Genomic DNA, 111152 nt, shown 5'->3' on the forward strand with positions numbered 1-111152 from the left:
AGGGGGAGAGGAGCGGACAGGAGGGGGGAGCGGGAAGGGGAGGAGGGTCAGTCGTCGGTGGGTGCCCGCCGCGGTCGGCGGGCGGTGGCGGCCACCAGCACCACCCCGATCAGGAACGCGACCAGCCCGATCAGGAACCACAGCTTCTGCCCGGTCATGAAGCTGCCGGTCAGCACGCCGGCGCCCTGGAGCACCCAGACGCCGCCGACCAGCAGGAAGACCAACCCGACCGTGAGCGTGACCCAGCGTTTCATCCACAGCTCCCCGCCTCGACGTGCCCTGCGGCGATTCTGGCACCGGGCGCCTCGTCCGGCGAACCGATCACCGTCCGCCGACGAGACCGTTCCGGTAGGCGTAGACGACGGCGTGCACTCTGTCCCGCAGCCCGAGCTTCGCCAGGATCCGGGAGACGTGGGTCTTCACCGTCTCTTCGCCCACGTGCAGATGCGCGGCGATCTCCGCGTTGCTGGAGGCGTCGGCGACGAGCAGGAGGACTTCGCGTTCGCGTGACGTGAGCCGTTCGAGTTCCGCCGGTTCGGCGGCCGCGGGTTCGATGCTGGTGGCGAAGGTCGACACCAGCCGCCGGGTCACCGTCGGGTCGATCAGCGCGTCGCCGCGCGCGGCCACCCGCATGGCGGACACGAGCTCTTCGGGGGCGAGGCTCTTCAGCAGGAACCCGCTCGCGCCCGCCCGAAGCGCGCGGTAGACGTACTCGTCCGAGTCGTAGGTCGTCAGCACGAGGACGCGGGTATCGTTCCCCGGCGCGGACATGATCGCCTCGGTCGCGGCCAGACCGTCCAATTTGGGCATCCGGACGTCGAGCACGGCGACGTCCGGCCGCAGCGACGCCGCCTGTGCGACGGCATCGCGTCCGTCCGCCGCCTCGCCGACGCATTCGAAGTCCGCCTGGGTGTCCAGTACCGCGCGCATCCCGGATCGGAACATCGCGTGGTCGTCGGCGAGCAGAACCCGGATCACTGTGCCTCCAAAGGAAAACCGACGCGGACCCGCCAGTTCCGGCCGTCGTCGAGCGGTCCGCATTCCGCGTGCCCGCCGAACAGCGCGACCCGTTGCCGGATGCCGGCGAGGCCGCGTTTCGTCGACTCGGCCGCGGTGTTCGCGCGGCCGATCTCGTTCGTGATCGTGAGGACCACCTCCGTCTGCCGGTAGGCGAGATCGATCTCGACGATCCCGCCGGAGCCGTGCCGGAGCGCGTTCGTCAGCGCCTCCTGCGCGATGCGGTACAACGCGATGTCCACCGAACCGGGGAGTTCCCGCGGCCCGCCGTGGCTCGTCAGCCGCGCGGGCAGCCCGGCGGTGCGGAGGTTGTCGAGCAGCTCGTCGAGGTTGTCCAGCCCCGGTTGCCGCTGCGCGTCGCCGTTCTCCTTGCCGTGCAACAGATCCAGCAGACGCCGCAGATCGGCCATCGCCGCCCGGCTCGACGATTCGACCGCCGTGAGCGATCGCCGCACGGCCGGTTCGCCTTCCGGCAGCCCGAGCCGCGCGGCGCCCGCGTGCACGCCGATCGCGCTGACATGGTGGGAGATCACGTCGTGCAGGTCGCGGGCGATCGTCGTGCGTTCTTCGGCGACGGCCCGGCGGACCGCTTCGGCTTCGTGCTGCCGCCGTTGTTCCTCCGCTCGCTGGAGGTCGGCGATGTACGCGCGCCGCGCGGTCGTGTACCGGCCGACCATCCACGGGAGCAGACCGCTCACGCCGACGTCGATCAGCAGCAGCCGCCAGTCCCGGTCGGCCCGGTCGACCGGGATGATGTTGCAGGCGAAGAGCCCGGCGAGCATCGCCGCCAGTGCCGCCAGCGCGGGTTTGGCCGAAAGCCAGGCACCCGCGCGGTAACCGGCGATCAGCACACCCGCGTTGGTGGCCTGCAGGTAATGGTCGTACGGGTACAGCAGGAGCGGCGCGGCGGTGAGCAGCGCGCCGTGCGCGGCCGAAACCCAGCCGGAATACCGCGAAGGCCCGGCGAGCGCGACGTTCGCGAGGATTCCGCCCAGCAGCACCACCCACGCCGTCCAGCCGAGCGAGAGCGGCGGGCCCGCGATGAGGAACAGCCCGGCGTCGGCGACCAGGCAGACGGCCGCGACCGCCCAGGCCTGTCTCGCCAGCGAACCACTGATGTCCCGCACGCGCTCAACTCTGCCCTATTTCGCTGGACAGGGGTTCCTAAGATCGAAAGCCATGGGGACCGCGAAGACGCCCGTGCTCTGGACGACCGGAGCGCCAGGCGCCGGGAAATCCACCACGGCCTGGGGTTTGTACCGACGGATCGTGGAGGCGGGCGGCAACGTCGCGTACGTCGACATCGACCAGCTCGGGCTGATCGGGCCGCCGCCCGGTGGCGGGGACGCCGCGCACGCGATCAAGGCGGCCAATCTGCTGCGAGTGCTGGAAATCCTGCGTGCGCGGGGCGCCGCGCAGCTCGTCGTGTCCGGGGTGGTGGACCCGGCGAAGCCGTACATCGAGGGCCACGGCTTCGATCTCACACTCGTCCGCCTGACGTGTGATCGCGACGAACTCCGGAGCCGGTTCCTCGGCCGTGGCTCACCCGCCGCGGCCTTGCCGGACCTCTTCGCGGTGGCGGACGCCTACGACCGCGCCGGTTTCGGCGAGGAGTTGGACACGACCGGCCAGCACCCCGACGAGACCGTGGAGGCGCTGTTCCACCGCTGCGTCGTGGACACCGGAAGCGTCCGGCCGCCGGCGCCCGGGCAGCCGCTGCCCGGACCGGTGACCGTGGTGACCGGTCCGACGGCGGTCGGCAAGTCGACGGCCGCGTTCGCCGCGCTCCGGGACCTGTGGGAGCGCGACCTGCCCGTCGCGTACGTCGATCTCGCGCAACTCGGGTTCGCGCACCCCGGCCCGGATCCGGCGTTGGAGGCGGCGCTCCTGTCGGCCGTGTGGCGCGGCTATCGCGACGCGGGTGCGAAGCATCTGATCGTCGTGGCCCGGGAATTCCGCCCGGAGCACCGGCGGGTCTTCGACGCGGTCACCGTCGTCCATCTCGACGCGGACGAACCGTCGCTCACCGACCGGGTCCGGCGCCGGGCCGAGGGCGAGTCCGCGTTGCTGGCGGGCGACGAACTCCGCGGCGTGCCACCCGGCGTACGGGACCGGGTGGCCGCGCGTGCGATCGCCGAGGCGGCCCGAATGCGCCGTTCCGGCGATCGCGTCGTCCTCGACACCTCCGGACAGGAACCCGCCGAAACGGCCGCCGCGTTGCTCGCCGTCTTGGCTCAGTAGCGCCGCTGGCCCTGTCCGGGCGGCCCTCCGCGCTGGTTCTGCCCTGGCTTGCCGATACTCGTCGCCGTCGCGGTGTTCCCGGTGACCTTGGCGTTCACCGTCACCGTCTCGCCGGTCTTGGGCTCGCCGGTCTTCTTCGTCGACGCGTCGATCGTGTAGACCTGCTTGTAGCCGTCCTTGCTGGTCAGGCTGACGGACGTCGCGCTGATCTCGGTTATCTCCCCGGTCTGCGTCCGCTCGGTGCGGTAGCCGCCGTTGCCGTCGGACACGACGAAGTCACCGTGCAGCGTGTCGCGCGGCATCCCCCCGTCGGGGCCCATGAGCACCCGGCCGCCGCCGGGGCCGCCCATCATCCCGCCCTGTTCGGCGCCGTTGGCGGCGGTCCCGGCCCAGATCGCGGCCCCGCCACCGGCGGCGATCACCACCGCCGCCCCGGCCGCGATCGCGGTCTTGCGGCCCGACCAGGTCTTCTTGGGCTCGCCTTCCGGGGCGGGCGCGCCCCATTCGGCGGGTTGGGTCGGTTCGGTCATCAGGTCGCCTCCGTGTACTCGGTTGCGGCCATGCTCGGCGCCGTCGCTGTGCGGGAGCTGTGCCATCGGTGGGGACGCGCTGTGATTCCTCCCCGGCAGGGTGATCGTTCACAGGAAACGCACAGGCGGCACACAGAGAAGCCTCATCGGCGCCGCCCACGATGGCACCATGACCAGTGTGAACGTCCCTTCGTCCGGTTCCGCGAAGGCTGGCCTGCGCCGTGCCGACGGCAGCCCCGTGCGGGTGCTGGTCGTCGACGACGAGGCGACGTTGTCCGAACTCGTGTCGATGGCGCTGCGCATGGAGGGCTGGGACATCCGCACCGCCGCCGACGGCAGCGAGGCCGTCCGCGTCGCGCGGGAATTCCGGCCGGACGCGGTGGTGCTGGACGTCATGCTGCCGGATATGAGCGGGCTGGAGGTCCTGCGCCGCCTGCGGTCCGAGGTGCCGAACCTGCCGGTGCTGTTCCTGACCGCGAAGGACGCGGTGGAGGACCGGATCGCCGGGCTCACCGCGGGCGGCGACGACTACGTCACCAAACCGTTCAGCCTGGAGGAGGTCGCGTTGCGGCTGCGCGCGCTGCTGCGGCGCGCGGGCGGTGTCGCCGGGCCGAGCGGCTCGATGCTGGTGGTCGGTGACCTGACCCTGGACGAGGACAGCCGCGAAGTGCACCGCGGCGGCGACCTGGTGCCGCTGACCGCGACCGAGTTCGAACTGCTGCGTTATCTCATGCGCAATCCCAAACGCGTGCTGTCCAAGGCACAGATCCTCGACCGCGTGTGGAGCTACGACTTCGGCGGCCAGGCCAACATCGTCGAACTGTACATTTCCTATCTCCGCAAGAAGATCGACGCCGACAGGGAACCGATGATCCACACGATGCGCGGCGCCGGGTATGTCCTCAAACCCGCGGGGTAGGCGGCCGTGGTCCCTGCGACGGCGGCTGATCGCGCAGGTCGCGGGGCTGCTCGCGCTCGTCTGCCTGGTGGTGGGCGTGGTGACCGAACTGGCGCTGCGGGACTTCCTGATCGACCAGCTCGACGCGCGGGTCGCCGAAACCAGCGAACGCGCCAGCCGTCCGCCGCCGCCGGGCCGCCCCGGCGGGGAGCGGGTGCCCGAAGGCCTGCGCGCGTACGGCCAGAGCACCGGATCGCTGTTCGTGAACATCCTCCCGGACGGGCGGGTGGTCGCGGCGGTGCTGCGGTCCAGCTACGACGCGAAGGTCGCGGACCCGTTCCCCCACGACCCGCTCGGCCCCGCCCAGCTCGCCGCCCTGCTGCGGTCGACGCCGAGCGACCGGCCCACCGACGTGGACCTCGGGTCGCTCGGTGAGTACCGCGTGCTCGCCAAACATGCGGCCAACGGCGGTATCGCGATCACCGGGCTGCCCACAAAGGACGTCACGGACACCTTGTGGAACCTGGGTTTCATCTTCGGCGGGGTCGCCATCGTCGGCATCCTGCTGGCAGGCGCGCTCGGCGCGGTCACCGTGCGGCGCACCATGAAACCCCTCGACCGGCTGGCCGCCACCGCGACCAGGGTCGCCGAACTACCGCTCGACCGAGGCGAGGTCGCCCTGTCCGAGCGAGTGTCCGAAGTGGACACCGATCCGCGGACCGAGGTCGGGAAGGTCGGGTTCGCGCTCAACCGCATGCTCGGCCACATCTCGAACGCGCTTTCCGCCCGCCAGGCCAGCGAAAGCCGGGTGCGCCGGTTCGTCGCGGACGCCAGCCACGAACTCCGGACGCCGCTCGCGGCCATCCGCGGTTACGCGGAACTCACCCGGCGTTCCGGCTCCGAGGTGCCGCCGGACATCGCGTTCGCGATGGGGCGGGTCGAGTCGGAATCGACCAGGATGACCGGCCTGGTCGAGGATCTGCTGCTCCTCGCCAGGCTCGACTCGGGACGTCCGGTGGTGCACCAGCCGGTCGATCTCTCCCGGCTGGTCGCGGACGCCGTCGCCGACGCGCATGTCGCCGGGTCGGAGCACAAATGGCTCCTGGAGGTCCCACCGGAGCCGATCACCGTCCTCGGCGACGCGGATCAGCTGCACCAGGTGGTGATCAACCTGCTCGGCAACGCGCGCACGCACACCCCGGCGGGGACCGAGGTCACCACCTCTTTGTCCATAGTGGACTCGACAGTGACACTGTCCATTGTCGACGGTGGGCCGGGGATCCCGCCGGAGATCCTCCCGGAGGTCTTCGAACGTTTCGCCCGCGGCGACGATTCACGGTCGCGGGCCGCCGGCAGCACCGGACTGGGTCTGGCCATCGTCGCGGCGGTCGTCGCCGCGCACGGCGGGCAGGTCGGGGTCACGAGCCGTCCCGGGCGGACGGAATTCCGGGTCGTGCTCAGGGCGTCCAGTCACTGTTAGCGCCGCACAGCACGACGCAGGGCAGCTCACCCTCGGTCCGCCCCGCCAGCCACGCGGCGAACGGGACCGCGGCCGCCGGTTCGACGGCGAGGCGGAACTCGTCCCAGAGCCGGTCCCGCGCGGCGAGCAGTTCCGCGTCGCTGACCAGCACGGACGTCACGCGATCGCGGAGCACGGCGAACGGGACGCTCCCGACCCTGGTCGCGCCCAGCGCGGACGCGGCCACCGAGTCGATCTCCACGTCCACCGGCTCGCCCGCCTCCAACGCCGCACGGAGCGCGCGGCACCGCTCCGGCTCGACGGCGAACGTGGGCACCCCGGACAGTGACGTCCCGGCGACCAGGCCACCACCGCCGACCGCGACCAGGAACGCGTCGACGTCCGGGGCGTCCTGGACCACTTCGGCCGCCACAGTGCCCTGACCGGCGACGACGGCGGGGTCGTCGTACGCGTGCAGATACCGCGTACCCGGCTCAGAAGCGGCTTCGAGCGCCTTCGCGGCCGCCTCCGCGTACGTCGCTCCGTGGCGGATGAGCTTCGCGCCGGCCGCCTCGATCCGTGCCGTCTTCGCCAGCGGAGCCGACTCCGGCACGTACACCGTCGCAGGCAGGCCAAGCAGCGAAGCCGCCGTCGCCACGCCCAGCCCGTGGTTGCCGCCGGACGCCGTCAGCACCCGCTCCGGCGACGGACCACTCACCAGCGCGTTCACCGCGCCCCGCAGTTTGAACGATCCGCTCCGCTGCAGATGCTCCAGTTTGAGGACCAGCGGCCGCCCGTCGACCTCGGTGCGCAGCAGCGGCGTGTGTCGCACGAACGGGTGGACGGCCTCGGCGGCCTTGCGGACATCTGCCCAGGTCGGAGTGTTCATACCCCCCACTGTCCTCCATACATGGACGGGAGTGACTACACTGGTCCCCGGATCCCGCGCGGCGTCCATCTTGTGAACCTCCCCAGGGCCGGAAGGCAGCAAGGATAAGCAAGCTCTGACGGGTGCGCGGGATCCCCTTTTTTTTGAGGGGCTAGAAGATCCCGAAGACATCCTTCGGCGGCACAGGCGACGGCAGGGCTTCCGCGTCGGCGATGGGGCGCGCCTTGCCCTGGAGCTGCCGCAGGTCTTCACCCGCGACGCAGCGAGCCGGGTAGGCGGACGACGCGGCCCGCCGGGTCAGGGCCTCGACCGGCAGTCCGGCGCGGGAAGCGGCGACCACGATGTTCCCGAAGCGGCGGCCCCGCAGGACGCCCGGCTCCGCGAGCAGGGCGAGGTGCGGGAACGAAGTCGCCAGTGTCGCCAGGAACCGGCGGAGGAACGGCAGGTTCGGCCCGTCGGAGACGTTGGCGACGTAGGTCCCGGCCGGGCGGAGGACCCGCGCGACCTCGCTCGTGAATTCGACGGTCGCGAGCCCGCCGGCGAGTACTCCACGTTCGAAAGCGTCCACGATGACCAGGTCGGCCGAAGCGTCGTACCTGCCGGAGACGCCTTCGCGGCCGTCGCCGACGCGGACCTTCAACCCCCTCAGGCCCAGTTGCTCCCGGACGAGCGCCACGAGTTCGCCGTCGGCGTCGAAGACCAGCTGCCGTGAGCGCGGCCGTGCCGCGGCGATATAGCGCGGGAGCGTGCAGGCCGCCCCGCCGACGTGAAGCGCGTCGAGCGGGCCTTCGACGAGACAGTCGACGACGTCGGCGATCCGGCGGATGTAGTCGAATTCGAGATCCTCGGGATCGTCGAGGTTGACATGCGACTGGGCGACGCCGTCGACCGAGATCAGCCAGGCGTTGGGGCGGTCGGTGTCCTGGAGCAGCTCGGCGGTGCCGAAGCGGACCGGATACCTGCCGGGGGTCGGTGCCGGTCTCACCTGTCGGGCCCTCCCGGTAGTCTCGCCGCGTGGCTCTAGCTCTATACCGAAAGTACCGTCCGGCTACCTTCGCCGAGGTCGTCGGGCAGGAGCATGTGACCGATCCGCTGCGCACCGCGCTGGCCGCCGGTCGCATCAACCACGCCTACCTCTTCTCCGGCCCGCGCGGCTGCGGCAAGACGTCCAGCGCCCGCATCATGGCGCGGTCGCTGAACTGCGCGAAGGGCCCGACGCCGGATCCGTGCGGCGAGTGCAACTCGTGCCGCAACCTCGCGCCCGAAGGCCCGGGCAGCGTCGACGTCACCGAGCTCGACGCGGCCAGCCACGGTGGTGTCGACGACGCCCGCGAGCTGCGGGACAGGGCCTTCTACGCCCCGGCCGACTCGCGCTATCGCGTCTTCATCATCGACGAGGCGCACATGGTCACCACGCAGGGCTTCAACGCCCTGCTGAAGATCGTGGAAGAGCCGCCGGAGCACCTGATCTTCATCTTCGCGACCACCGAACCGGACAAGGTGCTCCCCACCATCCGGTCGCGGACGCACCACTACCCCTTCCGGCTGATCCCGCCCAGTTCCATGCGCGAGCTGCTGGAACGCAACGTCGCCGCCGAGGGCGCGAAGGTCGAGCCCGCGGTGTATCCGCTGGTCATCCGGGCGGGCGGGGGTTCCGCGCGGGACACGCAGTCGGTGCTGGACCAGCTGCTGGCGGGAGCCGGGCCGGACGGCGTCGACTACTCGCGCGCCGTGTCGCTGCTGGGCGTCACCGACGTCGCGCTCATCGACGGGATGGTCGACGCGCTGGCCGCGGACGACGCCGCCGCGGTGTTCGGCACCGTCGAGCGGCTCGCCGAAGCCGGGCACGACCCGCGCCGCTTCGCCACCGACCTGCTCGACCGCCTGCGCGATCTGGTGATGCTGCGTTCGGTGCCGGACGCGGGTGAGCGCGGCCTGGTCTCCGCGCCGGACGACGAACTCAAGAAGATGAAGGAGCAGGCGGGCAAACTGGAGCCCGCCACGCTCTCGCGCTACGCCGACATCGTCCACAATGGACTCCTGGAGATGCGGGGCGCGACCTCGCCGCGGCTGGTGCTGGAACTGCTGACGGCCCGGATGCTGCTGCCGTCGGTCGCCGAGGGCACCGACGCGCTGCTCGCCCGGCTCGAACGGCTCGAACGCCGTGCCGCTTCGGGTCCGGCGCCCGTCGCCGCCGCTCCGGCGCCGTCCGCTCAAGCTGCTCCGGTGGCGCAGTCGGCTCCTGCCGCTCCAGTGGGTGAGCCTGTCCGGGAGTTCCAGCGGCCGTCGCAACGAGCCGCCGCGCCCGCGCAGCAGGCCACACCGGCTCCGCAAGCCGCACCACAGCCCACCGCGCGGCCCGAGCCGGTCGCCGAACGGCCCGCCCCGCAACGCCCGTCCACGCCCGCCCCGGCTCCGGCCGCGCCCGCTCCCGCCGCGGCTTCCGGTGGCGCGGCGCCCGCAGCGCCCGCATCGGACGTGGACGCGATCCGTGGCCGCTGGCCGCAGGTGCTCGCCGCGATCCGCAAGGTCCCGGGCGGCCGCAGCACCGAAGCGATGCTCACGCAGGCGAGCGTGGTGAGCGTCGAGGGCAGCGCCGTCACGCTCACGCACAGCGCCGAGCCGCTGGCCCGACGGCTTTCCGAGCCGCACAACGCGGAACGTGTCGCGACCGCGTTCAAGGAGGTCTTCGGCGGCGACTGGCAGGTGCGGTGCGTCCACGGCGCCGCGCAGGCCCGGCAGGCGGCCGCTCCGAAGGCCGCGCCGCCGCCACCCGCGCCCGAGCGATCCTTCACCCGCCGGTCCGCCGAAGCGCCCAGCGCCCCTCCGGCGCCTCCCGCGCCGAAGCCGGAGCCCCAGCGGCCGAAGGTGACGACCTCCGAGCCGGACATCCCGCTCCCGCCCGAGCCGGTCGAGGAGGACGAGGACCTCTACAACGAGGACGCGAGCCCCGCGCCGCCGCCTCCGCCGCTCCCGCCCGAGGAGGATCCGGAAGAGATCGCCCGGAAGCTGCTCGCGGACCATCTCAACGCGCGTCCCCTCGACGAACGCAAGTAGTCCTCTGGATGCGGTACTTGCACGCGCAACTACCGCATCCAGAGGACGAAACGCGGCGTCAGGGAACGAAGTCCCCGGTGAGCAGTGCCGTGCCGAGCCGGGTGAGGTGGTGCTGGACGGCGCTGCCCTGCCGGGCGCTGGTGACGAGGCCCGCCTCGCGCAGCACGGCGGCCTGTTTGCTCGCCGTGCCGATCGAGGTGCCGAGGCAGGAGGCCAGCTTGCTGGTCGTACGCGGGACACGCAGCGCGCCGAGGCTTTCGGCGCGGGTCCGGCCGAGAAGCGCCACCAGTTCGGGTGACACGGCCGCCGGGTGGGCGCCGACCGCCCTCGCCGGGTAGAGCAGCACCGGCGGCAGCGCCGGATCGATGAACGTGACCGGGGTGTTCGCGCAGAACCGGCTCGGGATCAAGGTCAGCCCCCGGCCGCCGAGATGGACGGTCCGCTCCCGCGGGTACGCGATCTCCAGCACTTCGCCGTCCCAGCCGCGGACGCCGGGGATACCGCGCATCATCGCGCCCGCACCCTCGATGGCCAGCGTGCGGACCCGGCGGGCCCGGTCGGCGGCGACGGTCTCGCGCATGCTGTGCCAGAACGGTTCGATGACCAGCCCGTACGCGTCCCGCAGCGCGCCGACGACCCCGCCGACCTCCTCGCGATCACCGTCGGCGAGCCGTTTCACCCACGGCGGCGCGGCGCCGGTGAACACGGTCCGGAGGTCGGTGCGCAACCGCCCGCGAGGCGTGCAAGCCACCGCCTCCAGCCCGCTTTCGAAGGAACCCGCCGTGGTGGGCGGGGTCAGGAAGTCGGGAAAGTTCCCCTTCGGCGGAACCAGGGTGAACAGCGTCTTCAGCGCCCGCGCCGCTCCTTCGTGCCGGCGCACATTCAGCCGGACCTGCTGCCGCCAGGCCGACGGACGGTCCTCTCTCAGCTGATGCGAACCGAGGACCAGCTCCCAAAGCGGGTCTGGTGCTTCGGCTATCCGGATCCCCTGGAGGTCCTTTCGATCGAAGATCATTCGCAGAGACATGCCTCGTCCCCCTCAAGACGGCATTTCCTTCTCCGCCGGTAACTCAAACGTGCCGGACGGGCCGGGGCAAGCCATTCGGCCCAATCCGGGAGGGTGGGACGGAAACCCACCTCCGACCTGCGGAGACACCGGCGCGTGAGACGGCGTGTTTTCGCTGGGACGAAAAGGTGTGTCCCCGCGCGGGTCCGTCGGTGACGCTTGGTAGGCAACACGCGGGGAGGGGAACGCGCGGACGCGGCAAGGGGAGATGTCGCGTCCGCGCCTCACGGCCTCGCGAGATAGTCCTCGATGGCCTTCGCGATGACGGCGGCGTACTGCTGGCGTCCTTCTTCGCTCGCCATCGCCGCGGCTTCGGCGGCGTTGCGCATGTTCCCGCATTCCACGAGCGCCGCGGGCCGCGTCGAGAGGTTGAGCCCGCCGAGGTCGGCGCGCGGGGCGAGCCCATCCGACCCGAGGTACGTCGACGTCGGGAAGCCGCCCGCGCGGAGACCGTCCCGCAACGCCGTCGCGAGTTTCACCGAAGGCTCACCCTGCTGGGCGTTCAGCGGCGGGGCCGAGTAGGCGACGTGGAAACCGTGCGCCCCGGCGGAATTCGAACCGTCCGCGTGGATCGACACGACCGCGTCCGCCTGGGCGTCGTTCCCGATCGCGGCGCGCTCGTTGACGCAAGGCCCGACCCCGGTGTCGTTCTGCCGGGTGAGGATGACGCGGATTCCCTTGGCCGCCAACGCCTGCGAGATCCGCTGCGAGACGTCCCAGGTGAACGCGTGCTCGGAATAACCGGAGTTCGTCGACGTTCCGGTGGTGTTGCACGGTTTCGTCTTGCCGCGGCCCGCCGGGACCTGCCTGTTGATCTCGCCCGGCCTGCCCGCGTTCCCGCCGTTGTGGCCGGGGTCGAGCACGACGACCTTGCCCGTCTTCGGCGGCGGCGTGCTCGGAGACGACGGCGCGCTCGACGGCGGCGTGCTCGTGGTTGGGCTCGGCGGCGGAAGGGTGGTGAAGACCGTCGTGGTGCCAGGGGGAGCCGGACTCGACGGCGACGACGCGGGGGTGTCCACCCCGCACGCCGTGAACAGCGTCAATCCGATCGCCACCACCAGGCCAAGCCGTCGTCGCACGGCGCCCACGGTGCCACACACCTGACGGCTAGGCTGGGAGGCGGCACGGGATTTTCCAGGAGAGGACCGATCGGATCATGGTGCAACCCGGTGGCGGCTTCGACCTGTCGCAGATCATGCAACAGGCCCAGCAGATGCAGCAGAAGCTGGTCGAGGCCCAGGAGGAGCTGGCCAACACGGAGGTGACCGGTACTTCCGGCGGCGGCCTGGTCACCGCGACCGTGTCCGGCGACAGCCAGCTCAAATCGCTGTCCATCGACCCGAAGGTGGTCGACCCCGACGACGTCGAGACCCTGTCCGACCTGGTCGTCGCGGCCGTGCGGGACGCTTCGGCCAACGCGCAGAAGCTGACCGAGCAGAAGCTCGGCCCGCTCGCCGGCGGCCTCGGCGGCGGGATGCCGGACCTCGGCGGCTTCCCCGGGCTCGGCGGCTAGCTTGTACGAGGGTGTCGTCCAGGACCTGATCGACGAACTCGGGCGGCTGCCCGGCGTCGGTCCCAAGAGCGCGCAGCGGATCGCCTTCCACCTGCTGGCCGCGGATCCCGCGGATATCGCGCGCCTGCAGGAAGTGCTCGGCAAGGTCAAGGAAGGCGTGCAGTTCTGCGAGGTCTGCGGCAACGTCTCGGAGCAGGAGACCTGCCGGATCTGCCGCGACACCCGCCGCGACCTCACGGTCATCTGCGTGGTCGAGGAGCCGAAGGACGTGCTCGCCGTCGAGCGGACGCGCGAGTTCAAGGGCCGCTACCACGTGCTCGGCGGCGCGCTGGACCCGTTGTCCGGCATCGGCCCGGAGCAGCTGCGCATGCGGGAGCTGCTCGCGCGGATCGGCGGCGCGGAGATCAGCGAGATCATCATCGCGACCGACCCGAACACCGAAGGCGAGGCGACCGCGACGTATCTCGTGCGGATGCTTCGCGACTTCCCGGGCCTGACCGTGACGCGGCTCGCGTCGGGGCTGCCGATGGGCGGTGACCTGGAGTTCGCGGATGAGCTGACGCTGGGTCGCGCTCTCTCGGGCCGGCGGGCTCTCTAGACGTACATGAAGGCCCCCTTCCCCGCGCCTGGCGCGAGGAAGGGGGCCTTCGTGTATTCGGGCTGCGGGGATGGCATGTCGCGAAAGCCACTTTCGGGACGCTAGACGTCCCGAAAGTGGCTTTCGCGACACGGTCGTTCAGATGCGAGCGAGAAGCGTCAGCAGTAACCCAGCCGGGCGAGCGTGTCGACGATGATCTCCGACGGGTGGAACTTGTCGACCCAGGACTCGCCGCGGCGGTTCTGGTAGGTGTCGAGGAAGTTCTGCAGCTTGTCCCCGCGCATCTCGGTCAGCACGACGGTCTCGCCGAGGTGCTGCGGCGTCTCGGTGCGCTCGCGGTGCACGGCGCACGGCAGGCCGAGGTAGTAGCACTCGGCCGACAGGCCACCCGAGTCGGTGACGACGTACTCGGCGCGCGCGACCAGCGGCAGGAACTTCAGGTACCGCATCTTCGGCTGGATGATGAAGTTCTTCTCGTCGAACAGGTTCGCCAGGCCGAGCGAGCGGATCTTCTCGCGCTCGGGCGCGCCGGCCATGTAGAGGATCGGCATCTGCTTGCTCTGCTCGCGCAGGATCTCCAGCGCCTCGCGGTACTTCTCCGCGCGCGAGACCAGTTCGAAGCGGTGCAGGGTGGCGAGACCGAACTTCTCCGGCAGGCCCTCGACGTCGAGCGGGCCGTTGATGGCCATCCGCATCGCGTCGATCGCGGTGTTCGCCTCGGTGTCGACGACGACGCCGCGCGCGTTGCGGAGGTTGTTCACCTCACGCGCGCTCGGCGCGAAGTGCATGTCGACGATCTTCGCGGCGATCTTCCGGTTCAGCTCCTCCGGCAGCGGCGACATGATGCTGCCCGACCGCGCGCCCGCCTCGACGTGCCCGACCCGCGACTTGAGGATCCGCTTGCCGATGAGCGAACCGTACGGCGTGGTGAAGGTGTCACCGTGCACCAGGACCAGCGGCGGGCGGCCGTCCTCGACCAGCGCGGCCTTCAGTTCGGCGCGGCGGCTCCACGCGGTGCGCAGCACCTGCGCGGCCCAGCCCGGCACCTGCGCGGGCGACTCCAGGTTGTGCGCCTTCTCCTTCGGCACGAGCCAGACGTCGGGCTCCGGGAGGTTCAGGTCGGCGAGAACGTCCGAGACCTCGTCGACGTGCTGCGCGGTGAACCAGATCTTCGGCCGGACCCCGCGTTCGAGGATGCCGTGGTAGACCGGCGCGATTTTGATCAGTTCCGCCGTGGTGCCGAGAATGAAGGAAATCACCGGAAGAGCCATTCTGTCGGGGTCTGCGGTGCCCGAAGGATACTGGTGGGCCGCGCAAGGTAGCCTCGCCGGGGTGAGTGCGAATTCGCTCCTTCCGGCCCTGTCCGTCGTGATCCCGGTCTACAACGAGCAGGACTGGATCGATCGCAGCGTCGGCGCGCTGATCGCGTCGGCACAGGCGGCGAACTGGCCGGTCGAGATCGTCGTGGTCGACGACGGCAGCACCGACGGCACCGGCGACAAGCTCGCCAGGCTGCAGGAGCTGTACGGCATCACCGTCCTCACCCAGCCGAACAGCGGCCGGTTCGAGGCACGCCGGGCCGGGATCGCGAAGGCCTCCGGGACCCAGATCCTGCTGCTCGACAGCCGCGTGATCGTGGACACCGGCTCGCTCACCTTCCTCCGCGACCAGCTCGTCGACCACCCCGAGCGCACGGTGTGGAACGGTCACATCAACGTCGCGTCCGAACACAATCCGTACGCGGGATTCATGGCGGGACTGGTCAAGATCCCGTGGCGCCGTTATTGCGCGAACCCGCGGCTGATGTCGTTCGGTATCGAGGAGTTCGACGTCTTCCCCAAAGGCACCGGATTCTTTTCCGCGCCGAAGGACGTTCTCGAGGATTCGTCCAACGCGTTCGAGTCGCTCTTCGAAGACGTCCGTTTCGCCAGTGACGACACGGGTGTTCTGCGCTGGATCGCCGAACGTCACCGCATCTTCCTCGCGCCGGAGTTCTCCGCGACCTACCACGGCCGCGATTCGTTCAAGAAGTTCGTCGGGCAGTCGTATTTCCGCGGCACCACGTTCGTCGATTCGTACCTCGCGTCGCCCGGCCCCGCGCGCAACGGCCTGTTCGCCGCGATGGCCGTCGGCGTCCTCGGCCTCGGTGTCGCCGCGAAGCGCCCGAAGACCGCCGTCGCGCTGGCCGCCGCCGGGTCGACGGCCGCCGGGTTCGCGGTGACGAAGTTCGGCGCGACCAAGGCCGAGGCCAAGGCCGTCGCCCAGCTCACGCCCGTGTTCGCCGCCGGCTTCGGCGCCGGAGCGCTCCGGGGGCTCTTCATGGCGCTGCGGGCCCGGCTGCGTAAATGAGCAACGCGGTGAGCAGTGAAGAGCTGGCCAAGGACACCGGGAAATCCGCCGGCCGTATCGGCGTCTACCTGCTGATCGCCATCGCGCTCGGCTACGTCCTCACCGTCGTGTGGGGACGGACGCTGTCGCCTGCCGACAACGCGGTCCTGCTCTCCTTCTGGGGCATGTTGATGGGACTGGGCGCCGCCCTGTCCCCGCTCGAACAGGAGATCTCCCGCCAGTCCGCGCACGCCGCGCTCGCCGGCCGCAAGGCGGGCCGCCCGGCGGTGATCGCCTTCGTCACCAGCCTGGTCGCGGTCGGTGTCGCGGCCCTGTTCACGCTGATCCCGCCGGTGACCGGCAAGGTCTACGGGGGCCAGTTCGCGCTCGCCGTGATCGTGCTCGCGGGCGGGCTGTCGTTCGCCTTCCAGTTCGCCGCGCGCGGCCTGCTGATCGGCCAGGACCACGTCCGGTCCTACTCGTGGCTGATCCTGGTCGAGGCCGCCGTGCGGATCCTCGTGGTCGCCGCGCTGGTGGTCGCCGGGCTCACCCAGCTGTACTGGTTCGCCATCGCCGCCGCCACCGGCTCCTTCGCCTGGCTGCTGTTCGCCCGTGGCGCCGCCAAGCTGGTCGACCCCAAGCTGGACGCCGACGAGCCCGCGAAGCCGGTCGTCACGAACATGCTGATGCTGCTCGCGGGCGCCGGGCTGACCGCGAGCGTCATCACCGGTTACCCGGCGCTGGTCAGCCTGCTCGCGCCCGGCGGTGACAAGGACGCGCTCGGCGTGCTCTTCCTCGCCCTGTTCGTGGCCAGGACGCCGCTCACGCTGATGGCTCCGGTCCAGGCGCTGGCGGTCCCGACCGTGGTGCGCCTGTCCAGTACCGAGGAGGGCAAGCACCGGCTGCGGAAGCTGCTCGCGCTCGGCTCGGCCGGCGCGCTGGCGCTCGCGGCGCTCGGCGCGGTGATCGGCTGGCTGATCGGCCCGTGGGTGGTGCGCCTGGTCTACGGCGCCAAGAACGACCCCGAGGCCTGGTGGATGGCCGGACTGGTCTGGTCCTCGGTACTGCTGGCCGCGATGCAGCTGCTCGCCGCCGTCCTCGTCGCGCAGGCCAAGGCCACGAAGGTGCTGATCACGTGGGCCGCGGTCGTCGTCGCGACCGCGCTGGTGCTGCTGTTCTTCCCCGGCGACACGGTCGTGCGCGCCGTCGTCGGCCTCGCCGCCGGGCCGACCGTCGGCCTCCTGGTCGTCATGGCGTTCGTGGTCCGCGGTGGCCCCGGACCGGGCACCGCGGCCACGAAGCCCTAGCTCTGCGGCGGCAGGTCGAGCCGGTAGACGCTGACGCTGCCCGAGGTGAAGGTCTTCGTCAGCCCCGGCAGCCCGGCCAGGTTGCTCAGCCCCGGCGCCAGCGCGAAGGACAGGTCACCGCTCCAGTGGCGACCGTCGGTCCCGACCGTCGGGGCGACGGTGTCGACGTAGATCCAGCGCACGTTCTTACGGCGCAGGATGTCCTGCACCTGGGGGTCTTCCGGGTAGGTGTTGAAACGCGCGAGCAGCAGCTCGTTCTCCTTGATCGGGCTGTGCCCGTCGGGAACGATGTTGACGATCGGCAGGTCGTAGTCGACATAGAGCAGGGTCGAGCCGTCGTTCGCGTTGTTGAGGATCGCTTCGCCCGGCGCCGCGTGCTCCTTCAGCCACTTCGCGGCGGCGTCGTCCTGATCGGAGTACCGCGTGAACTGCGGGGCGGAGTAGCGCTGGCTGAGGGAGTAGGCGGCGGTGTTCATGTAGCCGCGGAACGTGGTCACGGTGAGCGCGCCGAGCAGCACCACGGTCAGCCCGAAGGCGATCGCGGGCCGGGCCTTCGCCGGGATCGGGTTGCGCACCTTGCCCGAGACCAGCACCAGCCCGATCACCACGAAGATGACGCCGACCAGCGTCGGGATCAGCAGGTAGATGTGACTGTCGATCCTGCTGGCCACCCGGTAGTAGTACCGGCCGACCATCGCGCCGAAGCCGGAGTTGGGCGAGTTGTGGTAGGTCACCACGACGGCGGCCCAGAAGACCCAGGAGGTCACCAGCGTCCACGCGCGACGCGAGAGCACCGCGAAGACCAGGCCGACCAGGCCGAGGACGCCGAGCGTCAGCTGGCCCAACGTGTTGCCGGGGTCGAAGTAGCCGCCGTAGGGCAGCTTGGCGAGCACGCCGAAGGCGTCGCCGAGAGCGACCCCGCGGATGTTCGCGGGAGCGTCCGAAACCGTGCCGCCACCGAGCCGCAGCAGCGCCAGCACACTCGGGATCAGCAGCACCACGGTGACGACGGCGGCCAGCACCAGCGGCAGCAGCGAGCGGACGAACGCGAGCCTGCCGGACCGCGTGACCAGCAGGCCGAGCATGGCCGCGACGGTGGTGAACGCGATCGACGTCAGCGCGCTCGGGTGCAGGTTGAACGCCCCGGCCATGGCGACACCGATCAGCACGGCGCGTCCCCAGTGGCGCTTGCCGATCACCAGCATGACGGCGACGAGACCCGGGGTGATCGCCAGCGCGGCCGCGTTCGGCAGGACCCCGCCGTCGTGCGCGAAGGCGATGGCCGGGCGGTAGAGCTGCACGGAGACGAGCGCGGCGACACCGGCGGCGAGCTCGACCCAGCCGCGGCCGACGCGGCCGTGCCGGAGGACCGCGGCGGTGAACGCGGCCACCGAAAGCGGCATCACGATCACCGTGAACACGACGGTCACCAGGTTGATGGACAGCATCGTGTCGCCGAAGATGTCCGTCAGCAACGCGCTGACGTCGGTGAAGCCCGGTGGGTAGTACTGGATGTTGGTGTCGTTGACGACGTCGATCGGCAGTACCTGCCACGGCGCCGCGCGCCCGGTGAAGTGCGTGTACGCGGTCAGCACGGCGTGCGTGACGGTGTCGTGCTCCTGCGTGGGGGTCGCCCAGGAACCGAGGCCCTTGTGCCACATGCGGACGCCGAGCACGACTCCGCCCAGCGCGATCACGGCGCCGAGGATCTGCGCGATCCGGGCGGGCCTGCCGGCCAGGGCGCGCAGCCGGTCGTCCTCGGCGGGCTCGACAGACACGGAGGCCTCGGCGGGCGGACGGCGGCGGACGATCAGCAGCCTGCCCGCGCCCGTCAGCAGCAGCACCACGACCAGCGCGATCACGACGGTGAGCAACCCGAAACGCAGCCCGGTGACACCGGTGAAGAGCGACACCAGCAGGACGAATCCCATGGTGAGCGGCGCCGAGAGCCCGGCGAGCCACAACCGCTCGCGAAGGCCGGCGGTGAGGAGGATCGCGAGCCCAGGGAGCAGTACGACGAGAGCGCCGACTGCGAGCTGGGCGGCTTCGGACAGCATGTCTTCTCCGATCGAAAAATGCCGCTGACGCGGCGAGTCTATGAGGGGGTATCGCGACGTCCCGGACGCGGGGGAGTGGCCGCTGACTTGCCCGGTTGGCGTCTTCGAGACCACTACCGGCGGGCACACCGCGGTTTCCACTCTCATGGCTGACGGCGTCGCGCTCCTGGGGGAAGCAGCGAGTGATGGAGCGGGTAGCGGCCGCTCACGGCCAGTGAGAAGATAGAGTGATCCAGTGTCCAGTACGTCCGTGACCACCCGCCGCGTACTCATCGTGATGCCCGCTCTCAACGAGCAGGCCAGCGTCGGCGCCGTCATTTCCCAGGTCAAGCAGTCCCTGCCCGGCATGGACGTGCTGGTGGTGGACGACGGCTCGTCCGACGACACGGCCAAGCTCGCCCGCGCGGCGGGCGCGGAGGTGGCCCGCCTGGCGGTGAACCTCGGCGTCGGCGGGGCGATGCGCACCGGCTTCCGGTACGCGGCCGCCCGCGGCTACGACGTCGTCGTCCAGGTGGACGCGGACGGTCAGCACGATCCGGACGAGGTCGCCGCCCTGCTGGACGCGCTCGACGACGCCGACATCGCGATCGGCTCGCGGTTCGCCGGCAAGGGTTCGTACAAGGCGAGCGGCCCGCGGAAATACGCGATGGTCGCGCTCTCGGTCGTTTTCTCCCGGCTCGGGAAGACCAAGCTCACCGACGTGACCTCCGGGTTCAAGGCGATGGGCCCGCGCGCGATCAAACTGTTCGCCGCGTACTACCCGGCCGAATACCTCGGCGACACGGTCGAATCGCTGGTGATGGCGATCCGCGCCGAACTGAAGATCAAGGAAATCCCGGTGATCATGCGCGAACGGGCGGCCGGAACGCCGAGCCATTCGCCGGTGAAATCGGCCATCTACCTCGGCCGTGCCGGACTCGCCCTGCTGTTGGCGCTGGTGCGCCGCCGTCCCGCCGTCGACTCGTCGGATTCGGCGTAAAAGGAGCTGATTATGGCTGGCTGGCGCATTCTCAGCATCGTCGTCGCCTGTCTCGTGCTGTTCGTCGTCCTCGAGATGATGCGGCGGCGGAAACTGCGGGAAAAGTACGCGGGTGTCTGGCTCGTCCTCGCCGTCGGCGTGGTCGTGCTCGCCCTCGTTCCGCAGGCCGCCGACTTCATGGCGCGGATAACCGGCGTGCAAACGCCGTCGAACTTCGTATTCCTCATGGCCGGTGTGGTGCTGGCGCTGGTCGCGTTGCATCTGTCGACCGAGGTCGGGCATCTCGAAGAAGAGGTCCGGACCTCTGTCGAGGAGATCGCGCTGCTCCGCTGCGAACTCGCCGACGCCCAGCGCGACCTGGAAGAACGGGTCGCCGCGCTCGAAGCCAGGACGGCCGCGCCCGACAACGTCAAAGGGCTCCCCGAAGTGAGCCCCGCACGCGCACGCTGATCGACGCGCTTCTCGCGGCCCCGCCGAGGCTGGGCGCCGTCCGGGTGCTGGCCGTCGACGGCCCGTCCGGCTCCGGGAAGTCCACGCTGGCCGGGAAGATCGTGGCCGAACTGGCCGGTCGCGGCGTCCGGGTGGCACTGGTGAGCACCGACGAGTTCGCCACCTGGGACGAACCCGTCTCGTGGTGGCCGCGGCTGGAAACCGGCGTCCTGGAACCGCTGCGCGCGGGCCGGGCAGGCCGGTATCGGCGGGTGGACTGGTCCAGTGGCGTCCCGCTATCGGGTGAAGAGGTCGAGATCCCGGTCCCCGAGGTTCTGGTACTGGAGGGCGTCTCCAGTGGCCGCGCGCGGATGCGGCCTTCGTTGTCCCTGCTGACCTGGCTGGACGGCGGGAGCGAGGCCGAACGTCTCGACCGTGGTGCCGGGCGTGACGGTGAGGAATCCCGGGCTGATCTGCGGCGCTGGCAGTTGTTCGAGCGCGGGTGGTTCGCCGTCGACGGGACCAGGGCGGCGGCGGATCGTGTGGTCACCTCTCGTGAGTGGTAAGGACGGTTCTAACCGGCCTGCCGGTGTCTTGTTTTGTCCGGCACCCATTGGTCGTAGTGGTGGACACCCATTTGAGTCAGTGACCCGGCACTCTGCGCGTTAGTGGTCCGGAATTGATTACACTCCGTCCGGAATTGCGGACACTTTGCGGTCGTATTGGCCGTCGTGTAGCGCGATCGTAACCTCGCGTGCTTAAGTGCGGGCCGAGTTCCCGCTAGTGTCGGCGGGCACACCGATCGTCCGTGGAGCTCGACTTTCCGACCGACCGGACGGTGCCTAAACACCGAAAATCTCCTCAAGGGGTGCCAGATGCAGCAACTGCGGGTGACCCGAGCACGCCGTGTGGCCCTGATCGGGCTTGCCGGCGCACTCGCGGTCTCCATTTCCGCCTGTGCCGAATCGAAGCGTGAAGAAGGCGCAGGGGGTGGCTCGGGAGGCACCATGGTCTTCGGTGCCGCCGGTAACCCGAAGACTTTCGACCCGCTCTTCAACGACGACGGTGAGACCTTCCGCATCATCCGCCAGATGATGGACACGCTGATCATGAACAAGCCGGGGACCGCGGACCTCGAGCCCGGTCTGGCGGAGAAGTGGGAAGGCAGCAACGAAGGCAAGACCTGGACCTTCACCCTGAAGAAGGGCGTGAAGTTCCACGACGGCACCCCGTTCAACGCCGAAGCGGTCTGCTTCAACTTCAACCGCATGTTCAACATGAAGGGCGCCGCCGCCCAGAGCCAGATGATCTACTACGGCGACGTCTTCGAGGGCTTCGCCAAGAACGAGGGTGACGCCTCCGGCGCCCCGGTGTTCAAGGACTGCCAGGCCAAGGACGAGTCCACCGCCGTCCTGAACCTGAACAAGGCCAAGGGTGCCTTCCCGGCCGCCTTCACGCTGCCGTCGTTCTCGATCCAGAGCCCGGACGCGCTGAAGAAGTACAACGCCGACGCCGTCACCCAGAGCGGTGACTCGTTCTCCTACCCGGAGTACGCGCTGAAGCACCCGACCGGCACCGGCCCGTTCAAGTTCGAGAGCTGGGACCAGGCCAAGGGTGAGATCACGCTGGTCAAGGCCACCGACTCGCCGACCCAGACGGCCAAGCTCGACAAGCTGGTCTTCAAGGTCATCCCGGACGAGAACGCCCGCAAGCAGGCGCTCAAGGCCGGCGACATCCAGGGCTACGACTACCCGTCGCCCGCGGACTACGGCCTGCTGCGCAACGACGGCGAGCAGGTGCTCATCCGCCCGTCGTTCAACATCCTGTACCTGGGCATCAACCAGAAGAACAACCCGAAGCTGAAGGACCAGAAGGTCCGCCAGGCGCTGGCCTACGGTCTCAACCGTGAGCAGTTCGTGAAGTCGAAGCTCCCCGAGGGCGCCGAGACCGCGACGCAGTTCGTGCCGAAGGCGATCGACGGCTACAACGAGAACGTCACCAAGTACGAATACAACCTTCAGAAGGCGAAAGACCTGCTGAAGGAAGCCGGCGCCGAGGGCATGACGCTGAAGTTCTACTACCCGACCGAGGTCACCCGGCCGTACATGCCGAACCCGGCCGACATCTTCACCTCGCTGTCCGAGGACATGAAGGCCATGGGCATCAAGGTCGAGCCGATCGCCAAGCCGTGGAACGGTGGCTACAAGGACGACGTCCAGAAGGCGGGCAAGCACGACGTGCACCTGCTCGGCTGGACCGGTGACTACAACGACGCCGGTAACTTCGTCGGTACCTTCTTCGGCCGCGAGAAGCCGGAGTTCGGCTTCGAAAACGCCGAGCTGTTCTCGGCCATCTCGGCCGCGGACGCCGCGCCCGCCGGTGAGGCGCACACCAAGGCGTACCAGGAAGTGAACCAGAAGATCATGGAATACCTGCCCGCCATCCCGATCTCCTACGGCCCCCCGGCGATCGTCGTGGGCCCGAAGGTGAAGGGCCTGGTGGCCAGCCCGCTGACCGACGAGCGCTTCTACACCGTCACGGTCAACTGATCCACCACCACTGAGCCACCAGGGGGTGGGCGCTACCGCGCCCGCCCCCTGTGGCCCATTCCCGGGCTGGCAACAAAGGAACGCACGTGCTCCGTTTTCTCGTGCGTCGGCTGCTACAAGCGATACCGACGCTCTTGATCCTGTCCATTTTGATCTTCGCCTGGCTCCGGTCCCTGCCCGGTGGCCCCGCCGGCGCCCTCCTTGGTGACAAGGCGACCCCGGAGAAGATCGCCGACCTGAACAAGCTTCTCGGCCTCGACGATCCGATTTTCGTCCAGTACTTCAAGTTCCTCGGCCGGGCGATCACCGGCGACTTCGGCAACTCGCTGGTCTCCGCCCAGCCGGTCATGTCGGAGATCGGGAACTTCCTTCCCGCCACGATCGAGCTCGGCTTCTGCGCGATGCTCATCGCGGTGGGCCTCGGCATCCCGTTCGGCTATCTGTCCGCCCGCTTCCGCGGCGGGGCCGTCGACAACGTCATCATCGTGCTCAGCCTGGTCGGCGTCGCGGTGCCGGTGTTCTTCCTCGGCTACATGATGCAGGACCTGCTGGCCGCCCCGCTGGGACTTCCCTCGCAGGGCCGTCAGATGGCGGGTCTCGACGCCACCACGGTCACCGGGTTCGCGGTCTTCGACGGCATCATCACCCAGGAATGGGACGCCGCCTGGGACGCGATCACCCACCTGATCCTCCCGGCGTTCGCGCTGGCCACGATCCCGCTCGCGGTCATCGTCCGGATCACCCGGGCTTCGGTGCTGGACGTGCTGAACGAGGACTTCATCCGCACGGCCAACTCGAAGGGCCTGACCCAGCCGATCGTGCGGCGCCGTCACGTGCTCCGCAACGGTCTGCTTCCGGTGGTCACCGTCATCGGTCTCCAGACCGGCGCGCTGCTCGGTGGCGCCGTGCTGACCGAGCGGGTGTTCAACTTCCGCGGCCTCGGCTTCCTGCTCGCCGAAGGCATCGAACGGCGTGACTACCCGCGTCTGCAGGCGCTGCTGCTGTTCGGCGCGCTGGTCTACGTGCTGGTGAACATGCTGGTCGATATCTCGTACGGGCTCATCGACCCGAGGGTGCGTGTCCGATGAACACCTTGCTGAACAAGAAGAAGGAGCCGATCGACCGGCTCGCGGCTTCCTCGGCGAAGGGGCACAGCCTCGGTGGCGAGGCGCTGCGCCGGATGATGCGGAGCCCGGTGGCGATCACCGGCGCCGTGATCACCGGCCTGTTCCTGCTGGTCGCGATCTTCGCGCCGCTACTGGCGCCGAAGGATCCCTACGAGCGGTATCTGCAGAGCCAGGTCATCCTCGGCCAGGGCATCATCCCGGGCGCCCAGCCCGGATTCCCGCTCGGTGTCGACGACTTCGGCCGCGACTACCTTTCGCGGCTGCTGGTCGGCGCGCAGAACACGCTGCTGGTCGGTGTGCTCGCGACGATCATCGGCGTCGTGGTCGGCATGATCATCGGCGGCCTCGCCGGTGCCTTCGGCGGCTGGGTCGACACCGTGCTGATGCGGCTCGTCGACGTCATGCTGTCCGTGCCGTCGCTGCTGCTGGCGATCTCGGTCGCCGCGCTGTTCCAGAAGCCGAGCCAGTGGACGGTGATCGTCGCGGTGTCGATGGTCAGCGTGCCGATCTTCGCGCGATTGCTGCGCGGTTCGATGCTCGCGCAGAGAAACAGCGACCACGTGCTCGCGGCGACGTCGCTCGGCGTCAAACGCGGGGCGATCGTGTTGCGGCACATGCTGCCCAACTCGCTCGGCCCGGTCATCGTGCAGGCCACGCTGACCCTGGCGACCGCGATCCTCGAGGCGGCGGCGCTGTCGTTCCTCGGTCTCGGCGACCCGGACCCGAACCGGGCGGAATGGGGCATCATGCTGAGCCGCAGCGCTCGGCAGTTCCTCGACATCCGCCCCGAGCTGGCGTACTACCCGGCCATCGCGATCATCATCGTCGCGCTCGGGTTCACGCTGCTCGGCGAGTCCCTGCGGGAAGCCCTCGATCCGAAGAACAGGCGGTGATCTTTCATGGCTCTCCTTGAAGTACGCGACCTCAAGGTCGTTTTCTCCCGGCGCGGCGAGAAGCCGTTCACCGCGGTGGACGAGGTCAGTTTCGACGTCGAACCCGGCCAGACGGTCGGTCTCGTCGGTGAGTCCGGTTGCGGCAAGTCCGTGACCTCGCTGGCGATCATGCGGCTGCTCGCGAAACGCGGCAACCAGGTCAGCGGTTCGGTGTCGTTCGAAGGCACGGATCTGCTTCGCCTGTCGGACAAGGAAATGCGGGACCGCCGCGGCCGTGACCTCGGCATGGTGTTCCAGGATCCGCTGTCCTCGCTGAACCCGGTCATCCCGATCGGGCTGCAGATCACCGAGGTCCTGGAGCGGCATCGCGGGATGTCGCGCAAGGCGGCGTCGGTGGAGGCGGCGGAACTGCTGGACAAGGTCGGCATTCCCGACCCGGCACGGCGGCTTTCCGAGTACCCGCACCAGCTTTCCGGCGGGATGCGGCAGCGCGCGCTGATCGCGATCGCGCTGGCGTGCCGTCCCCGGCTGCTCATCGCCGACGAGCCGACCACCGCGCTCGACGTGACGATCCAGGCGCAGATCCTCGCGCTGCTGCGGGAACTGGTGCAGGACACCGGGACCGCGCTGATCATGATCACGCACGACCTCGGTGTCGTCGCCGGTCTCTGCGACCAGGTGAACGTGCTCTACGGCGGCAAGATCGTCGAGCGGGCGGAGCGGCACGCGCTGTTCGCCGAGCCGCGGCATCCGTACACGCACGGCCTGCTCGCCTCGATCCCGCGACTCGACGCGGGCCGCGGCGAGAAGCTGATCCCCATCAAGGGATCCGTCTCCGACAACATCCCGTGGGACGGCGGCTGCGCCTTCGCGCCCCGCTGCCCGAACGCTCTCGGCGTGTGCCGGGAGGTTTCACCGCAGCTGACCCCCGACCGCAATGGGCTGCTGCGCTGCCACAACCCGGTGATCCCGGCCGTGGCCGCACAAGGAGGGGTCCGATGACGCACACGGTTCCGCCGCAGGAAGTGCTGCTGGAGGTCGACGACCTCAAGGTGCACTTCCCGATCAAACGCGGCATCGTGGTCGACCGGACGGTCGGCTACGTGTACGCCGTGGACGGCGTCGATCTCGCCATCCGCAAGGGTGAGACCTACGGTCTGGTCGGGGAATCCGGCTGCGGGAAGTCCACATTGGGCAGGGCGATCCTCCGGCTGACCGAGCTGACCGACGGCAAGGTCGTCTTCGACGGCACCGACGTCGCCGGGCTCAAGGGCGAGGAGCTGCGCAAGGCCCGCCGCCGGATGCAGATGGTCTTCCAGGACCCGATGTCCTCTTTGGACCCTCGGCAGTCGGTGGAATCCATTCTGACCGAAGGGATGAAGGCGCACGGTCTCGCCAAGGACAAGGAGGCGACGGCCAAGCGGCTGCGCGAACTCCTCGCCGCCGTCGGTCTTCCGGAGTCCTCGCTGCGGAAGTACCCGCACGAGTTCTCGGGCGGTCAGCGTCAGCGCATCGGCATCGCGCGGGCGCTCGCGGTGGAGCCGGACCTGATCGTCGCCGACGAACCGGTGTCCGCGCTGGACGTCTCGGTGCAGGCGCAGGTGGTCAACCTCCTGGAGGATCTGCAGGAGAAGCTCGGGCTCACGTACCTGGTGATCGCGCACGACCTCGCGGTGGTGCGGCACATCTCCGACCGCATCGGTGTGATGTACCTCGGCTCGCTGGTCGAAGAGGCCGACGCCGACACGCTGTACGAGAACCCGCTGCACCCGTACACGCGGGCGCTGCTTTCGGCGATCCCCGTGCCGGACCCGACGGTGGAGGACAGCCGGGAGCAGATCCTGCTCGCCGGTGACCTGCCGTCGCCGGCGCGGCCGCCGTCCGGGTGCCGGTTCCACACGCGGTGCCCGTGGAAGCAGCAGAGCCTGTGCGACACCGACCGCCCGCAGCTGCGGGAGATCGGCACCGGTCACCGGGTCGCGTGCCACTACGCGGAGGACATCCGCGACGGGCGGATCAAACCGCACGAGGTCAAGGCGGAACTCGTCGGTGCCGGGGAGCTGAATCCCGACGTCGGCGGGCTGCCGGACGTCGGCTCGGCGGCGGAGATCCTCTAGCCGCTTGGGTCGCATTTAGTCCTCTAAATGCGTGCAGTCGGCGTGCTCGGCCATGTCGCGAAGGCCACTTTCAGGACATCTGACGTCCCGAAAGTGGCTTTCGCGACACCCGGCCCAATGGTGAGGCCTTCAACCCAGCCCGCATCCAGAGGACTAAAGGCATGGGCGAGGCACCATGTCTGGCCGCATTTAGTGGGCTAAGTGCGGGCAGGCGCGGAAGGCCGTCTTCGGGCAGACTCGGTGTCATGCGGGTCACAGTGCTGGGTGCGTCGGGGCGGACGGGGATCCACGTGGTCCGGCTTCTGCGGGGGCGGGGGCATCAGGTGCGGGCGGGGCTGCGCAGCCGCCGCCGCGCGGACGAGGTCGCCGGCCTCGGCGCCGAAACCGTGGTCGCGGACGTCACCGCCGACGCGGAAGACCTCGTNCGGGTCACAGTGCTGGGTGCGTCGGGGCGGACGGGGATCCACGTGGTCCGGCTTCTGCGGGGGCGGGGGCATCAGGTGCGGGCGGGGCTGCGCAGCCGCCGCCGCGCGGACGAGGTCGCCGGCCTCGGCGCCGAAACCGTGGTCGCGGACGTCACCGCCGACGCGGAAGACCTCGTCGAGGCGCTCGCCGGTTCCGAGGTGGTGATCAACGCGATCGGCGCACCCGATCCCGATCAGGCCTCGGTCGACCTCGTCGACCGCGACGGCGTGATCACCGCGATCCGCGCCGCCGAGAAGGCCGGTGTCTCCCGGTTCGTGCAGCTTTCCGCGCAGTTCGCGGATTCGCCGGACCAGGGCGATCGCCTGGTGCGGTCGATCCTGATGGCGAAGCAGATCTCCGACAGCGTTCTCCAGCGGTCCAGCCTGAACTGGACGATCGTCCGGCCCGGCACGCTCACCGACGACCAGCCCACCGGTCACGTCAAGATCGCCGGCCATCTCGAACCGGGCCGCGTCTCCCGCGCGGACGTCGCCGCCGTCCTGGTCGCCACGCTCGAAGAGCCGCTCGCCGAGAACCAGGGTTTCGACGTCATCGGCGGCGAGATCCCGATCCCCACGGCGCTGGCTTCATTCAGCTGAGCGCCTTCTTCCGCTCCCGCGCGGCCCGCAGGTTCGCGACGTTCCCGCAGGTACGCACGTCGTGCCAGACACCGCTGTTGTTACGCGAGACGTCGTAGAAGGCCGAACGACAGCCGTCGAGACGGCACAGTTTCAGCCGCGGCCAGATCCCGGCCTGCTGCGCGAGCAGGGTCTCCGTCCACAGCGCCGATGCGAGCCACTGCCGTCCGGTGCCGGACGGGAACAGCCGGACGACGCCGTCCCGCAGCGTCAGATCCGCCTTGACCGCCTTGCCGAAGTCCGCGTCCCCGCCGTCCACGAGCGAAACGAACGTCTCTCGCAGGTCGCGAAGCGCGCGAAGGTCACCCGGCCCCAGCGTGATCTCGGGTACGTCGGCGTCCCGGGCCCGCGACCATTCCGCCAGCGCCTCGGTAGCCCAAGGCCGCGTCAGGTCGGGGTCGCTCAGCAGGTCGAGGCCGTACGTCTTGATCGCCTTCGTGTTGAGGAAGTCCTGAACGAGCGCCAGCCCCGAGGGGGCGGTGCGTAACCGGTACCGGTCCGTCGCGGTCCATGACATAGGTCAAGCGTACTTGACTCTGTCGGCTGGCGTCGCCATGCTGACGACAGAGGCAAAAGCCGAACACTTCTGTCAAGGGAGCAAGTCATGACCTCCATCGAAGGCGCCGTCGCACTGGTCACCGGCGGGCAGCGCGGACTCGGCAAGGCGTTCGTCACCGAACTGCTCGACCGCGGTGCCGCCAAGGTCTACGCGACCGCCAGGTCGCCGCGCGAGGAGACCGACCCGCGGATCGTCCCGGTCCCGCTCGACGTCACCGATCCGGAATCCGTCCGCGCGCTGGCGGAGAAGGCGGGCGACGCCACGATCGTCTTCAACAACGCCGGCGTCCTCGGTCTCGGCTCGCTGCTCAGCGAAGACGTCGAGGCGCACCGCCCGGTCTTCGAGACCAACGTCTTCGGCGCGCTGCGCATCGCGCAAGCGTTTGCGCCGCAGCTCAAGGACGGTGGCGCGCTGGTCAACGTGCACTCGGTCCTGTCGTGGGCGGCGGGCTCGGGTTCCTACGGCGCGTCGAAGGCGGCCTTCTGGTCCCTCACCAATTCGCTTCGCATCGAGTTCGCCGAACAGGGCACGCAGGTCGTCGGCGTCCACCTCGGCTACACCGATACCGACATGACCCAGGGCCTCGACATCCCCAAGAACGACCCGCGCGACGTCGCCCGCCAGGTCGTCGACGGGCTGGCGAAGGGCGAGACCGAGGTGCTCACCGACGACCTCACCCGCCACGTCAAGGCCGCGCTGTCCGGCCCGGTCGAGCACCTCGGCACGAGCCGGATCGGCGCGTAGAAAAAGGTTGGCGCGAGGCAGGCGGCCCGAGGTAGTTTCGCCGCCATGTGTGCTTCCGCGTTCACCAGGACCCGCCGCGCCTAGCGGCGGATCCCCAGCGTCCAGCAAGGAACCGCCGCCCGAGCGAGCCATCGCCGGGCAGGCCTCGTGCTGCCCGGCTCACCTCGAAGCCGCGGAGATCCCTTGCGCACACAGCGTCCTGGCCGTCACGAACTCGGCCAGAACTTCCTCATCGACCGGAACACCATCGAAACCGTCGTGAAACTCGTCGGCGGCACGGACGGGCCGATCATCGAATTCGGCACGGGCGACGGTGCGTTGACCCTGCCTCTGGAACGGCTCGGCAGGCCACTGACCGGCATCGAGATCGACGACCGCCGCGCCACCCGGCTGGCGGGCCGCGTCCGGCCGTCCACGGAGATCGTCACCGCCGACTACCTGCGGTTCCCCCTGCCGCGGACGCCACACGTACTGGTCGGCAATCTGCCGTTCCACCTCACCACCGCGACGCTGCGCCACGTCCTCGCCGCTCCCGGCTGGACGGACGCCGTCCTCCTCATGCAGTGGGAGGTGGCGCGCCGCCGGGCCGGGGTCGGCGGCGCGACCATGATGACCGCGCAGTGGTGGCCCTGGTTCGACTTCCGGCTGGCGGGCCGGGTGCCCGCCACGGCGTTCCGCCCGAGGCCCGGCGTCGACGGCGGTCTGCTCACCATGACCCGCCGCGAGCGGCCACTCGTCGACGACACGGATCGTGAGCGCTACCAGGACTTCGTGCGGCGGGTGTTCACCCGTCCCGGCAAGGGAGTCGTGCCCAAACGCCTCACCGCACACCAGTGGGCTGAGGCGTTTCGGCTTCGGCGAGGAAGTCCGGCTCGCGCACGCGGCGTTTCGTCGAACCGAACAGGACGCCGCCGATGACCACGGCCGCCGCGATGATCTCCACGAGCGAGGGGCGTTCGTCGAGGACCAGGAACGCCATCGACAGCCCGACCACCGGCACCAGCAGCGAGAACGGCGCGACCACGCCCGCCGGGTTGCGGCGCATCAGCGACGTCCAGATCCCGGAGCCGGCGATCGTGCCGAACAGCACGACGTAGGCGAGGCCGCCGAGGCCGATCAGCCCGGTGGTGGTGCCGAGCGTGCTCAGCGAGTGCCCGATCTCGGCGGGGCCCTCCATGACCAGGGACAGCGCGAACATCGGCAGCGGTGGCACCACGGACATCCAGAGGACGAAATTCAGCGGGTTGTCCGGGGCCGCCTGCCGGGTGCTCAGGTTGCCGAACGCCCAGCTCAGCGCGCCGAGCAGGGTCAGGATCACCGGCAGCAGGGCGGCGTTCCCGGCCTGCTGCCAAGCGATCGTCGCCATCCCGGCGACGGCGAGCAGGATGCCGGTGAGCTGCCGTCCGGACACGCGTTCGCGCAGGAAGACGGCGCCGAGCAGAACGGTGAACGGCGCGGACGCCTGCAGCACCAGCGACGCGAGCCCGGTCGGCATGCCGGTGTCCATCGCGATGAAGAGGAACACGAACTGCCCGGTGCCGAAGCCCAGCCCGTAGCCGAGCAGGTGGCGGATCTTCACCTTCGGCCACGGCACGAACAGGATCGTCGGGATGGCGATGACCGCGAAACGCAGCCCGCCGGCGAAGACGGGCGGGAACTGGCCGAGGGTGGCGTGGATGGCGAGGAAATTGCAGCCCCAGAGGACGGCGACGAACAGGGCGAGCAGGCGATCGCGGGCGGGCATGCCTTCACTCTTACGTGGCGCGACCCTTTAGGACCAGCGAGAATATTTGCAGCGATCGTTCAGTTCGGCTTCACATATGCTGGCGGTATGGACATCGGCCGGTTGCGGACCCTGCGGGAATTCGCCGATCGCGGCAGCGTGACGGCGGCCGCTAAGGCGTTGCACTGCACGCCGTCCGCGGTTTCCCAGCAGTTGCGCGCCTTGCAGAGTGACGTCGGTCTCGCGCTGACCGAACCGGCGGGCCGAGGCCTGCGGCTGACCGACGCGGGCCGCGCGCTGGTCGCCCGCGCGGACGACGTCCTCGCCGCGCTCGAACGCGCGGAGTCCGAATTGGACACTTACCGCAGCGCCCCGCGTGGCAGCGTCCGGGTGGCGATCTTCCAGTCGGCCGGGCTGATGCTGCTGCCCGGGCTGCTGCACCGGACGGCGGAGTTCGACGGGCTGGACGTCATCGTGCGCGACGTCGACATGACCCCGCCGGAGGTCCCCGGGCTCGTCGCGGACTACGACATCGTGGTGGCGCACCGGGACGAGCACGCGCCGTCGCTCGGCTCGGACCGGCTCCAGACGCGGCATCTGCTGCGTGAACCGCTCGACGTCGCGCTCCCCGCCGGGCACCGGCTGGCCAAGCGGCGCCGCATCGAGCTGGCCGAACTGGCCGACGAACGCTGGATCAGCGTCAACGCCGGCTTCCCGGTCGACGACATCCTCCAGTCGCTGATCATCCGCACCGGCGTACGCCCGCAGGTCGTCCAGCGCATCAACGATTTCCGCATCACCGAACGGCTCGTCGCCGCCGGGCACGGGATCGCGCTGCTGCCCCGGTACACAATGGACACTCGGCGCGGCAGTGGCCTCGTCTGCCGCCCGCTCGCCGGGATCAAGGCGGCGCGGCACGTCGAGGCGGTCTACCGGCTCGGGGCGGCTTCCCGGCCGGCGGTGGCGAAGGTGCTCGACGCGCTCGCCGAGGAGGTCGGCGCGCTCACGGGCGAGCGTGACTCTTCAGGTGGTCCAGCGCGATCTCGAGCGCGTCGGCGATCGGCGTGACGTCGTGGCGCAGATGGGCCATCAGCAGGCCGCCCTGGACGCAGGTCATCGCGGCTTGCGCGAGCCTGGCCGGGTCGGCGTCTTCGGCGAGCTTTCCCTTTTCCCGCAACGATTCCAGCCCGAGCTGGAGATGTGACTCCCATTCGCGGTAAGCCTTGTCCAGCAGCGGCGCCATCTTCGGGTCGTCGCCGAGTTCGCCGGTGAGGTTGCCCAGCGGACAGGCGATCGGTCCCTTTGGCGTGGTCTGGATGGCCAGGATCTCGCTCGCCCACTGGTCGAAATCGGCCCAGTCGTGCAGCTCGAAGATGGTCGGCTGGTTGCCGAGGATGTTTTCGAGGAAGCGGGCGATGACCGCCTCGACGAGCTGATCCTTGTTCTTGAAGTAGTGGTACATCTGCGATTTCCCGGCGCCGCTCGCCGCGAGCACCTTGTCGACGCTCGTCCCGGCGACGCCGTTGACGTACATCAGCTCGGCCGCTGCGTCGACGATCGCGTCCCTCGTCATCCGCCCCTGCGGGGTCTTCGCCGGTTGACCACTCATGTACCGAATAGTACAGTCGGCTTCACTGTACCGATCAGTACAACCAAAGGAGCTGACATGGGGGATCTCAACACCGACCTCGCCGAGCTGCGGGAATCCGTCGCGAGTCACGTTCCGGCCGAGGTCGCCGAGGTGCTCAAGGCCGACCGGGAAACGTTCTTGGGTGTGGTCGCCGAGGCGGCCGCGAAGCCGGGAACGCCGATGCCGGACCTCGCGCTGCCGGACGCCGGAGGCGAGCGGGTCCGGGTCGCGGACGGGCCCGCGGTCGTGGTGTTCTACCGCGGCGCTTGGTGTCCGTACTGCAACCTCGCCTTGCGCGCGTATCAGCAGGAATTGCTGCCGGAGCTGGAGAATCTGGGGGTGAGGCTGGTCGCGGTCAGCCCGCAGCTCCCGGACGGCTCACTGTCCACAAAGGATCTTGAGTTCGCTGTGCTGTCCGATGTGGACAACGAGCTCGGCCGCGCGCTCGGCATCACGTTCCGGCTGGCTCCGGAGACGAAGCCGGCTTTCGACACACTCATCGGCGACGTCGAGAAGATCAACGGGGCGGTGGAATGGGAGCTGCCCTATCCGACCGTCCTGGTCGTGGACGGCGAGGGTGTCATCCGGTACATCGACGTGCACCCGGATTACACCACGCGCACCGATCCGGCCGACGTCCTGGCCGCAGTGAAGGCTCTGTAGCCGCCATCTTCCGCGGCCTTCAGGCGTAACTCACGTGATCGCGCGCGTAACTCACGTGATTGGAGGCGTAACTCGCGTGATTGGAGGCGTTCCGGCCCCAAACACGCGAGATACGCCGTCAGACACGCGAGTTACGGCTTCAATCACGCGAGTTACGGCAAAGCCCTGAAAAGCCGTGAAGGCCTCCTTCCCTACCCTCAAGGTAGTGAAGGAGGCCTTCACGGAACGGCGAAACTACCGGTGAGCCCGGTTCACGGCCGAGACGACGGCCCGCAGCGAAGCGGTCACGATCGACGGGTCGATCCCGATGCCCCAGTACACCCGGTCGGAGATCGCGCACTCGATGTACGACGCGGCCCGCGCGTCGTCGCCCGGCGAGAGCGTGTGCTCGCTGTAGTCCAGCAGCCGCAGGTCGAACCCGACGGTCGACAGCGCGTCGAAGAACGCCGCGATCGGGCCGTTGCCGCGGCCGGTGACCTCGTGCTCGTCACCCTCGACCCGCACGGTCGCGGTGATGTCGTACTCGCCGTCCCCGTTGTCCCGGACGTGCTGGCGCACCAGCTCCAGCGGCGTCTTCAGCTCCAGGTACTCGGCCGAGAAGGCGTTCCACATCGTGGTCGGGTCGACCTCGCCGCCCTCGGTGTCGGTGTGGCGCTGGACGACCTTCGAGAACTCGATCTGCAGGCGCCGCGGCAGGTCGAGCTGGTGCTCGGCCTTCATGATGTAGGCGACGCCGCCCTTGCCGGACTGCGAGTTCACCCGGATCACGGCCTCGTAGTTGCGGCCGATGTCCTTCGGGTCGATCGGCAGGTACGGGACCTCCCACGGGTGCTCGTCGATCGGCGTGCCCGCCTTGTCGGCGGCGGCCTTCATCGCGTCGAGGCCCTTGTTGATCGCGTCCTGGTGGCTGCCGGAGAACGCGGTGAACACCAGGTCACCGGCCCACGGGCTGCGTTCGTGCACCGGCAGCTGGTTGCAGTATTCGACGGTCCGCTTGATCTCGTCCATGTCGGAGAAGTCGATCTGCGGGTCGACGCCCTGGCTGTACAGGTTCATGCCCAGCGCGACCAGGTCGACGTTGCCGGTGCGCTCGCCGTTGCCGAACAGGCAGCCTTCGATCCGGTCCGCGCCGGCCTGGAAACCCAGTTCGGCGGCGGCGATGCCGGTGCCGCGGTCGTTGTGCGGGTGCAGCGACAGGATCACCGAATCGCGGCGTTCCAGGTTGCGGTGCATCCACTCGATCGAGTCGGCGTAGACGTTCGGCGACGCCATTTCGACGGTCGCGGGCAGGTTCAGGATCACCGGCTTCTCCGGCGTCGGCTGCCAGATGCCGGTGATGGTGTTGCAGACCTCGAGCGCGTACGACAGCTCGGTGCCGGTGTAGGACTCCGGCGAGTACTGGAACCGGAAGTCGGTGTCCGGCTGCTTCGCGGCGTAGTCGACGACCAGCTCGGCGGCCTGCGAAGCGATCTTCGTGATGCCGATGCGCTCCTCGCGGAACACGACGCGGCGCTGCAGGATCGAGGTCGAGTTGTAGATGTGGACGATCGCGCGCGGCGCGCCTTCGAGTGCCTTGAAGGTGCGCTCGATCAGCTCCGGACGGCACTGGGTCAGCACCTGGATGCTGACGTCGTCCGGGATGGCGCCCTCGTCGATGATCTCGCGGACGAAGTCGAAGTCCGTCTGCGACGCCGCCGGGAAGCCGACCTCGATCTCCTTGTAGCCCATGCGGACCAGCAGGTCGAAGAACTTGCGCTTGCGCGCGGGCGACATCGGGTCGATCAGGGCCTGGTTGCCGTCGCGCAGGTCGACCGCACACCACAGCGGCGCGGTGTCGATGCGCTTGTCCGGCCAGGTGCGGTCGGGCAGCGAGATGTCCTCGACCAGGTCGTACCAGGGGCGATAGCGGTGCACGGGCATCGAAGTGCCGCGCTGGGTGTTCCACGAAGCCTGCTCGGAAGGGGCAGGACGGGTGGGCTTGCGGATGCTCATGAGGGGAGGGTTCTCCTGAAGAATCGGGTGCGACGACCGGCACCACGAAGCCCCGCGACGGGGAGCCGGTCCGATCAGGCCCCGTCGCGGCAGCGAAGCAGGAGAGCTCGAGCCACGACGTCACCTTAACCGCGCGATCTCCCGAAAGGAAACCCGGGCCGCGATCGAACCGTGACTCAAGTGGCGCCCATTCGGGTTACTCGCGGGTAGCAATCGGACCAGGCGGCGTGCCACACTGCCCGGCATGGGCGAGCACGCTGAAGAGAAGGAAACCGCTGATCAGCCGACCAGACGCAAGGTCGACTGGCGAGCGGGCGGCGGTCGCGCGGCCGGGGTACTGGCGAGCGTGGTCCGTTGGGTCGGCTTGATCTTCGCGGCCATCCTCGTGCTGCACGTCGTCTTCGTGATCGGCGAGGCCAACCCCGACAACGGCATCGTGTCGTTCGTCCGCGGCTGGGCCGACGGGCTCCTGCTCGGCTTCAAGGATCTCTTCATGCCCGAAGACGCCAAGCTCCGCGTGCTGATCAACTACGGCATCGCGGCGATCTTCTGGATGGTGGTGACCGGGATCCTGGCCAAGATCATCCGCCGGGTCGGCGGCGCCAACTAGCGCATTTCGTCCTCTGGATGCGGTCCTTGCGCGTGCAACTACCGCATCCAGAGGACTAAACGCGGTCGGGGGAAAGCCGTTCGTAGGCCTCGACGGCGGCTGTCGGGTCGTCCGCCTGGAACTTCACGACGCGGACGGTCTCGGTCGCGCCGAGCGGCCGGGTCACCGTGATCGGCTCGCGCAGTTCGGCGATCAGGTTCGTCTCGTAGAAGTTGTCGTGACTGAGCCAGGTTTCGTCGCGGAACTTCTGCGCCTTGAGCGGATCGTGGCTCTCCTTCACATGCCGCAGCGCGACGACGTTCTCCCTCGGGATCCGCACGTCGTAAAAGGAGCTGTAGCGCACCCGCACCTCGCGCGACGAGATCACGTGCGGCCGGACGACGGTGCCGGCGTAGACCCCGAACACCAGCAGCGCCGAGTACACGCCGAGGGCGAGCAGCAGGAGATCGACGACGAGGCCGAAGTCGATCAGCCAGAAGAGACCCGCTTCGACGGCGCTCACCACCGCGAGCACGATGAAGATCGACTTCCCGTTCGCGCCGTACGGCACCGCGACGGCGTCCCCGTCGATTCCGTCCTTCCGGCGCCTGAGATACAGCCAGAGTCCGGCCATCGTGCGGGATTCGTTGCGGAGAACGCTGCGAAATGCCCCCATGCCCCCAGGTTAGCGATCGAACCTGGTCAGGAGTTTCAGCGCGTCGGCCGAGCCCGGATCCTTCGGCGTGTAGATCTCCAGCCGGTGATCGGGGCTGTCGGGCTGCAGCCACACCTGGTAGTCGACGCTCACCGCGCCGACCGTGGGGTGCCGCAGCTGCATGGGTCCGACGGTGCAGTCGGCGACGTCACCGGTCGCCCAGAGGGTCGCGAATTCGTCGCTGCGCATCGAAAGTTCGCCGATGAGCGCGGCGAGGCGGGCGTCGGTGGGGTACCGGCCCGCGGTCAGCCGCAGATAGGCGACGTGGATCGGCGCGAGTTCGGCGCGGTTCCGGTGAAGATCGCGGGTCAGCGGGTCGAGGAAGAACATGCGCGGCAGCGACGGCCGCCGTCCGGGATCCTTCGGCGCGTCGAAATCGAGGTGCTCGGCCATGAGCGTGTGTCCCGCGTGGTTCCACGCGAGCACGTCGCCGCGACGGCCGAAGACGAGGGCGGGCACGGCTTCGCCGAGGTTCTCCAGCAGCGCGAGGACCCGGGGGTGCGGGTCTTCCGGGCCCGGATCGGTCAGCTTCGGGAGCGAAGCCTGCCGGGCGAGGTTGTGCAGATGGCCGGTCTCGACGTCGTCGAGCCGGAGCGCGCGGGCGAGCGCGTCGAGCACCTGCCGTGACGCGGTTTCTGCCAGTCCTTGCTCCAGCCGCGTGTAGTACCCGGCGCTCACTCCGGCGAGCTGCGCGAGTTCCTCGCGGCGCAGACCGGGCACGCGGCGCGAAGTGCCGTAGGTGCGCAGGCCGATTTCGGCGGGGGTCACCCGATCGCGACGGCTCTTGAGGTACACGCCCAGGCTTTCCATGACTCCGAGCCTAAGTACTTCGCCCGCCTCGTGGGTGTACCCGCGAGGTGTACCCATGGCACGGGGATGGTTGTCCCGACGGCGGCGGCACATCGTCGAAGGCATGACACGACAGCACTCCCGGGCCTGGTTCGGCCTGCTGGTGATCCTCTGCCCGGTGTTCCTGGTCTCCATGGACGGATCGATCCTGTTCCTGGCGATGCCCGAGATCAGCCAGGCGCTGACCCCCACGGCCGATCAGGCGTTGTGGATCCTCGACGTCTACGGCTTCGCGGTCGGCTCGCTGCTGATCGCGTTCGGCAACATCGGCGACCGGTACGGACGGCTGAAGCTGCTGATGATCGGTGCCGCCGTGTTCGGCGCCGGTTCGGCGGGCGCGGCGTTCGCCCCGAGCCCGGAACTGCTCATCGCGTTCCGTGCCCTGATGGGACTGGCGGGAGCGACCCTCCTGCCGTCCGCGCTCGCGGTGCTCAGCGAGCTCTTCCCCGACGCGCGACGCCGGGCGCGGGCCATCGGGATCTTCGCGGCCGCGTTCGCCGCCGGGTTCGCGATCGGCCCGGTCGTCGGCGGTGTCCTGTTGGAACGGTTCCCGTGGGGTTCGGTCTTCCTGGTCAATCTGCCGGTGATCGCGGTGTTCCTGGCGATCGCGCCGGTCCTGCTGCGGGAGGTCCGTGCCGCCGGGAAGGGGCGCGTCGACGCGCTGAGCGTCGTGCTCTCCGCGGCCGGCCTGCTGCTCGCGATCTACGGGATCAAGCACGCGGCCGCCGACGGCCTGTCCGTCACCGCGGCCTCCGCGGCGATCGCCGGCGCCGGCCTGCTGGTGTGGTTCGCCCGGCGTCAGCGTGGTCTGGAGTACCCGCTGATCGAGTTCTCCCTGTTCCGCGACCGCGTCTTCACGATCGCGATCGTCACCGGGTTGCTGCCCTTGGCGGCGTGGTCGGCCTCCGCGTACCTGTCGGGGATCCTCCTGCAGTCCGTGCTCGGCCTGCCGGTCCTGCACGCGGCGTTGCTGGCGCTGCCGGGCGCGGCCGTGCTCACGATCATGTGCGTCGTCACGCCCGCGCTGGTCGACCGGATCGGCGCCCGCGCGGCGCTGATCGTCTGCCATTTCTCCATCGCCGCCGGGCTGGCGCTGCTGCTCATGACCGGGGTCGCGGGCGGGGTGGGCTGGTACGTCGCGTCGACGGTGGTCGCCGGTGCCGGCTATGGCATCTCGTTCAGCGTGGTGGCGGACACGGCCGTCGGCGCGGTGCCCGCCGAGCGCGCGGGGGCGGCGGGCGCGATCGCCGAGACGAGCAACGAGATCGGCAACGCGCTGGGGATCGCGCTCATGGGCTCGCTCGCCGCGCTGGTGTTCCGCCTGGCCGGACCGGACCTCGCGCCCACCCTCGGTGAAACCCTCGCCATCGCGCCCACGGCGGCTCTTGACGCGAAGGAGGCCTTCGTCGCGGGCCTCCACACCGCCGTCGCGGTACTCGGCCTGCTGCACGCCGGGCTCGGGATCCTCGCCCTTCGCTGGCTTCCTCAGCCTGCGAAAACGCTCGTGCCCCAGGCGTCGGCGTAGGCGAATTCGGCCAGCGGGACTCGCTCGCGCGGCGCCTTCTCGCGCTCGATGCGCCAGTCCTCTTCGAGCACGGAGGGGTCCGCGGGGTGACCGACCGCGATGGCGACCTTCGGGACGACGTCGTCGGGGAGGCCGAAGAAGTCCTTCGCCGCTTCGGCGGAGAAGCCCGCCATCTGGTGCGCGATCAGGCCGAGGTCGACGGCCTGGAGCACGAGATTCTCGCTCGCCAGCCCGAGCCCGTACTCGGCGTACGGGACGTCACCCTTCTCGTTCGTGGTCACCATCACGCCGATCAGCAGCAGCCCGGCGCGATGGGCCCACGCGCGATTGCCCGAGTTGAGCGTCGAGAGGATGCGGTCGAACGACGGCGTGCCCCGCAGGCCGACCAGGTAACGGGCGGGCTGGGTGTTGCCGAACGACGGCGCCCAGCGGGCCGCTTCGAGCAGCGCGCGGAGCTGGTCTTCGGTGACGATCGCTGACTCGTCGTAAGCGCGCGGGCTCCACCTCGCGGCCAGGAGCGGCGCGATCGGGGTACTCGTGTCGGCGGGTTTGTGCATCAAGGGACGGTAGCAAGGGGTGCTCTCCGTCACTAAAGTGAAAGCCCTCCGACTATTTCGTTGGTGTTAAGGAAGATTTACTTCCAGGAGTCCTCGAAGTGGTGGTCAGGACCACTTACGAGGGTGGCGAGCGTGCGCGACCCCGGTAGGCTTTCGCCCAAATAAGGGACGCGGGGGCTCCTCGGTGCCCACCAGGAGCACGCCCGGCCCGTCGAGGAGGTTCGGGCGTGGCCCTCGTGGTCCAGAAGTACGGCGGTTCGTCGCTGGAAAGTGCCGACCGGATCAAACGCGTCGCGGAACGCATCGTCGCCACCAAGAAGGCGGGCAACGACGTGGTCGTCGTCTGCTCCGCCATGGGCGACACGACCGACGAGCTGCTCGACCTGGCTCAGCAGGTCAATCCGGCGCCGCCGGAACGCGAGATGGACATGCTGCTCACCGCGGGTGAGCGCATCTCCAACTCCCTGGTGGCGATGGCGATTTCGGCGCAGGGCGCGGAGGCCTGGTCGTTCACCGGCTCGCAGGCCGGTGTGGTGACGACGTCGGTGCACGGCAACGCGCGGATCATCGACGTCAGCCCCAGCCGGGTGACGGAGGCTCTCGACCAGGGCTACATCGCGCTGGTGGCGGGGTTCCAGGGCGTGTCGCAGGACACCAAGGACATCACCACCCTCGGCCGCGGGGGTTCGGACACCACCGCCGTCGCGCTGGCCGCCGCGCTGAACGCCGACGTCTGCGAGATCTATTCCGATGTGGACGGTGTGTACACCGCCGATCCCCGGGTCGTGTCCGACGCGCGCAAGCTCGACACCATCGCCTACGAGGAGATGCTGGAGCTGGCGGCGAGCGGGTCGAAGATCCTGCACCTGCGCTCGGTGGAGTACGCGCGCCGCTACGGCGTCCCGATCCGAGTCCGTTCTTCCTACAGTGACAAGCCGGGCACCACGGTGACCGGTTCTATCGAGGAGATCCCCGTGGAACAAGCGTTGATCACCGGTGTGGCGCACGACCGCTCCGAAGCCAAGATCACGGTGACCGGCGTGCCCGACACGACCGGTGCCGCCGCCCGGATCTTCCGCGTGATCGCCGACAACGAGATCGACATCGACATGGTGCTGCAGAACGTGTCCAGCACGTCGTCCGGCCGTACCGACATCACCTTCACGCTGTCGAAGGCCAACGGGGCCAAGGCCGTGCAGTCGCTGGAGAAGATCAAGGACGAGATCGGCTTCGAGTCGGTCCTCTACGACGACCATGTCGGCAAGGTGTCGCTCGTCGGCGCGGGGATGCGCTCGCACCCCGGTGTCACGGCGACGTTCTGCGAAGCGCTCGCGCAGGCGGGCGTCAACATCGAAATCATCAACACCTCGGAGATCCGGATCTCGGTGCTGATCCGGGACGCGCAACTCGACGACGCGGTGCGCGCGATCCACGAGGCGTTCGAACTCGGCGGCGACGAAGAAGCCGTCGTCTACGCGGGGAGTGGTCGCTGATGCCGGAAGGTTTGCGGGTAGGGGTCGTCGGGGCGACCGGTCAGGTCGGCGGCGTGATGCGCCGTCTGCTGGCCGAACGGGGTTTCCCGGTCGCCGAAATGCGGTACTTCGCTTCGGCGCGGTCCGCCGGTTCGAAGCTTCCTTGGCGTGACGGGGAAATCGTCATCGAGGACGCGACGACCGCGGATCCGTCCGGTTTGGACATCGCGCTGTTCTCGGCCGGCGGCGCGACCTCCAAGGCGCAGGCGGAGCGGTTCGCCGCCGCCGGTGCCACGGTCATCGACAACTCGTCGGCGTGGCGGATGGATCCGGACGTCCCGCTGATCGTCAGCGAGGTCAACCCGGAGGCGGTCAAGGAGGCGCGCAAGGGGATCATCGCGAACCCCAACTGCACCACCATGGCCGCGATGCCGGTGCTCAAGCCGCTGCACGCCGAAGCGGGCCTGGTGCGGCTGGTCGCCAGCACCTACCAGGCCGTGTCCGGCAGCGGGCTCGCCGGCGTGGAGGAGCTGGAAGGGCAGCTCGCCGCCGCGGCGGCGAACGCGGGCGCGCTGACCCACGACGGCTCGGCGGTGGCCTTCCCCGAGCCGAAGAAGTACGCGCGGCCCATCGCGCACAACGTCCTCCCGCTGGCCGGGTCCATTGTGGACGACGGTGAGTTCGAGACGGACGAGGAGAAGAAGTTCCGCAACGAGAGCCGCAAGATCCTGAGCATCCCGGAGCTGCTGGTCTCGTGCACCTGCGTGCGGGTACCGGTGTTCTCGGGGCACTCGATCTCGATCAACGCCGAGTTCTCGCAGCCGCTTTCGGTCGCCCGCGCGACCGAATTGCTGACCGGCGCCCCCGGCGTGGAGCTGTCGGACATCCCGACGCCGCTGCAGGCCGCCGGCCAGGACCCGTCGTACGTCGGGCGCCTGCGGACGGACCCGGGCGTCGACGGCGGCCGCGGCCTGGTGCTGTTCGTGTCGAACGACAACCTGCGGAAAGGCGCGGCGCTCAACGCCGTGCAGATCGCGGAACTGGTCGCCGCGAACTCCTGACGCTCTCCCGCAATTAGTCGCCTCCATGCCCCCGGCCGGGGCAAGGAGGCGACTAATTGCGTTGTCGGGAGCCTTCGGCCGGGGCATGCTCTGTGGCGACAAACGTTTCCACGAAGGGAAAATCATGTACACGGCGGTCGAAGGCTCGCGGGTTCCGATCCGGATGTGGGCGGACCCCACATCGGTCGAGGACCAGGCCATGCGACAGCTGCACAACGTCGCCAACCTGCCGTGGGTGCACGGCGTCGCGGTCATGCCCGATGTCCACTACGGCAAGGGCGCGACCGTCGGCAGCGTGATCGCGATGCGCGACGCGGTGTCCCCGGCCGCCGTCGGCGTCGACATCGGCTGCGGGATGAGCGCGGTACGGACCTCGCTCACCGCCGCCGACCTGCCCGACGACCTGCTGAAGCTCCGCCGCCGGATCGAATCGGCCGTCCCGGTCGGCTTCGGCCTGCACAAGACCCCGGTGAACCCGGCGAAGGTGCACGGTGTCGGTGGCTGGGACGCGTTCTGGAAGTCCTTCGGCGACCTGCATCCCGGCGTCCAGGACCTGCACGACCGCGCGTCGCGCCAGATCGGGAGCCTCGGTGGCGGCAACCACTTCATCGAGGTCTGCCTCGAACAGGGCGGCGAGGACGAAGGCCGCGTGTGGCTGATGCTGCACTCCGGTTCGCGCAACATCGGCAAGGAACTCGCGGAACGGCATATGGCCGTCGCGCGGAAGCTGCCGCACAACGCGGACCTGCCGGACCCGGATCTCGCGGTGTTCGTCGCGGGCACGCCCGAAATGCAGGCGTACCGGCGCGACCTGTTCTGGGCGCAGGACTACGCGGCGCGCAACCGCGCCACCATGGTCGCGCTCGTGAAGCAGGCGTTGAAGGACGTCGTGCCGCAGACGACCTTCGACGACGCGATCAGCTGCCACCACAACTACGTCGCCGAAGAGACCTACGACGGCGTCGACCTCCTGGTGACCCGCAAGGGCGCGATCCGCGCGGGTTCGGGCGACCTCGGGATCATCCCGGGCAGCATGGGCACCGGTTCGTACATCGTGCGCGGTCTCGGGAACGAGTCGTCCTTCCAGTCCGCGTCGCACGGCGCGGGCCGCCGGATGTCGCGGAACAAGGCGAAGAAGCTGTACACCGCCGAGGACCTCGCGGCGCAGACCGCGGGTGTGGAGTGCCGCAAGGACTCCGGTGTGGTGGACGAGATCCCGGCCGCGTACAAGGACATCGAAACGGTGATCAAGGCGCAGACGGATCTCGTCGAGGTGGTCGCGCACCTCAAGCAGGTCGTCTGCGTGAAGGGCTGAGTTACCGGGCGGTTCGTGGGTGGTGGCCGGGGGAACCCGACATACCACCCACGTTCTCGCTACTGTGGTTCTCATGAAGAGGTTGGGAATCGCGGCGCTCCTGGCGGCCGCCGGGCTCGCGCTGGCGGGCTGCAGCGAGGTCACGAACGCGGTCGATCAGACGAACAAGGCGGCGACGAAGGTCAGCGCCTGCGCCGAGGCGCTCAGCCTCGCCGACCTCAATCCGGACCCGGCGACGCTCAAGGAGCGCGCCGCGGACAAGGAGAAGCGCCTGCGTGAGCTGGCCGGCAGCGTCGGCGAGCAGAACGTGGCGGGTGCGCTCACCGGAATGGCGGACTCGTACCTGCAGGTGCAGAAGGAGAACATCCAGGACGCGGGCAAGGCCGCGGACTGGACCAAGCGCAACCTCGAGCAGCTGGAAGCCCTCCGGAAGGTCTGCGCCTAGCCCCGTCTCGCATTTCGTCCTCTGAATGCGGTCGTTGCACGCGCAACGACCGCATCCAGAGGACGAAACGCGTCAGGAGGAAGTGAGCGCGGGCACCCGGGCCGGGGTACGGGAGCGGCGCCAGAACAGGCCGACCGAAGCGATCGCCAGCGCGCCCAGCGCCGAGGCCGCGAAACCCCAGCCGGGGCTGGAGTGGTCGATCGCGAACCCGATGACCGGGCTCCCGATCGCCAGCCCGATCCGGCTGGCCGCGTCCAGCAGTCCCATCGCCTCCCCGCGCACGCGGGCGGGCGCCGCGGCGCTGACGGTCTCCGTGCTCGCCGCCAGTGTCGGCGCGCACAGCACATTGCTCGGGAACAGCACGATCGCCAGCAGCCACCACGGCTCGGCGATCAGCCCGACCGGCAGCGTCAGCACCGCGAGCAGCAGCATCAGCGTGCCCTGCGAAAGCGACCGCCGGACCGCGCCGTGGATCGCCCCGCCGAGGACCGACGCGACGCACATCAGCGTGATCAGCAGCCCGGACCAGGCGATGTCACCGCTCGCGCGCAGCGTCGCCAGCGCGGCGAGCTCCATGCCGACGAGGCAGAACAGCGCGCCAGCGGCGATGAACATCGCCATCACAAGCCGTCCGGTGAGCCAGCTCCGCACGGGCGGCCGCTCGCCGGTGAACACCTCGGCGTCGGCCTCGGCGCGGATCGGCGGGTTCTGCCGGTAGATCAGCGTCGCCGAAAGCGCGAAGCAGACACCGATCCCGGTGAGCGCGTAGACCGCGGGCAGCTGCGTGATCGCCATGATCCCGGCCGACGGCCCGATCATGAACGACGCCTCCACCAGGATCGTGTCCAGCGAGTAGGCCGCCCGCCGTTGTTCGAGCGGCACGAGCGCGGTGAGCACCAGTCGCGCGAGCGTGCCGGCGGGCACCGACAGCACGCCGGCGGGGAGCGCGACCGCGAGCAGTACCTGGTACGGCAGATGCGGCGCGCTGATCCAGAACGTCGACGAGGCCAGCCCGCAGATCGCGACCACCGGCCGCAGCCCGTAGCGGTCGACGTACCGGCCGACGAGCGGTGCCCCGATCGCGCTGCCGAGCGTGGTGGCGGCCCCGACCAGCCCGGCCGCGCCGTAGCCTCGGCCAAGATCGTTGACCACGTACAGCGTCATCGTCACGCCCATGGCCGTCATCGGGAGGCGGGCCAGGAACATCAGCAGCATCGAGCTGGGAACTCCGGGCACGGCTAACACACGACGATACGGAGCGAGGGCCATACGTCCGATGAGAACGTAACTTGGTACGCACGTGCAAGTTTTTTTCGCGAGGCCCGGGTCACCCGGACCGGGGTGTTTTCTTGACTGATTCCAGATTAGACGAGAGGGTGGAGGAGGACCGACCGCTCACCACCACGAACCAGGAGGCACCGGCGTGACCCTGCCGACCACGAACAACGTGGGCATCCCCGTCGCGAGCGACAACGACTCCCTGACGGCAGGTGCCAACGGCCCGATCCTGCTCCAGGACCACTACCTGATCGAGAAGAACGCCCAGTTCAACCGTGAGCGGGTGCCCGAACGGGTCGTCCACGCCAAGGGCGGCGGCGCGCACGGCTTCCTCGAAGTCACCGAGGATGTCAGTCAGTTCACGAAGGCCGCGCTGTTCCAGCCGGGCGTGCGCACCGAGAGCCTGGCCCGGTTCTCGTCCGTCGCCGGGGAGAACGGCTCGCCCGACACGTGGCGCGATCCGCGCGGCTTCGCGGTGAAGTTCTACACCTCCGAGGGCAACTACGACCTCGTCGGCAACAACACCCCGGTGTTCTTCATCCGCGACCCGATCAAGTTCCCCGACTTCATCCACTCGCAAAAGCGCCGCGCCGACAACCACCTGCGCGACCACGACATCCAGTGGGACTTCTGGACGCTGCGGCCCGAGTCCGCGCACCAGGTCACCTGGCTGATGGGCGACCGCGGCATCCCGTCGAACTGGCGGGAGATGGACGGCTTCGGCTCGCACACCTACCTGTGGGAGAACGCGGGCGGCGAGAAGTTCTGGGTCAAGTACCACTTCAAGACCGACCAGGGCATCGGCTACCTGACGCAGGCCGACGCGGACCGGATCGCCGGCGAGGACTCGGACTACTACATCCGTGACCTGTTCAAGAACATCAAGCAGGGCAACCACCCCAGCTGGACGCTGTACGTCCAGGTGATGCCCTACGCCGAGGCCGCGGACTACCGCTTCAACCCGTTCGACCTGACCAAGGTGTGGCCGAAGGGCGACTACCCGCTGATCAAGGTCGGCCGCTGGGTACTCGACCGCAATCCGGCGAACTACTTCGCCGAGATCGAGCAGGCCGCGTTCGAGCCGTCCAACCTGGTGCCGGGTATCGGCCCGTCGCCGGACAAGATGCTGCAGGGCCGCCTGTTCGCCTACCCGGACGCCCACCGCTACCGGATCGGTGCGAACTACACGCAGTTGCCCGTCAACGCGCCGAAGTCCCCGGTGAACAGCTACTCGCGCGACGGTGCGATGCGCTACAACAACCCGGGCGACCCGGTGTACGCGCCGAACTCCTACGGCGGTCCGCACGCGAACGCGGAGATCGCCGCCGAGACCGCTTCGGGCTACGGCGTCGAAGACGAGGTCATCCGGTCGGCGTACAAGCTCCACGCCGAGGACGACGATTTCGGCCAGCCGGGCACGCTCGTCCGCGACGTGATGGACGACGCGCAGCGCGAGCGGCTCGCGAGCAACATCATCGGCCACGCCTCGAACGACGTCTCGCGCCCGGTGCTCGAGCGGGTCTTCGAGTACTGGCGCAACGTCGACAAGGACCTCGGCGACAAGGTCGCGGACGCTTTCCGCGAGTAAGGACCTCTTTCGAGAGGCTGCTCCCACCACGGAACGCCCCCGGTGCGCGCACCGGGGGCGTTCCCATGTCCCCACTCGCATGTGAAACCAGAAGTGGGCGTGGCGTGCGTGGGGGACAACCCGAGTGGAGCAGCGCGACACGCCTGTCCGACGGAGTGATCAAGCTAAACGATCACCGTTTACACCGCTGTGGGTGAACGAACCGCACCGCCGTGTCGATCGGTCACAGGTGGTCATAAAACGGCGGGAAAAGGGTGATCTTCAGGGGGAAGCACAAGATTTCGACGTTAATCAATTGCGGGGGTCTTCCCCGGGAATGAATCCGGCACGTAAGGGTTAGAAAACGGTTCCAACCGGTGATCGGGTGGTGTTCGGCCGATACGGCGGGTATCGATTTACCTCGTCAGGTCCCAGAGGCCAGGAGGTAAGGGAATGAAAGGCAACATTGCCCGGACGATTGCCGCGGTCGCCGCAGGCAGTCTGTTGGCGGTGGCCTCGGCCGGCGCCGCTACGGCTGGCACCGATGGTGGGAAGGGCTCGTCCAACACGCAGGCGCTCGCCGCGCAGGTGCTGCAGATGCGGGACGGCCTCACCAAGGTGGCCTACGCCGGCGACGTCGCCAAGACGCGGGCGGACTTGGACAGGCTCAGCCCCGTCCTCGGCGACATCGCCGCGGGCAAGCGCTATCAGATCCAGACCGAAACCCAGAAGCTCGGCGACCTGGCCCAGGGCCGCTCCGTCGAGTCCAGCAGGCTGCTGGCCGACCCGGCGGCGAAGGCGCGTCAGCTGCCGCCGCTGCCGGTGCCGATCCCCTCGCTCCCGGACCTTCCCGGACCGCTGAAGATCGTCAGTGACCTGGTGAAAGCCCTGCTCACGGCCGTGACCGGCATTCTCGCGGGCCTGCTCGGCGGACTCCCTGTCCCGCCGCTGCCGGTCCCGCCCGTACCGCTTCCCACGCCCTAGAAGGAGACCGGAAGTCGTCAGGTTCCGCCGTGCAGGGCGGCGGGCCACGATATGGGGGCCGGAGCCCGAGTGGGGACATTTCTCCTCACTCGGGCTCTGGCTTTCACTTCGGCGCGAGACCCAGCCGCAGGGCTCCCGCCGCTTCGGCCGTCGCCTCACGGAACCGCCGTCCGACGCCGAGGAAGTTGATGTACCCGTGGATCAGGTCCGGCTGGCGGCTGAGCGCCACCGGGACCCCGGCCTTCCGCAATTTCTCCGCGTACGCCTCGCCCTCATCGCGCAGCGGATCGAAACCCGCCGTCGCGATATACGCGGGCGGCAATCCTGAAACGTCGCCGTGCAGCGGCGACAGTTTCGGGTTGTACAGATCGGTGCCCTTCGGCACGTAATGCCCCTCGAACCAGGTCATATCCGAATCGGTGAGGAACAGATCCTCGGCGAACAATTCCCGGGAGCGGCGCCGCACGGTGAAATCGGTCGCCGGGTAGAACAGCAGCTGGAACGCCGGAACCCCGCCGCCGCGTTTCACCGCCTGCTGCGCGGTCACCGCGGCGAGGTTCCCGCCCGCGCTGTCGCCGCCGACGGCGATGCGCGCCGGGTCCGCGCCCAGGTCCCGCGCTTTCGCGAAGGCGTACTCGAACGCCGCGATCGCGTCTTCGGTGGCACCCGGGAACCGTGTCTCCGGCGCGAGCCGGTATTCCACCGAAAGCACCCGTACGCCCGCCTGTTTCGCCAGGTAACGGACGGTGTTGTCGTGGGAGACGCGGCTGCCGACCACCCAGCCGCCGCCGTGGAAGAACACCAGCAGCCCGGACGGATCCGGCAGCCCGTCCGGGGTGTAGAGCGTGGCGGGCACGCCGCCGTCACCCGTGGGGATGAGCAGCTCCCTGGTGGCGACCGGTTCGATCGTCGGCCCGCTGACCAGATGCCTGCTCGCCAGGAGCATGCTGCGCGACTCTTCGACGGTTCCCCGCACCAGCGACGCCTTCGCCAGCCTCTGCAGGCGGAGCAGGAGCTGGGCGTCCAGCGCGAGTTCCTGTCCGTCCAGGCGGAGGGGCGGTCCCGCGATGGCCCGTCTGACCGGCTTCGGGAGCCAGAACGCCAGCTGCGAAAACGCGGCCTCGGCACGGATCTGGAGCGATATCGCCATGCTTCCTCCTGAGGGCTTCCCGTCAGGTTACTTTCGAGTAGGTATGCCGTCCAGCGGGGAACACGGGCCTTGCGGCGAACGGGTGTGACGCAGGCCTCCGTTCCAGATCCTGGTCCTCCACTTAAGTAGAGGGGCTAGCCTCGAAAGCGTGACTTCGACGAACGCGGTGCATGTGCTCGGGATCGGCGGCTCTCTGCGGGAGGGCTCGCAATCCGAGCGTGCGCTGCGGATCGCGCTCGGCGCCGCGGCCGAAACCGGAGTCACCACCGAGCTGATCTCCGGGCCCGAGCTGGTGCTGCCGTTCTACGACACCGCGTTGGCGGAGCGGCACGAGCGGGCCACGCGGCTGGTCGAAGCCATCCGCCGCGCCGACGGGATCGTCGTCGTCTCGCCCGGCTACCACGGCGCGCTGTCCGGGCTGGTCAAGAACGCCTTGGACTACGTCGAAGACCTGCGCGAGGACGCCCGCCCGTATCTCGACGGCCGCGCGGTCGGCCTCGCCGCCGTCGCGTACGGCTGGCAGGCCGCGGTCACCACGCTGGAGCAGCTGCGCACGATCACGCACGCGCTGCGCGGCTGGGCCACCCCTTTGGGTGGTTCGATCAACACCGCGGAGACCAAGTTCGACGAAGCAGGCGGCGCCTCGGACGAGAAGAGCGTCCGCACACTCCGCCTGATCGGAACCCAGGTCGCCGAGTTCGCGCTGAGTCGCGCCGGTCACTAGTCGTTTGCCCCGATCTCCGTCCGGGTAGTTCCCGGACGTGATGCCTGCCATGGGGTGGCAAGGTTTCGCGGTTGCGGGACGTTGACACCGAAGAGACGCTCAACGGGGCGTGTCTTGAGACCAGGAGGTAGGCGAAGAATGGCTGAGGCTCTGTACACCGCTGTGGCCACCGCTCGCGGCGACGGCCGCAACGGTGAGGTCACGTCCTCTGACGGCGTCATCGACGAGTCGCTGGCGATCCCGAAGGAGATGGGCGGGCCGGGCGGGGACAAGACGAACCCCGAGCAGCTCTTCGCCGCCGGCTATTCCGCCTGTTTCCACTCCGCGCTGCAGCTCGTCGCGCGCCAGGCGAAGGTGACGCTGGACGGCTCCACCGTGACCGCCGAGGTCAGCGTGCTCAAGCAGGGTGAGGGCTTCGGTCTCGGCGTGGCGCTCAAGGTTTCGCTGCCCGGCCTGGAGCAGGCGCAGGCCGACCAGCTCGTCGAGCAGGCGCACCAGGTGTGCCCCTACTCGAACGCGACCCGCGGCAACATCGAGGTCGCGCTGTCCGCGACGGTCTGATCCCGGCCGCGGCAGGTCCATTCCCGAACCGACTGATTTCCGAAAGGAAGACCGAAGATGGGCAAGTCTCCGATCAAGAGTCCGCTGAGCGACGCCGACAAGGAGATCACCGGTAACGCCTTGCAGGCCACGCTGGTCGATCTGGTGGACCTGTCGCTGATCGCGAAGCAGGCCCACTGGAACGTCGTCGGCGCGAACTTCCGCAGCGCGCACCTGCAGCTCGACGAGCTGGTCGCCACCGCGCGCCAGTACGTCGACGAGGTCGCCGAGCGCGCCAACGCCATCGGCATCTCGCCGAACGGCCAGGCGAAGGCCGTCGTCGAAAGCTCCGGCCTGCCGGACTACCCCGACAACTGGCAGTCCGTCGAGTCCACGGTCGCCGCGATCGTCGACATCCTCGCGGCGCTGATCGAGCGGCTGCGCAAGCGCATCGACGAGACCGACAAGAGCGACCTGGTCACCCAGGACCTCCTCATCGAGATCACCCAGGAGCTCGAAAAGGCGCACTGGATGTGGCAGGCGCAGCAGGCCTGATCCCTCCACCTCGTGAGTGGTAAGGACGGTTCTAACCGTCCTTACCACTCACCAGCGGCTACCGTTCGATTCATGGTGCTGCACAAGGGGAAAGCGACCGATCAGGACCGCAGGAGCGGGGCCAACCCGCTGTACGCCGGCGCGTATCCCGCGCTCGCCGCGAAAATCCGCCTCCCGCACGACAGCCTCGCCGAAGACCCGCTCCCGCCCGACACCGCGCTCCAGCTGGTGCGCGTCGAGCTGATGCTCGACGGGAACGCCCGGCTGAATCTCGCCACGTTCGTCACCACGTGGATGGAGCCGCAGGCCCGCGAGCTGATGGCCGAATGCGTCGACAAGAACATGATCGACAAGGACGAGTACCCGCAGACCGCGGAACTCGAGCGGCGCTGCGTGAACATTCTCGCCGATCTGTGGCACGCGCCCGATCCCGCCGCGATCATGGGCTGCTCCACCACCGGTTCGTCGGAAGCCTGCATGCTCGCCGGCATGGCGTTGAAGCGCCGCTGGTCGAAACTGGGCCGCACCGGGAAACCGAATCTGGTGATGGGCGCGAACGTCCAGGTCTGCTGGGAGAAGTTCTGCGAATACTGGGAGGTCGAGCCGCGGCTGGTGCCGATGGACGGCGACCGGTTCCATCTCACCGCCGACGAGGCGATCGCCCGCTGCGACGAGAACACGATCGGCGTCGTCGCGATCCTCGGGTCCACCTTCGACGGCAGCTACGAGCCGGTCGCCGAGATCGCCGCCGCGCTCGACGGTTTGCAGGAACGAACCGGCTGGGACATCCCGGTGCACGTCGACGGCGCGTCGGGCGCGATGATCGCGCCGTTCCTCGACCCGGAGCTGAGCTGGGACTTCCGCCTGCCGCGGGTGGCGTCGATCAACACCTCCGGGCACAAGTACGGGCTGGTCTACCCCGGTGTCGGCTGGGTGGTGTGGCGCGACAAGGAGGCGCTGCCGGACGAGCTCGTCTTCAACGTCAACTACCTCGGTGGCGACATGCCGACTTTCGCGCTGAACTTCTCCCGCCCCGGCGCCGAGGTGGCCGCGCAGTACTACACGTTCGTCCGGCTGGGCCGCGAAGGTTTCCGTGCCGTGCAGCAGGCTTCGCGTGACGTGGCGACCCAGCTGGCGGACGGGATCGCCGGACTCGGCCCGTTCGAACTGCTGACGCGCGGCGACCAGCTGCCCGTGTTCGCCTTCACGACGAAGGCGGACGTCGAGGGCTTCGACGTTTTCGACGTGTCACGGCGGCTTCGCGAGCGTGGCTGGCTCGTCCCGGCGTACACGTTCCCGGCGAACCGGACCGATCTCGCGGTGCTGAGGATCGTGGTGCGCAACGGTTTCACGCACGACCTCGCCGACCTGCTGCTCGCCGACCTCCGGCGCCTGCTGCCCGAGCTCGAACACGGCCCGCGACAGCGGACCGCGTTCCATCACTGAGCCGGGTGCCCTGCGTCACGCCGGATTTCCCCGCGCCCTACCGGCGCGTAACGTCGTGGGGTATGGGAGTCGCCGGAGACGAACGTCGTGCGTTGAGCGAGCTTTTCGAAGAGGTCGGCCCGGACGCGCCGACCCTGTGCGCGGGCTGGAAGACGCGGGATCTCGCGGCGCACCTGCTGGTCCGCGAGCGGCGGCCCGACGCCGCGCCCGGCATCCTGGTCCCGGCGCTGGCTTCGTACACGCAGCGCGTGCAGGATTCCTACGCCGCGCGGCCGTGGTCCGAGGTCGTCGGCAAGGTCAGGTCCGGCCCCGCCTGGTTCTGGCCGACGTCGATCGGCGCGCTCGACGAGCTGGCGAACAGCGCGGAGTTCCTGATCCACCACGAGGACGTCCGCCGGGGACAGCCCGGCTGGGAACCGCGTCCGGCCGACTCCGCGCGGGACGCGGCGGCGTGGAAGTCGGCCAAGCAGGCCTCGAAGCTCAACCTGCGGAAATCGCCGGTCGGCGTGATCCTTAAAACCCCCGAAGGCCGCGAAGCGCGGGTGAAGGAAGGCCCGGACACGGTGACCGTGATCGGCGCGCCGATCGAGCTGCTGCTGTTCGTCTTCGGCCGCGACGCCGTCCGTCTCACCTTCGAGGGCGACGCTTACGCGGTGGACAGGCTCCGGAAGCACGACCGCGGCCTTTAGAGTTCCGGCCATGCCGATGATCAGTGTTTCGATGTTCCCCGGCCGCACGGCCGAGCAGAAGCAGGCCCTCGTACGCGAGGTGACCGACGCCTTCGTCCGCACCTGCGGTGGCAAAGCCGAAGGCGTCTGGGTGACGATCAACGAGATTCCCGCCGAACACTGGGCGTCCGGCGGGACTCTCTTCTCCGAACGCTGACCCCTCGCCGGGGTCAGCGAAGCCCGACCGCCCGCTGCGCGAAGAACACCTCGATCGCGGTCTGCTTGATCGTCTCGGCGATCACCAGCGACCCGTGGCCCGCGTCGAACCGGTAGAACTCGAACGGGATCTCCCGCTTCGCGAGCCTGTCGAGGTAGTTCTCGACCTGCCGGATCGGGCAGCGCGGGTCGTTGTCCCCGGCGAGCACCAGCACCGGCGCCGTCACGGCTTCGACGTAGGTGATCGGCGAGCATTCCCGGTACACCGCCGGCACCGTCTCCGGCGAACCGCCGAACAGCGCCCTGTCGAACGAGCGGAGCTGCTCCATCTCGTCCTCGTACGCGGCGACGTAGTCCGCGACGGGCACTCCGGCGATCCCCGCCGCCCAGCGCGACGGCTGGGTGCCCAGCGCCAGCAGGCTCAGGTATCCGCCCCACGAAGCGCCGTTCACCACGCACTTCTCCGGGTCTGAAAGTCCACTTTGGACCGCCCAGTCGTGGACGGCGGCGACGTCTTCGAGTTCGGTCAGGCCGGGACGGCCTTCGATGGCGTCACGCCAGGCCGAGCCGTATCCGGTCGAGCCGCGGTAGTTGACCTCGACGACGGCGAATCCCGCGTCGAGCCACACGGCGCGGTACGCGGAGAAGCGGTCCTCGTCGGCCGAATGCGGCCCGCCGTGCAAGGAGAAGACCGTGGGAAGCGGGCCTTCCGGCGCGTCGGCCGGGCGCGAGACGAGCGCGTGGATCTGCCCGCCGATCCCGTCGACGAACGCGTCGGTGACCGGTACGGATTCCGGGGCGCGCTCGCCCGGCGGTTCGAGGAGCACCGAGTCTTCGCCGTCCGCCGTCCGCGCGCGCACGGCCGTCGGCTGGGCGGCACTGGACCACGAGTACTCGACGGTGCCGTCGGGCCGCACTCCCGCGCCGCCGATCCGCCCGGGCGGGGTGTCCAAAGAGGACAATTCGCCACTGGCGAGGTCGTAGCGGTGCAGGGAGCTGCGGCCTTGGTGGAAGTGGACCACCAGCAGCGCCCGCGCGTCCTGGTACCAGCCGGCGACCACCTCGCCGGGCAGGTCCAGCTCGATCTCCTGCTCGGTGTCCGCGGCGGTGTCCCAGATCAGCAGTTCTTCGCGACCGCGCCGCTCGTGCAGCACCAGCAACCGCTGATCGCCCTCGACCGGGGAGAACTCCAGCGCGCCGAGGCCCTTGCCCTCGCCGTCCCATTTGTCGGCGACCGTCGTGAAGCCGTCGGTCGACAGGACGCGAAGCGCGGGGTGTCGTGAATCACCGTGCTCGGAGTGGGAGATCACGAGCAGCGACTCGTCGCGGGACAGCGAGGCGATCCCGGCGTCGTCCTCGTGTTGGTAGAAGGACGTGGTTTCGCCGTCGATATGGGCGAAAAGTTCGCTTCCGTCGTCGGTCGAGACGCCGACGGCGACCAGCTTGGTGCCGATCTCGAGCCCGGCGGGGTAGCCGTCGTGGACGTCCGGCACCGCGCGCTCCGCGGCGGCCCCCGGCGCGAACGGTTCGCGGACCCAGGAGCCGAATTCGTCACCGTCGGTGTCGTTGAACCACCAGATCCAGCGGCCGTCGGGGGACGGGGTCGCGTGCATCGTGCCGTTGGGCCGATCGGTGACGCGGCGGTGTTCGCCCGTCGACCGGTCCCAGGAGTAGACCTCCCACACGCCGCTGGCGTTGGAGACGTAGACGTTGGCGTCCGGGGCGTCGATGGCCCATTCGGGCACCGAGATGCGCGGCGCGCGGAAGCGGGCCCGCCACCTGGCCTCGGCTTCGGCGTCGTCGAACAGGCGGTCCGGGACCACCGCGGACGGATATTCATTGCCTGGCTGCGTGCTCACCCCTCGATCCTGCCACTCCGGAGCCGTACTGTGTGCGGGGTGCTGGAGGGAAACGCGCCGCGCGCCGCGGTGTCCGCGCGGTTCGCGCGTCAGGCGGTCGAGCGGGCCGTGTTCGCGCAACCGCTGTTCGGGCCGGGGATGGGGTGCGTCGACGTCGGCTGCGGGCCGGGTTCGATCACCCTCGGTATCGGCAACGGGCACAGAAAGTCCACAGTGGACTTTCTGGTGGCGGAGGCGTGCGCGCTGCCGTTCGCCGAAGCGTCGGTGGACGTGGTCTTCGCGCACGCCGTCTTCGAGCATCTGAGGGAACCGGGCGCCGCGCTGGCGGAGCTCCGGCGGATACTGAAACCGGGCGGCACCCTCGCACTGTCCACATCGGACTGGAGCCGGGCGCGGCTGCGGCCGAAGACGGCGAACGTCGACGCCGCCCTCCGTGGCCACTACCTGTTGTGGCGTCGCGCGGGCGGCGACCCGTTCGCCGGACGCTCGCTGCCCGCCGCGGTCACGGCCGCCGGTTTCACCGACGTGCGAACGAAAACCCGCTACCGCACGGATATGACATACCGGGCGCTGGCGATGTCCGTCGAGGCGCGTCTGGTGACCGCGCTGGAAACCGCGACGACCCCGGACCGCGACCAGCTCGCTTCGGCGGCCCGCTCGGCCTGGTCGTGGGCGCGCTCGGGGGATGGGGATTTCGCGCAGTGCTGGACCGAGCTGCTCGCGACCCGCTGACCGCTCTTCGGTGCTTCGCTCCTCCGGTTGCTTCGGCTTCGCCACCGCTTGCTCTTCGATTGCTTGGGCCCGCCACTGCCGCTCTCCGCTTGCTTCGGCGCCTCCGCCGCTTGCTTGGGCCCTCCGCCGGTGTCCCCAATGCCGCATTGGAGACGCTCAGTGTCCCCAATGCGGCATTGGGAACCCCCGATGCCGACGCCCCCTTCGGTTGTCCACACCCGCCCGCTGTTGTGGACAACCACCCCCGCCGCCCCCGCTTTCGCCCGGNCGGTGGGGGCTGCCCGGTGGACGCTGGGCTGGCCGGTGGGGGCTGCCCGGTGGACGCTGGGCTGGCCGGTGGGGCGGGAGCTGTCTGGTGGGCGGGGCCGACTGGTGCACGGCGGCTGGCCGATGGGCGGCGGCTGACCGATGGGCGGCCGCCGGCCGATGGCCGAGGGCTGGCCGGTGCGCGGCGGCTGGCCGATGGGCTGGGCTACCGCGGGCCGGAGGCTGGCGACACGCAGCGGCAAGAGTTTCGCGAAGGCGCTCCAAGCGGGCATGGCCCTCGCCCGGTGCGCGGGGCCACCCGGCCCGCGGCGGCTATGCGTCGGTCGGCTTGGTCCGACGGATCCCGTGTCCTGAAGGGCACCTTTGGGACGTTGAGCGTCTCAAAGGTGCCCTTCAGGACACGCAAAAGCCGGACCCCAAAGCCCACAAAGCGAAAGAGCCTCGCTCGCCAAAGCGAGCAAGGCTCTTTCGATTCAACGTCGGGGTGGCGGGATTCGAACCCACGACCTCCTCGACCCGAACGAGGCACGCTACCAAGCTGCGCCACACCCCGGGGTACTGCTTAACGGGTCGTGGAGAAGTCTAGCGGACGGTGTTCCGGGCTTTGCGGGGGGCCGCGTTCCGGCGATTGTCGCTGGTCGTACCCCGTGGGACGAGGGTCAGCAGGCTCGCCTCGGGCGGGCACGCGAAGCGGACGGGAGCGTACGGCGAAGTGCCCAGTCCGGCGGAGACGTGAAGCCACATCTGGGCGCCCCAGCGGGACGCGCCGCGGGCGCGGGTGCGGTCGAGCTCGCAGTTGGTGACGAGTGCGCCGTAGCCAGGGACGCGGAGTTGCCCGCCATGGGTGTGCCCGGCGAGGACGAGGTCGTAGCCGTCGCCGGCGAACTCGTCGAGGACGCGGGGCTCCGGCGAGTGCGTGACGCCGATGCGGACGGCGGCCGCGGTGTCCACCGGGCCGGCGATGTCGGCGTAGCGGTCGCGGTGGAGGTGCGCGTCGTCGACGCCGGCGGTGAACACGTACTGGTCGGCGACCTCGATGGTGCGGCGGACGTGCGTGAGGTCGTGCCAGCCGTGCTCGACGAAGGCCGCGCGGAGGTCGCGCCACGGCAGGTGCTCGCCGTGGATGCGCTTCTTCTTGCCCTTTGGCATGAGGTAGCGCGCGGGGTTCTTCGGCTTCGGCGCGTAGTAGTCGTTGCTGCCGAAGATGAACACGCCGGGCCGGTCGAGCAGGGGGCCGAGAGCGCGCAGCACCGAGGGGACGGCCTGATGATGTGACAGGTTGTCACCGGTGTTGACGACCAGGTCCGGTTCGAGTTCGTCGAGCGCCGCTACCCAGCGTTGCTTGCTCACGTGACCGGGCAGCATGTGCAGGTCCGAGATGTGGAGGATCGTGAAGGGCTTCGCCCCTGCCGCGAGGACCGGGAGCTCCGCGGTGCGAAGCGTCCACCGGCGCCTTTCGATTCCGACCGCGTAACCGAGGGTCGCGGCTCCCAGGGCGGCGGTTCCCACGGCCAAGCGCCGTACCGTCGCCCCCGAAGTGCTTTTGTTACTGAGCGTGCTCACAATGTCCAGTTTACGTGCTCTTCGGTGGTGATCGTTCGCCCCCATTCCGGCGATCTCGGTAAATCGCTGGAATGGCCTCTTTTCTTCACTTTCCGTGGTCGGCGCGGGGTGGCGCGATCGACCGACATGATCCCGTCGACCGCTGTTCCCCGTTAGGCCGCCAGGTGCTCACTCAAAGTTAGAATCGTGTGACGCATCGTGATTTGCGCTGGTGAACCTGGTCAGCGTCCGCCGCCCATGTACTTCGGGTCCGGCTGCGGCAGCGGCAGCGCTTCCTGGCCTTCGAGGATCTTCGACATCGCCCCGAACCAGGTCTGCGCCGGCGTCTTCCCGCCGAACATGTTTTCGCAGCCGCGGGTGGTCACGTTACCCGGCCCGAGGTAGCAGAGGCCGCCGTTTCCACCCTTCGGACGGAACACCATCGCCGCGCCGGCGAGCTGCGGGGTGGCCCCGAGGTACGTTCCCGAGCCGTTGCTCTGGGTGGTCCCGGTCTTGCCCATCACCGGCCGGTTCCACTTGGCGCCGCTCGCGGCGCCGAACGACGTCCCGCCGGGCTGGCTGTCCCGGCTCATACCGACCGCGAGGGTGTTGGCGAGCCCTTCGGGCACCACCTGCTCGCAGGCGGCTTCCTTGACGGGCACCGGCTTTCCATCCCGGTCGGTGACGCCGGACAGCGGCGTCGGCGGGCACCAGACGCCGCCGCTCATGATCGTGGCGCCGACGTTCGCCAGCTCCAGGCCGCTCAACGGAGCCGGGCCGAGCGTGAACGACGCGTTTCCGGGCCACCCGGGCCTCGGGCCGAAGGCCTGAAGCTGACTGGTGTTGGCGCCGGGGTTGTCGGACTTCGGGTCGACGGCACCGCCGCCGAGGTTGCTGGCCATGGTGTCGCGCATGCCGAGTTTGCGCGCCATCTCCACGATCGGGCCCGTGCTCCCGACCTTCTCTTCGAGGGCCACGAACGCCGTGTTCGGCGAAGTCGCCAGCGCCTGCTGCATCGACATGGCCCCGCCCGCCGGGTTGTAGTCACCCGCGTTGCCGAGGCAGTACCAGCGGGAGCGCAACGGCGGCCCGGTCGGGGCGCACTTGGGGCCACCACCGGCGAACACGTGGGAGGTGTAGAAGTCGGGCACCGGAAGGGGGGAGTTGATCCCGGCGACGCCCGCTTCCAACGCCGCGGCGGCGGTGAAGACCTTGTACGCCGACCCGGCGCCACCGGTGTTGTAGACGCCGGAAGGCAGCGCGAAGGTCGTCTGTCCCTGGTCCTCGTGGAGCCCGTAGTCACGGTTCGCCGCCAGCGCCACGACTTCGTGCCGTTGCTTGCCCGGCTTCACCAGCGAGAGCGTGTTCGCGACGTTGTCCTGGGTCTTCTTGACCTGGGCTTCGGCCGACATCTTGGCTTCGTGGTTCGCCCGTTCGTCCAAAGTGGTCTTGATCCGGTAGCCGCCGGTGTAGAGGTCGTCCTTCGTCATTCCGGACTTGAGGAGATAGTCCTCGACGTACTGGCAGAAGAAACCGTTTTCCGGACCGGCGCCGGTGCAGTTCGAGGCGGGCTTCTGCGGGCCGCCTTCGACGACGCCGAGCGGCTCGGCCTTGAAGCGCTCCGCGTCCACCTTCGCGAGCTTCTGGTTGTCGACCATGCGGTCCAGCACCAGGTTCCGGCGCTCGGTCGCCTTCGCGGGGTTCTTCCACGGGTCGTTGACGATCGGGTTGTTCACCAGACCGGCCAGCAGTGCCGCCTGCGGCACCGTGAGCTTCTCGACGGGTGTGTTGAAGTACGCGTTCGCGGCCGCGCCGACGCCGTAGATCTCCCGCGAGAACTCGACCACGTTCAGGTAGCCGGTCAGGATCTGCATCTTGTTCAGCTTGGTTTCGAGCTGGATCGCGATCCGGGCTTCCTTCAGCTTCCGGGCGACCGACTGCTCCTGTGCGCGCTTCTGTCCCGGCTTGTCGTCCCGGTAGACGACGTTGATCAGATAGTTCTTGACGTACTGCTGGGTCAGCGTCGACGCGCCCTGCGTGTCCCCGCCGGTGCTGTTGCTGACCGCGGCGCGCAGCGTGCCCTTCCAGTCCACCCCGTTGTGCTCGTAGAAGCGCTTGTCCTCGACGGAGATCAGCGCCCACTTCATGGCGTCGTTGATCTGCGTCTCGGTCGTCGGGATGCGGTACTGCTTGTACAGCGTCGCGATCTGCTTGCCGGTGTTGTCGGTGATCGTCGTCACCAAGGGCGGCGGGATGTCCGCCAGATCCGAAGATGTCTTGTCGACGGTCTCGCTCGCCTGGTTCGACAGCACCCCCGCGGCACCCGCCACCGGGAACAACATCCCCGCGACCAGCACCCCCGCGAGCACACACAGGCCAATGAGCTTCAGCAGACCGTCTGTTTTGCGCACGCGGACCAGGGTACGCGGATCCCGTTAGCCCACCGTGACGTCACCTCGCTGTAAGTGGGTATTCGGTCACGAAATCGACCCCATGAGGTGACGTTCGGTAACGGCAGGCATTCTAGGGCTTGGCGGGGGGAACCGAGGGCCCCTACAGTCCGTCAACGTCTCACGTATGAAAAAGCCGACAGACGGGTGAGTGCGAGCGGCAGTCGCATTCGGCCGAACGGAGGCACCGGCACCGGGGAGGTGCCGGCTCAACCGACGTGAGCACACAGGGAGACACGCTCATGGGGGCAGGAGCGCAGGCTTTTCGTCCCCCCGTGGTGTGTCGAACACCAGGGTAGGGAGCTGGGGGTATGGAAACCAACCAGTCGAGCTGGCGAGTCAATGCGTCGTGCCGCGACACCGATCCGGACGGTTTGTTCGTCCGGGGGGCGGAACAGAACCGGGCCAAGGCGGTCTGCCTCGGTTGCCCGGTCAGGACGGAATGCCTCGCCGAAGCGCTCGATGGCCGGATCAATTTCGGTATCTGGGGAGGTATGACCGAACGGGAACGGCGGGCGCTGCTGCGGCGGCGGCCGGACGTTTCCAGCTGGGCGGACCTGCTTGAAGCGGCGAAGCGCAGTTTCACCGGGATCGACGAAGAGGAAGACGTACGCGTCCGAGTCTCGTGATCATGGTTTCGTGAACGGCCCCTTCCCTGAGTCCAAGGTAGGGAAGGGGCCATTCACGGAGATTCAGGACTGGGTGGCGAGCCTGGTCCCGATGTCGCGCAGGCCTTCGAGATCGTGCACGTCACTGGGGAGCGCGGGCACCCGCACCAGCGGGACCTCGGGATGCGCCCGCGTGAACCTGGCGAGCAGCCGCGTCTCTCGATCGGCCAGCGCGACCCGGTCCGCGTGCAGCCGAAGGACGGCTTCGGCCAGCGGGGCGCCGGCCTCGCCCTTCGCGAGCTGCTCGGCGGCCGCGATGGCTTCGGCGCTGGACAACGGCGCCAGCACCGGGTGCGTCCGGTTCGCGACCAGCCCGGCCAGCGGCATGCTCTCTTCCGAGAGCCGCTCCACGAAGTAGGACGCCTCGCGCAGCGCGTCCGGCTCCGGCGCGGCCACCACCAGGAACGACGTGCCGCCGGACCGCAGTAGTTCGGAGGTCTTGCGCGCGCGTTCGCGGAAGCCGCCGAACATGCTGTCGAAGGCCTGCATGAACGCCGAAGCGTCGGTCAGCAGCTGGCCGCCGATGATCGTCGAGACCGCCTTCGCGAACATCGAGAACCCGGCGTTGACGACCTTGCGCAAGCCCCAGCCACCCGCCTTGGCCGGACCGGTGAGCAGCCGGATCATCCGTCCGTCGAGCGCGCTGGAAAGCCGCGTCGGCGCGTCGAGGAAGTCCAGCGCGGACCGGCTCGGCGGCGTGTCGACGACGATCAGATCCCATTCGTCGGTGGCCGCGAGCTGCCCCAGCTTCTCCATCGCCATGTACTCCTGCGTTCCGGAGAACGACGTGGAAATGGTCTGGTAGAAGGGGTTCTGGAGCAGCTGCTCGGCGCGTTCCGGGCCGGCGTGCACGCGCACCATGTCGTCGAAGGTGCGGCGCATGTCGAGCATCATCGCCCAGAGCTCGCCCTTGGGCTCGAAGCCTTCGACCTGCACCTGCTTCGGGTGGTTGCCGAGTTCGCGCAGGCCGAGCGCCTGCGCCAGCCGCCGGGCCGGGTCGATGGTGAGCACCACCGTCTGCCGCCCGCGTTCGGCCGCGCGCAACGCCAGCGCCGCCGCGGTGGTCGTCTTGCCGACCCCGCCGGACCCGCAGCACACGATGACCCGGCTTTCCGGATCGTCGATCAGCTTGTCGACCTCCAGGATGTCCGACATCAGCGCACCCCCTGCTCGGTCAGCGCTTCGGCGAGGTCGTAGAGCGCCGCGACGTCGACGCCGTCGGTCAGGTCCGGCAGTTCGAGGCCGGGCAAGTCCGCTTCGGCCAGTTGCTCGCGGGCGCGCTGCTCGGCCGCGACCCGCACGGCGTGCTCGACGGTCTCCTCGACCAGCGCGTCGAGGGTGCTGTCGGGCAGGTTCAGCCCGGCCGACGCGAGCCCGGCGCGGACGCGCGAGGCGTCGACGCGGCCGTCCGCGGCGGCGGTCACCGAGCGGGCGGGCAGGCGCGGCGGGCGGACCCGGTTGACCAGGACCGCGCCGGGGCGCAGGTCGGCGCCGTCGAGCTCGGCGACGGCTTCGACGGTCTCCCGCACCGGCATCTCTTCCAGCAGCGTCACCAGGTGGACCGCGGTCTCACCGGAGTGCAGCAGGCGCACGACGCCGTCGGCCTGGCCGCGGATCGGGCCGGTCTTGGCGAGATCGGTCAGCGCCTTGGTGACGTCGAGGAACTTCACGACCCGGCCGGTGGGCGGCGAGTCGACGACGACGGCGTCGTAGGTGTGGCGGCCGTCCGATTCGGTGCGGCCGACGCATTCCTTGATCTTCCCGGTGAGCAGGACGTCGCGCAGCCCCGGCGCGAGCGTGGTCGCGAACTCGATCGCGCCCATCCGCCGCAGCGTCCGCCCCGCGAAGCCGAGGTTGTAGAACATCTCGAAGTATTCGAGCAGCGCGGCCTCGACGTCGATGTGCAGGGCGCGCAGTTCGCCGCCGCCGGGAACGGCCGCGATGCGCTGCTCGGCGTACGGCAGCGGCTCGGTGTCGAAGAGCTGGGCGATGCCCTGGCGGCCTTCGACCTCGATCAGCAGCACGCGGCGCCCGCCCTTGGCGAGCGCGAGGCCGAGGGAGGCGGCGAGCGTGGTCTTGCCCGTCCCGCCCTTACCGGTGACGAAATGCAGCCTGGCTCTCGCGAGTTCGTCGGTCCAGCCGGCAAGGGATGTGCTCACCGGTCCCACCCTAATTGAGCGGTCAGCCCGCCAGCATCATGACGCCGAGCGCGGCCACGACGAGTCCCAGAAGACTCCAGGTCAGGACGCCGGGCAGCACCGTGAGCATCACCACACCGAGCAGCAGGAGGACGACGAAGGCCACCGCGCCGGTGATCGCGACCGTCCCCGAACTGTCCGTGCGGTCCCGCGCCTTGGCCATCAGGACCAGCACCAGCGGCAGCCCGGCCGCGGCGAGCAGGACGGTCGCGACCACACGCCAGGTCTCCACGGGCCCACCGTAGCGCCGTTGGGTCAGCTCCCGATGGGGGTCGCGGGCACGCAGGGGACCGGCTTCGCGTGCGCCGGGTCCAGCGCGTTGAGGACGTGCCCGGCCGCGTTCTTGTCGGCGGCGACGCCGGCGTGCTCGGCCAGGTCCAGCACACAGCCGTCCTGAAGCACGATGTTCTTCACGTTCGGCCCCTTGCCCATCCCGCTCGTGTACGGGATGACGGCCTCGTCGTAGCGGGTCATGATGTTCGTGTAGGTCACGCCCGGCTGGAAGACGCCGTTGCCCGACCGCAGCTTCGTGAGGAATTCCGAGCCGCGCAGGAACTGGCGGCACGAGCCGCAGGCCGGATCGAGGATGCCGTTGAACCCGGGCGCGAGCCCCAGCGCGGCGGCGAGCGCGTACAGATGCGAAGCGCCGAGCAAGGTCGTGCCGTCCCAGAGCGGGGTCAGGCTGACGTACTTGTCCACTTTGGACGCACCGCCGAGGAACTTCACGTAATAGGAAGGCATCAGCGTGCCTTCGGAATGCCCGAGGAGGTCCACCTTGGACGCGCCGGTCGCGCCGAGCACCTTGTCGACGAACGCCGAAAGCTCCTTCGCGCTCTGCTCCATCGGAAGGAGACCGCCGGGCTGGTAGACCGGCAGCGGCTTCCCGGGGATGCCGTAGGTCAGGGAGAAGACGCAGTACCCCTGGTTCTTGAGAAGAGGGGCGAACGTCTGCCAGTTCACCGTCTGGTTGGCGCCGAGGCCGTGCGTGAGCACCACCGGATTCGGATGGGTGTCGCCCGGACGGCAGCCGAAGTCGTTCGAGCCGGGCGGCGGGCCGCCGGGATTCGCCGCTTGCGCGGGCAGTGCCGCGGCCAGCGTCCACGGGACGGGGAGTTCCTCGTCGGCGTTCGCCGGTGAAGCGCAGCTCAGGGCAAGGGCCGCGGCCAGGAAGGTGGCGGCGAGAGACTTCGTCGTCCGCATGTCGGCGTCCTATCTACTCCCGAGTAGGTGTGAAGTGAACCACATCGGCGGGAATTCGGCGAACCGTCCGCGAGAGGGTTTTCCGCATGTGTGTCGGGCGCGCTTGCCGGTTTGGCTACGCTCCCGGGCATGAGCGCCACCAAGTGGGAGTACGCGACCGTCCCCCTGTTGATCCACGCCACCAAGCAGATCCTCGACCAGTGGGGAGAGGACGGCTGGGAGCTCGTCACCGTGCTCCCGAACCCGACCGGCGAGCAGCACGTCGCCTACCTCAAACGAGCGAAGAACTGAGGGATTGAAGCCATGACCTGGAGCGATCGACTCGCCGAGCTCGGCATCGAGCTGCCTGCCGTCGCCGCCCCGCTGGCGGCCTACGTGCCGGCCGTCCGCACCGGTTCGCACGTCTACACGGCCGGGCAGCTGCCCTTCGTGAAGGGTGAGCTCGAAGCGACCGGCAAGGTCGGCGCCGAGGTCAGCCCCGAAGAGGCGAAGCAGTACGCGCGGACGTCGATCCTCAACGCCCTCGCCGCGGTCGACTCGGTCGTCGGCATCGACAACGTCGTCCGGGTGGTCAAGGTCGTCGGGTTCGTGGCGTCCGCGGAGGGCTTCACCGGTCAGCCCGCGGTGATCAACGGCGCGTCCGAGCTGCTCGGCGAGGTCTTCGGCGAGGCGGGTATCCACGCCCGTTCGGCCGTCGGGGTCGCCGAGCTGCCGATCGGGGCGCCGGTCGAGATCGAACTGATCGTGGAGGTGAAGTGATGGACCCGGACATCGAACGGTCCTCGCACGAGCTCCTGCTCCGGCTGGCCGGTCGGCTGCCGGACCAGCTCCTGTGGCGGTTCCGTGACTGGCTGGGCGAAGGCGCGATGGGCACGCTCGCACGGACCCTGCCCAGGTCTTTGCTTAAGCACAGGATCGACCTTGATCAAACGGAGTATCGCCTGCTAGTCGCCGGGCTCATCCCTCACGGAGCCGACTGGCATCAGGTGAGTTCCACCCTGGGGGTAGACGACGTCACCGAGACCAGGTACACATTCACGCAGAGTGCGCCCGAATGGGTGAACTCCGTCGACTCTGTGTCCGTATTGATCCACGCAACGTTGCGGGGACGGCCGGATGTGGGTGAAGTGCGGCAAAGCTGGCGACACCTCGGTGTGGTCGGCGAGGGTGGGGCGAAACGAGTCCTCCTGGTCACGGCGACGAACGGGCTGCCGAGGCTGACCGGCGAACTGCAGCGCGTCCTGCGCGTGCTGGGTGACGAGGAGCCCGGCGTCGAGGTTCTCCCGCCGAGCATCGACCTCACCGGTTATCACCGCACCGCGCTCGCCAACTCCGAGCTGGTCTGTGTGGGCGCGGTGGACACCGGAAGTCGGCTGGTCGCCGCTTAACGCTCGCTCCACCAGGCGAGCCGGGAGGGAGCAGAGCAATGGTGGAGGTCCACGACGGCCCGCCCATGGACGGGTTCTCGGTGCCCCTGCGCCTGCACAACCTGTTACTGGCCCTGGCGGGTCGTATCGACGACAGTGCTTTGACCGAAGCGCGTGAGCTGATCGCGCGTGCGCACATCGACGAAGCGGTGGAGCTCACCACCGGCACCCTGATCGCGGGGAAGATCCCGGTGAGCTCGGCCGAACAGCGTGAACTCGCGCTCGTCCTCGAGATGAGCAGGTCCGACGCCACCCTGGCGAACGACCTGCTGGTCGTCGAGGAGGACGAGCCGGTGCTCACCCACCGGTTCACCGGTGAGAACCAGCCCGAATTCGGCCTCGCCGAGGCGCTCGACCGCACCCTGCAGGTGCTGCCGGACGTCCGGTCGGTGCACGCGGTGTGGCGGAACACGCCGGCGGGCAGTGTGCCCGGCGCGCTGCCGCAGCGGGTGGTCCTGGTCGAGATCGGCCCGGAGGGCAATCCGCCCGCGGTCGCGTTCCGCGTGGACACCGCGCTTCGCCGCGCGGGGATCCGTTCGGTCGTCGAGGTCGCGGGACCCGGCGTCGCGCGGTCCGCGTACCACCAGGCCGCCTCGTCGGCCGCGAGTCCTGTCTGGGTCACCGGGAGTACCCACTCCAGTGACTTTCGGTCCGAACCGGTGACCCCGCCGCCCGCTCCCGCCCCGGCTCCCGAGCCGGTCAAGGAGCAGCCGAGCAGGCACGGGCTGCGGCCGGTCGGCAGCGGGAGCCACGAACCGGTCGAGCCGATCGCGCCTGTGGTGCCGATCGTGCAGCAGGCGCCCGCGGCGACGCCGTCGTCGTCCTCGCCGGAGCCGGCCTCGCCGCGCAAGTCGCGGGCGGAGACCCGCGCCGAGCGCACGGCCGACCTGACGCCGGCCGAGGTGGCGCAGCTGCGCCAGGCGCTCAAGGAGGACCCCGAAAAGGGCCGCGAGATCGCCACGGGCAAGCCGAGCATGCACGAGGTCGTCGAGCTGCCCGCTCTCGACCTCGACGACCCCAGCCTGAGCGAGCGCGACCGCGCGCTCCTGCGCGAGCTGCACGCCGAGCTCGCCGAACGGGAGCGCGCCGAAGCGGCGAAGATCCGGCTGAACGGTGCTTCGCGAAGCAGCGGCTGGTCTTCCTGACGGAGTTCCACGCGTTTCGTCCTCTGAATGCGGTAGTTGCACGCGCAACGATCGCAACCAGAGGACGAAACGCGATGTTAGGTTGCGGGTGTGGCTGAAGAACTGACATTCGACATCCCGGTGGGGGCCGGGGTGGGCACCCGCGCCAACGCCGACGGTGAGCCGGTGACGCCCAAGGACGCGGCGACCGTGATCCTCCTCCGGGACGGCGCCGACGGCGTCGAGGTCTTCCTGCAGCACCGGGTGAAGGGCATGCCGTTCGCGGGCGGGATGACCGTCTTCCCCGGTGGCGGCGTGGATTCCCGCGATGTCGACACCTCCGTCAGCTGGGCGGGCCCCGGGCCGGCGTGGTGGGCGGAACGCTTCGGCTGCGACGAATCGCTCGCCCGTGCCCTGGTGTGCGCGGCCGTGCGGGAGACGTTCGAGGAGTCGGGCGTGCTGCTCGCGAGCGTCGGGGACGCCGTCGTCACCGATACGACGCCCTACCACGACGCCCGCGCGAAGCTGGTCTCCCGCGAACTCTCGCTCGCCGCGTTCCTCGAAGCCAACGGCCTGACGCTGCGCGCGGATCTCCTGCGCCCGTGGGCGAACTGGGTCACCCCGCCGCAGGAACCGCGCCGCTACGACACCTGCTTCTTCGTCGCCGTGCTGCCCGAGGGGCAGGAGGCGGACGGCGCCACCTCCGAGGCCGTCAGCTCCGGCTGGCAGCGTCCCGAGGAGGCCATCGCCGATGCCAAGGAGGGGCGCCGCATGCTCATGCCACCGACCTGGATGACGCTTTCGGAACTGGGCGAGTTCGACTCGGCGGCCGCGGCCCAGGCCGTCGAACGCGAGATCTCGAAGATCATGCCGACGCTGGTGCGCGAAGGCGACAAGGTCCGCGTCGTCCTGGACCCGGCATGAGCGCCCCCGCGTACGGCGTGCTGCGCCAGATCACACCGACAGCTTCCGTGCTGCTGGAGCACAATCCGTCGTCGATGACGTTGGAGGGCACCAATTCCTGGGTGCTGCGCGGGCCCGGCGCGGCAGGCTCCGTGGTCGTCGACCCCGGGCACGAGGACATCGAGCATCTGACGCTGCTGGCGGAGACCGGTGCCGTCGAACTGATCGTCCTGACCCACCATCACCCCGACCACGCCGAGGGCGCGCCCTGGTTCGCCGAGCGCGTCGGCGCCCCGGTGCGGGCCTTCGACGAGTCGCTCTGCGTCGGCGGGAAGTCCCTTGTGGACGGTGAGGTGATCGAGGCGGGTGGTGTCCGGCTGTCGGTGCTGCACACGCCCGGCCACACCGGCGACTCGATCTGCCTGGTGTCCGACGGGCAGATCCTGACCGGCGACACCATCCTCGGGCGCGGCACCACCGTGCTGCACGACCTCGGTGACTACCTGCGCACGCTGCGGAAGCTCATCGGCCTGCCCGGCGGCACCATCGGCCTGCCGGGACACGGCCCCGAACTGCCCGACCTGGCCGCGACCGCGCGCGAATACCTGGCGCACCGGGAAGAACGGCTCGGCCAGGTGCGTTCCGCGCTGGAGAAGCTCGGCGCGGACGCCACCCCGCGCCAGGTCGTCGAGGTCGTCTACGCCGACGTCGACAAGGCTTTGTGGGCGCCCGCGGAGTGGAGTGTGCAGGCACAATTGGACTACCTGAGGTCGGAGGACGGCGAATGAGTGACGTCGAGGTCGAGTTCTACTGGCGCCCCGGATGCGGGTTCTGCGCCGCGCTGGAACGGCCGCTGTCGAAGAGCGGTTTCAAGGTGAAGAGGGTCAACATCTGGGAGGACCCGGACGCCGCCGCGCGGGTGCGTTCCGTGGCGAACGGGAACGAGGTCGTGCCGACGGTCTTCGTGGGCTCGAAGGCGATGGTGAACCCTTCGTTCGGTGAGATCGAGGCCGCCGTGAAGGCCGCTTCCGCCTGAGTCGCCAGTGCGTTCGGACCGGGTACCGCGTCGAATCGGAGCGCCGAGGCCGGTGGTTGCGAAAGCCACTTTCGGGACATCAGATGTCGCGAAAGTGGCTTTCGCGACACTCGGCTGAAGGGTGCTGTCCTCTTTCCGGCGCGCCTCGTGCTCACCGCTACCACGTTGCGAAAGCCACTTTCGGGACATCAGACGTCGCGAAAGTGGCTTTCGCGACACTCCCCGAACCGAGGCGTGGCCCCAGCGTCAGCGCGCCAGCATCGGCATCACGTAGTACGTCAGTTCCACATCGCCCGGCTCCACCGCCCGGATGACGCAGGCCCGCATCCCGGGCTGGATCTCGAGCCGCACCCGTTCCCCGGCGAAACCCTGCAGCGCGTCCAGCAGGTAGCGCGCCTGGAACGAGGGTGAGGTCCGGCCGCCCGAAACCTCGGCCTTCAAGGTTTCTTCGGCCTCCCCGGTGTCCTGCTTCGAACTGGCCAGCCGAAGGTGCGAATCGCCGACCTCCAGCGTCAGCACCCGGCGATCGTCCGCGTAGACGCCCACCCGGCGCACGGCGGCGGCCAGCGCGTCGGCGGCGACCTCGACCGTGGTGTCCACAGTGGACGACTCGATCAGCTTCTCCGACAGGAAACCCGCGTCGAGCACGGCTGTGGTGACGGTGACGCCGGCCCAGCTCAGCCCGAAGCGGGTCTTGTCGCCGTGCAGCCCGACGGTGCCGCGTGCCTGCTTCGCCGTCTCCGCGAGCAGGCCCGCCGGGACGAGCGCGTCGATCGGCTCGCCTTCGGACCGCAGGGGCAGCGTCGCCACGGCCATCCGGTACCGGTCGGACGCCGTCAGCCGCAGCTCCCGGCTGAAGCTCTGCACGCGGACGCCGGTGAACATCGGCAGCGCGTCGTCCTTCGCCGCCGTGCCCGCGACCGTGCGCAACGCGGTCACCAGCGCGTGACCGTCCACTTCGGACACCTTCGGCGGCATGTCCGGCAGGTTCAGCTCGCGGCTCAGCAACGGAAGCGCGTAACGACCACCCTCCACCCGCACCGCCAGCCGCGAACCCTCGACGACCAGGCGCACCAGGTCGTCATCGAGCATGCGCAGCGTCTCCGCGAGCGGCCCGGCGGGGACGAGGACCTCACCGTCGGTGTGGACCATGGCGTCACTGGTCAGGAGTACCGCCCGTTCACTGTCGCTGCCGCCGACGGTCAGCCCGTCCTTCCCGGCGCGCAGGAGCAGGCCGGCGCGGGCCGACAACAGCCGGGCGGCGGCGGAAACGGCGGACGAGAGGGAGCGGGTGGCGGCGGTCAGGTCCATGCCCGCAAGCTAGCGGGCGGCACCGACAAGTTCGGGCGATTCGGTGACGGCTCCGGCCGTCCGAGGGCGGAAAGTGCCGCGCAGCAGCCAGACCACCGCGGCGAGCGCCAACCCGACACCGCCGGCGGCGAGGAACGCCGCTTCGTGTCCGGCGTGCTCGACGAGGTAGCCGCTGATCGACTGCCCGAACGCGAGACCGAGGGTCACCGCGGTGAGCACCCAGCCGAACGCCTCGGCCGCCGTGCCCTTCGGCGCGGCGATCTCGATGGCCGCCGAGTGCGTCGTCGACTGCGGCGTGATCAGCGCGCCCGCGGCCAGCATGGCGAGCGCGAGACCCCAAAGCGAGCCGGGCAGGGCGAGCAGTGCCACCAGCGCGCCGAATCCGGCCAGCAGCACAGGCAGCCGCAGGCCCATCTGGCGCGGCCACGGACGCAGGCTGTACGCGACACCGAACGCGACCGAACTGACCGACCAGGCCGAGAGCAGCAGGCCGCCGATGGAGGTGTTCCCCGCCTCGGTGGCGGCCGCCGGGACGGCGACCTCGACGAACCCGATCACGGCACCGAAGCCCAGCGCGGCGATCGCGAGCGTGCGCATCCCGGGGCTGGCCAGCGCGCCGAGCAGTTTGCCGCCCGTCGACGGCGACGGCCCCCACGCGCGCACGGTCGGGCTCAGCGCGAACAGGACCGCGCCCGCGATCATGGTCAGCGAGCCGGTCACGATGCCGGTGCCCGCCCACGGCGCGGCGATCAGCAGCCCCGCGAACCCGGGACCGAGGATGAAGAAGACCTCCATGCTGATCGCCTCGTACGAGAACGCGGCGTTCCGCGTCGGCCCGGCGGGCAGCAGCCGGGTCCACAGCGCGCGCGAGGCCGAACCGACCATCGGCTCCGTGATCCCGGTGCCGAAGGCGAGCGGGACCAGTACGAGGGTCGGCGCGTGCGCTTCGATCGCGAACACCAGCGCCGTCATCGCCAGCGCGAAGAGCACGGTGGTGGTCAGCAGCGGCCTGGTCGGGCCGAAGCGGTCGATGAGCCGTCCCTGCGCGACCGCGCCCACGGAGACGCCCACCAGCGACCCGGCCGACACCAGTCCGGCCGCGGCGAAGGAGCCCGTCTCACGCTGGACGTAGAGCAGCGCGGAGATACCGATCATCGCGATCGGCAGGCGGGCGAGCAGGGACGCGATCACCGCCCCGCGGGATCCGGGCGCGGTCAGCGCGGCCCGGTAGTCGGCGAGGGAGGTGCGGTGGCTCTCGGCGGAAGCGGACACAGACTGGGACACGCGTACCAGTATGAATACTTTGGTACGCGAGTACCAGTTCCGCGGCGGTAAGTTTGGTCACCACCGGTTTCGGGTACTACGGGGGTCGGAGCGCCCCAGTTCGTCACGATCGGGTAACAGTCGGCCGATTCTGGGTCATTCGGGGCAACAAATCGACGCGTTCGGCGTCCTTGAGAGTGAAAGAGCTTGAGTTCACGGCCGATGGCCGTGGATGGTTGTACGACAATCACACAGTCTCCAGCTCCCTCCGGCGTACGGGTCGGGGCCTTGTTCCGGAGGGCGGGGAGCGCGGATCGTCGGGGGATGGTCCGCGCACAGCGAAGAGCCGGTGCGCCACGTCGGGGGTGGCGCCCGGCTCTTCGTTGTGTCAGGTCGTAATGCGCGACTGCCGCAAGCAGAGGACTACTTGCGGCAGCCGCGGTGAAGGTCTAGCGGGCGCGGCGGGCCAGGCGCTCCGGGTCCAGGATCAGGACGCTCTTGCCCTCCAGCCGCAGCCAGCCACGGTGCGCGAAGTCGGCGAGCGCCTTGTTGACGGTCTCGCGCGAGGCGCCGACGTACTGGGCGATCTCTTCCTGCGTCAGGTCGTGCGTGACCCGCAGCAGGCCGGCCTCCTGGCTGCCGAAGCGCTGCGCCAGCTGCAGCAGCGCACGCGCCACGCGGCCGGGGACGTCGGTGAAGATCAGCTCGGCGACCATGTTGTTCGTCCGGCGCAGCCGGCGGGCGACCACGCGCAGTAACTGCTCGGCGATCTCCGGGCGGGTGGAGATCCACTGCCGCAGCGCCGGGCGGTCCATCGTCACCGCGCGGACCTCGGTCACGGTCGTCGCGCTGGACGTCCGCGGGCCGGGGTCGAAAATGGACAGCTCGCCGAACATGTCGGACGGGCCGAAGATGCCGAGCAGGTTCTCACGGCCGTCGGGTGACTTGCGGCCGATCTTCACCTTGCCGGACTGGATGATGTAAAGCTTGTCGCCGGGTTCACCCTCGTTGAAGATGACATGCCCGCGAGGGAACTCCACGGATTCCAAGGTCTGTGCCAGCGCCTCGGCGGCTGCCGGCTCAACACCCTGGAAAATGCCCGCTCGGGCCAGGGTTTCGTCCACCTCGGGTGCCTCCTCATCGAGATACGACGTCGATCCTCATTCTGCCGAGGACCGTGTCGTCGATCACTTTTCGCGTCAGTCTAGGTCGTGCGCGCGAGATCGCTCGTCGGCACGCCGAACGCGCGGGCGGCCTGGAACGATCTCGCTCGAACGTGGAGCCTAACTCCGCACGCGTCGCGCGCGAAGCCTGGCCGCCTTCCCGCCCAGCCTGCGCAGCCGGAAAAGCTCGAGCGCGCGCCCGATGCCGTGCCCGTAAAGGGCCCTGACCTCGTTGGGCTGAGCCTGCTCGAGGAACTCCTCGACCTCGTTCTCCTGCACCGCGACGTGCTTGAGCCTGGTCTCCACGCGTTCCATGAACAGCGCGAAGAACATGATCACCAGGGGGACCAGGATGACGAACCAGACGGTCATGAGCCCTGCCCAGGGAATTCGGAAAAGTTGTGCATTACTCCAGATCCTCGCTCATGGCGTCCTCGATCGAAGCGCCGAGGTGGTGCTCTGGCGTGTCGGCCGTCGACCGGCGGGTGCTCCCACTGGCTCGTCCGATGGCGCCCGTAGGCTATCGGGGTGCCTCCTGCCCCTGCCAATGCCCCCCGTGCGGGGGGCAAGGGTGAAAGCCGGCTCGCATTGGTGAGACGCGCCAGGCGGATGAAGCGTTGCCTCGACGACGAGTTCCCGGACGCGCACTGTGAGCTTGACTTCACCACTCCGCTCGAATTGCTGGTCGCGGTCGTGCTTTCGGCGCAGACCACCGACGTCCGCGTGAATCAGGTCACGCCCGCGCTCTTCGCCCGCTACCGGACGGCCGCCGATTACGCCGGCGCGGACCGCGCCGAACTCGAGGAGTACCTCCGGCCGACGGGGTTCTTCCGTGCCAAGGCGAACTCGGTGATGGGGCTGGGCGCGGCGCTGGTGGAGCGCTACGACGGCGAAGTGCCCGGCAAGCTGAAGGACCTCGTCACGCTGCCGGGTGTCGGCCGCAAGACGGCCAACGTCGTGCTCGGCGACGCCTTCGGGGTTCCCGGGATCACCGTCGACACCCACTTCGGCCGTCTCGTCCGCCGCTGGGGCTGGACCGAGGAGGAGGACCCGGTCAAGGTCGAGCACGCCGTCGGCGAGCTGATCCCGCGCAAGGAGTGGACGCTCCTCTCGCACCGGACGATCTTCCACGGCCGTCGTGTGTGCCACGCCCGCAAACCCGCCTGTGGCGCCTGCCCGCTGGCCAAGATGTGCCCGTCCTACGGAATCGGCCCGACGGGGTTCGAAGAGGCCGCGAAGCTGGTCAAGGGCGAAGAACGCGAGCACATCCTGGAACTGGCGGCCCGCCGGTGACCAGGGTCACCAAACTGGCCCTCGGCGCCGCCGTGCTGGTGGTGGCCCTGATCGTCGCGCTGCTCACGACGCGTGACGGCCAGGCGCCCGCCAAGACGTCTGGGGATCTCACGGCCGCGCGCGCGAAGGCCGCGCTCGCCCCCTGCCCGCCGCCTGGGCCGGGTGAGGTGGCGAAGCTGCGCGGAGTGGACGTCGAATGCCTCGGCGACGGCTCCCGGGTCGACCTCGCGAAGGTGGTCTCGGGCGGTCCCGTACTGGTCAACCTGTGGGCGTCGTGGTGCGAGCCGTGCCGCGCCGAACTGCCGCTGCTCCAGGAGTACGCGGCGTCGCCCGGTGCCGCGCGCGTGCTCCTCGTCCAGGTCGCGAGCTCCGGGGCCGACGGGCTGGCGCTGCTGACCGAACTGGGTGTCCGGTTGCCGTCGGTGTTCGACGGTGACGGACAGTCGGGTCCGGTGCGGACGGCACTAAAGGTCCCTTCCTCCCTCCCGGCGACGTACCTGGTCACGGCGGGTGGCGACGTCCGGCTCATCGAGAACCCACGCGTCTTCCTGAACACTGACCAGGTGCGCGCCGCTGTGGAAGGGACACCATGACCGGCCCTCTCGTGGATCCGGAGGCCGTGCCCGCCTGGTTGCAGCCGCTGGTCAAGATCAGCGGCGAGATCGGCGCGGACGCGTTCAGCCGGTTCAGTGTGCCGCGGGACGCGACCTACCGGTCCGCGTCCGTCCTGATGCTCTTCGGCGAGGGCCCGCAGGGTCCCGACGTCCTGCTCCAGCGCCGCGCCGACACGCTCGGCTCCCACGCGGGTCAGGTCAGCTTCCCCGGCGGTGGCGCCGAACCGGAGGACGGCGGGCCGGTCGGCACCGCGTTGCGCGAGGCGGAGGAGGAGACCGGCGTCGAACCCTCGGGAGTGCTGCCGGTGGCGGTCTTCCCGGAGCTTTTCGTGCCGGTGTCGAGCTTCGCCGTGACGCCGGTGCTCGCCTACTGGCGGACGCCGTCGCCGGTGCACGCCGTCGATCCCGGCGAGACCGCGGCGGTGGCCAGGGTGCCGATCGCCGAACTCACCGACCCGGCCAACCGGTTCCAGGTCAAACGCGCGGGCTACGACTGGAAGGGGCCCGCGTTCGACGTCGGCGGGATGTTCGTCTGGGGGTTCACGGGCGGCCTGCTGGCGATGACGCTGTCGCTCGGCGGCTGGGAACGGGACTGGGACCGAGGCGACGTCCGGGAGCTTGACGTAGCGTTGGCCGAACATCAGGCGCGGGTCGACGGGCGGCAAGTGCCGGAGAAGGAGTAGGCGCCGGTGAACTGGGTCGACGTACTGGTGATCCTCCTCGCGCTGCTGGCGGGCGTGTCCGGCGCGTTCCAAGGGGTGATCATCGCCCTCCCCTCGCTGGTCGGGGTGGTGCTCGGCGCGCTCGCCGGGATCAAGATCGCGCCGCTGATCGTCGAACTCTTCGAGCATCCGGCGGCGAAGGTGGCCTTCGCGGTGGCCACCGTGGTGTTCCTGGTCGCGCTCGGCGAGACCCTCGGGGTCTGGGCAGGGCGGAAGCTGCGGCAGAAGATCAACCCGGACAAGCTTTCCGGCGTCGACAAGACACTCGGCGCGGTGGTGCAGGCCGCCGTGGTGTTCGTGGTCGCCTGGCTGATCGCGACGCCGCTGACGGCCGTCTCGGGCGTGCCCGGGCTGGCGAAGTCGATCAACAGCTCGGTCGTGCTCGGCGAAGTGAACAACGTGATGCCGGAAGCGGCGCAGGGCTTCCCGAGCGAACTGCGCAAACTGCTGGACGCGTCCGGCTTCCCGTCCATTGTGGACCCGTTCCAGAAGCCGAACGTCGAGGACACCGGCCCGCCGGACACCGCGCTGCAGGCGAGCGCGATCGTCAAACAGGTGCACCGCAGCGTGGTGAAGATCCGCGGCAACGCGACCTCGTGCTCGCGGGCGCTGGAGGGCAGCGGATTCGTCGTCGCGCCGCAGCGCGTGATGACGAACGCGCACGTCGTCGCGGGGACCGACGAGGTCGCCATCGAATCGACTTCGGGCAAGTTCCCGGCCAGGGTCGTTTACTTCGACCCCGAGGCCGACGTGGCCGTGCTCGCGGTGCCGCGGCTCCAGGCGCCCGTGCTCCCGTTCACGCCGCGGGTCGCGCGGGCCGGCGACAACGCGATCGTGCTCGGCTACCCGCTCGACGGCCCGTACACCGCGACGCCCGCCAGGGTGCGCGGCCGGATCAACCTGCGCGGACCGGACATCTACGAGGCGAACACCGTGCAGCGGGACGTCTTCACCGTGCGCGGTCAGGTGCGCAGCGGTAACTCGGGCGGCCCGATGATCAATCCCGAGGGCGAGGTCATCGGGGTGGTCTTCGGCGCGGCCGTAGAGGATCCGGAGACCGGGTTCACGCTGACTTCGGAGCAGGTGCGGCCGGTGGTCGAGACGGCTCCGGCGCTGAGCGCGAACACGTCGACCGGGCCTTGCGCTAACTAGCGGCTTCGCGCCAGGAGGCCACGACCTCGTCCACGTCCAGCGGCCGTGCCCGCAGCACCGGACCGCCCGCGGGACGCCGGTGCTCGGCGCGGACCCGTTCGTTCAGGTCCTCGACGATCTCCCGCACCCGCGCCTCCCGGCGCACGCGAGCCAGCGTGTCCGGCAGGTCGTCGAGCTCCTTCGCGATCGCCAGCGAAGGCGGCAGCAGCGCCGAAACGTCGTGCCCCTCGGCGCGGACCTTGTTCACCACCCAGGCCAGCGCGGTGTCCTTGCCGTCGGTCTTCGGCAGCGGCTTCCCCGCGCCGGGGAGGTCGTCGAACTCGCCCTTCGCCTCCGCGGCGCTGATCTGCCGGTCCACCCAGGACTCGAACGACACGCCCGTCGGTTTGCGTTCGGTCATGCTTCCAAGATACGGAAGAAGTCCAGCAGCGCGGCCGACGTGCGCTCCGGGGCCTCCAGATGCGGGAAATGGCCGATGCCGGGCCAGCGTTCGAGACGGGCTTCAGGGGCCCAGCGGCGTGACGCCGCCGCCGTCTCCGGCAGGACGCACCGGTCTTCCTCGCCGTGCAGTTGCAGCACGCGAGGGGCGAAGCGGCCTTGCAGTGCTTCGCTGAACCGGCGGCCTTCGCCGCGGAACTGGGCACGGAACGCCCATCGGTAGTACTCGAGCGCACTGTGCGGCACTCCTTGCACCAGCATCGCCTGCCGGAACGTCCGCACCGTCTCGGTGAAGTCGGAGGTGTCTGTCCACTGTGGACCGGACCAGGCGCGGAACAGCTCTTCGACGGCGAGCGCGTCGTCCTTGACCAGCCATTTTTCCGGCGCCATCGGCATTTGGAAGCGGAGCAGGTGTCCCGAAGCCCGCAGCTGTCCCGGCCGCCGGACGGCCCGGCGCAACGCCAGCGGATGCGCGCCGCCCAGCACGCTGACCGACGCCACCAGCCGCGGGTGCAGCGCGCCGACCGTCCACGCGAGCATGCCGCCCCAGGCATGCCCGACGAGGTGGGCCTTGCGCGCGCCGAGCGACTTGATCAGCCCGCCGACGTCGCCGGCGAGCGTCCAGGCGTCGTAGCCGCGCGGGGGCTTGTCGGAGTCGCCATAGCCGCGCAGATCGACCGCGACCACTCGGAAACCGGCGCCGGCGAGCGCGGTCAGCTGGTGGTGCCAGGCCCACCAGAACTCGGCGAAGCCGTGCAGCAGCACGACCAGCGGTCCGTCGCCGAGTTCGGCGACGTGCAGCCGGATGCCGTTCGCCGAGACGTCACGATGGGTCCACGGACCGTCGATCCGGACGATCGACGGATCCGGTGTCGCCTGCACCGACTCGAAAACCCGTCAGTTGTGGTCGGCGGGCGAGTCGTCGCGGTGCGGCTTGAACGCGGCGGCGGTGTCCTTGAAGCTGTTGATCGTGCGCTCCGGCGCCTTGATCTTCTTCACCTTGCGATAGCCGAGGAAACCCGCGGCCGCCGTCGCGACGAGCATCAGCCCGAACACGATCGCGAACGCCGCCCAGCGCATCAGCCACTCGGACAGCAACTCGCCGAGGAAGAAAAAGAAGAAGAACGAGCTGTACAGGCCGATGACCAGCGCGACCAGGAAGAAGATGGCGCCCTTGAGGCCCTTCTTCGCCTCCGCGACGACCTCGGATTTGGCCAGCTCGACCTCGGCGCGGATCAGCGTCGAGACGTGTTGTGTGGCATCGCCGACGAGTTTCCCGAGGGACTGCTCGCTCGCTACCACGTCGTCATCGCTCGACAGGGGGAGGTAGGGCACGGCCCCCACGCCGTCGGGGCCGGTACGTTCGTGCTTGGGGCTGCTCACACCGGTCATCGTGCCACGTGCCCCGATCACGGGCGCGGCGGACCGGCGAGTGTCGCGTACTCAATCCTCGCGCGCGTGCACCCGGCTCCGGTGCAGCAGCATCGCGGCGGCCGTCAGCGAGGCGATGGCCGAGGCGATCAAGACCGCCATCTTGGCTTGGTCCACGGCTTCGCCGTCGAGCGCGAGATCGGCGATCAAGAGGCTCACCGTGAACCCGACACCGCCGAGCATCGACAGCGCGCCGATGTCCCGCCAGCCCATGCCCCTGGGTTTCTCCGCGAGCTTGAACTTCACCGCGAGCAGGCTGGCGCCGAAGATCCCGACCAGCTTGCCGCCGACCAGCCCGACCAGTACGGCCAGCGGCAACGCCGTGGTGAACACCGCGCTCAGCGATTCGCTGTCCACCTTGATCCCGGCGGCGAAAAGCGCGAACAACGGCACCGCGACCGCGGCCGACCACGGCTGCAACCGGTGTTCGAGCCGGATCGCGGGCGCGTGCTCCTCGCCGTCGTCGGCGCGGACGCGGGTGAGCAGGCCGAGCGCGACACCGGCGATCGTGGCGTGGATACCCGCCGAATGCACCGCGACCCAGGTGATCAAGGCCAGCGGCACGTAGATCCAGGCGCTGCGGACGCGGCGCTTCTGCAAGTAGGCGTACAGCGCGAGCGCGACGACGGCGACGCCCGCGGCGACGAGGTCGAACTTCGCGGTGAACAGGATCGCGATGACGAGGATCGCGCCGAGGTCGTCGACCACCGCGAGCGAGAGCAGGAAGACGCGGGCGCTGCTCGGCAGGTTCGACGCGGTCAGGGCGAGCACGCCCAGCGCGAACGCGATGTCCGTGGCGACCGGGATGGCCCACGCGCGCTCGATACCCGGCGTCCCCCAGCCGACCGCGAGCGCGACCAGCGCCGGGACGATCATGCCGCCGATCGCGGCGACCACCGGCAGGATCGCCTGCTTGAACCGCGAAAGCTCACCGACCACGAGTTCGCGTTTGAGTTCGAGCCCCGCGACGAAAAAGAACAGCGCGAGCAGGCCGTCTTTCGCCCAGTCGCCGATGGTCAGATTCAGGTGGAGGAATTCGGGGCCGAGCCGGAAATCGCGGATCGCGCGGTAAATGTCTTCGATGGGCGAATTGGCCCAGATGAGGGCGATCGCGGTGGCGCCGAGCAGGATCATCCCGCCGGTCGTCTCCGTGCGGAGGTAACGGGCGAATTCCGCGACGGCTTTCGCGGGGCGGGTGGGGTCGGACAAGGCATCCTCCGGGTTTCGGCGTCGACGAACACTGTTGCCGACCAGACTTCCCGGCGCACCTTGACGTGATTTTAACGCCTGGAGCTGCGGAAATCTCGCGTTCATGACAGCGACCACAAGATCATGCGGACGTCGGTGTCCCGTCCACATGCTGGGCTTCTAGCATGTCAACCGGAAACCGACAACGATGTCTTCACAAAGGACGGCATGGTGAGTACCTCAACCGAGGTCCAGCGAGACACGAGGTTTTTCGGGCACCCACGAGGGCTCGCGAACCTCTTCGGCGTCGAGATGTGGGAGCGTTTCTCGTTCTACGGGATGCTCGGCATCCTCCCGATCTACCTCTATTACGAAGTCAGCCAGGGCGGCCTGGCGCTGCCGAAGGCCTCCGCGCTCGGCATCGTCGGCGCGTACGGCGGCATGGTGTACCTGTCGGCGGTGATCGGCGCCTGGGTCGCGGACCGGGTGCTCGGCTCGGAGCGCACGCTGTTCTACAGCGCGATCCTGATCATGATCGGCCACATCAGCCTCGCCGTGCTGCCCGGTCTCGCGGGTATCGGTGTCGGCCTCGTCTGCGTGGCCGTCGGCAGCGGCGGGCTGAAGTCCAACGCCACCGCCATCGTCGGGACGCTGTACGCGCCTGGCGACGAGCGGCGTGACGGCGGTTTCACGATCTTCTACATGGGCGTGAACGTCGGTGGCTTCGTCGGTCCGCTGCTGACCGGGCTCGCGCAGAGCGAGATCGGTTTCCACGTCGGCTTCGGCCTCGCCGCGTTCGGGATGGCGCTCGGCCTGATCCAGTACACGATCGGCCGCAAGAACCTCGGCGAGAAGGCGAGCGAGATCCCCAACCCGCTGCCCGCGTCGCAGCGGCCGCTGGTCTTCGGCGGCACCGCGGTGGGTGTCGCCGCGATCGTGCTGCTCGTGGTGTTCGGCGTGATCAACCCGGCGAACCTGGTCGACGTCGTCGTCTGGGCCGTCGCGATCATCTCGGTGATCTACTTCGTGGTGATCATCAGCAGCAAGAAGATCACCTCCGAGGAACGCAGCCGGGTGTACTCGTTCATCCCGATGTTCATCGCGAGCGCCGCGTTCTTCTCGCTGTACCAGCAGCAGTTCACCGTGGTCGCGGCCTACACCGACGAACGGCTGAACCGGACGATCTTCGGCTGGGAGATGCCGGTGGCGTGGGTCAACTCGATCAACCCGGTGTTCATCATCCTGTTCGCGCCGGTGATCGCCGCGATCTGGACGAAACTGGGTTCGCGGCAGCCGTCCTCGCCGATCAAGTTCGTGCTCGGCACGGTCACCATGGGCGTGGCGTTCCTGCTGTTCCTCCCGATGGTCGGCAGCGGCAAGAACGCGAGCCCGCTGCTCGCGCTGGCCGGCATCCTGTTCGTGTTCACCATGGCGGAACTGATGCTTTCGCCGGTCGGTCTCTCGCTTTCGACCAAACTCGCGCCGGAGGCGTTCCGGACGCAGATGGTGGCGCTGAACTTCCTGTCCATCTCGCTCGGTACGGCGATGTCCGGGAAGCTCGCCGAGTTCTACACGGTGGAGGACGAAGCGCCGTACTTCAGCATCGTCGGCGGGGTGGCCATCGTGGTCGGTGTGGCGCTCCTGGTGGCGACGCCGATGATCCGCAAGCTGATGAAGGGCGTTCACTGACGCGCTTCATGCCGCACTGACGAGCGATCCTCGAACGTGCTGAAAGGGCCCTTCACCGCATAGGAAGCGGTGAAGGGCCCTTTCGCTACCCGGCACTCACGTGATGGAAGGCGTAACTCGCGTGCTTGGAGGCGTAACTCGCGAGTTACGTCTCTGATCACGCGAGTTACGCCTTCGAGCACGAGAACGGCGTCTACCCGACGGTGGTCCCGAACAGCACGCCGACGTAGTAGGTCACCAGCATCGTCAGCGCGCCGACGCCGACGTTCCGCGCGATCGCCCGGCCGACGCGGGCGTCGCCCAGTTTCGCGCTGATGAACCCGGTCAGCACCAACCCGACGACGACCGCCGACGCGCACGCCCAGACCCGGGCCGAGGTCGGCGTCCACACGATCGCCAGCAGCGGCAGGAGCGCGCCGACGGTGAACGCCACCAGCGACGCCCACGCCGCCTGCCACGGGCTGGTCAGATTGTCCGGGTCGATGCCGAGTTCGGCCTCGGCGTGCGCCTGCAGCGCGTCCTTTTCGGTCAGTTCGCGGGCGACCTCCGCGGCGAGTCCGGGCGAAAGGCCCTTCTCCTCGTAGATATCCGCGAGTTCCCGTTCTTCTGCTTCGGGCATCTCCTTCAGTTCACGCTTTTCCAGCCGCAACTGGGCACGTTCGGTGTCGCGCTGTGTGCTCACGGAGACGTATTCACCGCCCGCCATCGAAAGCGCGCCCGCGACGAGCCCGGCGATTCCCGCGGTGGCGATCGTGGTGGAGTCGGTGGTCGCGCCCGCGACGCCGACCACGATGCCCGCCACCGACACGATCCCGTCGTTCGCGCCGAGAACCCCGGCGCGCAGCCAGTTCAGCTTGCCGCTCAGGTCCGCATGCGGTTCGTGCGGATGTGAAGTCGATACGGTATCGGTCACCTTTTCAGTGAAACACAAAGAACGGTATCCGGCGAGCGAAGACCGTTTCAGTGAATAGAGGCAATCCTTATTGACTTTGCCTTACCTAACCCATCGGCTACGTTGTGTCCGTGGTGGAGATGGTGATCCTGATCGGGCTACAGGCGTCCGGGAAGTCGACGTTCTTCCGGCGCGAGTTCGCGGGAACGCATGTCCACGTCAGCAAGGACACCTTCCCCAACGCCCGGCGGCCGCAGGCCCGGCAGTTGCGGATGCTGGCCGAGGCGCTCGAAGAAGGTCGTTCGGTGGTCGTGGACAACACGAACCCCTCACCGGAGGAGTGGGCGCCGCTGATCGAGGGCGCCAGGCGGCACGGCGCGCGCGTCGCCGGGTACTGGTTCCCGCCGGACCTCGAAGGCTCCCGAGAACGGAACGCGCGCCGGAAAGGGAAAACCCGGGTGCCCGACGTCGGTCTGTATGCGACGCTGAAACGCCTCAGGCGCCCGAGCGCCGAAGACGGTTTCGACGAGCTGTACACCGTCGGTTTCGACGGCGAAGGCGGTTTCGCCGTGGAGCGGGGGTGAACCATGGACGCGAGTGATTTCGAGGCGCGGCAACGGGAACGCGAGTGGTTCCACGGACTGACCGTGCCACCGGGTGCCTGGACGGTGCTCCGCGTCGACGGCCGGGGTTTCTCGAAGTTCACCGAAGCGCGGTTCGAGAAGCCGTTCGATCCCCGGTTCGCGGACTGTATGGCCGAGACGGCGAACGCGTTGATGGCGGAATTCGCTTCGCCTTACGTGTACACGGAAAGCGACGAGATTTCGCTCGTGCTCCCACCCCCCGCCGACCTCTTCGGCCGGGGTGTGGAGAAGCTCGTGTCGATCTCCGCCGGCGTCGCCTCGGCCGCGTTCACCCACGCGGCCGGGGTGCCCGCGCACTTCGACGGCCGGGTCTGGCTCGGCACGACGCTGGACGACGTCGTCGACTACTTCTCCTGGCGTCAGGCGGACGCGGCCCGCTGCGCGCTCAACGGCTGGTGCTACTGGATCCTGCGCAAGGCGGGGAAATCGGCGAGCGAGGCCGGAGCGGCTCTCGAAGGCACTGGTGTCTCCGAGAAGAACGAGTTGCTCTTCGCGCACGGCGTCAATTTCGCCGAAGTCCCCGCCTGGCAGCGGCGCGGCGTCGGGCTGTACTGGGAGTCCTACGAGCGCACCGGCTTCGATCCGGTGCGGCGGATCGAAGCGACCGCGACCCGCCGACGCGTTCGCGTCGATCGTGAGTTGCCCATGAAGGGCGAGTACCGGGCGTTCCTCGGTGAACTGCTTCAGCCGATCGGTTCGGGCAGCCGCCGCACGGTGTAGGCGAGTTCGATCGTCTCGCCGGTCGCCGGGTCGCCCAGTTCCACGCGCCACGAGCCGGCGAACTGGTCGACGCCGTGCACCATCGGGATGGTCCCGGAGATCAGCACGGTGCCCGGGGCGTAGAGGTCCCGCTCGCGCAGGACGTCCAGCCAGTACGACGGCGGCAGCAGTTCCGCGAGCTTCCCTTGCTGGATCAGGGTTTCCCCGGCCCAGGCGGACAGTGTGAGGTCGTCGAGCCGGTCCTGGACGTCCACGAGCCGCCACGCCTTGGTGGCGAGGACGTCGGGGCCCGCGTTCTTGCTCCACGCGACGCCGTGCGCTTCGAGCGCGCGGTCGGTGTGGTCGCAGGCGGCGGTCAGGAGGACGTCCTCGGGCGCGGGACCGGTGATGACGATGGCCCATTCGGCCTCGCCGGAGGTCCGCTCGTGCTGCACCGGGACCTCGTCGGTCTGGCTCGCCAGGTACGGCGCGACCGGGTAGAGCGCCGGGGTCACCGAAGGCGCGGGGACGCCGAGTTCGGCCAGCTCGGCCACGTGGGCGGCGACGTCCTCCTGGCTGCGACCGGCGTATCCGGCGTTCAGCAGCGTGTGGACCTCGGTCCGCCGCTCCTGGCCGTCGGGAAGGGTGAAACGCAGCTCAGGCATCTGTCCTCCGAGATTGGGGGTTGCGCATACAGCTTGTATACAAGGAGTATATCCGCAATTCAACCCCTCCCGGCGGGGTTGCGGACCTCCTACGGACGGATGTGGACATGACCTCACCAGCCGGTGACCGGCGTTCGTTGCACAAGGCCTTCGCGGCCAGCCTCTCGGGCACGGCGCTCGAGTGGTACGACTTCGCGGCCTACTCGGTGGCGGCCGCGACGATCTTCGGGAACCTCTTCTTCCCGTCGGAAGACCAGCTCGCGAGCACGATGGCGGCGTTCTCCACCTACGCCGTCGGCTATCTCGCCCGGCCGCTCGGCGGGTTCCTGTTCGGCCGCCTCGGCGACGTGCTCGGCCGCAAGCGCATCCTGGTCATGACGCTCGTGCTCACCGGGGTGGCGACGTTCCTCATCGGTGTCCTGCCCACGTACGAGACCATCGGCGGTTTCGCGGCGGTGCTGCTCGTGGCGCTGCGGTTCGCGCAGGGTGTCGGTATCGGCGGCGAATGGGGTGGCGCCGTCCTGCTCTCGAGTGAGTTCGGCGATCCGGACAAACGCGGTTTCTGGGCCTCCGCCGCCCAGATCGGCCCGCCCGCGGGCAACCTGCTCGCCAACGGTGTCCTCGCCGTGCTGGCCGGGCTGCTCACCGAGGACCAGTTCAACAGCTGGGGCTGGCGGATCGCGTTCCTGCTTTCCGGCGCGCTGGTCGGCTTCGGCCTGTGGATCCGGCTCAAGCTGGAGGAGACCCCGGTCTTCAAACAGATCCAGGAGCGCGGCGAACGTCCATCGGCACCGATCTCCGAGGTCTTCCGCACCGAACGCCGCGCGCTGGTCGCGGCCGTGCTGATCCGGGTCTGCCCGGACGTGCTGTACGCGCTGTTCACCGTCTTCGTCCTCACGTACGTCACCACGCACACCGGCCTCTCGCGCGGCGCCGGGCTGGCCGCGGTGATGATCGGTTCGGCGTTCCAGCTGATCCTGATGCCGCTGTTCGGCGCGCTCTCGGACCGGGTCTCCCGGCGCAAGATGTACCTGGTCGCGACCATCGCCGCCGGGATATGGCCGTTCGTGTTCTTCCCGATGGTCAGCGGCGGTTCGTTCGCCATGCTGGCGATCGGCATCGTGCTCGCGCTCGTCATCCACGCGGCGCTCTACGGGCCGCAGGCCGCGCTCGTCACCGAGCAGTTCTCGCCGCGCCTGCGCTACACCGGCAGCTCGCTGGCGTACACCCTCGCCGGCGTGATCGGCGGGGCGCCCGCGCCGCTGCTGTTCACCGCGCTGCTGGCCGGTTTCGACACCTGGGTCGCGATCGGGGTCTACTTGCTCGCCACCGCCGTCGTGACCGTCATCGGTGTCGCGCTCGCCCGTGACCCGGACCGCGAGGAGGCCGCCGCCATGGAGTCCGTGCGATGACCTGGACTCCGATGTCCACAGTGGAGGGTCTGCCGCTGATCGGCGGGCAGGGCCGGTTCCGGACGCTCGCCACGGCGGAAGGCGGGCTGGCGTACGAGATCTCGTACCCGGCGGGCGTCGCTTCTCCCGTGCACAGCCACGATCACGACAGCATCGTGTACCTGGTTTCGGGTTCGCTGCGCGGCACGCTCGATGGCCGGGAAGTGACCCTCGAAGCCGGGGGCACGATCGTCCACCCGCGCGGTGTTCCGCACAGCGTGGAGGCCATTGTGGACAGTCGGTGGCTCGAATTCAAGACGCCGCTGCCCGCGCGGCCGCCGATCGCGGAATGAAAAAACCGGGGCGGACACTGATTTCCAGCGTCCGCCCCGGTCGGGAGGAAAGTCTTACGCGTCCAGCTCGGCCAGCGCCAGCTTCGCCTTCTCCAGCTCGGCTTCGAGCTGGGCGACCTTCGCGGCCTGCAGCTCGCGGGCGGCGTTGATGACCTCGTCGATCGGGCCGGACAGGTCGGCGTGCAGTTCCTTGGCGGCGCGGGACACGGCCGCGGCCGGGATCTCCAGGCCCTTCGCGACCCACTTGGCGCCGTTCTTGAGCTCGGCCTGCCACTCGCCGTCGGCGGTGCCGGTGACCGTGAGGGTCAGCTCGACGGTGCGCGTCTTCTTCGCCGTCGTGGCGACCTTCGGGCGGCCACGCTTGGGCTTGGGGGACTCCACCGCGTTCTCGTCGGTGGGGGTCTCCGGGGTTTCCGGAGTCTCGGTCTTCGCCTCGGCCGGGGCTTCGGCTGTCTCCGCCTGCGGCGTCGAGTCGACGGGCGCTTCGGTAGCCGCTTCTTCGGACACGGCGTCAGTGCGTGTCAAGGCATCCACGGTCATCGTCGGTGTCGTCTCCTTGCCCGGGTATGGGGTGGTACCCGGCACATCCTAGAACAGGCGTTCGACTGTCGCGCGGCAGGGTGTGCTACGCGTGTCGCATGATCGGATCGGTTCGCGATGATCGGGCGCGGTCCGGGCGCGTTCCGTCAGAGTCGACGGCGAAGGGAGGCCTCGTGATCTCGGCACTGAACCGGCTCGTCGACCTGGTCGAAGAGCACCTCGGCGAAGAGCTCGACGTCACCGGGCACGCCGCCGCGGCCGGCGCGACCGAGTACCACCTGCGCCGGATGTTCTCGTCGCTGGCGGGGATACCGCTGTCCGAGTACGTCCGCCGTCGCCGGATGACCGCCGCCGTCGCCGACGTCGTCCGGGGCGAGGACGATCTGCTGAGCATCGCGATCCGGTACGGCTACGGCTCGACCGAGGCGTTCGGCAGGGCGTTCCGGGCGGTCCACGGCGCCGGTCCCGGTGAAGTCCGCCGCGACGGAGGCCCCCTTCGGACACAACCGCGGCTCAGGTTCCGCCTGAGCGTCGAAGGGAGCATCCCCATGGAAACCCGTATCGTCGACCGCCCCGCGTTCCGGCTCGTCGGGCACGCGGCCCGCGTCCCGTTCGTCCGCGAGGGCATCAACCCGCACATCCGGCGGCACATCACCGCGCTGCCACCGGAAGCGCACGCCCGGCTGAAAGCGCTCAGCGACACCGAACCGCCGGGTCTGCTGCAGGTCAGCGACGTCCTCGACCCGGACGGTACCGAGCTGACCTACCTGCACGGGGTGGCCGTCGCCGGTGACGCGCCCGGCGATCTCGACGTCATCGACGTGCCGTCCGGGCGATGGGCGGTCTTCCGTACCGACGGCCCTCATCCCGAGGCGTTGCAGAAGGTGTGGGCGGAGACGGCGACCGAGTGGTTCCCGTCCAACCCGTGGCGGCTGCGCCCTGGGCCGTCGATCGTGTCGATCCTGGAGCACTCCGACGACTTCGGGACCGCCGTCTGTGAGCTTTGGCTGGCCGTCGAACCAGCCTGACAAGGAACGGGCCGTTCCTCGCGAATTCCGCGAGGAACGGCCCGTTCACAGCACTTGAGGAGGGATTACTCCTCGGTCTTGCCGGACTTCAGGCCCGAAGAGATCAGGTCCATCACCGACGAGTCGGCCAGCGTCGTCACGTCGCCGACCTGGCGGTTCTCGGCGACGTCGCGCAGCAGGCGGCGCATGATCTTGCCGGACCGCGTCTTCGGCAGCTCCTGCACGACCAGGATCTGCCGCGGCTTCGCGATCGGCCCGATCTCCTTCGCGACGTGGTTGCGCAGCTCCTGCACGGCCTCGTCTCCACCATCCACGGCGTTGCCGCGGAGGATGACGAAGGCGACGATGCCCTGCCCGGTGGTCGGGTCGGTCGCGCCGACGACGGCGGCCTCGGCGACCGTCGGGTGCGAGACCAGCGCCGACTCGACCTCGGTGGTCGAGATGCGGTGCCCGGACACGTTCATCACGTCGTCGACCCGGCCCAGCAGCCAGACGTCGCCGTCGGCGTCGTACTTCGCGCCGTCACCGGCGAAGTAGTAGCCCTGGTCGGCGAAGCGGGACCAGTAGGTGTCGCGGAAGCGCTGCTCGTCGCCCCAGATGCCGCGCAGCATGCCCGGCCACGGCTTGTCGAGCACCAGGTAACCGCCGCCGCCCTTGCCGACCTCGACGCCCTGGTCGTCGACGACCTTCGCCGAGATACCCGGCAGCGCCTTCTGCGCGGAGCCCGGCTTCGTCGCGGTGACACCCGGCAGCGGCGAGATCATGATCCCGCCGGTCTCGGTCTGCCACCAGGTGTCGACGATCGGCGCCGAGTTCGCGCCGACGTTCTCGCGGTACCAGATCCACGCTTCGGGGTTGATCGGCTCGCCGACGCTGCCGAGCACGCGCAGCGACGAGAGGTCGTACTTCTGCGGGATCTCGTTGCCCCACTTCATGAACGTGCGGATCAGCGTGGGCGCGGTGTAGTAGATGGAGACCTTGTGCTGCTGCACGATCTCCCAGTGACGGCCCTCGTGCGGGGTGTTCGGCGTGCCTTCGTAGACGACCTGCGTCGTCCGGTTCGCCAGCGGCCCGTACACGATGTACGTGTGCCCGGTGATCCAGCCGATGTCGGCGGTGCACCAGTAGACGTCTTCGCCGGCCTTGTGGTCGAAGACGTTGTGGTGCGTGTACGCGGCCTGGGTCAGGTATCCGCCGGAGGTGTGCAGGATGCCCTTCGGCTTCCCGGTGGTGCCGGACGTGTAGAGGATGAAGAGCGGGTGCTCGGAGTCGAACGACTGCGGCGCGTGCTCGGCGGACTGGCCGTCGACCAGTTCGTGCCACCAGATGTCGCGGCCTTCGGTGATCGGCACCTCTTCACCGGTGCGGCGGACGACGATGACCTTCTCGACCGATTCGGCGCCTTCGAGCGCTTCGTCGACGTTGGCCTTCAGCGGGGCGGCCTTGCCGCGGCGGTACTGGCCGTCGGTGGTGATGACGATCCGCGCCGCCTGGTCGTCCACACGGGAACGCAGGGCTGTCGGGGAAAAACCACCGAAGACGACACTGTGCAGGACGCCGATCCGGGCGCACGCGAGCATCGCGACGATCGCTTCGGGCACCATCGGCATCTGGATGGCGACCCGGTCGCCCGCCTCGAGCCCGAGCGACTCCAGCGCGTTCGCGGCCTTGGAGACCTCGTCTTTCAGCTGGGCGTAGGTGATGTCACGGCTGTCGCCGGGTTCGCCGACCCAGTGGATGGCGACCTGGTCGCCGTGCCCGGAATCGACGTGGCGGTCGACGCAGTTGTACGCGACGTTGAGCTTCCCGCCCACGAACCACTTCGCGAACGGCGCATTGGTCCAGTCCAGTACCTGCGACCACTTCGTTTCCCAGTGAAGGCGCTCGGCCTGCTTGGCCCAGAACGCTTCCCGGTCGGCGTCGGCTTCGGCGTAGAAGTCGGCGGTGGCATTCGCTTGCGCGCTGAAAGCCTCACTCGGGGGGAAGGTCCTGCTCTCCGTGAGCAAATTGTCCAGCGCCGGCGACTGCTCGGTCATGGTGCGATGCCTCCTGTGATTCGCGTGTCTTCACGCCCGTTGGCACGCTATCGACGTTACGACGCGAAGTAAAAGGTTGCATCGTGGTTGCGCGCGGCATTCACACGCTTGAGGACAAAGCGGTACGGACCGCCGGCCATTCTGGTCCGGTGAGGGAGTAGACGACGGTGTCGCGGACGGTTCCGTCGGGCCGCACGCGATGCGCGCGCAGCACCCCTTCCCGTTGCGCGCCGAGACGTTCGATCGCCTTCTGTGACTTGAGGTTCCGGATGTCGGTCTCCCACGAGACTCGGTTCGCGCCGAGGTCGTCGAAAGCGTGGCGCAGCAACAGGAGTTTCGACTCGCGGTTGAGTCCGGTCCGCTGCCATTCGGAACCGATCCAGGTGTGGCCGATGGAAACGATCTTGTGGCGCGCGCTCATCGCGTAGAACGACGTCGTGCCCGCGACCTCGCCGGTGCGCGCGTCGATCTGCGCCCAGGCGCGGCGGTCGGCGTCGGCGAGGATGTCGTCGACCATCGCTTCGGCCGCGGCGAGATCCCGCGGCTGCCGGAGGCTGAGCCAGGTCCAGATCGCCGGGTCGGAGCCCGCCGCGTACAGGCCCTTGGTGTGGTCGCGGGTGAGCGGTTCGAGGCGGACGCGTTCGCCGGTCAAGGTCGCATGGGCGTTCCAGTCGGTCACGACCTTGACGTTACGACCGGCAATGGCCTTACTGGATAGCCAGTTTCGAAGCATTCGAGAAGGCCACTACCGCGTTGCCTATGCTCGCGGGAACGATCGACGAAGGCGAGGCGGCATGGCCGAAGAGCGGGAAGAGCTCACTTGGGAGTTGTTCGGGACGGCCGGCAGGGAGCTCGCGCAGGCCGTCGCCGACGACGGCTTCGAGCCGGACCTGGTCCTGTCGATCGCGCGCGGCGGGCTGTTCGTCGCGGGAGCGCTCGGCTACGCGCTGGACGTCAAGAACCTGCACGTGATGAACGTCGAGTTCTACACCGGCGTCGACCAGCGGCTCGACCTGCCGGTGATGCTGCCGCCGGTGCCGAACGTCGTCGACCTGACGAAGAAGAAGGTGCTCGTCGCCGACGACGTCGCGGATACCGGCGCGACCTTGAAGCTGGTCCGCGACTTCTGCGCCGACCACGTCGCCGAGGTGCGCTGCGCGGTGGTCTACGAGAAGCCGCGCTCCGAGGTCAAATGCGAGTACGTCTGGAAGCACACGGACCGCTGGATCAACTTCCCGTGGTCGGTGCAGGCGCCCGTGGTGCGGCGCGCGGGCCAGGTGCTGGACGCGTGACGGATCCGCTGAAGCCGCTGCTGGACCTCGAAGGGGTCGCCGCGGCCGCGAAATCGGCTCAGGACGCGGTGTTCGCCGTCCACCGGCTGCCCGCCAACCTGCGTGGCGGCGCGGCGACGGCCGCCGAAGCCTCTGTGCGGTCGGCGCGGGCGTCGGCCGGGATCGAAGGCGCCGCGCCCGAACTGCCGGAATCCGGTGAAGTGACCGATCCGGTCTTGGCTGGCGCGCTGCGGGTCGCGGAAGCGCTGGAGGGCCTCCTCCCGACGTGGCGGCGCGCGCCGTTGCAGGCGTTGGCGCGCTTGCACGTTCTTGCCGCGTCGGATCTGGTCACGGGCTCCGACGCGCTGGGGCGGCCGTGGTCGTCCGGTGACGTCGGGCCGCGGCTGGAGATGCTGGCGCAACTGGTCACCGGCGCGACGTCGGTGCCGGGGCCGGTGCTGACCGCCGTCGTGCACGGGGAACTGTTGGCGCTCAAGCCTTTCGGCTCCGCGGACGGTGTCGTCGCGCGGGCGGCGGCCCGGCTTTCGGCGGTGGCGACGGGGCTCGACCCGAAGGCGCTGACGGTGCCGGAGGTGGCGTACTTCCGGCGGGTGCCGAAGTACCTCGAGGCCGCTTCGGCCTTCAGCTCCGGGACCCCGGAGGGCGTCCGGAGTTGGCTGCTCTTTTCGTGTGAAGCGTTCGAGGCGGGCGCTCGCGAGGCGAAGTCCATCTCCGACGCCGCCGGCTGACTCCCCGCGTTTCGTCCTCTGGATGCGGTAGTTCGCGATGCCAACTACCGCATCCAGAGGGCGAAACGCGAGAGTGGGGTAGACCCACATGGGATCTTGAATAGGTGTGGGGCGTAGCCACATGGTCTAAGTGCCCGGGGCGACCTAACGTCGTCGGGCATGAGTGGTGCGTATCACAGCGATCTGGCCGGTAAATCCGCGCTGGTCACGGGCGCGGCGAGCGGGATCGGCCTGGCCTGCGCCGAAGCGCTCGCCGAGGCGGGGGCCAAGGTCCACCTCGCCGACATCGACGACGCCGTCGAGAAGGCGGCGGCCGACGTCAACGGCATCGCGCACGTCGTCGACCTCACCGACGGCCAGGCCGTCGAGACCCTGCCCGCCGAGATCGACATCCTCGTCAACAACGCCGGTTTCCAGCACATCGCGCCGATCCACGAGTTCCCGCCGGAGACGTTCACCCGCATCCAGGCGCTCATGGTCACCGCGCCGTTCCTGCTGATCCGCCGCGCGCTGCCGCATATGTACGACCGCGGCTGGGGGCGCGTGGTCAACATGTCCAGCGTCCACGGCCTCCGCGCGAGCCCGTTCAAATCCGCGTACGTCACCGCGAAGCACGCGCTCGAAGGCCTCTCGAAGGTCACCGCGCTCGAAGGCGCGGAGCACGGCGTGACCAGCAACTGCGTCAACCCCGGCTACGTCCGCACGCCGCTGGTCACCGGTCAGCTCCAGGCGCAGGCCGAGGAGCACGGCCTCGAACGCGACGCGGTGATCGAACAGGTCCTCCTGCGCCGTTCCGCGATCAAGCGGCTCATCGAACCCGCCGACGTCGCCGCGTGCGTGCTCTGGCTGTCCGGCGAGCACGCCGCCCATGTCACCGGTACCTCGATCCCCCTCGACGGCGGCTGGACCGCCGCGTGAACCCCAGTGTCTCCCGAGGAACCCGCGACCGCGATCGACGTCGGCAGGGTGCTGCCTGGTCGTCCACTCACGATGGCGATAGGGCGCCCTGCCACCGCGATAGCGGGGCCTTCGGCCGGGCGGGTTCACGCTCGGCCGTCTTCCGGATCCAGCTCCGCCAACAAGTTCTCACGAAAGGACGTCTTCGGTGACCACCCAGAACCGTGGCTCGATCGCGAAGGTCGTCAGCGCCAGCCTGATCGGAACGACGATCGAGTGGTACGACTTCTTCCTCTACACCTCCGCCGCGGCGCTGGTGTTCGGGCAATTGTTCTTCCCCTCCAACGATCCGCTCACCGGCACGCTGCTCGCGTTCTTGACCTACGCCGTCGGTTTCCTCGCCCGCCCGATCGGCGGTCTGGTGTTCGGCCACTTCGGCGACCGCGTCGGCCGTAAGAAGCTGCTGGTGCTGAGCCTGTTGCTGATGGGCGGTTCGACCTGCGCGATGGGCATCCTCCCGACGTACGCCACGGTCGGCGTCCTGGCGCCGATCCTGCTGACGCTCCTGCGGCTCGTGCAGGGTTTCGCGCTCGGTGGTGAATGGGGCGGCGCGGTGCTGATCGTCTCCGAGCACGGCGACGACAAGCGGCGCGGATTCTGGGCGTCCTGGCCCCAATGCGGTGCTCCCGGCGGCAACCTGCTCGCGACGGCGGTCTTGGCGATCCTCGCCGCGACGCAGTCCGACGAGGCGTTCCTCAGCTGGGGCTGGCGGATCCCGTTCCTGCTCTCGGGTGTCCTCGTGGTGATCGGGCTGTGGATCCGGCTCGCGGTCAGTGAATCGCCGGTGTTCCTCGCGGCGCAGAAGAACAACGCGACCACGCACGCCCCGGTCGTCGAGGTGTTCCGCAAGAGCTGGCGCGCGGTGCTGATAACGATCGGTTCGCGGATGGCGGAGAACGTCTCGTACTACGTGATCACGGCGTTCATCCTCGTCTACGTCACCACCGGGCTGGGCTTGCCGAAATCGGCGGGACTCAACGCGGTGCTCATCGGTTCGGCCGTGCACTTCCTGACCATTCCCTTATGGGGCATGCTCTCCGACCGGATCGGCCGACGGCCGGTGTACCTGTTCGGCGCGATCGGCATGGCGCTGTGGAGTTTCGCGTTCTTCGCGATGCTCGACACGAAGAACCCGGCCGTCATCATTCTCGCGGCGACCGTCGGGCTGGTGCTGCACGGCGCGATGTACGGCCCGCAGGCCGCGTTCTTCTCCGAGCAGTTCCCGACGCGGGTGCGTTACACCGGCCTTTCGGTCGGCGGTCAGCTGTCGTCGATCGCCGCCGGGGCGGTGGCGCCGCTCATCGCGGTCGCGTTGTTCAAGGAGTTCGGCAGCACGATCCCGGTCTCGCTCTACGTGGTCGCGATGTGCGTGCTGACCGTGATCGCCCTGCTCGCCGCCCGTGAGACCAAGGGCGAGTCCCTGCACTCCGAAGTTCTCACGGAGCGCGGTCGCGTGTCAGCATGACCCTTGTGGACAGTTCCGCACAGCTGCGCCGGCTGCTCGAACTGCTCGCCTCCGGGGCGGGCAGCGAGCAGCTGGCGCACGTCCCCGTCGACCCGAAGGCCACCGAGCTGGCGCTGCGGATCCGGGACACCGTCGCTGAGCACCGGCGGCGCGAGGCGGAGCTGGCCGCGCTGTTCGACACGGCCAGCGACCTCGCCCGGCTGGACGACCCGGACGCCGTCCTGCGGTCGATCGTGCGGCGGGCGCGGGCGTTGCTCGGCGTGGACGTCTCGTATCTCAGCCTCAACGACGAAACCGAGGGCAAGACCTACGTCCGCGTGACCGACGGCTCGGTTTCCGCGCTGTTCCAGGACATCGTGCTGGGCATGGGCGAGGGGCTCGGCGGGCTGGTCGCGCAGACCGCGCGGCCGTACGCGACGGCGGACTACTTCAACGACAAGCGGTTCCGCCACACCACCTCGATCGACACCGGGGTGCTCGACGAGGGACTGACCGCGATCCTCGGGGTGCCGCTGGCGATCGGCAGCAAGGTCATCGGGGTGCTGTTCGCCTCCGACCGGAGCACCCGCGAGTTCTCGCCCGACGAGGTCGCGCTGCTGTCGTCGCTGGCCGACCATGCGGCGATCGCGCTGGACAACGCGCATCTGCTCGACGAGACGCGCCGCGCGGTCGCCGAATTGAACGCCGCCAACGCGACGATCAGCGCGCACAACGACGCGATGCGCCGTGCCGAGGACGCCCACGACCGGCTGATGGATCTCGTGCTGCGCGGCGGTGATCTGGCCGAGGTCGCCGCCGCGGTCGCGGACGTGCTCGGCGGCGCGATCGCCGTCTACGACGCCGACGGTGTCGTCCTCGCCCGGACCGGCGGCGAGCTGAACCTTTCGCGTGCGGCGGTTTCCGCGTCCAGGACGAGCGGGCGCGCTGTGTCCACTGAGGACGGTTGGCTGTGCGCGGTCCAGGCGGGGCAGGAATTCCTCGGCAGCCTGGTGCTCGGCGGCGGACGGTCGCTCGGCGAGGCCGACCGGCGGCTGTTCGAGCGGGCGGGCGTGGTCACCGCGGTGCTGCTGATGCAGCGGCGTTCCGTCGCACGCGCCGAGGACGAGGTGCGCGGGGAGCTGCTGTCGGACCTGCTCACCGCACCGGGCCGCAATCCAGCCGCGCTGCTGGCTCGTGGTCGACGCCTGGGGGTCGATTTGTCGACATCGCACGCGGTGCTGGTCGCGCACGCCGACGACGTCTCCCGGCGGCGGCTGGCAGCGGCGGCTTCGCGGCACGCGGACCTCGTCGGGGTGCACGCCGACCAGGTGGTCCTTCTGGTTCGTGGCGCGGAGCCCGGCGCACTGGCGCGATCCGTGGCCGCGGAACTCGCGTCCACAATGGACTGCCCGGTGACGGTGGGGGCGGCAGGGCCGGCGGCGTCAACGAGGGAGCTGGCCGCGGCGCACGCCGAAGCCGCGCGATGCGTCGCGTCGTTGCTGGCGCTGGGCCGGGCAGGTGAAGGCGCGAGCATGGCCGACCTCGGGTTCGTCGGGCTGCTGCTCGGCGAGCACGCCGACCTCGGCGCGTACGTGACCGCCACGATCGGGCCGGTGCTCGACTACGACGAACGCCGCGGCACGGATCTGATCGGCACCCTCCGCGCGTATTTCGCCTGTGGCGGCAACCTGACGCGGGCGAAGGACCTCCTCCACGTGCACGTCAACACGGTCGTGCAGCGGCTGGACCGCATCGCGTCGCTGCTGGGCGAGCAGTGGCAGGCGCCCGAGCGCGCGCTGGAACTCCAGCTCGCGCTCAGGCTGCACCGCCTCACCAATGACCGAAACGGATGACGTCGTCGAAGTCGCGGCGAGGGATCTTGGTCGCCGAGGAGCCGGGCGACGGCCCGGCTTCCGCACCGTGGCCGAGCGCCACGACACCGATCGGGTCGTGATCCTCCGGTACGCCGAACTCGTTGTGGAGCCGCTCCACGCTTTCCGGCGCCAGCCCGAAGAAGACCGCGCCGAGGTCCTCGTCGACGGCCGTCTGGAGGATCAGCATCGTCGCCATCCCGGTGTCGACGTCCCAGTACGGCACGCGCCACCACGAGTCGTCGCGGTCGGCGACCCCCTTGTCCGGCTTGGCATAGCGGTCGAGGTACGCGTTCTTGACCGAGAGCGGCACAATCGCGACCGGCGCCGTGGTCACGGTTTCGGGCGCCCAGCTCGCCCCGAACTCCCAGAATTTCGCGAGTTCCTCGCCGGTGAGGACGAGAAACCCTTGTCCCTGTGAGAAACCGGCCGAGGGGCCTTTGAGCGCGTTGCGCAGGATGCGCTGCAAACTCGCCTCGGCGACGGGTTCGCCGGTGAACTTCCGGACCATGCGACGGCGTCGTACGACGTCCTGGAATTCCATCAGATCAGCTTAGTGCGCAAGTGGTTGCCAGGTCACCGCTCGCGCGTGGGATCGTCGCCGAAGCGGGCGGGCGGACGCCGTCGAGCCAGCCTTCGAGCGCGGTGAACGCCGTGCGGAAACACGGGCCGATGGGCCGCAGCTTGTCCGGGTACGCGTCGTACAACCCGTCGACGTGGGTGCCGTCGACGATCCGGTAGTAACGCTGGAGCCCGGCGCGGCCCTGGTCGGCGATCATCCGCTGGTAGACGTCGGAATCGCGGGTGATCGGCAGGAGCGTGTCGAGAGTGCCGTGCAGGGTGATCAGCGGTTTGCCGATCCGGCCGGTCAGTGAGATCCGTTCCACCGCGCGGTGCACCGACGCCGGGCGAGTGGCGTAGTCGTAGTCGGTTCCGGTGAACGACGGATCGAATTCGGCCTGGTAGATGCGCTGGGTCAGGCCCCAATAGACGTCGTTGTGGTACGGCCAGAGGAATTCCGAGCCCGGCGCGAAACCGGCGTCGAGAATTTCCTGGTGGGCTTGCGCGGAACCGGCGACGTACGCGGGATAGGCCTTGATCGCGGGCGGCAGGAAGGTGAACAGGTTCGGCCCGTCTTCGTGCCAAAGCGTGCCCTCCCAGTCGATGCCGCCGTCGTAGAGCCATGGCCGGTTTTCGAGCTGCCAGCGGACGAGGTAGCCGCCGTTCGACATCCCGGCCGCGAGGGTGCGGCTCGGCAGGCGCCCGTAGCGGTGCGCGACGGCGGCCTTCGCGGCGATCGTCAGCTGGGTGACCCGCGAGTTCCATTCGGCGAGCGCGTCACCGGGGCGGCGTCCGTCGGTGTGGAAGTCCGCGCCGGTGTTGCCCTTGTCGGTGGCGGCGAACGCGTAGCCGGCGGCGAGGACCTGGTCACCGATGGCGCGATCGTTCGCGTACTGCCGTCGCACCCCGGGCGACCCCGAGACCACGAGGCCGCCGTTCCAGCGATCGGGCATCCGCAGCACGAACTGCGCGTCGTGGTTCCAGCCGTGCGTCGTGTTGGCGGTCGACGAATCCGGGAAGTAGCCGTCGATCTGGATGCCGGGAACACCCTTGGGGGCGGGGAAACCGGCGGAGGTGAGCCCGGCCCAGTCGGCCTGGATGGTGTGCCCGGTGACCAGGGTGCCGGTGGTCGTCAAATCGTCCAAACAGGACAGTTGTTGTTTCGCGGCCCCGGGAACGCGCACGTTCCCGCAGCCGCCCGCCGCCTGGGCGGGCACAGCCAGGGCCACCATCATCGCGAGGACCAGTAAGAGCCGCATCGGGCGACGATAAGCGGCGTCTTCGCGTGCCGGTATCCGTTGTGGCCACACAAAACGGGCCACCGCTGTGGTGTTCTCCCACGTGGGATGCGGATACCGTCGGTTTTACCCTGAAATGATGCGAAAACTCCTCATCGGCGCGGTGGTTTCGGCATTGGCCCTTCTTTTCGCGACTCCGGCACAGGCGGCGGCGATCCGCCCGGTGACCGGGTTCGGGAGCAATCCCGGTGCGTTGCAGATGTTCGAATACGTTCCCGGCGGGTTGCCGCCCGGACGTCCGGCGGTGGTCGTGCTGCACGGCTGCACCCAGGACGCGGCCGGGTACGCGCGTGGCTCCGGCTGGGTCGGGCTCGCGGACCGGCTGCGGTTCAAACTCGTTCTGCCGCAACAGGTTTCGGTGAACAACTTCAACAAGTGCTTCAACTGGTTCCAGGCGGGCGACATCAAGCGAGGATCCGGGGAGGCCGAGTCGATCGCGCAGATGGCGCGGTTCTCGGCCGGGAGCCGGACGTACGTGACCGGCCTGTCGGCGGGTGGCGCGATGACGTCGGTGATGTTGGCGGCGTATCCGGAGCTGTTCTCGGGCGGCGGTGTCGTCGCGGGGCTTCCTTACGGCTGCGCGACTTCGATGATCGACGCGTACTCCTGCATGAACCCCGGCAAGGATCTGACGCCGAAGCAGTGGGGTGCCAAGGTGCGCGCCGCGGGCACGGGGCCGCGTTCGCCGGTCAGCGCCTGGCACGGGACCGCGGACTACACGGTCGCTCCGCTGAACATGCGTGAGCTTTCCGAGCAGTGGACCGACGTCGGCGCGGCCGTCGACACGCACGCCGTCGCCGGGATGGGGCACGGTCAGCCGATCGCGCCGGGAGCCGGATGTGGGCAGGCGGGGCCGTATCTGCTGGATGTCGGCGTGTGCGCCGCGGGCGAGCTCGCGGCGAAGTGGCGGCTAGGCGAGGACGGCGTCCAGTAGCCCGGGGAAGCGCGCGTGGACGTCCTCGGTGCGCAGCTCGACCCAGCGGGTCCGGCCCTCGACGAACGTCGTCGTGAGGCCGGCCTCGCGCAACACCTTCCAGTGATGGGAGAGCGTCGGCGCGCTGATCTCGACGTCGTACTCGGAGATGGCGCAGCTTCGCGGCGAAGGATTGCTTCGCAGGGCGCGGATCAGCTCCAGGCGCACGGGGTCCGCGAGCGCCTGGAGCACCGGCACGATCTCGATCTCGTCGATCGACGGCTGCGGCAGCGTGCTGCTCACGTCACTCCAAACTATTTGACAGTCATCGAATAGTCCCGCCACTATACCTCGCATGACGATTCGACGATCATCTAATGATCGGCTCGCTCTGGGGGCTCTGCTGGTACTCGCCGTCGGTACGTTCACCGTCGGCACCGACGGGTTCGTCCTGAACGGGCTGTTGCCCACCATCGCCTCCGACCTGCGCGTTTCCGAAGCGGTCGCGGGCCAGCTGACCACTGTTTTCGCGGTGACCTACGCGGTCTCCTCACCGCTCATCGCGGCCTTCACCGGACGGCTCGACCGCCGGTGGGTGCTCGGCGCGGGGATGGTGCTGTTCACGATCGGCATGGCCGGTCAGGCGCTCGGCGAGTCCTTCGCCGTGGTCGCCGTCGCGCGTGTGCTGGCCGCCCTCGGCGCGGCCGCGTTCCAATCCAACGCCTACGTTCTCGCCGGCGCGCTGGCGTCGGACGAGCGCCGCGGCCGCGCGCTGGCGACGGTCTCCGCCGGCATGAGCGTGTCGATGGTGCTCGGCGTGCCGATCGGGGTGCTGGCCGGGAACTGGTTCGGCTGGCGCGCGGTGATGTGGGGGATCGGCGTGGTGGCGCTGGTCGTGATGCTGCTCGTGCCGCTTCTGCCCGGCCTGCGGATGCCGACGGTGTCGTTGCGCGACAGGCTCGCCGTCGTCGCGCGGCCGCCTATCGCGCGTGTGCTCGGTGTGAGCGTTCTTGGTACCGCCGCGGGCTTCGCGGCCTTCGTGTACTTGCCGGTGCTGGTGGCTCCGGTGGCGGCGGGCGCGATGATCTCGTGGCTGCTCGTCGGTTTCGGGATCGGGCAGATCGCAGGCAACGCCTTCGCGGGCCGGGCCACGGATTCACTGGGGCCCGCGCGCGTCCGCACGATTTCGCTCATCGGGACGGTCGTGACACTGACGCTGCTGGACGTCGCCGTGCTGAGCCTGCCCGGCTCGCTGGTCTTCGCGCTGGCATCGGGCGTGTTCGGCGGGATGCTGATGGTGCCGCAGCAGCACCGGCTGTTCTCGCTGGCGCCTGACGCGCCGACCGTCGCCATGGGACTCAACGGTTCCGCGATCTACGCCGGTGGCGCCCTCGGGGCCGCGCTGGGTGGCGTCGTCCTGTCCTCGGCGGGTGTTTGGTGGGTCGGCCCCGTGGCCGCCTTCGTCGCTCTGCTGGGCTTCGCGCTTTCGGTGCCTTCGCGGGCGAAGGTGGCCCAGCCCGCCTGATCCGGAGGGGAGCGAGGGACCTTTGCTACCACTTGTCTCAACGTCGAGAGAAGCGGTAGCAAAGGTCCCTTGCTCCCTTTCCGCAGGTCAGGGAGTTATTCGACCGACCAGCGCTCCTCGATACGCCCGAAGCGCCACACGAGGAGCGCGAAGACCCACGTAAGCACGAAGAGCGCGACGACCGCGTAGCCCACGTAGTCCAGGCTCAGCGACCCGATCGCCGCGAGCGGCCCGGTCGTGATGCCGAAGCGCTCGGTGATGATCGAGATGACCTCGATGGTCCCGATGAGCAAGGCGACCGCGACGGAAAGCGCCGTCACGGTGAGGTTGTAGTAGATCTTCCGCACCGGCTTCGCGAAGGCCCAGCCGTACGCGTAGTTCATGAAACAGCCATCGGCCGTGTCGAACAGCGTCATCCCCGCGGCGAACAGGATCGGCAGCACCAGGATCGCGTACCAAGGCAGCGAAAACGCGGCCGCGCCACCGGCGAGCACCAGCAGGCTGACCTCGGTCGCGGTGTCGAAGCCGAGGCCGAACAGCACACCGATCGGGTAGATGTGCCAAGGCTTGCGCACCGCTTTGGTGGCACCACGGAGCAAGCGGTTCATGAAGCCGCGGTTGTCGAGCTGCCGCTCCAGCGCCGCTTCGTCGAGCTCGCCCCGCCGCATCCGCCGGAACACCTTCACGATGCCGACCAGCACCACCAGGTTCATGATCCCGATGAGGTACAGGAACACCGCGGAAACCGACGTCCCGATCAGCCCGGTCGCCTCGTGCAGCGCCGACGAGTCGTCCTCGACGGCGCCGGCCAGCGCCCGCACGCCGAGCGACAACAGCAGGCACAGGACGAAGACGATCGTCGAATGACCGAGGGAGAACCAGAAACCGACCGAAAGCGGCCGTTGCCCGTCGGCCATGAGCTTGCGGGTGGTGTTGTCGATCGCGGCGATGTGGTCCGCGTCGAAAGCGTGCCGCATCCCGAGCACGAACGCCGTGACACCGAGGCCGACCCCGAACACGCCCGTGGCGCCGAGCTCGTACTGGCGCGGCGCCACGAAAAGCGTCAGGACCCCCCAGCCGATGACGTTGAGCAGCAGGATGAACCCTGCCATCCCGGCGACGGACACCCGTTCGCGTCGCGTGAGCGCGAGGCGTCGGGATGAACGGGTCTGTCCGCCGGTGTTCAGCTCGCGCGCACCCGGAGGGAGTCGAGAGCCTTGCGTACGTGGCCATCGTTGGCCGCCAGCGCCTTCGCCGCACTCGCGACGTCATCGCCGGACAGCAGATGGACCAGCGCGACCTTGAGGTCGCCGTCGGCCTCGGTGAGCGCGTCGGAGCAGTCCGCCATGCTCATTCCGGTGGCCTCGCGCAGGATCCGGATGGTCCGTCCGCGCAGCTTGGCGTTCGTCGCCCGCATGCTGACCATCAGGTTCGAGTACGTGCGGCCGAGCTTGATCATCGTCGCCGTCGAGAACGCGGTGAGGATGATCTTCTGCGCCGTGCCCGCCTTCATCCGCGTCGATCCGGCGATCGCCTCGGGGCCGGTGTCCACCGCGATGAGGACGTCGACACCCGGCGGCGTCACCGTCGCCGGATTGCCCGACACCAGTGCGGTGCAGGCACCGAGACGGCCGGCCGCGGCCAGCGCGCCGAGGACGTAGGGCGTCCGGCCGGAAGCCGTCAGCCCGAGCACGAAGTCGCCGGGCGCGACGGACTCGGCCACCTCGGCGGCTCCGGCCTTCGCGTCGTCCTCGGCGTCTTCGACGGCTTGGCGCAGCGCGCGTGCGCCGCCCGCGTGATGCGCGATGAACCAATCGGCGGGCACGTTGAACGTCGGCACGAGCTCCGCCGCGTCCAACGTCGCCAGCCTGCCGGAGGTGCCGGCCCCGAAGTAATGCACGCGGTGTCCCGACCGCAGCGCTTCCACGGCGAAGTCGACCGCCCGCGCCACCTGCGGCAGCACCGCGGCGACGGCTTCGGGGACCCGGCGGTCCTCGGCGTTGATGGCGCCGAGGATGCCCATGGTCGACATCAGGTCGATGTCGGTCGTCCGTGGATTGCGCTGTTCGGTTGGCGAATCGACGTGCACCACCTGGCGTGGGACGGTCATCATGCGCCTCACTTTTTCGCTCATTTGCCGGTTTCCCGCGGCCGCCGCCTGCCGTCGGGCCGGACGCCCAGACGGTGCGAGCCAACCGCGTCCCTGGTCGCGTCGAGAGCGTTGACCGACGCGTCCATGTGCCGCTGCGCGACACCGATGAACAAGCAGTCGATGACGGTCAGCTGCGCGATGCGACTGGCGGTCGCACCCGAGCGGAACGTCGTCTCCCGCGCGGCCGTGGTCAGTACGTGGTCGGCGACCTCGGTGATCGGCGAGCGCGGGAAGTTCGTCACGGCGACGGTGATCGCGCCGTGCTCACGGGCCACGCGCAGCGCCTCGACGGTGTCCGTGGTCGCGCCCGTGTGCGAGATGCCGATCGCGACGTCTCCGGGGCTCAGCACGGCGGCCGAGGTCAGCATGATGTGCGTGTCCGACCAGGCGAAGCTGACCCGCCCGATGCGATGCAGCTTCTGCTGCAGGTCCGCGGCGACGAACGCGCTCGCGCCCACGCCGTAGACGTCCACGCGGCCCGCGCCGGCCACGATGTCGATCACACGCTGTAGCGACGGGACGTCGAGCTGGTCGGCGGTCTCCTCCACGGCACGCGCGTCCGCGAAGCTGACCTTGCCGATGACGGCGGCCAGGTCGTCCTCCGGCCCGATCTCGCCGCCGAGGTTGCGGGTCGACCGCGCCTCGGAACGCGCGGTGTCGGCCGCCAGGGCGATCCTGAGCTGCGGATACCCGCCGACACCGACCGCCTTGCAGAACCGCGTGACGGTGGTTTCGCTGGTGTTCGCCGCGAGCGCGACCTCGGTGATGCTGCGCCGCGCGACCTGGGCGGGGTCGTCGAGGACGACCTTCGCGACGCGCTGCTCGGCCCGGGCGAGCCCGGGCAGGAGCGAGCGGATCCGGACGAGCGGGCTCGCGTCGGCGTCCCGTGTCGGCTGCGCCGGCACGGCCTCGGACGGTGCGGCCGCGATTACGGAATCGGTATCGCCCACCGTGGGAAAGTTACTAACCGTTGGCATCTGCGACAAGGCTACCCACACCCTTCGGGAAGATCGCAACCTATCCGTGTCTGCGGATTCGATTTGCGATTAATCGTTGACCAGAAAGTCGCTAACCAGGTCGAGGCCGTTAACGAGGTCGAGCTAACGACTTGGCAACTTAGTGTCGCGATGCAAGGGGCTGTGTCCCGGTCAGCGGGGTGGTCCGGTCAGCGGATCGGAGCTGGCCGGTTACCTAGTGCTCAACTTCCACCCGGTAGCGACGAAAGTAGGGGGATTATGCTCACTGTCCAGCAGTGTGCGGCCGCGTTCAGTGACTTTCACACCGTCCAAGTAAATTCCTCTTCCGGTGTAACGGGCATCGGTCGTGTAACGCCAGCGGAGGGTGATTTGTGAGCTTTGTGACACCTCTGCCGCCGCCCGCCACCAAGCCCGATGGCCGTGCCCGCCGAGACCGGTTTGGTCCCCGGCGGGAGCGCCTGGTCCGTTTGCACGCACAGTAATCGTTTTCCAGGTCGCTCCACCGTCGGTACTTATTTCCAGGAACAGCGAGTCCGACGGGCCTTCGGTGTCCACGAAGGTGTCGAAGGAGACCTTCAGTGGCCCGCCGCGCGTCTGTAACACCGGAGTCGTGAGCGTGGCCGTGGAGACGTCTCCGGCGCCGCTGAACCACGCGTCGCGGCCGTGCGCCGGGCGGACCGCCATCGCCTTGACGAGCGAGCTCGCCCATGTCTCCCTGGCGATGTTGATCGAGCCCCAGTTCCGTGTCGGGTGCACCCGGTTGGTCAGCAGGATCGCGAACGACCGCGACAGCGGGTCGATCACCAGCGAGGTCCCGGTGAACCCGGTGTGCCCGGCCGTCGAGGGCGCCGACAGCGCGCCCATGTACCAGGGCTGGTCCAGCTCGAAGCCGAGGCCGTGCGCGTTGTCGGGGAACTTGTGGTTGTAGTTCGTCAGCATCGCCCGCACGGTTTCCTCGCGCAGGATCCGCTGGCCTCGGTACGCGCCGCCGTTGAGGATCGTCTGCGCCAGCACCGCCATGTCGGCGGCGGTGGAGAACACGCCCGCGTGCCCGGCGACGCCGCCCAGCGACCAGGCGTTCTCGTCGTGGACCTCGCCGCGTACGAGCCCCCGCGGCGGCTTCGCGGCGTACTCGGTCGCCGCGACCCTGGCGAGTTTCGACGCGGGCGGGTTGTACCCGGTGTCCACCAGGCCCAGCGGGGCGGAGATGCGGTCCTGGACCACCTTGTCCAGCGGCGCTCCGGCCACCTTCTCGACCAGGAAACCGAGCGTCAGCAGGTTGATGTCGGAGTAGAGGTACGTGCTGCCCGGCACGTTCTTCAGCGGGCTGTCGAGGACGGCCTTCCGGCGCGAGGGGATGTCCGGGTAGCCCTCCCACAGCGACGGGAGCGGTGTCGCGGCGAAGCCCGAGACGTGCGTGAGGAGCTGCTGGACGGTGACGGCCTCCTTGCCGTTCACCCCGAACTCCGGCAGATACCGCACCACCGGCGCCGAGATGTCCAGCTTGCCCGCCTCGGCCAGCTGCATCACCGCGACGGAGGTGAACAGCTTCGAGATCGAGGCCATGTCGAAGATCGTGTCCGCGCGCATCGGCACCTGCTGCTCGGGCGGCAGTTCGGTGCCCTTCGCGTCGGCGTAGCGGACAGCGCCACCGACGGCCTGGCGCTCGACGACCACGCCGTCATGGGAGAGGAGACCGACCGCTCCGGAGAAATGCGGATGGCCGGTGGCGTCCGGCTTGGTCCAGCTCTCGATGAACTGCTCGGCCGCCTTGATCGGCGCCGGGTCGAGACCGACGTCTGACGGCGCGCCGTCACGCAGGACGGTGGACGCGGGCGCGAAGCCTTCGCGCGGCTTGTCGAACCGGCCCGCCGCGCGGTCTCGCTGTTGTTCGCTCCCCGGAATCGCCTGTGCTCCCGCCGTCGACAGCGTGGTCGCCGCGACCAGGACGGAGACGGCCGCGATCAGGATCTTCCTAACACGCAAGGTCGTTCCTCTCAGCGGTAGATGAGATGGCGACGGCGTTTCCGGTCGAACTCGGCCAGTTCGGCCTGCCAGGACCCGACGATCTCGTCCACTCCGGCGCCCTTGTCGATCATCGTGCGCAACCTGTCGGAGCCGGACAGCTTGTCGAGGAAGTTGTCGGGCCGCCACTTGAACTTGTCCGGGTGCACCTGCTTCGCGGTGACGAACATGGTGACCGCGGTGCGGATGGCGTCGAACGACCGCGGGTCCGTGACAGTCACCTGCACGCCGCCGCAGGGCTCATTGACGAACTTGCCGAACGTCGGCACGAAGTACGCCTCGCGGAACTTCACCCCGGGCAGCCGTAGCTCGCCGAGCTTCTCGCGCCAGCGCCAGTCGAGGCCCGGCGCGCCGATGATCTCGAACGGCCGGGTGGTACCCCGGCCTTCGGAGAACACGGTGCCCTCGAACATCCCGGTGCCGGGATAGACGAGCGCGGTGTCCGGCGTCGGCATGTTCGGACTCGGCGGGACCCACGTCAGCCCGGTGCGCTCGAAGAGCTGGTCACGTCGCCAGTCCCGCACTTCGACGATTTCGAGCTTGCCCGGCGTGACGCCCTCGGCGGGCAGGAACTCGGCGGCGAAGAATCGCGCGAGTTCGCCGACGGTCATGCCGTGCTGCTGCACGATCGGCTTCCGGCCGACCCCCGAGGCGAACGCCGGGTTCAGCATCGGCCCGGCTGCCTTGCCGCCCAACGGATTCGGCCGGTCCAGCACGACGACCGCCGCACCGGCCTTCGCCGCCGCGACCATCGCCGTGTACAGCGACCAGATGTAGGTGTAGAACCGCGCGCCGACGTCCGCGATGTCGAAGACGACGGTGTCGACGCCCGCCTTCGTGTACATCCCGGCGAGCTTCGTCGCGTCGGCGCCGTACGCGTCGTAGACGGGCACGCCGGTGCGTGGATCGGTGTAGTCGCCCTCGGAGCCGCCCGCTTGCGCGCTGCCGCGGAAACCGTGCTCCGGCCCGAACGCGGCGAGCGACCGGACGCCGGCGGCGACCATCGAGTCGACGATGTGGTCGCCGCTCGCCAGCACACCTGTCGGATTCGACAGCACGCCGAGCTTGCGGCCGGACAGCGGCGCCCAGCCACGGGCGGCGAGCACGTCCGCTCCGGTGCGGGTGAGCGAGGGACCTTTGCTCTCGCTTTCCGGCTGGGCCCCCGCGACCGAGGACCCGGCCGTCAGCGCGGGGACCGCGAGGGCGCCGGTGGCGAGGAAGTGGCGGCGGTTGAGGTTCACCAGGTCAGCCCGTGGCCGAAGGGGTACTTCACCGTGCCGACGTCCTTGCCCGCGGGAACGTCCACCGGCAGCTTGCCCTGCGGCGTCACCTTCCCGAGGATCACCTTCGCCAGCGCCTCGAGCGAAGGCGAGATGTAGCCGTACGTGGCGAGCCACGTCTTGATCGGGTTCTCGTAACCGGCGTCGTACGGGATCTGGGCGGCGACCGCGACGACGGGTTTCCCGGTGTCGGCCAGCGCCTGCAACAGCTTGCCCTGTAACGGATACGTGCCGACGTTGTTGGTCAGCACGACGACGAGGTCGACGTTCTTCGCCGCCGTGACGGCCTGCGAGATCTGCGCGTCGGTCGGCGTCTGCCCGGTCTGCAACGCGGTCGCCTGCGTGCCGTGCGCGGTGAGCTTCGCCGCCAGGGACGCCGTCGTGCTCACGCCCCAGCCGGTCACCAGCGTCTTCGCGGGCTGCTGCTTGAGCGGAAGGACGCCGCCGTCGTTGCGGATGGCGGTGACCGACCGGTCGGCGATGCCCTGCGCGGTCGCGAGGTTGGCCGGGGTGCCGACCTTCGTCATCACCTTGGCCGGGTCGACGAACGGCGAGGTCAGGATGCCGCGGTTCAGCTTGAGCTTGAGCACGCGCAGGACGCTCTCGTCGATGCGCTGCTCGGTCAGTTCACCCTTGCGGACGGCGTCGAGCACCGAGTTGATCGCGAGTTCGAGGTTCACCGGCATGAGCAGCTGGTCGATACCCGCCTTGAGCGCGAGCACCGGGATCTCCGCGTCGGTGTGCATCTCGCGCACGGCGTCCATCGACAGGGAGTCGGTGACGACGACGCCGCGGTACCCGAGCTCCTCGCGCAGCTTGCCGGTGAGGATCGGCTTCGACAGCGTGGCGGGCTCCCCCGACGGGTCGAGGCTGGGGAACTGGATGTGCGCGCTCATGATCGAGTCGATGCCCGCCTTGATGGCGGCCTTGAACGGCGGCACGTCGGTCGCGCGCCAGCTTTCCTCGCTGCGGTCGATCCTTGGCAGCTCGTGGTGGCTGTCGGTGGCCGCGTCGCCGTGGCCGGGGAAGTGCTTCGCGGCGGCGGACACCGTCTCGGAGCGCCGTCCGGAGTTCTGGAAGCCCCTGACCTGTGCCTCGACGAACTGGCTCGCCAGCTCCGGGCGGCCGGAGAACGACCGGACGCCGATCACCGGGTTGGCCGGGTTGGAGTTCACGTCGGCGTCGGGGGCGAAGTCCTGGTTGATGCCGACGGCGCGCAGTTCGTGCCCGAGGATGCGGGCGGCCTCCTGCGCGGCCTTGGTGTCACGGCCGGCCGAGATCGCCATCGCGTTCGGCAGCTCGGTCGCGGGGGCACCCATCCGGGTGACCGTGCCGCCTTCCTGGTCGGTGGCGATCTGCAACGGGATGCGGGCGCCGCTGCGGAGCGCGGCCCGCTGGAGCCCGTTGGACAGCTTGGCGACCTGCACCGGGTCGTCGAAGTTGTCGCGGCTGTCGTTGTTGAAGTAGATGACGCCGCCCAGGTGGTACTTCTCGATCACCTGCGCGGGGGTGTCGACGCCGAAGTCGGCCTTGTTCTTGGCGTTGACCTCGTCGGCGGACTTCCCGTTCACCCACGTGACGAACAGCTGCCCGACCTTCTGCTCCAGGGTCAGCCCGCGCAGCGTCCGCTGCGCCTCGACGTCCGCCGTCACCGGCTGCGCGGTCGCCGGAACCGCCGCGACACCCAGCGTGAGCAGGCCCGCGAAGGGCAGGGCGAGCGCATGGATCCTCCGATGACGGGCGTGCGCGGTTCGGGTCGTCACCTCAAGCCTCCCAGATTCGTGCCTGACTCTCAGATGGAAAGAAGTCCACCTGGAAGCACTGATATCCGGAAGCTACCCACGAGCACTTTGCTTGTCCATCGGCCACCCGCACGAACGGTCCGTTCATACACAAAGGGACGCGAAGGGGCCTGTCACGCTTGAAATCGGGGGCAAAACACTGGCGGGGCCCCGCGGCCACAAGCCCGGGGGCCCCCCGCCAGTCGGTGCGGACCACTCGGGCGACCAAGCGTGCAACTCTGGTCGTACCTTCATGGACTCGGCGTCCGGCGTCCCGGTACGCAGTCCCTAGACGACGAGCCTCCCGCGGCGCGCTGCGCGTGGGTACCCGGTGTCCGCACACGGAGATTCGCCGGGGTGGAACAGGCTTCTCTTCTACCTGTTCCCTGGCCGACCGAACGTCCGCACCTACTTTCTACGCCGTGAGCCGGGTCACTTCAAGTGCGCAGACGGGTGCACCGGTACAGAGGCTCGATCTAGTGACACGGGCACCCTCCGCGACGGACAATTCGCGGCCCTGACTGCGAAAACCGGCCCGGTACCGCCGTGTGAGTGTGCGCTCAGCGGGTGCGTTTGCGCCGGTTGTAGCCGTACCAGGTGGCCCCCGCGGCGACGGCGCCGAGCGCGACCAGCCCGGCCGACCGCGCCGGGATCCGGGTCCGCAGCGACATCGGGTGTTCGAAGGCGAGGATCTCCCAGCCCTGTTCGGTCGCGTGCTTGCGCAGGACGCGGTCGGGGTTGACCGCGTGCGGCCGGCCGACGACTTCGAGGAGCGGGATGTCGGTGCTCGAATCGGTGTACGCGTGGCACTGGGTGAGGTCGTAGCCGTAGGTCGCCGCGAGTTGTTTCGCGGCGACGGCCTTGTTCTCGCCGTAGCAGTAGAAATCGACCTCGCCCGAGTAGCGACCGTCCACAATCTGCATCCGCGTGGCCACGCTGCGCGTCGCGCCGAGCATTTCGGCGACCGGCGCGACGACTTCCTCGCCGGTCGCCGACAGCACCACGACGTCGTGCCCCTCCGCGCGATGCGAGGAGATCAGTTCCGCCGCTTCCGCGTAGACGAGCGGGTCGACGACGTCGTGCAGCGTTTCGCGGACGATCGCGGACACCTGCGCGACGTCCCATCCGGTGCACAGCGCGGAAACCTCGGCCCGCATCCGCTCGGTCTTCGCCGCGTCCGCGCCCGCGAGGGAGAAGACGAGTTGGGCGTACGCGCTGCGAAGCGCGGCTCGGCGGTTGATGAGGCCTTCGCGCAAAAGCGGCTTGCTGAAGGCCAACGCGCTCGATGACGCGATGATCGTCTTGTCGAGATCGAAGAACGCCGCGACCTGGTTTGGCGTCGTGCTGGGTCGGTCCACTCGCCAAGGATAGGAGAGCCGGACCGGCGAGCGCCCGTTGGTCGACCACGATCGGTCCGGCGCGGTGGAAAATTCACGACCGCCCACTCGGTCCGGCGCGTCGTGCCGTTATCGAATTGTGGGTGCGGAGGCCGCCCGCAACGGGCCGGTGTCGGAGTTACAGTGAGATTGCCCGGTGTTGCACCGGGCCCAGGTTCAGTCCGACCCCCCGGGGCTGAACCCCAGGCGGCCCTCGTCCCTCCCCCCTGGCGAGGGCCGCCTCCTCGATTCCTTGCGGTGTCAGTGGTTCAGACCTCGACGGCCGAGGAAACCCCGCCNGTCGGAGTTACAGTGAGATTGCCCGGTGTTGCACCGGGCCCAGGTTCAGTCCGACCCCCCGGGGCTGAACCCCAGGCGGCCCTCGTCCCTCCCCCCTGGCGAGGGCCGCCTCCTCGATTCCTTGCGGTGTCAGTGGTTCAGACCTCGACGGCCGAGGAAACCCCGCCCCGGCAACGCTGAAACCGGCCGGAGTTCGTTAACCTTCTTTTCTCTCAAGCGTTTTCGTGGTCGTTTCCGGCTGCGAACAGAGTCGTGGGTTCGTAGTGGGAAGGGACCGACAAAACCGCGGGAAACCGGTTTCCCGCGGCGGAGTTGTCCACAACACCCCGGTTGTCCACAGGCGGGGCGGAATGGCGTTGTGCGCGGCGGGCGGCCGGCGCGACCGTGGAGTCATCACCCGAGTCCGACCGAATCACTGGGGGAGTCATGACCGTGGAACATCCGCTCGTCGTCGCCGGCGACGACATCCTGCTCGACGAGATCCTGCGCGTGGCCGCCGCCGCGGGCTGCGAGGTCGAACGCGCACCCGATCTGGACGCGGCGCGTGGAAGATGGGCTCGCGCGCCGCTCGTGGTCCTCGACGAGGAAGCCGCGAGCGCGCCGAACCGCCTGCTGCGGCGGAACAAGGTCGTGCTGATCTGCAAGGGCGCGCCGACACCGGTGACGTGGGAGCGTGCCTTCAACACCGGTTCGGAGAAGGTCCTTTCACTCCCGGACGAGGAAGCCGACCTCATCGGCGAATTCGCCGACGTCGTCGACGGGCCGGCACGTGACGACGGCGTCGTCATCGGGATCATCGGCGGGCGTGGCGGTGCCGGGGCTTCCGTGCTGGCGGCCGCCGTCGCGTACCAAGCGGAGAAGTCCGGCATCGGCGGGCTGCTGGTCGACTGCGACCCGCTCGGCGGCGGCGTCGACGTACTCCTCGCCGCCGAACGTGACCGCGGGCCCCGGTGGCCGGAGCTCGACCTCGGCGGCAGGGTGTCCATGGCCGCGTTGAGCGAAGCCCTGCCGCGAAAGAAGTACTCGACCGGCTCACTGTCCTTTGTGTCCTATGGACGGGAAGGACGCGGCCCCGGGCCCGAGGCGATCGAGGGCGTGCTGAACGCCGGACGGCGCGCGGGGCGGACCGTCGTCTGCGATCTGCCGAGGTATTTCGGCCCCGAAACGTCCGCCGTGATCGGGCTGGCCGATCTCGTCGTGGTCGTCGTCCCCGCGGAACTCCGTGCCTGTGCCGCCGCGAAACAGGTCCTCGTCAGGCTCGAACCCCACGCGACGAGGATCGGTGTCGCGGTCCGCGGGCCGTCGCCCGCCGGGCTGACCCCACAGGAGATCGCCGACGCCGTCGGCGTCCCGCTCATCACGTCGATGGGCCGCGAGCGGTCCCTCTCGGTCGCCCTCGACCGGGGCGAATTCGTCCCGAGACATCGCGGGCATCTGGCGACGGCCGCGACCGAAGTCCTCGCGGCGGCGCGCGGAAACCTGGCCGGTGCTTCGAGATGACCGAAGACCTGGTCGAGCGGGTCCGGCGGCGGCTGGCCGGATCGGCCGCCCCGGCGGATCCGGTGAGCGTCGCGCGGGCTGTCCGCGCCGAAGCGGGCGGCGCGCTCGGTCAGGACGCCGTCCTCGGAGC

General features: G+C 69.2%; 112 protein-coding genes, 1 tRNA gene and 1 other RNA gene (1 of these 114 running past the window's edge). 64 read left to right on the forward strand and 50 right to left on the reverse strand.

The annotated features are described in order from the left end of the window. Positions 1 to 47 precede the first annotated feature (47 nt). The 3 genes from ACXIZN_RS35650 to ACXIZN_RS35660 all read right to left on the reverse strand — a co-directional run bounded on the left by ACXIZN_RS35650 (position 48) and on the right by ACXIZN_RS35660 (position 2144). Positions 48 to 254 carry a hypothetical protein gene (locus tag ACXIZN_RS35650; protein ID WP_126737250.1) on the reverse strand — a complete coding sequence of 69 codons (207 nt, stop codon included), beginning with the start codon at positions 252 to 254 and terminating at the stop codon, positions 48 to 50. A gap of 67 nt (positions 255 to 321) precedes the next feature. Next, complete coding sequence (locus ACXIZN_RS35655) at positions 322 to 978, reverse strand: response regulator (RefSeq protein WP_126737249.1); 657 nt, start codon at positions 976 to 978, stop codon at positions 322 to 324. After that, a complete protein-coding gene (locus ACXIZN_RS35660) occupies positions 975 to 2144 on the reverse strand; it encodes a sensor histidine kinase (RefSeq protein ID WP_457959295.1) in 1170 nt (389 codons plus the stop codon). The genes ACXIZN_RS35655 and ACXIZN_RS35660 overlap by 4 nt, the downstream gene beginning before the upstream one ends. 52 nt (positions 2145 to 2196) lie before the next feature. Between ACXIZN_RS35660 and ACXIZN_RS35665 the strand changes: the two genes are divergently transcribed. Beyond that, entirely contained in the window at positions 2197 to 3258 is a 1062-nt protein-coding gene (locus ACXIZN_RS35665) for an AAA family ATPase (protein ID WP_457959296.1), read from the forward strand. Here ACXIZN_RS35665 and ACXIZN_RS35670 read toward each other — a convergent pair. Continuing rightward, complete coding sequence (locus ACXIZN_RS35670; RefSeq protein ID WP_457959297.1) at positions 3252 to 3788, reverse strand: hypothetical protein; 537 nt, start codon at positions 3786 to 3788, stop codon at positions 3252 to 3254. The genes ACXIZN_RS35665 and ACXIZN_RS35670 overlap by 7 nt on opposite strands. Before the next feature lie 169 nt (positions 3789 to 3957). On the opposite strand from ACXIZN_RS35670, the gene ACXIZN_RS35675 reads away from it, so the two are divergent. After that, positions 3958 to 4707 carry a response regulator transcription factor gene (locus ACXIZN_RS35675; RefSeq protein WP_457959298.1) on the forward strand — a complete coding sequence of 250 codons (750 nt, stop codon included), beginning with the start codon at positions 3958 to 3960 and terminating at the stop codon, positions 4705 to 4707. Then, entirely contained in the window at positions 4685 to 6166 is a 1482-nt protein-coding gene (locus tag ACXIZN_RS35680; RefSeq protein ID WP_457959299.1) for a sensor histidine kinase, read from the forward strand. The genes ACXIZN_RS35675 and ACXIZN_RS35680 overlap by 23 nt, the downstream gene beginning before the upstream one ends. Here the strand turns inward: ACXIZN_RS35680 and ACXIZN_RS35685 are convergent. Next, positions 6144 to 7034, reverse strand: coding sequence for a serine/threonine dehydratase (locus tag ACXIZN_RS35685; protein ID WP_457959300.1), 891 nt, complete (start codon positions 7032 to 7034; stop codon positions 6144 to 6146). The genes ACXIZN_RS35680 and ACXIZN_RS35685 overlap by 23 nt on opposite strands. A 46-nt stretch (positions 7035 to 7080) precedes the next feature. Between ACXIZN_RS35685 and ffs the strand changes: the two genes are divergently transcribed. After that, positions 7081 to 7175, forward strand: an RNA gene (gene ffs / locus ACXIZN_RS35690) — signal recognition particle sRNA small type. Positions 7176 to 7185: 10 nt separating this feature from the next. On the opposite strand, the gene ACXIZN_RS35695 is transcribed toward ffs, so the two are convergent. Further along, entirely contained in the window at positions 7186 to 8019 is an 834-nt protein-coding gene (locus tag ACXIZN_RS35695) for a spermidine synthase (RefSeq protein WP_457959301.1), read from the reverse strand. A 29-nt stretch (positions 8020 to 8048) separates the two neighbouring features. Here ACXIZN_RS35695 and ACXIZN_RS35700 point away from each other — a divergent pair, with 29 nt between their 5' ends. Next, complete coding sequence (locus ACXIZN_RS35700; RefSeq protein WP_457959302.1) at positions 8049 to 10091, forward strand: DNA polymerase III subunit gamma and tau; 2043 nt, start codon at positions 8049 to 8051, stop codon at positions 10089 to 10091. A gap of 58 nt (positions 10092 to 10149) precedes the next feature. On the opposite strand, the gene ACXIZN_RS35705 is transcribed toward ACXIZN_RS35700, so the two are convergent. Further along, the gene (locus tag ACXIZN_RS35705; RefSeq protein ID WP_457959303.1) at positions 10150 to 11118 is read right to left on the reverse strand and encodes an ArsR/SmtB family transcription factor; all 969 of its coding nucleotides are present in this window, start codon (positions 11116 to 11118) and stop codon (positions 10150 to 10152) included. Positions 11119 to 11381: 263 nt separating this feature from the next. Further along, positions 11382 to 12245, reverse strand: a complete 864-nt coding sequence (locus ACXIZN_RS35710; RefSeq protein ID WP_457959304.1) for an N-acetylmuramoyl-L-alanine amidase — start codon at positions 12243 to 12245, stop codon at positions 11382 to 11384. Positions 12246 to 12313: 68 nt separating this feature from the next. Between ACXIZN_RS35710 and ACXIZN_RS35715 the strand changes: the two genes are divergently transcribed. Further along, positions 12314 to 12670 (forward strand): YbaB/EbfC family nucleoid-associated protein, encoded by a 357-nt coding sequence (locus ACXIZN_RS35715; RefSeq protein ID WP_007035126.1) that lies wholly within the window; start codon positions 12314 to 12316, stop codon positions 12668 to 12670. Position 12671: 1 nt separating this feature from the next. Then, positions 12672 to 13268 carry a recombination mediator RecR gene (recR, locus tag ACXIZN_RS35720; RefSeq protein WP_005166260.1) on the forward strand — a complete coding sequence of 199 codons (597 nt, stop codon included), beginning with the start codon at positions 12672 to 12674 and terminating at the stop codon, positions 13266 to 13268. Positions 13269 to 13426: 158 nt separating this feature from the next. On the opposite strand, the gene ACXIZN_RS35725 is transcribed toward recR, so the two are convergent. Beyond that, a complete protein-coding gene (locus ACXIZN_RS35725; protein ID WP_457959305.1) occupies positions 13427 to 14539 on the reverse strand; it encodes a UDP-N-acetyl glucosamine 2-epimerase in 1113 nt (370 codons plus the stop codon). A 61-nt stretch (positions 14540 to 14600) separates the two neighbouring features. On the opposite strand from ACXIZN_RS35725, the gene ACXIZN_RS35730 reads away from it, so the two are divergent. Further along, the gene (locus ACXIZN_RS35730; protein WP_457959306.1) at positions 14601 to 15617 is read left to right on the forward strand and encodes a glycosyltransferase family 2 protein; all 1017 of its coding nucleotides are present in this window, start codon (positions 14601 to 14603) and stop codon (positions 15615 to 15617) included. Further along, positions 15614 to 16903 carry a hypothetical protein gene (locus ACXIZN_RS35735; protein WP_457959307.1) on the forward strand — a complete coding sequence of 430 codons (1290 nt, stop codon included), beginning with the start codon at positions 15614 to 15616 and terminating at the stop codon, positions 16901 to 16903. The genes ACXIZN_RS35730 and ACXIZN_RS35735 overlap by 4 nt, the downstream gene beginning before the upstream one ends. Here ACXIZN_RS35735 and ACXIZN_RS35740 read toward each other — a convergent pair. Next, complete coding sequence (locus ACXIZN_RS35740) at positions 16900 to 18960, reverse strand: DUF6541 family protein (RefSeq protein ID WP_457959308.1); 2061 nt, start codon at positions 18958 to 18960, stop codon at positions 16900 to 16902. The genes ACXIZN_RS35735 and ACXIZN_RS35740 overlap by 4 nt on opposite strands. A gap of 277 nt (positions 18961 to 19237) precedes the next feature. On the opposite strand from ACXIZN_RS35740, the gene ACXIZN_RS35745 reads away from it, so the two are divergent. From ACXIZN_RS35745 to ACXIZN_RS35785, 9 genes are all read left to right on the forward strand, one after another. Then, positions 19238 to 19939: a glycosyltransferase family 2 protein gene (locus ACXIZN_RS35745; RefSeq protein ID WP_257489823.1), complete on the forward strand. Its 702-nt coding sequence runs from the start codon at positions 19238 to 19240 to the stop codon at positions 19937 to 19939. A 12-nt stretch (positions 19940 to 19951) separates the two neighbouring features. Further along, on the forward strand, positions 19952 to 20389 hold the full coding sequence (locus tag ACXIZN_RS35750) for a DUF2304 domain-containing protein (protein WP_192742615.1): 438 nt from the start codon (positions 19952 to 19954) through the stop codon (positions 20387 to 20389). A gap of 29 nt (positions 20390 to 20418) precedes the next feature. After that, the gene (locus tag ACXIZN_RS35755) at positions 20419 to 20934 is read left to right on the forward strand and encodes a uridine kinase family protein (protein WP_457960682.1); all 516 of its coding nucleotides are present in this window, start codon (positions 20419 to 20421) and stop codon (positions 20932 to 20934) included. 309 nt (positions 20935 to 21243) lie between these two features. Next, positions 21244 to 22917: an ABC transporter substrate-binding protein gene (locus ACXIZN_RS35760; protein ID WP_457959309.1), complete on the forward strand. Its 1674-nt coding sequence runs from the start codon at positions 21244 to 21246 to the stop codon at positions 22915 to 22917. Positions 22918 to 23003: 86 nt separating this feature from the next. Beyond that, positions 23004 to 24005 carry an ABC transporter permease gene (locus tag ACXIZN_RS35765; protein WP_219147403.1) on the forward strand — a complete coding sequence of 334 codons (1002 nt, stop codon included), beginning with the start codon at positions 23004 to 23006 and terminating at the stop codon, positions 24003 to 24005. Further along, complete coding sequence (locus tag ACXIZN_RS35770) at positions 24002 to 24937, forward strand: ABC transporter permease (RefSeq protein WP_126737230.1); 936 nt, start codon at positions 24002 to 24004, stop codon at positions 24935 to 24937. Before ACXIZN_RS35765 ends, ACXIZN_RS35770 begins: the two co-directional genes overlap by 4 nt. Positions 24938 to 24943: 6 nt before the next feature. Continuing rightward, on the forward strand, positions 24944 to 25939 hold the full coding sequence (locus tag ACXIZN_RS35775; protein WP_457959310.1) for an ABC transporter ATP-binding protein: 996 nt from the start codon (positions 24944 to 24946) through the stop codon (positions 25937 to 25939). Then, positions 25936 to 27054: an ABC transporter ATP-binding protein gene (locus ACXIZN_RS35780; RefSeq protein WP_457959311.1), complete on the forward strand. Its 1119-nt coding sequence runs from the start codon at positions 25936 to 25938 to the stop codon at positions 27052 to 27054. Before ACXIZN_RS35775 ends, ACXIZN_RS35780 begins: the two co-directional genes overlap by 4 nt. Positions 27055 to 27299: 245 nt before the next feature. Beyond that, complete coding sequence (locus ACXIZN_RS35785; RefSeq protein ID WP_457959312.1) at positions 27300 to 28118, forward strand: NAD(P)H-binding protein; 819 nt, start codon at positions 27300 to 27302, stop codon at positions 28116 to 28118. Here ACXIZN_RS35785 and ACXIZN_RS35790 read toward each other — a convergent pair. After that, positions 28111 to 28674, reverse strand: a complete 564-nt coding sequence (locus ACXIZN_RS35790) for a CGNR zinc finger domain-containing protein (protein WP_457959313.1) — start codon at positions 28672 to 28674, stop codon at positions 28111 to 28113. The genes ACXIZN_RS35785 and ACXIZN_RS35790 overlap by 8 nt on opposite strands. A gap of 87 nt (positions 28675 to 28761) precedes the next feature. Between ACXIZN_RS35790 and ACXIZN_RS35795 the strand changes: the two genes are divergently transcribed. Together ACXIZN_RS35795 and erm are read left to right on the forward strand one after the other, a co-directional pair. After that, on the forward strand, positions 28762 to 29460 hold the full coding sequence (locus ACXIZN_RS35795) for an SDR family oxidoreductase (RefSeq protein WP_457959314.1): 699 nt from the start codon (positions 28762 to 28764) through the stop codon (positions 29458 to 29460). Positions 29461 to 29643: 183 nt separating this feature from the next. Then, positions 29644 to 30378: a 23S ribosomal RNA methyltransferase Erm gene (gene erm, locus ACXIZN_RS35800; protein ID WP_457959315.1), complete on the forward strand. Its 735-nt coding sequence runs from the start codon at positions 29644 to 29646 to the stop codon at positions 30376 to 30378. On the opposite strand, the gene ACXIZN_RS35805 is transcribed toward erm, so the two are convergent. Continuing rightward, on the reverse strand, positions 30281 to 31204 hold the full coding sequence (locus tag ACXIZN_RS35805; protein WP_457959316.1) for an EamA family transporter: 924 nt from the start codon (positions 31202 to 31204) through the stop codon (positions 30281 to 30283). The two genes, erm and ACXIZN_RS35805, sit on opposite strands and share 98 nt — an antisense overlap. A gap of 87 nt (positions 31205 to 31291) precedes the next feature. Here ACXIZN_RS35805 and ACXIZN_RS35810 point away from each other — a divergent pair, with 87 nt between their 5' ends. Then, positions 31292 to 32251 (forward strand): LysR family transcriptional regulator, encoded by a 960-nt coding sequence (locus tag ACXIZN_RS35810; RefSeq protein ID WP_457959317.1) that lies wholly within the window; start codon positions 31292 to 31294, stop codon positions 32249 to 32251. Here ACXIZN_RS35810 and ACXIZN_RS35815 read toward each other — a convergent pair. Beyond that, complete coding sequence (locus ACXIZN_RS35815) at positions 32187 to 32792, reverse strand: TetR/AcrR family transcriptional regulator (protein ID WP_457959318.1); 606 nt, start codon at positions 32790 to 32792, stop codon at positions 32187 to 32189. The two genes, ACXIZN_RS35810 and ACXIZN_RS35815, sit on opposite strands and share 65 nt — an antisense overlap. A 57-nt stretch (positions 32793 to 32849) precedes the next feature. Between ACXIZN_RS35815 and ACXIZN_RS35820 the strand changes: the two genes are divergently transcribed. Further along, the gene (locus ACXIZN_RS35820; protein WP_457959319.1) at positions 32850 to 33476 is read left to right on the forward strand and encodes a peroxiredoxin-like family protein; all 627 of its coding nucleotides are present in this window, start codon (positions 32850 to 32852) and stop codon (positions 33474 to 33476) included. A 234-nt stretch (positions 33477 to 33710) separates the two neighbouring features. On the opposite strand, the gene leuA is transcribed toward ACXIZN_RS35820, so the two are convergent. Further along, a complete protein-coding gene (gene leuA, locus ACXIZN_RS35825; protein WP_457959320.1) occupies positions 33711 to 35468 on the reverse strand; it encodes a 2-isopropylmalate synthase in 1758 nt (585 codons plus the stop codon). Between the two features lie 244 nt (positions 35469 to 35712). On the opposite strand from leuA, the gene ACXIZN_RS35830 reads away from it, so the two are divergent. Beyond that, positions 35713 to 36078 carry a hypothetical protein gene (locus ACXIZN_RS35830; RefSeq protein ID WP_457959321.1) on the forward strand — a complete coding sequence of 122 codons (366 nt, stop codon included), beginning with the start codon at positions 35713 to 35715 and terminating at the stop codon, positions 36076 to 36078. Positions 36079 to 36133: 55 nt separating this feature from the next. Here the strand turns inward: ACXIZN_RS35830 and ACXIZN_RS35835 are convergent, their stop codons facing one another. Next, positions 36134 to 36733: a hypothetical protein gene (locus ACXIZN_RS35835; RefSeq protein WP_457959322.1), complete on the reverse strand. Its 600-nt coding sequence runs from the start codon at positions 36731 to 36733 to the stop codon at positions 36134 to 36136. 9 nt (positions 36734 to 36742) lie between these two features. Further along, positions 36743 to 37582 carry a helix-turn-helix transcriptional regulator gene (locus ACXIZN_RS35840; protein ID WP_457959323.1) on the reverse strand — a complete coding sequence of 280 codons (840 nt, stop codon included), beginning with the start codon at positions 37580 to 37582 and terminating at the stop codon, positions 36743 to 36745. 103 nt (positions 37583 to 37685) lie between these two features. Between ACXIZN_RS35840 and ACXIZN_RS35845 the strand changes: the two genes are divergently transcribed. Further along, entirely contained in the window at positions 37686 to 39146 is a 1461-nt protein-coding gene (locus tag ACXIZN_RS35845; RefSeq protein WP_457959324.1) for an MFS transporter, read from the forward strand. Here ACXIZN_RS35845 and ACXIZN_RS35850 read toward each other — a convergent pair. Next, positions 39107 to 39703 (reverse strand): nitroreductase family protein, encoded by a 597-nt coding sequence (locus ACXIZN_RS35850; protein ID WP_457959325.1) that lies wholly within the window; start codon positions 39701 to 39703, stop codon positions 39107 to 39109. The two genes, ACXIZN_RS35845 and ACXIZN_RS35850, sit on opposite strands and share 40 nt — an antisense overlap. Positions 39704 to 39930: 227 nt before the next feature. Here ACXIZN_RS35850 and ACXIZN_RS35855 point away from each other — a divergent pair, with 227 nt between their 5' ends. The 4 genes from ACXIZN_RS35855 (at position 39931) to ACXIZN_RS35870 (ending at position 43996) form a co-directional block, all read left to right on the forward strand. Further along, a complete protein-coding gene (locus ACXIZN_RS35855) occupies positions 39931 to 41196 on the forward strand; it encodes an aspartate kinase (RefSeq protein ID WP_034314653.1) in 1266 nt (421 codons plus the stop codon). Continuing rightward, positions 41196 to 42236, forward strand: a complete 1041-nt coding sequence (locus ACXIZN_RS35860; RefSeq protein WP_457959326.1) for an aspartate-semialdehyde dehydrogenase — start codon at positions 41196 to 41198, stop codon at positions 42234 to 42236. The genes ACXIZN_RS35855 and ACXIZN_RS35860 overlap by 1 nt, the downstream gene beginning before the upstream one ends. 124 nt (positions 42237 to 42360) lie before the next feature. After that, positions 42361 to 43551 (forward strand): RtcB family protein, encoded by a 1191-nt coding sequence (locus ACXIZN_RS35865; RefSeq protein ID WP_034314834.1) that lies wholly within the window; start codon positions 42361 to 42363, stop codon positions 43549 to 43551. A 73-nt stretch (positions 43552 to 43624) separates the two neighbouring features. Next, a complete protein-coding gene (locus tag ACXIZN_RS35870; protein WP_457959327.1) occupies positions 43625 to 43996 on the forward strand; it encodes a hypothetical protein in 372 nt (123 codons plus the stop codon). Between the two features lie 72 nt (positions 43997 to 44068). Here ACXIZN_RS35870 and ACXIZN_RS35875 read toward each other — a convergent pair whose 3' ends face one another. Beyond that, positions 44069 to 45211 (reverse strand): MFS transporter, encoded by a 1143-nt coding sequence (locus tag ACXIZN_RS35875; protein WP_457960683.1) that lies wholly within the window; start codon positions 45209 to 45211, stop codon positions 44069 to 44071. Between the two features lie 208 nt (positions 45212 to 45419). Here ACXIZN_RS35875 and ACXIZN_RS35880 point away from each other — a divergent pair, with 208 nt between their 5' ends. Both ACXIZN_RS35880 and ACXIZN_RS35885 read left to right on the forward strand, forming a co-directional pair. After that, positions 45420 to 46862 carry a catalase gene (locus ACXIZN_RS35880; protein ID WP_192742634.1) on the forward strand — a complete coding sequence of 481 codons (1443 nt, stop codon included), beginning with the start codon at positions 45420 to 45422 and terminating at the stop codon, positions 46860 to 46862. 432 nt (positions 46863 to 47294) lie between these two features. Then, positions 47295 to 47825 carry a hypothetical protein gene (locus tag ACXIZN_RS35885; RefSeq protein ID WP_457959328.1) on the forward strand — a complete coding sequence of 177 codons (531 nt, stop codon included), beginning with the start codon at positions 47295 to 47297 and terminating at the stop codon, positions 47823 to 47825. Between the two features lie 103 nt (positions 47826 to 47928). Here the strand turns inward: ACXIZN_RS35885 and ACXIZN_RS35890 are convergent, their stop codons facing one another. Next, positions 47929 to 48975, reverse strand: a complete 1047-nt coding sequence (locus tag ACXIZN_RS35890; RefSeq protein WP_457959329.1) for an alpha/beta hydrolase — start codon at positions 48973 to 48975, stop codon at positions 47929 to 47931. Between the two features lie 148 nt (positions 48976 to 49123). Here ACXIZN_RS35890 and ACXIZN_RS35895 point away from each other — a divergent pair, with 148 nt between their 5' ends. The 6 genes from ACXIZN_RS35895 to ACXIZN_RS35920 all read left to right on the forward strand — a co-directional run bounded on the left by ACXIZN_RS35895 (position 49124) and on the right by ACXIZN_RS35920 (position 53125). Then, a complete protein-coding gene (locus tag ACXIZN_RS35895) occupies positions 49124 to 49699 on the forward strand; it encodes an NADPH-dependent FMN reductase (RefSeq protein ID WP_457959330.1) in 576 nt (191 codons plus the stop codon). Between the two features lie 138 nt (positions 49700 to 49837). Further along, complete coding sequence (locus ACXIZN_RS35900) at positions 49838 to 50260, forward strand: organic hydroperoxide resistance protein (protein WP_126737210.1); 423 nt, start codon at positions 49838 to 49840, stop codon at positions 50258 to 50260. Positions 50261 to 50317: 57 nt separating this feature from the next. Then, positions 50318 to 50794, forward strand: coding sequence for a Dps family protein (locus ACXIZN_RS35905; RefSeq protein ID WP_034314675.1), 477 nt, complete (start codon positions 50318 to 50320; stop codon positions 50792 to 50794). 72 nt (positions 50795 to 50866) lie between these two features. Further along, entirely contained in the window at positions 50867 to 52240 is a 1374-nt protein-coding gene (locus ACXIZN_RS35910) for a glutamate decarboxylase (RefSeq protein WP_457959331.1), read from the forward strand. A gap of 62 nt (positions 52241 to 52302) precedes the next feature. Beyond that, complete coding sequence (locus ACXIZN_RS35915; protein ID WP_457959332.1) at positions 52303 to 52929, forward strand: TIGR03085 family metal-binding protein; 627 nt, start codon at positions 52303 to 52305, stop codon at positions 52927 to 52929. A gap of 10 nt (positions 52930 to 52939) precedes the next feature. Continuing rightward, positions 52940 to 53125, forward strand: coding sequence for a 2-hydroxymuconate tautomerase (locus ACXIZN_RS35920; protein ID WP_101611157.1), 186 nt, complete (start codon positions 52940 to 52942; stop codon positions 53123 to 53125). 13 nt (positions 53126 to 53138) lie between these two features. Here the strand turns inward: ACXIZN_RS35920 and ACXIZN_RS35925 are convergent, their stop codons facing one another. Next, the gene (locus ACXIZN_RS35925) at positions 53139 to 54983 is read right to left on the reverse strand and encodes a prolyl oligopeptidase family serine peptidase (RefSeq protein WP_457959333.1); all 1845 of its coding nucleotides are present in this window, start codon (positions 54981 to 54983) and stop codon (positions 53139 to 53141) included. A 39-nt stretch (positions 54984 to 55022) separates the two neighbouring features. Between ACXIZN_RS35925 and ACXIZN_RS35930 the strand changes: the two genes are divergently transcribed. Then, positions 55023 to 55715, forward strand: a complete 693-nt coding sequence (locus ACXIZN_RS35930) for a methyltransferase domain-containing protein (RefSeq protein WP_457959334.1) — start codon at positions 55023 to 55025, stop codon at positions 55713 to 55715. 746 nt (positions 55716 to 56461) lie between these two features. Here ACXIZN_RS35930 and ACXIZN_RS35935 read toward each other — a convergent pair. From ACXIZN_RS35935 to ACXIZN_RS35945, 3 genes are all read right to left on the reverse strand, one after another. Next, positions 56462 to 56535, reverse strand: a tRNA-Pro gene (locus ACXIZN_RS35935). A gap of 29 nt (positions 56536 to 56564) precedes the next feature. Then, positions 56565 to 57491, reverse strand: a complete 927-nt coding sequence (locus tag ACXIZN_RS35940; protein WP_318780623.1) for a metallophosphoesterase — start codon at positions 57489 to 57491, stop codon at positions 56565 to 56567. 275 nt (positions 57492 to 57766) lie between these two features. Further along, the gene (locus tag ACXIZN_RS35945; protein ID WP_457959335.1) at positions 57767 to 59935 is read right to left on the reverse strand and encodes a transglycosylase domain-containing protein; all 2169 of its coding nucleotides are present in this window, start codon (positions 59933 to 59935) and stop codon (positions 57767 to 57769) included. Positions 59936 to 60285: 350 nt separating this feature from the next. Here ACXIZN_RS35945 and ACXIZN_RS35950 point away from each other — a divergent pair, with 350 nt between their 5' ends. Continuing rightward, a complete protein-coding gene (locus ACXIZN_RS35950) occupies positions 60286 to 60603 on the forward strand; it encodes a WhiB family transcriptional regulator (protein ID WP_005166974.1) in 318 nt (105 codons plus the stop codon). Positions 60604 to 60666: 63 nt separating this feature from the next. On the opposite strand, the gene ACXIZN_RS35955 is transcribed toward ACXIZN_RS35950, so the two are convergent. The 4 genes from ACXIZN_RS35955 to ACXIZN_RS35970 are packed head-to-tail and all read right to left on the reverse strand — an operon-like array spanning position 60667 to position 64040. Further along, positions 60667 to 61797, reverse strand: a complete 1131-nt coding sequence (locus tag ACXIZN_RS35955; protein ID WP_126730022.1) for an ArsA family ATPase — start codon at positions 61795 to 61797, stop codon at positions 60667 to 60669. Continuing rightward, positions 61797 to 62801, reverse strand: coding sequence for an ArsA-related P-loop ATPase (locus ACXIZN_RS35960; RefSeq protein WP_034314838.1), 1005 nt, complete (start codon positions 62799 to 62801; stop codon positions 61797 to 61799). Before ACXIZN_RS35960 ends, ACXIZN_RS35955 begins: the two co-directional genes overlap by 1 nt. A gap of 22 nt (positions 62802 to 62823) precedes the next feature. Further along, a complete protein-coding gene (locus tag ACXIZN_RS35965) occupies positions 62824 to 63072 on the reverse strand; it encodes a hypothetical protein (protein WP_457959336.1) in 249 nt (82 codons plus the stop codon). Positions 63073 to 63095: 23 nt separating this feature from the next. Continuing rightward, the gene (locus tag ACXIZN_RS35970; RefSeq protein ID WP_457959337.1) at positions 63096 to 64040 is read right to left on the reverse strand and encodes an esterase/lipase family protein; all 945 of its coding nucleotides are present in this window, start codon (positions 64038 to 64040) and stop codon (positions 63096 to 63098) included. A gap of 129 nt (positions 64041 to 64169) precedes the next feature. Here ACXIZN_RS35970 and ACXIZN_RS35975 point away from each other — a divergent pair, with 129 nt between their 5' ends. The 7 genes from ACXIZN_RS35975 (at position 64170) to ACXIZN_RS36005 (ending at position 68530) form a co-directional block, all read left to right on the forward strand. Beyond that, positions 64170 to 64331, forward strand: coding sequence for a DUF4177 domain-containing protein (locus ACXIZN_RS35975; protein WP_005166970.1), 162 nt, complete (start codon positions 64170 to 64172; stop codon positions 64329 to 64331). A gap of 12 nt (positions 64332 to 64343) precedes the next feature. Continuing rightward, complete coding sequence (locus tag ACXIZN_RS35980; RefSeq protein ID WP_257483249.1) at positions 64344 to 64799, forward strand: RidA family protein; 456 nt, start codon at positions 64344 to 64346, stop codon at positions 64797 to 64799. After that, positions 64799 to 65428 carry a hypothetical protein gene (locus tag ACXIZN_RS35985; RefSeq protein WP_016337887.1) on the forward strand — a complete coding sequence of 210 codons (630 nt, stop codon included), beginning with the start codon at positions 64799 to 64801 and terminating at the stop codon, positions 65426 to 65428. The genes ACXIZN_RS35980 and ACXIZN_RS35985 overlap by 1 nt, the downstream gene beginning before the upstream one ends. A gap of 38 nt (positions 65429 to 65466) precedes the next feature. Continuing rightward, a complete protein-coding gene (locus ACXIZN_RS35990; protein WP_457959338.1) occupies positions 65467 to 66612 on the forward strand; it encodes a hypothetical protein in 1146 nt (381 codons plus the stop codon). 90 nt (positions 66613 to 66702) lie between these two features. Then, entirely contained in the window at positions 66703 to 67515 is an 813-nt protein-coding gene (locus ACXIZN_RS35995) for an NUDIX hydrolase (RefSeq protein WP_126730029.1), read from the forward strand. Then, positions 67512 to 68282, forward strand: a complete 771-nt coding sequence (locus ACXIZN_RS36000) for an MBL fold metallo-hydrolase (protein WP_457959339.1) — start codon at positions 67512 to 67514, stop codon at positions 68280 to 68282. The genes ACXIZN_RS35995 and ACXIZN_RS36000 overlap by 4 nt, the downstream gene beginning before the upstream one ends. Continuing rightward, positions 68279 to 68530, forward strand: coding sequence for a glutaredoxin family protein (locus ACXIZN_RS36005; protein WP_034314716.1), 252 nt, complete (start codon positions 68279 to 68281; stop codon positions 68528 to 68530). Before ACXIZN_RS36000 ends, ACXIZN_RS36005 begins: the two co-directional genes overlap by 4 nt. A gap of 246 nt (positions 68531 to 68776) precedes the next feature. Here ACXIZN_RS36005 and dnaN read toward each other — a convergent pair whose 3' ends face one another. The 4 genes from dnaN to ACXIZN_RS36025 all read right to left on the reverse strand — a co-directional run bounded on the left by dnaN (position 68777) and on the right by ACXIZN_RS36025 (position 72639). Beyond that, entirely contained in the window at positions 68777 to 69841 is a 1065-nt protein-coding gene (gene dnaN, locus ACXIZN_RS36010) for a DNA polymerase III subunit beta (protein ID WP_457959340.1), read from the reverse strand. Between the two features lie 9 nt (positions 69842 to 69850). After that, positions 69851 to 71113: an MFS transporter gene (locus ACXIZN_RS36015; protein WP_457960684.1), complete on the reverse strand. Its 1263-nt coding sequence runs from the start codon at positions 71111 to 71113 to the stop codon at positions 69851 to 69853. Between the two features lie 440 nt (positions 71114 to 71553). Next, positions 71554 to 72228 (reverse strand): Crp/Fnr family transcriptional regulator, encoded by a 675-nt coding sequence (locus tag ACXIZN_RS36020; protein WP_003081747.1) that lies wholly within the window; start codon positions 72226 to 72228, stop codon positions 71554 to 71556. Positions 72229 to 72387: 159 nt separating this feature from the next. Then, entirely contained in the window at positions 72388 to 72639 is a 252-nt protein-coding gene (locus tag ACXIZN_RS36025; RefSeq protein WP_005166943.1) for a hypothetical protein, read from the reverse strand. Between the two features lie 237 nt (positions 72640 to 72876). Between ACXIZN_RS36025 and nth the strand changes: the two genes are divergently transcribed. Genes nth through ACXIZN_RS36045 form a run of 4 tightly spaced genes read left to right on the forward strand, consistent with a single transcriptional unit; the run spans position 72877 to position 76048 of the window. Next, the gene (nth, locus tag ACXIZN_RS36030) at positions 72877 to 73560 is read left to right on the forward strand and encodes an endonuclease III (RefSeq protein WP_125679879.1); all 684 of its coding nucleotides are present in this window, start codon (positions 72877 to 72879) and stop codon (positions 73558 to 73560) included. After that, positions 73557 to 74153, forward strand: a complete 597-nt coding sequence (locus ACXIZN_RS36035; protein ID WP_192744025.1) for a TlpA family protein disulfide reductase — start codon at positions 73557 to 73559, stop codon at positions 74151 to 74153. Before nth ends, ACXIZN_RS36035 begins: the two co-directional genes overlap by 4 nt. Further along, positions 74150 to 74857 (forward strand): NUDIX hydrolase, encoded by a 708-nt coding sequence (locus ACXIZN_RS36040; RefSeq protein WP_126730037.1) that lies wholly within the window; start codon positions 74150 to 74152, stop codon positions 74855 to 74857. The genes ACXIZN_RS36035 and ACXIZN_RS36040 overlap by 4 nt, the downstream gene beginning before the upstream one ends. A 6-nt stretch (positions 74858 to 74863) precedes the next feature. Then, positions 74864 to 76048, forward strand: a complete 1185-nt coding sequence (locus ACXIZN_RS36045) for a MarP family serine protease (RefSeq protein WP_457959341.1) — start codon at positions 74864 to 74866, stop codon at positions 76046 to 76048. On the opposite strand, the gene ACXIZN_RS36050 is transcribed toward ACXIZN_RS36045, so the two are convergent. The 4 genes from ACXIZN_RS36050 to nhaA are packed head-to-tail and all read right to left on the reverse strand — an operon-like array spanning position 76041 to position 79126. Then, a complete protein-coding gene (locus ACXIZN_RS36050) occupies positions 76041 to 76448 on the reverse strand; it encodes a DnaJ family domain-containing protein (RefSeq protein WP_457959342.1) in 408 nt (135 codons plus the stop codon). The genes ACXIZN_RS36045 and ACXIZN_RS36050 overlap by 8 nt on opposite strands. Beyond that, a complete protein-coding gene (locus ACXIZN_RS36055; RefSeq protein WP_457959343.1) occupies positions 76445 to 77368 on the reverse strand; it encodes an alpha/beta fold hydrolase in 924 nt (307 codons plus the stop codon). Before ACXIZN_RS36055 ends, ACXIZN_RS36050 begins: the two co-directional genes overlap by 4 nt. A 15-nt stretch (positions 77369 to 77383) precedes the next feature. Beyond that, positions 77384 to 77878 carry a phage holin family protein gene (locus ACXIZN_RS36060; RefSeq protein ID WP_457959344.1) on the reverse strand — a complete coding sequence of 165 codons (495 nt, stop codon included), beginning with the start codon at positions 77876 to 77878 and terminating at the stop codon, positions 77384 to 77386. 51 nt (positions 77879 to 77929) lie between these two features. Continuing rightward, positions 77930 to 79126, reverse strand: coding sequence for a Na+/H+ antiporter NhaA (gene nhaA, locus ACXIZN_RS36065; RefSeq protein WP_457959345.1), 1197 nt, complete (start codon positions 79124 to 79126; stop codon positions 77930 to 77932). Between the two features lie 207 nt (positions 79127 to 79333). Between nhaA and ACXIZN_RS36070 the strand changes: the two genes are divergently transcribed. Then, positions 79334 to 80794 carry a peptide MFS transporter gene (locus ACXIZN_RS36070; protein ID WP_457959346.1) on the forward strand — a complete coding sequence of 487 codons (1461 nt, stop codon included), beginning with the start codon at positions 79334 to 79336 and terminating at the stop codon, positions 80792 to 80794. Positions 80795 to 80987: 193 nt separating this feature from the next. Here ACXIZN_RS36070 and ACXIZN_RS36075 read toward each other — a convergent pair whose 3' ends face one another. After that, entirely contained in the window at positions 80988 to 81707 is a 720-nt protein-coding gene (locus tag ACXIZN_RS36075; protein ID WP_457959347.1) for a VIT1/CCC1 transporter family protein, read from the reverse strand. 119 nt (positions 81708 to 81826) lie between these two features. Between ACXIZN_RS36075 and ACXIZN_RS36080 the strand changes: the two genes are divergently transcribed. Beyond that, complete coding sequence (locus ACXIZN_RS36080) at positions 81827 to 82270, forward strand: AAA family ATPase (RefSeq protein ID WP_457960685.1); 444 nt, start codon at positions 81827 to 81829, stop codon at positions 82268 to 82270. 3 nt (positions 82271 to 82273) lie between these two features. Beyond that, positions 82274 to 83050, forward strand: a complete 777-nt coding sequence (locus tag ACXIZN_RS36085; RefSeq protein WP_457959348.1) for a tRNA(His) guanylyltransferase Thg1 family protein — start codon at positions 82274 to 82276, stop codon at positions 83048 to 83050. On the opposite strand, the gene ACXIZN_RS36090 is transcribed toward ACXIZN_RS36085, so the two are convergent. After that, positions 83014 to 83694: a DUF2848 domain-containing protein gene (locus ACXIZN_RS36090; RefSeq protein ID WP_457959349.1), complete on the reverse strand. Its 681-nt coding sequence runs from the start codon at positions 83692 to 83694 to the stop codon at positions 83014 to 83016. The genes ACXIZN_RS36085 and ACXIZN_RS36090 overlap by 37 nt on opposite strands. 107 nt (positions 83695 to 83801) lie before the next feature. On the opposite strand from ACXIZN_RS36090, the gene ACXIZN_RS36095 reads away from it, so the two are divergent. Together ACXIZN_RS36095 and ACXIZN_RS36100 are read left to right on the forward strand one after the other, a co-directional pair. Beyond that, the gene (locus ACXIZN_RS36095; RefSeq protein WP_457959350.1) at positions 83802 to 85106 is read left to right on the forward strand and encodes an MFS transporter; all 1305 of its coding nucleotides are present in this window, start codon (positions 83802 to 83804) and stop codon (positions 85104 to 85106) included. Further along, positions 85103 to 85438 (forward strand): cupin domain-containing protein, encoded by a 336-nt coding sequence (locus ACXIZN_RS36100; RefSeq protein ID WP_457959352.1) that lies wholly within the window; start codon positions 85103 to 85105, stop codon positions 85436 to 85438. The genes ACXIZN_RS36095 and ACXIZN_RS36100 overlap by 4 nt, the downstream gene beginning before the upstream one ends. A gap of 54 nt (positions 85439 to 85492) precedes the next feature. On the opposite strand, the gene ACXIZN_RS36105 is transcribed toward ACXIZN_RS36100, so the two are convergent. Next, positions 85493 to 85978 (reverse strand): DUF6319 family protein, encoded by a 486-nt coding sequence (locus ACXIZN_RS36105; RefSeq protein WP_457959354.1) that lies wholly within the window; start codon positions 85976 to 85978, stop codon positions 85493 to 85495. Between the two features lie 173 nt (positions 85979 to 86151). On the opposite strand from ACXIZN_RS36105, the gene ACXIZN_RS36110 reads away from it, so the two are divergent. Next, positions 86152 to 87006 carry an AraC family transcriptional regulator gene (locus ACXIZN_RS36110; protein WP_457959355.1) on the forward strand — a complete coding sequence of 285 codons (855 nt, stop codon included), beginning with the start codon at positions 86152 to 86154 and terminating at the stop codon, positions 87004 to 87006. Between the two features lie 65 nt (positions 87007 to 87071). Here the strand turns inward: ACXIZN_RS36110 and acs are convergent, their stop codons facing one another. Both acs and ACXIZN_RS36120 read right to left on the reverse strand, forming a co-directional pair. Then, entirely contained in the window at positions 87072 to 89042 is a 1971-nt protein-coding gene (gene acs / locus ACXIZN_RS36115) for an acetate--CoA ligase (RefSeq protein ID WP_457959356.1), read from the reverse strand. Positions 89043 to 89142: 100 nt separating this feature from the next. Continuing rightward, positions 89143 to 89721 (reverse strand): GNAT family N-acetyltransferase, encoded by a 579-nt coding sequence (locus ACXIZN_RS36120; protein ID WP_457959357.1) that lies wholly within the window; start codon positions 89719 to 89721, stop codon positions 89143 to 89145. A gap of 115 nt (positions 89722 to 89836) precedes the next feature. Here ACXIZN_RS36120 and ACXIZN_RS36125 point away from each other — a divergent pair, with 115 nt between their 5' ends. From ACXIZN_RS36125 to ACXIZN_RS36145, 5 genes are all read left to right on the forward strand, one after another. Next, positions 89837 to 90334, forward strand: a complete 498-nt coding sequence (locus tag ACXIZN_RS36125; RefSeq protein WP_457959358.1) for a phosphoribosyltransferase — start codon at positions 89837 to 89839, stop codon at positions 90332 to 90334. Further along, on the forward strand, positions 90331 to 91062 hold the full coding sequence (locus tag ACXIZN_RS36130; protein WP_457959359.1) for an oxidoreductase: 732 nt from the start codon (positions 90331 to 90333) through the stop codon (positions 91060 to 91062). Before ACXIZN_RS36125 ends, ACXIZN_RS36130 begins: the two co-directional genes overlap by 4 nt. Before the next feature lie 159 nt (positions 91063 to 91221). Beyond that, complete coding sequence (locus ACXIZN_RS36135; RefSeq protein WP_257483231.1) at positions 91222 to 91980, forward strand: 3-hydroxybutyrate dehydrogenase; 759 nt, start codon at positions 91222 to 91224, stop codon at positions 91978 to 91980. Between the two features lie 187 nt (positions 91981 to 92167). Beyond that, positions 92168 to 93484, forward strand: a complete 1317-nt coding sequence (locus ACXIZN_RS36140) for an MFS transporter (RefSeq protein WP_457959360.1) — start codon at positions 92168 to 92170, stop codon at positions 93482 to 93484. Then, on the forward strand, positions 93481 to 95316 hold the full coding sequence (locus ACXIZN_RS36145; protein WP_457959361.1) for a helix-turn-helix domain-containing protein: 1836 nt from the start codon (positions 93481 to 93483) through the stop codon (positions 95314 to 95316). The genes ACXIZN_RS36140 and ACXIZN_RS36145 overlap by 4 nt, the downstream gene beginning before the upstream one ends. Here ACXIZN_RS36145 and ACXIZN_RS36150 read toward each other — a convergent pair. Together ACXIZN_RS36150 and ACXIZN_RS36155 are read right to left on the reverse strand one after the other, a co-directional pair. Next, entirely contained in the window at positions 95294 to 95878 is a 585-nt protein-coding gene (locus ACXIZN_RS36150) for a nitroreductase family protein (RefSeq protein WP_457959362.1), read from the reverse strand. The genes ACXIZN_RS36145 and ACXIZN_RS36150 overlap by 23 nt on opposite strands. Before the next feature lie 4 nt (positions 95879 to 95882). Continuing rightward, positions 95883 to 97154 carry a tannase/feruloyl esterase family alpha/beta hydrolase gene (locus ACXIZN_RS36155; protein ID WP_457959363.1) on the reverse strand — a complete coding sequence of 424 codons (1272 nt, stop codon included), beginning with the start codon at positions 97152 to 97154 and terminating at the stop codon, positions 95883 to 95885. Positions 97155 to 97269: 115 nt separating this feature from the next. On the opposite strand from ACXIZN_RS36155, the gene ACXIZN_RS36160 reads away from it, so the two are divergent. After that, positions 97270 to 98127, forward strand: coding sequence for an extracellular catalytic domain type 1 short-chain-length polyhydroxyalkanoate depolymerase (locus tag ACXIZN_RS36160; protein WP_457959364.1), 858 nt, complete (start codon positions 97270 to 97272; stop codon positions 98125 to 98127). Here ACXIZN_RS36160 and ACXIZN_RS36165 read toward each other — a convergent pair. Continuing rightward, entirely contained in the window at positions 98104 to 98409 is a 306-nt protein-coding gene (locus ACXIZN_RS36165; RefSeq protein WP_192744002.1) for an ArsR/SmtB family transcription factor, read from the reverse strand. The genes ACXIZN_RS36160 and ACXIZN_RS36165 overlap by 24 nt on opposite strands. 52 nt (positions 98410 to 98461) lie before the next feature. On the opposite strand from ACXIZN_RS36165, the gene ACXIZN_RS36170 reads away from it, so the two are divergent. Then, positions 98462 to 99631 (forward strand): MFS transporter, encoded by a 1170-nt coding sequence (locus ACXIZN_RS36170; protein WP_457959365.1) that lies wholly within the window; start codon positions 98462 to 98464, stop codon positions 99629 to 99631. A 95-nt stretch (positions 99632 to 99726) separates the two neighbouring features. Here the strand turns inward: ACXIZN_RS36170 and nicT are convergent, their stop codons facing one another. The 7 genes from nicT to ACXIZN_RS36205 all read right to left on the reverse strand — a co-directional run bounded on the left by nicT (position 99727) and on the right by ACXIZN_RS36205 (position 109204). Then, positions 99727 to 100818, reverse strand: a complete 1092-nt coding sequence (nicT, locus tag ACXIZN_RS36175; RefSeq protein WP_457960686.1) for a Nickel transporter NicT — start codon at positions 100816 to 100818, stop codon at positions 99727 to 99729. Then, a complete protein-coding gene (locus ACXIZN_RS36180; protein ID WP_457959366.1) occupies positions 100815 to 101744 on the reverse strand; it encodes an N-acetylmuramic acid 6-phosphate etherase in 930 nt (309 codons plus the stop codon). The genes nicT and ACXIZN_RS36180 overlap by 4 nt, the downstream gene beginning before the upstream one ends. 17 nt (positions 101745 to 101761) lie before the next feature. After that, positions 101762 to 102760, reverse strand: a complete 999-nt coding sequence (locus ACXIZN_RS36185; protein ID WP_225949385.1) for a MurR/RpiR family transcriptional regulator — start codon at positions 102758 to 102760, stop codon at positions 101762 to 101764. A gap of 210 nt (positions 102761 to 102970) precedes the next feature. Then, positions 102971 to 104746 (reverse strand): serine hydrolase, encoded by a 1776-nt coding sequence (locus ACXIZN_RS36190; RefSeq protein ID WP_457959367.1) that lies wholly within the window; start codon positions 104744 to 104746, stop codon positions 102971 to 102973. An 11-nt stretch (positions 104747 to 104757) separates the two neighbouring features. After that, positions 104758 to 106026, reverse strand: coding sequence for an exo-beta-N-acetylmuramidase NamZ family protein (locus ACXIZN_RS36195; protein WP_457959368.1), 1269 nt, complete (start codon positions 106024 to 106026; stop codon positions 104758 to 104760). Then, entirely contained in the window at positions 106023 to 107828 is a 1806-nt protein-coding gene (locus ACXIZN_RS36200; protein WP_457959369.1) for a glycoside hydrolase family 3 protein, read from the reverse strand. Before ACXIZN_RS36200 ends, ACXIZN_RS36195 begins: the two co-directional genes overlap by 4 nt. Before the next feature lie 578 nt (positions 107829 to 108406). Then, a complete protein-coding gene (locus tag ACXIZN_RS36205; protein WP_457959370.1) occupies positions 108407 to 109204 on the reverse strand; it encodes an HAD family hydrolase in 798 nt (265 codons plus the stop codon). Positions 109205 to 109948: 744 nt separating this feature from the next. On the opposite strand from ACXIZN_RS36205, the gene ssd reads away from it, so the two are divergent. Both ssd and ACXIZN_RS36215 read left to right on the forward strand, forming a co-directional pair. Beyond that, positions 109949 to 111022 carry a septum site-determining protein Ssd gene (ssd, locus tag ACXIZN_RS36210; protein WP_457959371.1) on the forward strand — a complete coding sequence of 358 codons (1074 nt, stop codon included), beginning with the start codon at positions 109949 to 109951 and terminating at the stop codon, positions 111020 to 111022. After that, positions 111019 to 111152 carry the 5' end (the start) of a TadA family conjugal transfer-associated ATPase gene (locus ACXIZN_RS36215; protein ID WP_457959372.1) on the forward strand. It continues 1009 nt past the right edge of the window, so only the first 134 of its 1143 coding nucleotides appear in the window; it begins with the start codon at positions 111019 to 111021; the stop codon falls past the right edge of the window. The genes ssd and ACXIZN_RS36215 overlap by 4 nt, the downstream gene beginning before the upstream one ends.

The organism is Amycolatopsis sp. TRM77291 (genome assembly GCF_054166285.1).

Excerpts from the sequence above, each read along its gene's own strand:
- ACXIZN_RS36150 (WP_457959362.1), bottom strand. The coding sequence starts at position 95,878 with ATGGAATTCCAGGACGTCGTACGACGCCGTCGCATGGTCCGGAAGTTC.
- ACXIZN_RS36025 (WP_005166943.1), bottom strand. The coding sequence starts at position 72,639 with ATGACCGTCTGGTTCGTCATCCTGGTCCCCCTGGTGATCATGTTCTTC.
- leuA (WP_457959320.1), bottom strand. The coding sequence starts at position 35,468 with ATGAGCATCCGCAAGCCCACCCGTCCTGCCCCTTCCGAGCAGGCTTCG.
- ACXIZN_RS35770 (WP_126737230.1), top strand. The coding sequence starts at position 24,002 with ATGAACACCTTGCTGAACAAGAAGAAGGAGCCGATCGACCGGCTCGCG.
- ACXIZN_RS35810 (WP_457959317.1), top strand. The coding sequence starts at position 31,292 with ATGGACATCGGCCGGTTGCGGACCCTGCGGGAATTCGCCGATCGCGGC.
- ACXIZN_RS36135 (WP_257483231.1), top strand. The coding sequence starts at position 91,222 with ATGAGTGGTGCGTATCACAGCGATCTGGCCGGTAAATCCGCGCTGGTC.
- ACXIZN_RS35850 (WP_457959325.1), bottom strand. The coding sequence starts at position 39,703 with ATGCACAAACCCGCCGACACGAGTACCCCGATCGCGCCGCTCCTGGCC.
- ACXIZN_RS35840 (WP_457959323.1), bottom strand. The coding sequence starts at position 37,582 with ATGGAAAGCCTGGGCGTGTACCTCAAGAGCCGTCGCGATCGGGTGACC.
- ACXIZN_RS35650 (WP_126737250.1), bottom strand. The coding sequence starts at position 254 with ATGAAACGCTGGGTCACGCTCACGGTCGGGTTGGTCTTCCTGCTGGTC.
- ACXIZN_RS35830 (WP_457959321.1), top strand. The coding sequence starts at position 35,713 with ATGGGCGAGCACGCTGAAGAGAAGGAAACCGCTGATCAGCCGACCAGA.
- ACXIZN_RS35790 (WP_457959313.1), bottom strand. The coding sequence starts at position 28,674 with ATGTCATGGACCGCGACGGACCGGTACCGGTTACGCACCGCCCCCTCG.
- ACXIZN_RS35900 (WP_126737210.1), top strand. The coding sequence starts at position 49,838 with ATGGCTGAGGCTCTGTACACCGCTGTGGCCACCGCTCGCGGCGACGGC.
- ACXIZN_RS35920 (WP_101611157.1), top strand. The coding sequence starts at position 52,940 with ATGCCGATGATCAGTGTTTCGATGTTCCCCGGCCGCACGGCCGAGCAG.
- ACXIZN_RS36145 (WP_457959361.1), top strand. The coding sequence starts at position 93,481 with ATGACCCTTGTGGACAGTTCCGCACAGCTGCGCCGGCTGCTCGAACTG.
- ACXIZN_RS35750 (WP_192742615.1), top strand. The coding sequence starts at position 19,952 with ATGGCTGGCTGGCGCATTCTCAGCATCGTCGTCGCCTGTCTCGTGCTG.
- ACXIZN_RS36070 (WP_457959346.1), top strand. The coding sequence starts at position 79,334 with ATGGTGAGTACCTCAACCGAGGTCCAGCGAGACACGAGGTTTTTCGGG.
- ACXIZN_RS36050 (WP_457959342.1), bottom strand. The coding sequence starts at position 76,448 with ATGACCGAACGCAAACCGACGGGCGTGTCGTTCGAGTCCTGGGTGGAC.
- ACXIZN_RS36095 (WP_457959350.1), top strand. The coding sequence starts at position 83,802 with ATGACCTCACCAGCCGGTGACCGGCGTTCGTTGCACAAGGCCTTCGCG.
- ssd (WP_457959371.1), top strand. The coding sequence starts at position 109,949 with ATGACCGTGGAACATCCGCTCGTCGTCGCCGGCGACGACATCCTGCTC.
- ACXIZN_RS35890 (WP_457959329.1), bottom strand. The coding sequence starts at position 48,975 with ATGGCGATATCGCTCCAGATCCGTGCCGAGGCCGCGTTTTCGCAGCTG.
- ACXIZN_RS36185 (WP_225949385.1), bottom strand. The coding sequence starts at position 102,760 with ATGCCAACGGTTAGTAACTTTCCCACGGTGGGCGATACCGATTCCGTA.
- ACXIZN_RS35910 (WP_457959331.1), top strand. The coding sequence starts at position 50,867 with ATGGTGCTGCACAAGGGGAAAGCGACCGATCAGGACCGCAGGAGCGGG.
- ACXIZN_RS35885 (WP_457959328.1), top strand. The coding sequence starts at position 47,295 with ATGAAAGGCAACATTGCCCGGACGATTGCCGCGGTCGCCGCAGGCAGT.
- ACXIZN_RS35980 (WP_257483249.1), top strand. The coding sequence starts at position 64,344 with ATGACCTGGAGCGATCGACTCGCCGAGCTCGGCATCGAGCTGCCTGCC.
- ACXIZN_RS35795 (WP_457959314.1), top strand. The coding sequence starts at position 28,762 with ATGACCTCCATCGAAGGCGCCGTCGCACTGGTCACCGGCGGGCAGCGC.
- ACXIZN_RS35915 (WP_457959332.1), top strand. The coding sequence starts at position 52,303 with ATGGGAGTCGCCGGAGACGAACGTCGTGCGTTGAGCGAGCTTTTCGAA.
- ACXIZN_RS35775 (WP_457959310.1), top strand. The coding sequence starts at position 24,944 with ATGGCTCTCCTTGAAGTACGCGACCTCAAGGTCGTTTTCTCCCGGCGC.
- ACXIZN_RS36060 (WP_457959344.1), bottom strand. The coding sequence starts at position 77,878 with ATGACCGGTGTGAGCAGCCCCAAGCACGAACGTACCGGCCCCGACGGC.
- ACXIZN_RS35740 (WP_457959308.1), bottom strand. The coding sequence starts at position 18,960 with ATGCTGTCCGAAGCCGCCCAGCTCGCAGTCGGCGCTCTCGTCGTACTG.
- ACXIZN_RS35705 (WP_457959303.1), bottom strand. The coding sequence starts at position 11,118 with ATGTCTCTGCGAATGATCTTCGATCGAAAGGACCTCCAGGGGATCCGG.
- ACXIZN_RS35805 (WP_457959316.1), bottom strand. The coding sequence starts at position 31,204 with ATGCCCGCCCGCGATCGCCTGCTCGCCCTGTTCGTCGCCGTCCTCTGG.
- ACXIZN_RS36040 (WP_126730037.1), top strand. The coding sequence starts at position 74,150 with ATGACCGGCCCTCTCGTGGATCCGGAGGCCGTGCCCGCCTGGTTGCAG.
- ACXIZN_RS35735 (WP_457959307.1), top strand. The coding sequence starts at position 15,614 with ATGAGCAACGCGGTGAGCAGTGAAGAGCTGGCCAAGGACACCGGGAAA.
- ACXIZN_RS36005 (WP_034314716.1), top strand. The coding sequence starts at position 68,279 with ATGAGTGACGTCGAGGTCGAGTTCTACTGGCGCCCCGGATGCGGGTTC.
- ACXIZN_RS35780 (WP_457959311.1), top strand. The coding sequence starts at position 25,936 with ATGACGCACACGGTTCCGCCGCAGGAAGTGCTGCTGGAGGTCGACGAC.
- ACXIZN_RS36100 (WP_457959352.1), top strand. The coding sequence starts at position 85,103 with ATGACCTGGACTCCGATGTCCACAGTGGAGGGTCTGCCGCTGATCGGC.
- ACXIZN_RS35815 (WP_457959318.1), bottom strand. The coding sequence starts at position 32,792 with ATGAGTGGTCAACCGGCGAAGACCCCGCAGGGGCGGATGACGAGGGAC.
- ACXIZN_RS35675 (WP_457959298.1), top strand. The coding sequence starts at position 3,958 with ATGACCAGTGTGAACGTCCCTTCGTCCGGTTCCGCGAAGGCTGGCCTG.
- nth (WP_125679879.1), top strand. The coding sequence starts at position 72,877 with ATGAAGCGTTGCCTCGACGACGAGTTCCCGGACGCGCACTGTGAGCTT.
- dnaN (WP_457959340.1), bottom strand. The coding sequence starts at position 69,841 with ATGGACCTGACCGCCGCCACCCGCTCCCTCTCGTCCGCCGTTTCCGCC.
- ACXIZN_RS35975 (WP_005166970.1), top strand. The coding sequence starts at position 64,170 with ATGAGCGCCACCAAGTGGGAGTACGCGACCGTCCCCCTGTTGATCCAC.
- ACXIZN_RS36160 (WP_457959364.1), top strand. The coding sequence starts at position 97,270 with ATGATGCGAAAACTCCTCATCGGCGCGGTGGTTTCGGCATTGGCCCTT.
- ACXIZN_RS36125 (WP_457959358.1), top strand. The coding sequence starts at position 89,837 with ATGGCCGAAGAGCGGGAAGAGCTCACTTGGGAGTTGTTCGGGACGGCC.
- ACXIZN_RS35990 (WP_457959338.1), top strand. The coding sequence starts at position 65,467 with ATGGTGGAGGTCCACGACGGCCCGCCCATGGACGGGTTCTCGGTGCCC.
- ACXIZN_RS35875 (WP_457960683.1), bottom strand. The coding sequence starts at position 45,211 with ATGCTGCTGATGTTCCTGGCCCGCCTCCCGATGACGGCCATGGGCGTG.
- ACXIZN_RS35870 (WP_457959327.1), top strand. The coding sequence starts at position 43,625 with ATGAAGAGGTTGGGAATCGCGGCGCTCCTGGCGGCCGCCGGGCTCGCG.
- ACXIZN_RS35860 (WP_457959326.1), top strand. The coding sequence starts at position 41,196 with ATGCCGGAAGGTTTGCGGGTAGGGGTCGTCGGGGCGACCGGTCAGGTC.
- ACXIZN_RS35955 (WP_126730022.1), bottom strand. The coding sequence starts at position 61,797 with ATGTCGGACATCCTGGAGGTCGACAAGCTGATCGACGATCCGGAAAGC.
- ACXIZN_RS36180 (WP_457959366.1), bottom strand. The coding sequence starts at position 101,744 with ATGATGACCGTCCCACGCCAGGTGGTGCACGTCGATTCGCCAACCGAA.
- ACXIZN_RS35950 (WP_005166974.1), top strand. The coding sequence starts at position 60,286 with ATGGAAACCAACCAGTCGAGCTGGCGAGTCAATGCGTCGTGCCGCGAC.
- ACXIZN_RS35760 (WP_457959309.1), top strand. The coding sequence starts at position 21,244 with ATGCAGCAACTGCGGGTGACCCGAGCACGCCGTGTGGCCCTGATCGGG.
- ACXIZN_RS35685 (WP_457959300.1), bottom strand. The coding sequence starts at position 7,034 with ATGAACACTCCGACCTGGGCAGATGTCCGCAAGGCCGCCGAGGCCGTC.
- ACXIZN_RS36085 (WP_457959348.1), top strand. The coding sequence starts at position 82,274 with ATGGACGCGAGTGATTTCGAGGCGCGGCAACGGGAACGCGAGTGGTTC.
- ACXIZN_RS35820 (WP_457959319.1), top strand. The coding sequence starts at position 32,850 with ATGGGGGATCTCAACACCGACCTCGCCGAGCTGCGGGAATCCGTCGCG.
- ACXIZN_RS35970 (WP_457959337.1), bottom strand. The coding sequence starts at position 64,040 with ATGCGGACGACGAAGTCTCTCGCCGCCACCTTCCTGGCCGCGGCCCTT.
- ACXIZN_RS36105 (WP_457959354.1), bottom strand. The coding sequence starts at position 85,978 with ATGACCGTGGATGCCTTGACACGCACTGACGCCGTGTCCGAAGAAGCG.
- ACXIZN_RS35725 (WP_457959305.1), bottom strand. The coding sequence starts at position 14,539 with ATGGCTCTTCCGGTGATTTCCTTCATTCTCGGCACCACGGCGGAACTG.
- ACXIZN_RS36090 (WP_457959349.1), bottom strand. The coding sequence starts at position 83,694 with ATGCCTGAGCTGCGTTTCACCCTTCCCGACGGCCAGGAGCGGCGGACC.
- ACXIZN_RS36155 (WP_457959363.1), bottom strand. The coding sequence starts at position 97,154 with ATGCGGCTCTTACTGGTCCTCGCGATGATGGTGGCCCTGGCTGTGCCC.
- ACXIZN_RS35985 (WP_016337887.1), top strand. The coding sequence starts at position 64,799 with ATGGACCCGGACATCGAACGGTCCTCGCACGAGCTCCTGCTCCGGCTG.
- ACXIZN_RS35845 (WP_457959324.1), top strand. The coding sequence starts at position 37,686 with ATGACACGACAGCACTCCCGGGCCTGGTTCGGCCTGCTGGTGATCCTC.
- ACXIZN_RS35680 (WP_457959299.1), top strand. The coding sequence starts at position 4,685 with ATGTCCTCAAACCCGCGGGGTAGGCGGCCGTGGTCCCTGCGACGGCGG.
- ACXIZN_RS36080 (WP_457960685.1), top strand. The coding sequence starts at position 81,827 with ATGGTGATCCTGATCGGGCTACAGGCGTCCGGGAAGTCGACGTTCTTC.
- ACXIZN_RS35905 (WP_034314675.1), top strand. The coding sequence starts at position 50,318 with ATGGGCAAGTCTCCGATCAAGAGTCCGCTGAGCGACGCCGACAAGGAG.
- ACXIZN_RS35715 (WP_007035126.1), top strand. The coding sequence starts at position 12,314 with ATGGTGCAACCCGGTGGCGGCTTCGACCTGTCGCAGATCATGCAACAG.
- ACXIZN_RS36000 (WP_457959339.1), top strand. The coding sequence starts at position 67,512 with ATGAGCGCCCCCGCGTACGGCGTGCTGCGCCAGATCACACCGACAGCT.
- ACXIZN_RS35835 (WP_457959322.1), bottom strand. The coding sequence starts at position 36,733 with ATGGGGGCATTTCGCAGCGTTCTCCGCAACGAATCCCGCACGATGGCC.
- ACXIZN_RS35665 (WP_457959296.1), top strand. The coding sequence starts at position 2,197 with ATGGGGACCGCGAAGACGCCCGTGCTCTGGACGACCGGAGCGCCAGGC.
- acs (WP_457959356.1), bottom strand. The coding sequence starts at position 89,042 with ATGACCGAGCAGTCGCCGGCGCTGGACAATTTGCTCACGGAGAGCAGG.
- ACXIZN_RS35670 (WP_457959297.1), bottom strand. The coding sequence starts at position 3,788 with ATGACCGAACCGACCCAACCCGCCGAATGGGGCGCGCCCGCCCCGGAA.
- ACXIZN_RS36170 (WP_457959365.1), top strand. The coding sequence starts at position 98,462 with ATGACGATTCGACGATCATCTAATGATCGGCTCGCTCTGGGGGCTCTG.
- ACXIZN_RS35745 (WP_257489823.1), top strand. The coding sequence starts at position 19,238 with ATGCCCGCTCTCAACGAGCAGGCCAGCGTCGGCGCCGTCATTTCCCAG.
- ACXIZN_RS35865 (WP_034314834.1), top strand. The coding sequence starts at position 42,361 with ATGTACACGGCGGTCGAAGGCTCGCGGGTTCCGATCCGGATGTGGGCG.